This window comes from Paenibacillus sp. PK1-4R (genome assembly GCF_030369595.1).
GTDB lineage: Bacteria > Bacillota > Bacilli > Paenibacillales > Paenibacillaceae > Paenibacillus.
In genome coordinates this window covers 5,304,794-5,420,136 of record NZ_CP126535.1, presented here as the reverse complement: position 1 = coordinate 5,420,136, position 115,343 = coordinate 5,304,794, and the positions used below count along the sequence as shown (strand labels likewise).

Genomic DNA, 115,343 nt, shown 5'->3' with positions numbered 1-115,343 from the left:
ACAGATCATGTGTGCGATATCCTCAGGTGAGGCAATGTGCTGCAATAACACTTCTCCACCGAGATGATGCATGCGCTCCTCGTTTCCAGCCCACCACCTTGTCGCAACTGCGCCAGGGACGATAGCATTCACCCGAATGTGTGGGGAGAGTGCGTGCGCAAGTGATAATGTCAGACCGTGAACTGCCGCTTTGGAGACGGCGTAAGGGAGGGATGAGCCAGAACCCGTACTTCCTGCAATGCTGCCCAAATTCACGATGGAACCACTACCAGCCTGTCTCATGCCTTCCGTTACTGCACGAGCGCAATGAAACATGCCTTTCACATTCACATCAACCAGCTCATTCCAGACGTCATCTGTAACAGACTCCAGATCGTGCATGGGGATATGACGCGTGATTCCGGCGTTATTTACAAGTGCAGTGATCGGGCCATAGGTTTCAGTTATTGTAGTGACCATCCGCCGGACATCAAGATCATTGGCAACATTGGCTTGAACGGCGAATGCATGGCCTCCCGTATCCAAAATGTGTTGAACAGTCTCTCTTGCTGCCTCTTGTGAGCGGGAATAGTTAACAGCGACCAAGGCTCCGCGTTCAGCGAGCATCTCACTTACAGCACGTCCTATACCTGTTCCACCACCTGTGATCAGAGCAACTCTATTTTTCCAGTATGTCATGCTGAACACTCCTTATCATCATCCAGTCAGATGACTGGTTTGGGATCTACATGAATTGTAGTCCGGTTTACACATGAAGTATAATGATTGGTAATGAAACGGATATCATTTTGAATGATGTCAGAGTGGAGGGACCATGGAGAGCGGGGATCTTAGAATATTTCAGTGTGTTGCACAGGAAGGGAATCTGACCAAAGCTGCTTCTAAACTGGGGTATGTTCAATCGAACGTAACGGCACGAATCCGGCATCTGGAAGCAGAAGTAGGTACAACGTTGTTCATTCGTCATAACCGAGGCATGACGTTATCTCCAGCCGGAGAAATGTTGCTGACCTATGCAGATAAAATTATCGGTTTGCTGAATGATGCTTCCAAGGCGCTTCGGGCGACGAGCACACCATCGGGTCCAATGCGAATAGGGTCTACACAAACCGCTGCGGCCGTGCGACTACCTGAACTTTTCGTCAGATATTATAAACAGTATCCAGATGTCTCCTTGTCACTGGTTACTGGCAATTCGCAGATGCTTATGGATCAGGTGATTGGGTATGAATTGGAAGGGGCTTTCATTGGTTGTCCCTGTGATCATCCCGACATCGTTTCTATTCCCATATTTGATGAAGAACTATTTGTTGTCTATTCTGGTATGGGTCCTACGGAAGAAGATCTTAAGAGTAAACCCATTCTTGTATACAGTATGGGGTGTTCCTATCGTCAGATTTTGGAGGAATGGTTAGAGGTGGGTGGTGTTACCCGCCCAGTAATTATGGAATTTGGAACCCTTGAAGCGATTATTAGTGGGGTTACATCAGGCATGGGAATTTCCTTATTACCAGAGATTGTAATTAGACATCAGATCAAAAATGGATTACTGCGCACGCATACACTCCCCGTAGGTATGAATCGCATGATGACTCATTTTATTACTCGCAAGGATGCCTTTGTCAGCAGTGCACTTCATGCATTTATGGCTATGTTACCGCGAGAGTATGATATGATAGAGAGTGGAGAACCATCAGAAGTGTAATTATATTCAAGGCAAGGCAATCCGTTAAGGAAGTGATGAGCAATGGATTTATTTTCGTTTCAACAAGACTCAAAACCACAAGCTAGATTGCTCGCAGACCGCATGCGGCCAGAGCATCTGGATGAATATATTGGACAGGAACATATTATTGGACCGGGGAAATTACTCCGGCGCGCCATCGAGGCCGATCAGATTTCGTCGATCTTGTTATACGGCCCTCCGGGATGCGGCAAGACAACCTTGGCACATATTATTTCCCAGCAAACGCAAGGACAGTTCGTACGTCTGAATGCAGTAGAAGCTTCCGTCAAGGATGTGCGTGAAGTCATCGAACAGGCGCAAACGAACAAACAGCTGTATGGAACCAAAACTATTCTGTTCCTGGATGAGGTACACCGGTTTAACAGTTCACGTCAGGACGCGCTATTACCAGCGGTAGAGAAGGGCACGATTATTTTTATCGGCGCGACAACAGAGAATCCCTTTCATTATGTCAATGGAGCCTTGATGAGCCGATCCACTCTGTTCCAGCTAGAATCGCTAAATAAGGATCATTCCCTAATTGCAATGCGCAGAGCATTGAGTGATGCGGACAAAGGTCTGGGGTTCATGGAACTGCAGGCGGACGATGAGGCGCTTGAGCATATTGCTACGATGGCCAATGGGGATATTCGACGTGCGCTTAACGCGCTTGAACTGGCTGCGTTGACGACGCCACCGGAGAAAGATGGATCCATTCATATTACGCTTGGTGTAGCAGAAGAGTCTATTCGGCGCCCCATTGTGAAGGCAGATGAATCCACACAGTATGATGTGCTGTCTGCATTTCACAAGAGTATTCGGGGTTCCAGTGATGCGGCTTTGTTCTGGTTTCTATACGCGGTGGAGAAGCTCGGCATGGACCCGATGACCTTCATTCGGCGTCTGATTGCAGCGAGCAGTGAAGATATTGGACTAGCGAACCCGCAAGCTATGACTCAAGCCATTGGAGCACTTGATGCGTACCGGAATAACGGTTGGCCCGAAGCCAAGCTGAACATTGCACAAGCGATTTTGTTTGCAGTCGAAAGTCCGAAATCCAATGCGGTGTATACCGCCATTTCCAAAGCCATGAACGCGATTGATGAGGTGAAATCGGCAGAAGTTCCGCTTCACTTGCGAGATACGCATTATTCCGGTGCCGTGAAGCTTGGACATGAGGGCTATCAATATCCACACAACTATCCGGGGCATTACGTGAAACAAGAATATTTGCCGAAGCAGCTCTCACGGAGAGTATTCTATGAGGCCACGGAGCAGGGGAACGAATCGAAGATCAGGCTGAACCAACAGCGGCGCAGAGAACTGTAAGACAGACAGATCACTCGGGAGATGCACACAACATGAAAGAGCTTTTGTATATAGGGGCGGGTGGATTTCTCGGTACATTAACCCGATATGCCATACAGTTAGCGCTACCAACTGCTCATGTGGGCTTTCCTTGGGCAGTGTTGCTAATCAATGCGATGGGCAGTCTTTTTTTAGGGTGGTTCTTTACCATAGCTGTTCCAGGCAAAATAACACCACAACTTCGACTCGCGATTGGCACAGGTTTTACTGGCGCATTTACGACATTCTCCACGTTTACACTGGATATTGTTCGTTTATCCGAAGGGGGCGAATGGATCAGTCCCACTATTTATATGATCGTAAGTCTGTTGGCAGGGTTGTTGCTCTGTGCGCTGGGAATGAGCCTTGGACATCGTATGTTGGGAGCACAAAGACAAGAGGGTGATGCCTCATGATCCTGTGGATTGGTTTTGCAGGTGTGCTGGGTGCGGTACTGCGTTTCAGTCTGGGAAAATGGGTCTCTGGCTTGCTGGGAACGGCTTTTCCATGGGGAACATGGATCATCAACATCAGTGGTTCACTGCTGCTTGGGCTGTTATACGGGTGGCATCAATCTGCAATGATCTCAGATGGAATCTGGGTGATCTGGGGAACCGGGTTCTGCGGTGCGTACACCACGTTCTCCACCTTTGGCTATGAAACGTTAGGACTTATGGGTCGACAACGATACGCAAGCGCGGCGCTCTACGTCGTCAGTTCGGTTGTAGTTGGGGTGTTGGCCTGCTTGGCAGGAGTCTGGTTGACTGCATAACGAACTATTTTTATATTTTTTGCAAAGAAAAGCAGGAAAAAAGCCATCCTTCATGGTATACATGAAAGACGGCTTTTTTAATAGGGATACACGGTATTGTGTATAATCCGCATTTTAATGGACAAGCTCTATTATTGCATTGCGGGTACAGGTACTTTTTGCACCTGATCGATCGTACCCCCACCCAGGCAGACCTCTCCGTCGTAGAAAACAACGGCTTGTCCTGGCGTAATGGCTTTTTGTTGCTGGTCAAATTGTACCTCCACACTTCCATCTTCCTGCCAGGTCAATGTAACACCTTGATCCGGTTGACGATAGCGGAATTTGGCAGTACAACGGTATGGCACATTAGGCATGTGCTCTGCACCAGCAATCCAGTTCACACCCGTTGCGGTTAGACCTGTGGAGTACAAGCTTGCATGGGCATCGCCCTGAACAACAAGCAGTTGATTCTTCTCCAGATTCTTGTCTGCAACGAACCAGGGTTCACCATTGCCGGAACCGCCAATGCCAAGACCTTGGCGTTGGCCAAGTGTGTAGTACATCAGACCATCATGACGACCTTTGACTTCACCAGTTGCGATATCAACCATGTCTCCACCTTTGGCAGGCAGATAGTTACTCAGGAACTCTTTGAAATTACGCTCACCGATGAAGCAGACACCTGTGCTGTCTTTTTTCTTGGCAGTATACAAACCAGCCGCTTCTGCGATTTTGCGTACTTCCGGTTTGGGCAGATGACCAATCGGGAACATGGCTTTGGACAGCTGGTTCTGATTGAGTGCGTTAAGGAAATACGTTTGATCCTTATTGTTGTCCACACCACGCAGCAACTTGAGTGTGCCATCTTCTTCAATCAGACGAGCATAGTGTCCTGTAGCTACATAATCTGCGCCGAGATCCAGAGCTTTGTTCAGGAATTCACCAAATTTGATCTCACGATTACACATGACATCCGGATTTGGCGTGCGGCCCGACTTATATTCATCAAGGAAATAGGTAAATACTTTATCAAAATACTCTTTCTCGAAGTTGACAGTGTAGTAAGGAATGCCGATCTGTTCACATACGCGGCGTACATCCTCTGAATCTTCTTCAGCGGTACAGTGGCCGAACTCGTCGGTGTCATCCCAGTTTTTCATGAAAATGCCGATGACATCGTACCCTTGCTCTTTCAGCAGCAGTGCGGTAACGGAAGAATCGACACCTCCGGACATGCCAACGACGACCCGTGTATTTTCAATTGTTTTGGACATCGTTATCACCATTTCTATATATAAATGTGTTTCGTTTCTTATTCTAGCATAACCGGACTCAAGATACGATACACCCGGCCAATTTTGGATAGTGTCCACCACAGACGCACATTTTGGAATATCGTCAATCTTTCTTTTCCATAAAGCATGCAGATATGTTAACATTAGCTGAGGGTTATGATCGGAATACGGAGAATTAGAAGGTTAAAGATTAGTTCTATGAATCTCTGCTGTGGACAGATCGTGAAACAAAAGGTCGTGGACCACAGGATAAAATATAAAGTTTCCAATCGTTTCTGAAAATTGAAAGAGGTGACTCCTTTGAAAATATCGACAAAAGGCCGTTACGGCCTCACAATCATGATGGAGCTTGCTGCCAGAACAGGCGAAGGCCCTACATCACTTAAAAGCATTGCCGAGCGCAACCAGCTCTCGGAGCATTACCTGGAGCAGCTGATTGCTCCACTACGTAATGCAGGACTGGTGAAGAGCATTAGAGGTGCTTACGGCGGTTATATCCTTGCGGGTGATCCTGCAACCGTGACTGCAGGCGATGTAATCCGTGTACTGGAAGGGCCAATTTCTCCAGTAGACTTCACGGAGGAAGATGATCCGGCGAAACGTGATCTGTGGTTGCGTATTCGTGACGGGATTGCGGAAGTGCTGGATTCCACAACACTGAAAGACCTGATTACCTTTCAGGATCAGGACAAAAAAGACAGCTACATGTTTTACATTTAAGGTCACTAATTCGTATCACAGAAGACACAATAAAGCCCCCAACTTGGGGGCTTTAGACATGCCAATGGGTACTTTGTTCTTCATTTTTTCTACAGATTACTTTAATTGAGCAGGGACTATGTATTCAAAGCTGCAGATTTACAAGTTGGTCAAGTTGGAGCCTAACTGTCTATCTTGTGAATCAGCGACTTTTTAAGGTTTCTATATCAGCTTCCATGCGTAACTGACGGCGATTCAAAATATCAATGCTGTGCTGATGGGTATTCAATTCGGTAGTTACTTTGCGTTCAGAGGCGGATTGGGAAGCGTCAAGACGTTTCGTAACGGTCAATGTTTCCAGAACAGCTTCTTGAAGAAGCGGAATGTTTTTAGTTTGTTCCTCTATGGTGTCCAGTCTGCTATCCATGGTATTCAGTCTGTCTTCCATCTTTTCAAGACGTACGTCGATACTGTCGAATCGTTTGTCCATTTGTTGAAGCTGATTCAGAATCTGCCCGAGAATGGGATCACTCATGTCTCTCTCTCCTTTTTGAAATGGATATATAACATTATACACGAAGATGTGACAACAGAGCATCCGTTTCAGTTTCCAATTTTGACAGTTTTCCATCAGATAGAAATTTAACATATAACGGGGTGAAGATAAATGAAACGAATTTATTTGGATCACGCCGCATCGACACCTATGCATCCACAAGTCGCAGAAGCGATGATGAACGTCATGACAGGACAATTTGGCAATGCATCAAGTATCCATGCCTTTGGGCGTGAGGCCAAACGGACTGTCAGCGGAGCAAGGGATGTCATTGCGGCGTCTTTGGGCTGTTTCCCGGACGAATTGGTATTCACCGGAGGCGGCACGGAGAGCGACAATCTGGCAATCTTTGGAGTAGTCTCATCCAGGCAGGATAAGGGGAAACACGTCATTACGACTGCAATTGAGCACCATGCTGTCTTGCATACGTGTCAGGAATTGGAGCGGCAAGGTTATGAAGTAACCTATCTATCTGTGGATCGTTATGGACGAATAAATTTGGATGAGTTGCAAGAGGCCATTCGACCGGATACGGTGTTAATCACCATGATGTATGCCAACAATGAAGTAGGCACGATTCAGCCGATCCGCGAGGTAGGTGAGCTTGCCCGTCAGCATAATATCCTTTTCCATACCGATGCAGTTCAGGCTCTGGGCAGCCAGAATATTTCCTGTAAGGAACTGCCTGTGGACCTGATCAGCTTCTCAGCGCATAAAATCAATGGACCTCAGGGCGTGGGTGCACTCTATGTCCGGCGAGGAATTGTGCTGGAAGCAAGAGCTCACGGTGGGTTGCAAGAGCGTCAGCGTCGCGCTGGTACGGAAAATATCGCAGGTATTACCGGATTTGCAGAGGCGCTCAAGATTGCATCAGCACAAACGGAGGCGCATCGGCAGCATGATTTGGAATTGCGTAAACTTTTGTTGGAACAGCTTGAAATTCATGTGGGGACGGAGCACTTTCACGTGAATGGACACCTGGAGCATACGCTGCCAAACATCCTGAATATCAGCTTTCCGGAAGTGTCCACAGAGACGATGTTAATGAATCTGGATATGGAAGGGATTGCTGTTGCAAGCGGTTCTGCCTGCACTTCCGGTTCACTTGAAGTCTCTCATGTGCTCAAAGCGATGAAATTGCCTGAAACATTTTTACACTCTGCGATTCGATTTAGCTGGGGATTGGGTAATACTACGGAAGAAATCATGATAACCGCCGAAAAAATTGGAACCATTCTTGGACGACTGCGTAATAGACCCTAAGGGGAACTTTACACATGGAACAGAAGGAGGGAAGAAGTTCCATTTCATCGGTTGGATAGAAGCGGTTTTGATGATCGGCGTCTGATTGCCACTCATCAACTTTGGGCATACCTAGCAAAAGCGCCGCGCCTATTTAATGATAAGAAGATGAGGGGGACCCAGCGATGAAGCTTCAGGAAATGATCGGACTTGCCGTTTTTGATGTTGAGGACGGGAAGCAGGTCGGTAAAATCCAGGATTTCATTGTGAATGATGATTGGGAGATCGAAGGCATTGAGCTTGAGAACAAAGGTCTGTTTACCAATCATGTCAAAATCGTGCAGTGGCAAGATATCGTTGCCTACGGCGAAGATGCCGTCATGATCCGTAATCAACAGGCTGTCCGCAAGACGGGAGCCGACGACATAAAATACACGTACCTCCTCGGTCGGTCTAAATTGAAGGAGATGTCCGTGCTCACCGAAGAAGGTTTGCTGCTTGGGCGTGTCTCCGATGTTTATTTTGACCAAGAGTTGGGAAATACAATAATAGGGATTGAAATTACGGACGGTTTTGTGTCCGATCTGATCGAGGGCCGCAAATGGCTGCCATGTACAAGCGATATGTCCATCGGGGAAAGTGCCATTATGGTGCCGTCTCTGAGTGAACAACGCTTGGAAAATGCCATTCATTCTGTTAATGGATAGGTGAATGAATATGAAATGTCCAAACTGTAGTTCCAAAGATATCGGGAAAATTGGTTCCCACCAGTTTTATTGCTGGGGATGCTTTATTGAATTAACGGTGAACGGTGAGAAAATGTCTGTATATCAGGTGGAAGAAGACGGTACGCTGAGCTCCCTGGATGATTTGTTCTTCGGGGACGAGCTGCCACAAGACTTCCCTCATATTCACGCTTCTTCTTAATAAGCAGAATAACTTCCTCTATATGCGGTTTCATGACAATGTCTGTCATGGGAGGCTGTCGTTAATTGTTGGCAGATGTATATAGATGCGGTTACATAGTGGTTCGGCTGGTGTATGTATGATTATATGCTAACCTGTACTGCAAAATGCGCTTCCTTCTCTGATGAAGGAGGCGTTTTTTGGGTTTAAGAAAAAAAGTTAGGATTGCTCTTTCCACTTCTGCGCTGTGTTAATAAATATTACCTTTCCTACATATACTGACTCTCAGAGCCAGTCCAAAAGGAGAGATGCAAGTGGAGCAATTAACCAAAAACAAGCTGTTCCGTTACGCGATCTGGCTGCTGCTCGGATTGATCATTTTATATTTTATTTGGCTGCTGCGGCCTTTGCTGCTTCACATATATGCGTTCCTGAAAACAGTGTTGGCACCCTTTATCGTAGCCCTTATCATATCCTATGTACTCAATCCGATTGTCAGCATGCTGGGAGGGCGCAAGGTGCCGCGTACGATTGCGGTACTCCTCATATATGCCTTTTTCCTGACCTGTCTCGGTGTCATTCTGATGAATGTCATTCCGGTATTGATTGAACAGCTGGGGGAACTCAACGAGCATATGCCGGAACTGTCCATGCGTGCACAGAGCCTGATGAACAATATGGATCACAAATTAATGCCGCCAAGTGTGCGAACAGGCATGAACAGTTGGTTTTTTCAGATGGAGGATCGACTAACTCAGGGAATTACCGTGCTCATGGACAATATCGGGGCGACCATTAATGTGTTATTTAATGTGTTTATCGTGCCATTTCTGATCTTTTACATGTTAAAAGACTTTGAGGTGTTTGAGCGCACCATTGTGGCGTATCTGCCGCGTTCACGTCGTAAAGCGATTGTCTCGGTGATGAAAGAGATCGATACTGCACTGGGGAACTACATTCGAGGACAGTTTATTGTCTGTGTCATTGTTGGTATCTTTGCCTACATTGGTTACATCATCATTGATATGCCGTATGCCCTGCTGCTTGCAAGCATCGTAGCTGTGTTTAACATTGTGCCCTATTTGGGGCCGTTCCTTGGAGCTGCTCCTGCTGTGGTCATGGCATCAACTGTATCGTTTAAAATGGTGCTGCTTGTTGTTATTGTGAATACACTGTGCCAGGTGCTGGAGAGCAACGTTATTTCTCCTCAAGTGGTGGGGCGTACGTTGCATCTGCACCCACTGTCGATTATATTTGCACTGCTCGTCGGAGGTGAACTGGCAGGCATTGTAGGTTTAATTCTGGCAGTACCTGTTTTTGCCGTACTGAAGGTGATTGTGCAACACTTTTTCGCCTATTACATCAAACGAAGGACCGACTAAATAGTAGACCTAAAACATCAACTGGCCCGCGTTGACACCCGCTTGTGCTACCGATATAATGAGTGTGTATGTTTAGAACATGAAATCGATGATGAAATAAAGTACGCCGAGGGTTCCTTTCCTCAGAGAAAAGACTTCTTCAGATCAGGGTGAGCCTGAGCTGATGGCTGGAAGAGTCTTGAAAGATGAAGCGGCGGAAAGCTAATTTCGGAGTGCAGGACAACCCTGCCGGGAGCGACCGTTATTTCGCATGAACGAGGAGATTGTTTGTTTGTCCGGGCAGCAAGGGATGAACAGCAATAACCAGGGTGGTACCGCGATAACATCGTCCCTGATTATTCAGGGGCGTTTTTTGTGTTTATTTTTACAAAATCAATGTTGACCAACCGGAGCGAATACGCAACGGACTATTATAATTTAATGGGGGCATCCAGTATGAAAGCCAGTGAAATCCGGTCCAAATGGATAGAGTTTTTTGCAAGTAAAGGTCACAAAATCGAGCCGAGCGCATCGCTCGTACCTCACAACGATCCTTCCCTTCTGTGGATCAATGCGGGTATGGCACCGCTCAAACCATATTTTGATGGACGTGAAAAGCCGGAGAACCCGCGCCTTGCGAACTCCCAAAAATGTATCCGTACCAATGATATCGAGAATGTTGGCAAAACGCGTCGTCACCATACGTTCTTTGAAATGCTCGGCAACTTCTCTATTGGAGATTACTTCAAGGAAGAGACCGTAACATGGGCGTGGGAATTCTTGACCAGCAAAGAGTGGATCGGATTCGATCCGGAGCGTCTGTCCGTAACGGTATATCCGGAAGATGAAGAAGCATTCAAACTGTGGAACGAAAAAGTGGGGCTACCTGCTGAGCGTATCATTAAATTGGATGAAAACTTCTGGGATATCGGCGAAGGCCCGTGTGGACCTTGTACCGAGATCTTCTATGACCGCGGCGAAGCTTATGGAAACGACATGAGTGATCCTGAAATGTATCCAGGTGGGGAAAACGAACGTTATCTGGAAGTATGGAATCTGGTATTCTCCCAGTTCAACCATAACAAAGATGGCAGCTACACACCGCTTCCTAACAAAAACATTGATACAGGTGCAGGTTTGGAGCGTTTTGCTTCCATTCTGCAAAATGTGGATTCCAACTTCGACACAGACCTGTTCCAACCGATGATTCAAAGAACAGCCGCTCTTGCGGGTGTGAAATATAACGACAGCGTAGAGATTGATGTTGCACTGAAAGTCATTGCCGATCATATTCGTACGGTTGCCTTTGCAGTAGGTGATGGCGTTCTGCCAAGTAATGAAGGACGTGGATATGTCATCCGTCGCTTGCTTCGTCGTGCAGTTCGTTATGGAAAAGTGCTTGGACTTGACCGTCCATTCCTGTATGAACTGACTACAACCGTTGGTGAAGTGATGGGAATGTACTACCCTGAGGTAGTGGACAAACAGGAATTCATCGCCAAAGTGATTAAAACCGAAGAAGAGCGTTTCCACGAGACACTCACAGATGGTCTGGCTATTCTGGCTGATATCAGCGGTACTGCCAAATCCGAAGGACGCACGGTTATTAGCGGACCTGAAGCTTTCAAACTGTATGATACGTACGGATTCCCGTTTGACCTGACAGAAGATTATGCCGCAGAGCATGGTCTGACTGTGGATCGTGAAGGTTTTGATGCTTCCATGCAGAAACAACGTGAGCTTGGACGTGCTGGGCGTCAAGAGAACGAGAGCATGAAAGTTCAAGGTGGACCACTTGCTGACCTGGAGGTTAAAAGCGAGTTTGTTGGTTATACTGACCTGTTGACGGAAGCAAAAGTGGTAGCCATCGTAGCTGGTGACGCCCTTGTTGAAACTGTAGGCGAAGGCCAAACGTGTCAGGTTGTTCTGGACAAGACTCCGTTCTACGCGGAAAGTGGCGGTCAAGTGAGTGATCAGGGCTTGCTGCGCGGTGCTGGTGTAACAGCGAAAGTACAAGGTTTGTTCAAAGCTCCACTCGGACAACATGTACATCTGGTGACTGTGGAGTCCGGTGAACTGCGTGTAGGTGATGTGATCAACGCCGAAGTAGACTCAGCGAAACGTGGCGACATTATCAAAAACCATACGGCAACCCACTTGCTGCACAAGGCACTCAAAGATGTGCTCGGCACACACGTAAACCAGGCCGGATCGCTCGTAGAGCCACAGCGTCTGCGGTTTGACTTCTCTCACTTCGGCAGCATCACACCGGAAGAGTTGACAGAGATTGAACGTCAGGTGAATGAACAGGTCTGGAATCGTCTGAACGTGAACATCGAGCTGAAAGCTATTGATGAAGCCAAAGAAATGGGCGCGATGGCCCTGTTTGGCGAAAAATATGGAGATATTGTACGTGTCGTTCAAGTTGGAGACTACAGTTTGGAACTTTGTGGCGGCTGTCACGTAAATAATACTTCAGAGATTGGAATCTTCAAACTGGTGAGCGAGAGCGGAATCGGCTCCGGCGTTCGTCGGATCGAAGCTGTAACTGGCCGCGGCGCATATCTGTATGTGGAAAGCCAGTTGGAACTGCTCAAACAATCAGCAGCACTGCTCAAAGCAAATGTGGCTGATGTACCTAAACGGATTGAAGGTCTGAACCTGCAACTGAAAGAAGCAGCCAGAGAGACTGAATCCCTGCAAAGCAAGCTGAGTGCCATGGAAGCGGGTCAATTGACCGATCAAGTGGTACAAGCAGGAAATACACAATTGCTGGCAGCACGCGTAGATGCTCCGAACATGGATGCACTGCGTACAGTGGCAGATGAGTTGAAAGTAAAATTGCCTAACGCGGTACTCGTATTGGGTGCTCCAGCGGACGGCAAAGTGAATTTTGTTGTAGTTGTACCTGCTGAACAAGTAAAACAAGGACTGCACGCTGGTAAAATCGTCAAAGAAGTCGCAGCAGTATGCGGCGGCGGTGGCGGTGGACGTCCAGATATGGCGCAAGCCGGAGGCAAGGATGCGACCAAGCTGGATGAAGCGCTGAAACTGGCGGTTTCGCTGGTTAGCGGGCATACTGCATAAATCGAACGAGGGCTTTCAAAGGCCAAAAAATAGTTTGAAAGGTTCTGTTCGTTATACGGAGGTTGGATCGGGATGCTTCTTCCCGTCCAACTTTTGTACCTGAGAGCGAGTGGAATCGACTGATGCAATATGCTGAAGCCAGTAAAGGACAAGCAAAAAACACAATTGCCTTATCCTTTGTTTACTTGTGGCAGTCAGAATATGTTATTATATAAACAGAAATCAATTCGGCAGGACATGGTCCCCATGTTCATGCAGGAGCGAGGTGTCATCAATGGACTCCATGGATAAGACGGTTAAATTTAATGTGAAAGGTGACGAACAGGAAGCATCATCCAAAGAGATTCTTCTCACGGTATATGATGCATTGGTCGATAAGGAGTATAATCCGATCAACCAGATTGTTGGGTATCTGATTTCCGGAGACCCGGCATACATTCCTCGTCACAACAACGCACGTAGTCTGGTCCGTAAAAAGGAGCGCGATGAGCTGATTGAAGAGCTTGTACGTTCCTATCTGGCCAATCACCGGTAATGTACGCCGCTTCCGCTGTGTTGCAGCCATGCAGGCAGCGGGAAATGAACCGACAGAAGACAGCCTGAAGCTTGAGAAGGCGATGTTGAATCGACCTGAGCAGGCCCCAGGATGGGAGAGCATGGATGAAAATATTAGGTTTGGACTATGGGGACCGAAGAATCGGAGTTGCCGCGAGTGACGCCTTCGGTTGGACTGCCCAGGGATTGGAAGTGCTAGAACGCCGCCGTGATGAAGGCGAGTTCGCTCGGATTGCCGAACTTGTGCGTGAGCATGAGATTAGTGAGATCGTAGTCGGACTTCCCAAAAACATGAACGGCACCGTAGGACCGCGCGGTGAGATATGCATTGCTTTTGCCGAACGCCTGCGGGATGAACTGAATTTACCTGTTCACCTTTGGGATGAACGGCTGACAACCATGGCAGCAGAACGTACGCTGATCGAAGCGGATGTCAGTCGGAAAAAACGCAAGCAGGTTGTGGACAAAATGGCCGCAAGCTTGATTTTGCAAAATTATTTGGATGCCAATAGTAGAAGGTGAGGGGGATCAACAATGGCTGAAGATCAACTGGGTATGGAAGAAGAAGCGGAAATTATTTACATTGCGGATGACGAGGGTAATGAAGAGGAATTTGAAGTCATCATGAAGTTTGAAGTAGATGGTTCGGAGGCCAAGTACATGATGGTTGCTCCGGTTGAACCTGAAGATGGCGAAACGGATGTATATGCATTCCGTTATGAAGAAGAGGGCGACGATATTAAACTTTTCGTCATCCAAGATGATGCCGAATGGGATATCGTCGAGGAGACGTTTAATACATTTCTTGCTGAAGATGAAGAGGAAGCGAACTAAATGACGGAATATAGCCGCAAAGACCTGAAATGGACAGATTCACTGCGTCTGGCATTCGGTGCTCATGTTGAGCTCGAGGAAGAGAACGGTAAATCACAACCGTATGACTTGTTGGCTGAGTTCGAAGTGAACGGTCAGCAGTACGCGGTGCTCCGCAGTTCGTTGCGACCTTATGACGAGGTTGAACTTCTGCGAGTATCGCCTGGAAGTGAAGACCAGATCATGCCAGAGTTAGTTACGATCGACGATGATGATGAGTGGGAGAACATCTCGGAACTGTATGATGAATGTACTCTCCCCATTGACGAAGATTAAATCAGCTTCAAATTGAAAAAAACCGGGAGGGCGGAGAAGTCCGCTCTTTTTGGTTGTGTAAAGGAGTTGTTTCTTTTTTGAAAGGGAAAGCAATTGTAGTCATACTGCTTATCATTGTAGTTCTTGCCGGAGGCGCAGGCGGTTACGTATGGAGTATGATGCGTCCTGTGGAAGCTTCTACAGAACCGATCGTATTCGAGATTAAGAGCGGATCGGGAACTTCGAAAATCGCGGATCAGCTTCAAGAAGAAGGCCTTATTCGAAGCGGGTTAACCTTTAAAGGGTACTTAAAGTGGAAGAAACTAGGTTCTAATTTCATGGCGGGTACATATTCTATGAATCCTGGCGTGACATATGATGAGATTGTTAGCAAGCTGAGTAGTGGGGAAGTTGTACCTGAGGAAATGGTGAAATTTACGATTCCGGAGGGTTATAACGTTTTGCAAATGGCGGGTAAGCTTTCTTATGAGCATGTTGTAGATCGGGATGAATTCATCAAGCTGGCCAATGATCCCTCGGCCTTTGATGTAGATATCATCAAAGATATTCCAGTGGATGAAGAACTTCGCTACGTATTGGAAGGGTATCTATTCCCGGAGACCTACGAGCTGAAAAAGGGAAGTTCCACGCATGATGTGATGCAACGGATGCTGGAAGAATTCCAGACCAAGATTAATTCCATTCCTGATTTGGAAGCCAAGCTTAAGGAAAAGAACCTATCCCTGCATGAACTGCTGACGATTGCATCACTTGTGGAGAAAGAAGTTGTGGTGGATGAGGAACGTGCTCTGGTTGCAGGTGTAATCTACAATCGGATCAATCAGGATATGAAGTTGGAGATTGATGCTACCGTGCAATATCTGCTCGATAGGCCAAAGGAACGATTGTTTTACAAAGATCTTAAGGTGAAAAGTCCGTATAATACGTATCTGAATAAAGGCTTGCCACCAGGTCCAATTGCCAGTCCAAGTCTTCCGTCCATTGAGGCAGCGCTAAATCCGGAAGCTTCGGAGTATCTGTTCTATGTGACAAAAAAGGATGGCTCATCTGGACATCTATTTGCCAAAACGTATAAGGAACACCAGCAAAATATAGCCAAAAGTAAGGCTGCGCAATAAGCGGAGGGGATTATATGAGTAAGAAACATGAACTGCTTGTTACAGCGGCGAATGTGAAAGAGGCAGAAGTGCTGCTCCAGGCGGGAGCAGATGCTCTGGTTATTGGAGATGATCGATTCGGCATGCGTCTTCCAGGCAGCTTTAGCGTGGAAGAGACAGCAGAGGTGGTTGCCATTGCAGCCAAACATCAGGCGCGTGTGTATGTATCCATGACTAATCTGATGTCCAACGAATTGTTAAAAGAATTGCCTGAATATGTTCAAGCACTTGGCAGAATCGGTATTGATGGTGTGGAGTTTAATGATCCATCTGTGCTGTCTACCATGAAGGAATACGCGCCACATGTGAAGCTGCACTGGAATGCGGAGATGACTTCAACGAACTATGCGACAGCCAACTATTGGGGAACTAAGGGAGCGAGTCGTGTTGTGCTTGCCCGTGAGTTGAATATGGACGAGTTGACCGAAATGGTTCCTTTTTTGAAGGTGGAAGCTCAGGTTCAGGTGCATGGTATGACGAATATTTATCATTCCAAGCGCAGTCTGGTGCAAAGTTACATGGCTCATCAAGGGCGGCCGGTTGAGGGACATCTGGGCAAAGAACGGGGATTGTTCCTGATCGAGGCTGAACGCCGGGATGAGAAGTTTCCGATCTATGAGGACATTAACGGCACGCACATTATGAGTTCTGAGGATATATGTATCCTCGAAGATCTTCATCTGTTGATGGAAGCGGGTGTGCACAGTTTCAAAATTGAAGGTATGTTAAAATCACTTACCTACAATGAAGCTGTTGTACGTGCATATCGGACAGCGATTGACAGTTATGTAGCCGATGCTGATGCATATGCGTTCTCTGAAGAGTGGCTCGCTGAGGTACGGAAGTTACAGGACCCTGAACGTGAATTGTCGTTTGGATTTTTCTATAAAGAACAAGTGTATTAATAGACGAGGTGAACAGAATGGAAACAGTGGCGGTACAGCGGAAGTTCTCGGGTAAACGTAACCGTCTGGACAAACCGGAGTTGCTAGCTCCGGCGGGTAATCTGGAAAAACTGAAATTTGCGATCCATTACGGTGCAGATGCCGTTTATATCGGTGGACAGGCCTATGGACTGCGTTCCAACGCGGATAACTTTAGCTTTGAAGAGATGCGTGAAGGTGTGGAGTTTGCCAAAAAGTATGGAGCCAAAGTGTTCGTAGCGACGAACATCTATGCACATAATGAGGATGTTGAGGGTATCGAAACATACCTGCAAAACCTCTATAATGCGGGAATCTCTGCGATCATCGTAGCCGATCCAGCTATTATTGAAGTAGCCCTTCGTGCTGTGCCAGGCCTTGAGGTACATCTAAGTACTCAACAATCCACACTCAACTGGCAAGCCGTGAAGTTCTGGAAAGATGAAGGACTTCCACGTGTTGTTCTCGGACGTGAGACCAGCTTTGAAGAGATTGAAGAGATCAAGGCCAATGTGGATATTGAAATTGAAGCCTTTATTCACGGGGCAATGTGTTCCTCGTATTCCGGACGTTGTGTACTATCCAATCACTTTACGGATCGGGACTCCAACCGGGGTGGCTGTTGCCAGTCTTGTCGCTGGAAGTATGATCTGTTCGAGGATGCGAGAGAAGATACGGTGTGGGTCAGCGAAGAGGACATGCAGATGAAGGCACCTGCGCCATTCAAACTGGGTGAGAATCAGCTTCCTCTGTTCCAGGAACAGGATAATTCATTCTCCATGGGATCTAAGGATCTGTGCATGATTGGCCATATTCCCGAGTTGATTGATGTGGGCGTGGACAGTTTCAAGATCGAAGGACGTATGAAATCGATCCACTACGTGGCAACTGTGGTTAATGTATACCGTCAAGCTATTGACTCCTATATGGCAGACCCGGAAAATTATGTTCTGAAACCTGAATGGGTTGAAGAAATGAACAAAGCGGCGAATCGCCCGCTGAATACCGGATTTTTCTATGATACACCAGACCATGAAGATCATATCTATGAACCGGAAGAAAAGGCTGTACCTTTTGACTTCGCTGGATTGGTCATGGGATATGATGCTGAAACAGGAATGGCAACCATTCAACAGCGCAATCACTTCAAACCAGGACAGGAAATCGAATTTTTCGGTCCGGGAGGTCACTTTTTCAAACAGGTGGTCGGTGAAATACAGGATGAAGAAGGCAATGTTCTAGATGCTGCTCGTCACCCGTTGCAACTGATTAAAATGAAGGTAGATCAACCGGTTTCGTACTTCGATATGATGAGAAAAAAGAAATAGGCTCAAATACCTATAATGTGTCAATATTGTATTATGATTTAACAATATAGTGTTATGAAATTTACATGGGGACCTCCGTTTATCGGCAGATGGGGGTCTTTTTTTTATAGAAAAATAGGAATAAAGTTGTAAAATATTTCTGGAAAGTGAAAGGGGAACGAAGAAAGCTGTCGAATACTACATATTTATAGGGGAGAGAAAGAAAAATCCAACAAGTAAATTACTGGCAGGTGAATGGGATTGGTTCAAAAGAAGCAGAACGACAGTGGGGAGCAAGTGACAAAAGCCGAGCAGGTTAATCCTGAGAAGGTTCAGAAAGTGAAGAAAGAAAAAGTAGTCAAAAGCAAAACAACAGGCAGTGGCAAAAGAATGTTTAAGATTGACCGCAGCAAGCTCAAGCTGGGCTGGATCAAGACCGATTGGGTGAAGAAACAATTAAAAAACCGGGATTGGAAAAACTTTGGGGGGGCTTCTTTCGAACAGATTAAGAAGGCAAATCCGGTTAAATCCGTAGGGGTTAAACTGTTCTTGATCTTCTTTGCTGGAATTATGATTTTTGTAGTAAGTTTAGGTCTATTATCCTATTCAAAAGCCAAAGGTACGATAGAGAAAAATGCCTCACGTGCCAATCAGGAGACCATTGATCAGACCAAACAAAAAATGGACATTATTTTGGAGAGGTTTGTGGATACATCCACACAGATTTTCTTTGATCCGGAAATGCAGTCCTTGCTACAAAAAATGTCAGATCAAAATCTGACTGCGTATGATACATTCATAAACTCAAGTTCAATCAACAAGCAATTGTCCAATGTTGCATTTACAAATAAATCTATGGAAGCGATTTATTTGGTACCTACGGACGATACAAAGTCCATTATGGGTACAGGTAGCAACAGTTCATCCATGGGCAACATTCGCCAGGAAGCATGGTACAGTGAGTTGATTGAGGCGGGCGGTTATCGCTGGCTTCCAACAGAGGTCAAGGAAGATGGCTCAACCCCAACGTTTAAAATCGCACGTTCCATGAAAAACTTGCAGGGGACTACTCAGTCGTATGTTCTGGTTATTGAACTGAAACTGGAAGTTTTGGAGGAACAACTGAAATCGCTTGATCTGGGGCCAGGAGCTATTCTTCAACTGATTGCTCCGGATAATAAAGTGGTTGCATCCTCGATCTCGGATCGTACGGGACAAGATACAGAGCTTGCATTTGTCAAAGAGTTGACCGAACCAGCAGGTAGCACGAATACGGAGTATACGGTAGATGGCAAATCTACGGAAATGCTGGCTGTATACAGTACGATGGATACATCCAATTGGAAACTGGTTGGTATGATACCTACCTCTGTTTTGGTTCAGGATGCAAAGGGTATTCTGACCCTAACCCTGTGGATGGCGCTGATTGATGCGGGGATTGCAGTATTGATTGGAATCTGGATGGTGCGTATGATCGCTCGTCCACTTGGCAAATTGAAAGACCTGATGCAGGAAGGTGCGAAAGGTAATCTTAAAGTTCGTACACCATACAGCTCCAAAGATGAAATTGGTCAGCTCTCATCTGCCTTCAATCTGATGATGGAGCAGATTACTAAGCTGGTTGAACAAACCAATCGTTCTGCGCAGGAAGTATTGGATACAGCCTCTGAGCTGAGCAGTGCATCCAAGAAAACGGCTGTATCTGCTTCGGAGATCGCCGTAGCTACAGAGGAGATCGCAGGCGGTGCAGGCAGCTTGGCAACTGAAGCGGAACGTGGTAATGAATTAACTGACAATATCTCTCGTCAGATGCAGAGTGTAATCGCTGCTAATGAACAGATGGGTGATTCTGCTCGTCATGTAGAGAAGTCCAGTCAGACAGGAACACAACATCTGAATCAGTTGATGACCAAAACCCAGAAGACAGAAGAAATGATTGGTGCACTGGTGAATAAGGTTGATTCGCTGAAAGAGAGCACGTCCTCTGTTCTGAAAGTGCTTGAAGTGCTGCAAAACATAACGAAACAGACAAATATCCTTTCCCTGAATGCGACCATTGAAGCAGCACGTGCCGGTGCAGCCGGACGCGGATTCATGGTGGTGGCAGATGAGGTTCGTCAGCTTGCGGCTCAATCCAGACAATCCATTGAGATGGTTGGAGAGATCACAGACAAAATCATGACTGAAATGAATGAGACCGTGGATGCTTTGTCTGCAGCTTATCCATTATTCAAGGAACAGATGGATGCGGTTAAAGATACCAACGTCATCTTTGCTTCCGTACAGGAACAGATGGGTGCATTTGTGGAACGTCTGGGCATGGTGACAGGTTCTATTGGAGAATTAAACAAATCCCAAGGTACATTGTCTGAAGCCATGAGTAATGTCAGCGCTGTAGCTGAAGAATCTTCTGCAACGTCTCAAGAAGTAGCTTCCTTGAGCAGTGAACAGCAAAATATCAGTAACCAGCTGGTCAATCTGTCTGGCAAACTGGAGAATGTGTCCACTGAACTGAAAGAAACCTTGTCACGCTTTACGGTGTAACAAGCCAAGGTTGAAATGAGGAGAACCTGTCCCGCACATGGGACAGGTTTTCTTTTTGTTTACCGGATAATTCCAAGTCATATCAGCAATAATATGGTCAAAACGACAAAAGGTGAGATTGGGATGCATCTCCTTGCGAAACGGCGAATCTATATAACTTGTATTCTTCTAACTCTTGTCTTTGGATTGCTTATATTACGATTGGGATGGGTCCAGATCGTTCAGGTGAATCAGACGATGCCTGGATTTCACCGCACGGTACGTGAAATGTCTGTATTGCAGCGTGAACGCGGGGTGATGCTTGACCCGGGGCGGGGACAATTTACGGATTACAAAGGTGAAGCGTTGACTGGTAAGCTGCAATGGGGACTGGTTCTTTTTCCACAGACAGGTCCATTAGAGAAATTACGCAAGCATGGGACATTAGAAGGCTCCAAGATGACAGAGTTAGCAGCTATATTACATACCGATCTAGATCAATTGAAGAAGGAATGGATTCAGGAAAGTATTCCTCATTTCTGGACAGCAGGTACACATCAGCCTGTTCATTTGACCGCTGCTCAGGTGGAGCGCCTACGTAGTTTGCATCTGCAAGGAGCTGGCATCTATCCGATGATGACAAGGTATCTACAGGGGCATACAGGGATGCAGTGGATGGGTTATCTGGCTGAACAGCCTGAGTCCTCCAAAGTTCTAAATGGGCATCAGGATGAAGTAAAACAGCCATTTGCTATGAAATCAGGGGCAGCTGGGCTGGAGAGGACACTTGAACCGCTGTTAAGGGGAATTGGCCCTACGCTTGTATCACGCATGGTCTCAGGTGGTGGAGAGATTATCCCTGATATTCAGCCGCACGTCATTGCACCGGCCAATAGCCATTATCCTTTACATGTAGAAACCACAGTGGATGCTGAGTTACAGCGTGGGTTGGAGGAGTTGACACAAGAATCTGGATTACAAGAAGGGGCCATTGTTGTGTTAGATGCCGCTAACGCAGATGTTCGCGCCATGATCTCCCGCCCTTTCTATCAGCCACAACATGTGAACCCTAAAGAATCGTCCTGGGGGAATCGTGCAGTACAGGGAGCCGTACCGGGTTCCATTTTCAAAATTGTCACTGCGGCTGCTGCTTTGGAGTATCATGCGGTTTCTAACGGAGAAGAATTCCATTGCGGTGGTGAGTACGGAAGATATGGGCTGTCTTGCTGGAAGGAGCATGGTCATGGAGACCTGAATCTGGAGCAAGGATTCGCTGAGTCTTGTAACATCGTATTCGCGGAAACGGCGCGCAGGCTTAGTATGGAACAACTGGAGAACACGGCAGATCGTCTGGGGCTCGGGCGTCCGATTGGCTGGGAGGGGAAGCAGATGGCAGGAATGCCCGTGTTACGACACTTTGATCATGAGGATCACGGGCGTGTGAGAACAGAGGCTGTTTCTTCTGCTGATGAAGGTGCGAAAATACAGACAGCAATCGGTCAGCGCGATGTCTTGGTCACACCGCTGCAAGCTGCCAATCTGATCGTTACACTGTTACATGATGGAAAGGTTAGTGCCCCACGTCTCGTTAAGCGCATCCGATATGCGGATGGTGGCACCATGCTGGAGATGCCCTTGCATGATTCACCTTCAGCATCAGGACAGATTGCTCCCGCAACAGCGCATAAACTGTTATCCTGGATGAATAAGGTAGTCCGTGAGGGAACAGGAAAATCCCTGCAGCGTGCACGGTGGCATGTTGCAGGGAAATCAGGTACAGCTCAGGTACAGAAACATGGGGAGAAGCGCAACAATCAATGGTTCATTGGTTATGGTCCGGTAGAACAACCCCAATATGCTGTAGCCGTTCTTGTTCAAAATGTCTCTCCTGACAGCCAACATCAGGCGACGGCTCTCTTCAGGAAGGTGATGGACTATTTGGCTGAGTCCTCATGATCCTTCGCAGAAACGGGACGTTGTACAGTAGACTCGGCAGAATTCGCTGAGGCCTTATTAACGGGTGGGTCCATGACTAATGGAGAGGATTCAAATTCATCTTTTGGCAGGTGAATCCACTTTTGCAGGTACCCTTGTTGTAACAGTTCTTTCAGAAGGATCAGAAGCACTGGAGATAACACTACACCAGCCAGGCCAAAGATCGAAAGGGAGATCAGCATAAACGAAAGCATCAAGTACGCCGAAGATACACCAATCGAGTTACCCGATATTTTCGGTTCCAGCAATTGTCTTGTCAGCATCGTCACTGCCAGAATCACAATCAGGCCAATCGCCAGGCTACTATTGCCAATAATGAATAGGTAGACGATCCATGGAATAAACACAACAGGAACGCCAAGCAATGGTACCAGATCAAAAACCGCACAAACTGCTGCAATGGTAAACGCGTTAGAGGTTCCCAAAATCAACAAACCTGCATAAATCAATACAAACGTAATGAGCATCATGATCATCTGTGCCTTCAGATACGAGCGGATCGTCTTGAACACGTGATTACGCATGAATTCAATAGCTAACTTTAATGTTTTGGGCGTTTTCGCACGGGCGAACTTGCGCCAGGATTCAATCTCGATACTGAGGAAAAATGCCAGAATAATCGCAATTCCGAAATTCGTAATAAACGAAGAGAATGAACTGAGGAAACCTACGACGAATTGCGCTCCGCTAGTTACCCATTTGGACAGGAACCCGGTCAGTGTTGCAAAATAATCATTCGCTTTTTCCATAACTCCATCAGGGAGAGCGTCTGACTTGTCCTGAATGAACAACACCAGATTGGTGAATTCACGTTGTATCATTTCAATGTATACGGGGAAATTATCTTGAAGATTGGAAATTTGTGAAATGATAATTAAACCTACACCAAAAAAAGCAGCGACAATCAATGCAAGAAACAACAAGACGGAGATGGCGGCTCCCAGTGTCTTGGGTAATCCTTTGCGATGTAAAAATTTGGCCAGCGGTTCAATCATCCAATACACAATGAATGATAGAAAGACCGGTGCAGCCACTTGGTATAATTGACTGAAACCGTACATGATCACATACACGGTTAATACGAGCAACGCGATGTCAAAGACAGTTCGCCCGTATTTTTTGTAAAGCGGTAACATGGACATGGCTCCTTTGATGGCAATAATTAGATTGTATTTATTGTACACGATAGCTATCTTTTTGGGAAAACAGGATTCAAGAAAAGTCTGAACTATGATAAAATTAAAGGCGGTTTATTTTAGATAGTGCCATTGTGCACCGTAATTCAGCATGAGAAGTGGGGAGCTTGTATCATGACAACGATACTTCATAGTATTTTACTGTGGTTATTGTATCTTTCATCTTTTTACGCCTTTATTCCAAGTTTGATTAGCAGGCTTTTTGGTTTTCGTGTATTTCGACGGGGAAGAAGTGATACACAATTTGCATTAACGTTTGACGATGGGCCAGATCCACATTATACGCCGAGACTGCTCGATCTGCTTCGTCAGCATCAAGCAAAAGCCACATTTTTTGTCGTTGGAGAACATGCTTCGAGTCATCCTGAACTCATACAGCGCATACATGAGGAAGGTCATCTTATTGGCATTCATAATTATATTCACAAGACGAACTGGCTCATGCGGCCACGTACCGTTCGAGATCAGATTCAGCGAACAGGTCAGATTATTCATGAAGTAACCGGCGTGAAGACTTGTTATTATCGTCCACCGTGGGGGATTATGAACTTGTTTGATTTTTTCAGCAAGAAAGAACGAAAGATTGTACTGTGGTCTTCCATGTTTGAAGACTGGAGAAGCCGAGTAGGTGCCCAGAGATTGACCGAACGGATGCTGAAGGAACTGAGAGGTGGAGAGGTCATGCTGCTGCATGATCGAGGAACGACCCTTGGTGCAGATGCACACGCGCCGGAGCAGATGCTTCAGGCGCTGGAAGTCGTATTACAGGAAGCTGAACGGCTAGGCCTGCAAAGTGTACGCGTTGATACGTTGATGGGAGGTATCACAGTGAGCGAATCTCAGAACAAAACGCAATTACAGACACCATTGAAGCTATGGAAACGAACCGTTGTTGCCTTATGGCTGGGCTGGGAGAAGTTGTTCCACTGGGTATATCATCTACGGACGGCTTCGCCAGAGGACCCAATGCTGCACTTCAGATCACGAGTATATCACGGAGCGCGGGTGGAGATGAATGATGGCCATGTTATTCAAAATGGAGATCCGGTGATAGAACTACATTTTGACAATCAGAAGTTGTTTGAACTTGGAGTGACATCACGTTCCAGTATGCATTTGGCTATTCGCATGATTCGGACCATGGAACAGCAATTGCCGGATCTGGCACGCATGGTGGCACTCGAACCGGAGTTACGCTCTGCCAAGGCGATATACGGTGTGAGCATGATTAACAGAGGCCCAGAAAAATTCGGATTTACCATACAAGAATTGCCTCCTGGACCGTTCAGTGCTGCATCCAAAGTATACTTGAAGCTGCTGTTAAGTGTAATCCACCCGGCAGGAACCAAACGTCTGAAACAGCGAACAGAACAATTGGTACCCAAGATGATTGCCATGCCGCTGGATCTACTGTTGGAACGTTACGGTCAACATACGATGCAGGTGGCGGCAACGGTAGAAGAATCCAGAGATGAATCGTTGTTAATTGAACAAGAGATAATACCAGAGCGGAACTAAACGGACTGATCCCACCAACCAGCAAAAGAAAAGGGTTGCCCTTCGCCAGATTTGGCAGAAGAGCAACCCTTTATTTATTAGTGAATTAGATACTCAGTACGCCACCGTTGCTTGCATTGGTAACCAGTTTGGAATAACGAGCCAGGTAACCGGTTTTTACTTTCGGTTCAAAGCCTTTCCAATCAGCGCGACGACGTTCAAACTCTTCGTCACTGATGTGCAACTCGATGATACGGTTGTTCAGATCCAGCTCGATGATGTCTCCTTCTTCAACAAAGGCGATTGGACCACCCTCAGCTGCTTCCGGAGAAATATGTCCGATACTGATTCCGCGGGATGCGCCAGAGAAGCGTCCATCGGTGATCAGACCAACTTTGGCACCCAATCCCATACCTACGATCTGCGAAGTAGGAGCCAGCATCTCAGGCATACCTGGTCCGCCTTTTGGTCCTTCATAACGGATAACAACAACATGTCCTTCTTTTACTTTGCCGTTAGCAATACCTTCGAGCGCTTGCTCCTGGGAGTCAAAGCAGATGGCAGGACCTTTGTGGTATCCACCAACCGAAGCATCAACAGCACCAACTTTGATGATAGCTCCTTGTGGTGCAAGGTTACCAAACAATACAGCCAGGCCGCCTTTTTCGGAATGCGGGTTATCCAGATGGTGGATGACATTTGTATCCTGGATTTCTTTTCCTTCAACGTTCTCACGGATCGTTTTACCCGTAACTGTAATGCAGTCTCCATGAATTGCACCTGGTTTCTTGAGCAATTCGTTCAGCACTGCGCTTACGCCACCTGCATTGTGAACGTCTTCGATGTGAAGATCGGAAGCAGGTGCAAGTTTCGCCAGATGCGGAACGCGGTTAGCTACTTCATTGATGCGCTCGATTGGATACTCGATGCCTGCTTCATGAGCCAGTGCCAGCGTGTGCAGTACTGTATTCGTAGATCCACCCATCGCCATATCCAGTGCAAACGCGTTATCGATCGCTTCTACAGTAACGATATCACGTGGTTTCAGATCCATTTTAATAAGTTCCATCAGTTGTTTAGCAGATTGTTTAACAAACTCACGACGCTCAGGAGCAACAGCCAGGATGGTTCCGTTACCTGGCATAGCCAGTCCCATCGCTTCAGCCAGACAGTTCATGGAGTTTGCCGTAAACATACCGGAACATGATCCACATGTTGGACAGCCAAACTGTTCAAGTTCAAGCAAGCTCTTATCATCGATTTTACCTGCTTGATAAGCGCCTACGCCTTCAAATACAGAGGTCAAGGACAGAGCTTTACCATTGCTGTCACGACCGGCTTTCATCGGTCCACCGCTGACAAACACGGTAGGGATATTACAGCGGAGTGCACCCATCATCATGCCGGGTGTAATTTTATCGCAGTTCGGGATACATACCATGCCGTCGAACCAGTGTGCAGATACAACGGTTTCCACGGAATCCGCGATAATGTCACGGCTTGGCAGCGAGTAACGCATACCAATGTGTCCCATGGCAATACCATCATCTACTCCGATGGTGTTGAATTCGAATGGAACGCCACCGGCTTCACGAATAGCATCCTTTACAATTTTACCGAATTCCTGAAGGTGGACGTGCCCGGGCACGATATCGATGTATGAGTTACATACGGCAATAAACGGCTTGCCGAAATCCTCTTCTTTAACGCCCGCTGCGCGGAGCAAACTCCGGTGTGGTGCACGGTCAAAACCTTTTTTGATCATATCGGAACGCATCTTCTTGGCTGACATGGTGTATTCCCCCCAAATATATAATATTGAGCAACATGAATGGAAAAGTAAATGGCAGTGCATCTGTCGTTTAATTTCATCCGTACTCTAAAAAAAAGGACCGGCATGCCGGTGTCGAGCTCCCCGTAGTTTGTGAAATTCTTTGCTGCTTTAAACCCGTGAACACCCGGTTTTTCTATTGAGTCTATCACAACCGTCGTCATATTTCTACAATCAATAGAAAGAAGCCTTAAACCATTTTCATGGAATTAGACTTCTTGATTTTACGGGAAAGCTATGATCATGTTTCGATGTGGCAAGCGGAATTCATTAGTTGCTTCCGCCTTTGCGTCCAATCTCACGATAGAATTCCTTATTATGAGTTTCGGAGGTTGCTTCGCCGCCCTTGCGACCAATCTGCTTGTAAAAGTTAGTGTCATGGGCATCTGAAGTCGCTTCTCCACCCTTTTTTCCAATCATCTGGTAGAAGCTTCGATCATGGTTCTTGGAAGTCGCTTTGCCACCTAATCTGCCAGCTTCCTCACGGCTCATCTTGCGTTCTGACGTCGGTTGACGTGCCATTACAAATCACTCCTTACAACGATAAGTTGTTTTTTGTAGCGCGTATCCCTAATTTACCACCTTATTTCCAGCCTGAAACAACACACCAGGATAGAACGGATGGTGAAGAGACACGTCAGAGCATTAGGCCGATCGTTTAAACACCTCATGTCGATTGAAAGAAAATCGGGATATATCCGGTTCAATTAAGGGTTTGAACGTGTGACGTACAGCCGGCAGAGCCAGTGTGACTGCGAAGAGTACGGCAATGACCAGTATGACTGGAATATACGCCGAGCTTCCCATATAACTGTAGACTCCGGACCAGATCGCGAGACGAACGAGAAACCCATGCAGCAGAAATACATAGAGTGTACGTCGTCCAAGGTCCGTCAGTCTGGAAGTCAAGGAAGGTACCCAGGCCAAGAACAGTGCTGCCGATGCGATCTCCAATAGGTAGACTCCAAGTCGGAAGATGCCGGCATACCATTCGTGGTGACCCAGTTCGGCGTACGTCATGCTGCCGAGTAACCATCCGGATGATATGTTCAAACCACCATACCCAATCCACACCAACAGTGCAGCAGAGAGGATGGCTGCGGTTTTTCGCCCCCAACCGGATAATAAATGTGAACGGATGGTTGCTCCATAGTCATAACCGATGACAAAGAACGGCAGAAATACAAACGTACGGCTGAAGCTGAGCCAGAATCCGTCGATTGGCAAATACCCCGCAATTACACCGAGCGTAATCGATCCAATCAGCCGATATATCGGTTTCCAGGAAATCGTCAGACGAAGCAACAGTCGCCAACAGAAATGACTCGCGAGAAACCATAACAGCAAGTAAGGTGCAAAGAAGGATAGCCGCATATGGGGTGTGTGGAATACGGTAAAGTCCATCAATGCGTATAAGGACTGAAACAGTACATACTGTAGTGCAATCTGCTTCAGGACGTTTCGCCCAGATGCACCTTGGAGTGAGTGTGTCGCAAAATACCCGGTTACCCATACAAATAGTGGCATGTGAAACGTATATATCCACAGGAACAGAGCTTCCGCTCCTGCAAAACGTGTAATGAGTGGTTCAAGTGCATTACCAGCAAGGACACAGACGATAAGCATAAAGCGCAGATTGTAAAAGAAAGATTCCTGATCATCCCGGATCAGTGTCTGATTTTTCATGGTGCAGCCCCCTTATAGACCCTGGTTGCCAGGTCATTTGCATCTGTAATAAGGGTAATATGGATGTGCATTATCTATTGTGATTTAATTCACATTGGTAAGCGTTATCTTTTCTCAAAGCTGTGACAACAAAATGAACGCTCCGGGATTGACAACGGTTGCATAGAGGATGACAATAGAAAAAGAAGATGAGGGAATGTAATTATAAGGAGGGAAGAAATCATGTCAACGAGTCCCTATCCAAGCCCGGAAATTATTACGTTTGGGGAGAGTATGGGTTTGCTGACTGCCAAGGATACAAGAGGGCTGGAATATGCAGCCACACTGGACAAGTCTTTCGGGGGTGCTGAGAGCAATCTGGCTATTGGCGTATCCCGCCTGGGGCATACCAGTGGTTGGTTTGGACGCTTGGGCAATGATCCGATCGGCAACATGATTCTGAAAGCCATTCGCGGTGAAGGCGTAGATGTATCCCGGGTAAGGTTAAGTGATCACGAGCCCACTGGTTTGATGATTCGTGAGAACGCTTCCGGGAAAGCCTCGGTGCATTATTATAGGAAGCTATCTGCTGCAAGTGCGATCACACCTGATGATCTGGATCCCGACTATATTGCCGGGGCGAAGATATTGCATGTTACGGGTATAACGGCAGCGATAAGCCCGTCCGGACTTGCAACCGTAGAGGCTGCCATACATATTGCCAAACAGGCAGGGGTGAAAGTAAGCTTTGATCCAAATCTGCGTCTCAAACTATGGTCTGCGGAAGAGGCCCGTCCAGTTTTACTGCGTTTAGCTGAACTGGCGGACTACTTTTTACCGGGGCTGGACGAGATGAAACTTCTATATAACGAAGAAAATGATCAAAAAGTACTTGAGCGTTTATCTGCCATGAATGCTGTGTGCATCGTGAAGGGTGGCCCTGATTTGACCTACGTATTGGCGAATGGTACCCTAACGGAAGTTCCGTACTTTAAGGCGGATTATGTTCTGGATACGGTAGGTGCAGGAGATGGATTCTGCGCGGGATTTTTGTCGGGTTTATTAAAAGGATACTCCCCGCAGGAAGCAACCCGTCTCGGCAATTTGACCGGTTCCATGGTTATACAGGCTGTTGGCGATTGGGAGGCGCTCCCGACGTGGGGGCAGGTCGAGGCCAAGCTGAACAACGTTGCCCATGTTGAGCGTTAGTCGCTGCTGAAATCATATATGGCTCATCTTCGTTCTTAAATGTAAGGCTTGTATACACAACCACCACATTGACAAGGGAGAGAATGAAATGAAGAAGCTTCAGCTGTTGCAAAAGATTACGGACAATGGGGTTGTGGCAGTTCTGCGTGCAGATTCTGCGGATCAAGTCATTGCCATGGCCGAGCAAGCGATTGCGGGTGGTATTAAAGTTATCGAAATTACGATGACAGTACCCAGTGCACTCAAAGCCATTGAAAAATTAAGCCGTGTATACCATTGGAACACACAAGATCCAGAGAAATTCGCGATTATTGGTGCGGGAACGGTGCTTGAACCGCAAACGGCGAGAGCGGCTATCATGTCGGGTGCCGAGTTTGTAGTCGGACCTTCCCTGAACCCGGATACGGTTCAGATCTGCAACCTGTATCGAATTCCGATTCTGCCTGGTGTGATGACGATTGCTGATGTTCAACGCGCATTGGAACTCGGCGTGGACATTGTGAAGTTGTTCCCGGGTAATCTGTATGATCCTTCGATTATCAAAACGATGAAGGGCCCTATGCCGCAGGCGAATTTTATGCCAACTGGCGGGGTATCCTTGTCTAATCTGGGAGATTGGATCAAAGGTGGAGCAGTGGCTGTAGGTATCGGCTCCGACTTGACATCGGAAGCTGTGAAGACGGGTGACCTGAGTCATGTCCGTCGCAAAGCGGAACAATATATGGATGCTTACCGCAAGGCCAAGGCTGAATAATATTTTTTAATTCGTAGAAGGGGAGCCTGATGGACAAAGGCTCCCAATTCTGTGAGCCGCGGCACCTGCGGAAGTGAAGAAAGGTGATTAATGTTGAGAAATCGGTATAATACAGGGCGCAAGAAGAGGGGCATCGGGAAATTCCTGCTCGTACTTCTGGCGCTCATTGTCATTGGATGTGGATTTGTTGCGTGGAAATTATTCACACCATACGGTCCACAGGAAACAGCTCAAACAGCCATGGAAACAGCAAATAAGGTGACCGTGAGCGAACAAGAGAACTGGATTGATTTTGTGCCAGATAAACCGACGGGGAAAAGTGTACTTTTCTACCCTGGTGGACTGGTAAAACCGGAAAGTTACGCACCACTTGCCCATGAGCTGGCTGCTGCCGGTCATCACACGATTATTGCCAAAATGCCAGTTAATCTGGCAGTACTCAAGCCAAACTTGGCAGATGAGATTCTGGCCGCATATCCGGACGAACAATTTGTTATGGGTGGACATTCTCTCGGCGGGTCGATGGCTGCACGTTATGTAGCATCGCATCCTGATGCTCTACAGGGCATCTTCTTTCTGGCATCCTACCCGGATGAAAAAGGAAGCGTAAAGTCACTTGGAATACCTGCTTTATCCATTCTGGGAACTAAAGATGAGGTCGTGAATGCCACGAAGTATCAAAGTGGACGGATGTATCTTCCAGAAGACACGGTATATTACACCATTGAAGGTGGTAACCACGCCCAGTTCGGTGATTATGGTCATCAAAAAGGAGATGGCGAGCCGGAAGTGAGTGGAGAAGAACAGCTAAATCAGACCGTCAAGACAGTTCTGGGTTGGTTAAGTACGATTAAGTAGGTTTTGATTATTCTGCACTAAGGGCCGTATGCATTTATAGCATACTTGATGGAGGCGATACGGATGACCATGCTTCAAGTGAATGGAGCGCAGATCCCATGTAAAGGTATCCTGTTTGATAAAGATGGAACACTGCTGGAATTCCTCCAGCTATGGGGGCCGTGGGCAGAGACGTTGCTGAGTCAGTTACAATCACGTATGAATGAGCTTGGAGCTTCATTTACGGTTGAACGGGAGCACGTCCTGGGCACCATTCATAATGCAGAAGGTCACATTGTTGGATATGATCCGCAAGGCCCGCTGGCCATTGCGACTGTGGATGAGTGCACGGGATTGCTTGCCGGGCAGCTATATGCAGCAGGCATGCCATGGAATGAAGCGATCACAACGATACGCCAATTTTCAAGTGTGGCTATGAGATCGGTAAGAGAGCGCAAATCCGCTGAACCAATGTCAGGATTGCTGGATTTCTTGCAGAAATGCAGGGCAGCAGACATACCACTGGCGGTCGTCACTTCAGACAGTACAGCGGCAGCAGAAACACATCTGGATTGGATGGGGATTCGTTCCTTTTTCACCTCCATTGTGGGCTGTGATCGGGTGACCCAGGGCAAACCGGATAGAGAAGCAGCACTCTTGGCTTGCCGTGAATTACATATCGATCCTGCCGAGGCCGTTGTAATTGGAGACAGCAATGGGGATATGCAGATGGGGCGTCACGCAGAGGTATCCTATACGCTTGGTTACTGTCCACAGTTAGATCAAGGATCTCATCTGGTTGATGCCCATGCCATTATTCGTCATTATAATGAGCTTAGCGTAATTATATAAGTCACCCTTGCTTGGTTGAAGGATATAAATTGAACTCACGGAGTGGCCAGTGTAAATATTCTTTAGTTCAATTTATATAGTAAGTAAAAGGAGGAGAGAGGATGAACGCAACAGAACAACTGGCTGCCTGGATTCAGGAAAGCTCCCGGATTGTTTTTTTCGGAGGGGCCGGGACTTCAACGGAAAGCGGGATTCCCGACTTCCGCTCGGCTGCGGGTCTGTATCAGACAGAGCAGCATTCGCCTTATCCACCGGAAGAATTGTTAAGCCGGCATTTTTTTGATCAACATGCCGATATTTTTTATGATTTTTATCGTGGCAAAATGCTTCATCCAGATGCGGAACCGAATGGGTGTCATCGACTATTGGCCCGTCTGGAGCAGGAAGGAAAACTTCAGGCAGTGATCACGCAAAATATCGACGGACTACATCAGAAGGCAGGCAACAGCACTGTCTTGGAGCTTCATGGCTCAGTTCATCGTAATGCCTGCATGGATTGCAAACAGTTTTATACGCTGAATGATATTATACAATCCCAAGATACCGTACCTCGCTGTACCGCATGTGGTGGTGTAATCAAGCCGGATGTAGTGCTGTACGAGGAAGAGCTGGACCAGACGACATTGTATCGCTCTATTGATGCATTGTCTTCTGCCGATCTGTTACTCGTGGGCGGCACGTCACTGACGGTATATCCAGCCGCCCAGTTAATTACGTATTTTCAAGGAAAACATACCGTTCTTCTTAACGCCACACCTACCGCTTACGACCGCAGGGCTAATTTGCTGATTACAGAGCCGATTGGTGAGGTAATGAATATTGTGGACCAGCTTCTTGGTTGAACGTATGGACTGAATAACCGCATTCTCTGGCATAGACCGGATACAAGAGGCGGAACCTGGGGAAAGAAGGGATTCATAATGGTCTACGTAGCAAGCGATACTCGCTATGAAACGATGAAATATAACCGCGTTGGACGTTCTGGTTTGAAACTGCCAGCGATTTCACTGGGGCTGTGGCATAATTTTGGCGGTATCAATAACGCTGAGAATGGCCGTAATATGATTACCCGATCATTTGATCTGGGGATTACACACTTTGACCTTGCCAACAATTATGGTCCACCGGCAGGTTCGGCAGAGCAATTATTTGGACAGGTACTGGCCCAAGATCTGAAACCTTATCGGGATGAACTGGTGATCTCCACCAAAGCGGGTTATTATATGTGGCCCGGGCCGTATGGCGAGTGGGGTTCACGCAAAAATCTGGTGTCCAGTCTGAATCAGAGCTTGAAGCGTATGGGCCTGGATTATGTGGATATCTTCTATTCACATCGTTATGATCCCGAAACGCCTTTGGAAGAAACGATGATGGCACTGGATCATATTGTTCGCTCGGGCAAAGCCCTTTATGTAGGGATCTCCAACTATCCCGCAGAGCAAACAAGACAGGCTGCCGAAATTTTGAAAAGTCTGGGTACGCCCCTGTTAATCCATCAACCGAAATACTCGCTGCTGGACCGCTGGATTGAAGATGGTTTGCAGGACGTGCTGGATGAGTATGGAACAGGCAGTATTGCATTCTGTCCATTGGCACAAGGTGTGCTCACAAACAAATACTTGAATGGTATCCCGGAAGACTCACGTGCCAAAGGACCGTCGGTATTCCTGAATGAAAACAACATCTCTCCAGAGACGCTCCGCAAAGTGCGTGCGCTGAACCAGATTGCAGCAGCCCGCGGTCAGAGTTTGGCCCAATTTTCACTCTCATGGGTGCTGCGTAATGGCAGGGTAACTTCCGCGCTGATTGGCGCAAGTCGTCCTTCCCAGATTGAAGAGAATGTGGCTGCGCTCAGTCAACTGGATTTCTCTACAGAGGAATTGGAACGGATTGAATCCATCCTGTCTCCGGAGCCTGATGACAAATAAATAAAGTGCAAAAGGTGCATCTTAGCCATAATGGCGGAATGCACCTTTTTTTGTCTTACGTGGTTCCGTCCGTTAAGTTGCTTACCGTTTGTTTTGTTGAGCATTCTTCTGTATCCCCTGATTTAGTGGGCGGGACAGTATTTTCTCTCGATACAAGCTAGGCGCTTCACCGTGAAATCGTTTGAACTGTTTGGAGAAATACAGCGCGTCTGGCAGTCCCACTGAGGCAGATACCTGTTCGATGGACAGATCCGGGCGTTCTCTCAGGAGTTGGCGCGACTTGTCGATCCGCAGTTTTAGCAGATAAGTGACTGGCGAAAGTCCGGTTTCCTGTTTGAAAATACGGGATAGATACGCACGATTGTACCCGAGACTTGCAGACATTTGTTCAATGGAGACAGGATAGGCATATTGGGTGGACATATATTGAATCATCTGTTTCACCGTACGTCGGATGGATGATTCACCTGGAATTAAGGTTTGGCCCTGCGAAAGGTGATTCTGTGCTTCGGCTAGAATCATATATAACGTACCCAGTGATGTGAAATGGGAGCTTTCTTTGCGCTCGGCAAAAGCATCTTGCATCACGGATAACCAATCGGAAATTCCACACGAGGGTCCGGCATGAAAAACGGACTTCTCGGGGCGGAATCCCGCCTCCTCGGCATGCTGGGCAGCCTGGCTGCCCGTGAAAGCGATCCAGCGGTATTGCCATGGATTGCGGGCGTGAGACTGGTAGCTTACCAGTTGCCCGGGATGAATGAGAAAACAGTCACCTGCGGATAACTCGTAGGTGTGCAGTTCGGTACGGAACGTACCCGCCCCTTTTTCTACATAGTGCAACAGATAATAATCAAACAGTTTCGGTCCGACGGCGTGACCCGGAAGGGTCTGGCTTGCTCCGGCAAACAGGACATGCAGCATGCCTTGCTCATAATAGACCGGATTGGAGGCAACCGAATAACTGAGTGCTCCACTTTTACCGGAAGGTGATTCCTGTATTTTTTCGATAGTAGATGCAAGAGGGTCTTTCTTGCCGTTGAATGGGTCTGTCATGCTCGTTTCCTTCTTTCTGGGATGCTCCGATCATTATACGCCTTAAGGTCACATTTATCCATATGAAACACACATGGTTGCATTACAAGAGGCACCGCTTTCTTATATAATAACATTAAGAAAACCACAACAACGAGGCGAGGTGCAGCAGCAGTGAACGTAACTGAATTGAAACAAAAGTTTATTGAGAAGTACGGAGAGAGTGGAGCGGACATCAGTGTGTTTCATGCCCCTGGGCGTGTGAATCTGATCGGTGAGCACATTGACTATAACGGTGGATACGTGCTCCCGGCAGCACTTGAATTCGGAACTACATTGATCATTCGTGAGCGTCAGGACAACAAGTTGCAACTGGCTTCCACGAACATGTCTTACGAAGGGGTACTAGACACTTCCTCCATCGGTAAGGAAAAAACCGGAGAATGGACCGACTATCCTGTTGGTGTCATGGTTGAATTGCAAGGCAAAGGCGTAAATGTAACAAAAGGCTACGACTTCCTGTACCACGGGGAGATTCCGAACGGGGCAGGACTTTCATCATCTGCATCTCTGGAGGTACTCACCGGATTTGCGATTCAGTCTCTGGAGGGTGTATCGGATATTGATACGGTTCAACTGGCGCTTCTGTCCCAGAAAGCGGAAAATGAGTTCGTAGGCGTCAACTGTGGAATCATGGATCAGTTCGCTGTTGCAAACGGTGCTCAGGATCACGCGATCCTGCTGATGTGTGACACACTGGAGTACGAAAAGGTTCCTTTCCGTACAGGCTCCTACAAATTGGTCATCGGTAACACAAACAAACGCCGCGGTCTGGTAGATTCGGCATACAATGAACGTCGCTCCCAATGCGAGCAGGCACTTGCCATCTTGAAGGAACAGCTGCCTGCACTGAATTACCTGGCTCAATTGACGCCAGAGCAGTTCGTAACACTACAGGATCAGATCAAGGATGAGAAAGTAAGACAGCGTGCACAACATGTTGTGGAAGAGAACGCTCGCGTGCTCGCATCGGTCGAAGCATTGCAGGGTAACGATCTGGAAACCTTTGGCAAGCTGATGAACGCTTCTCATGAATCGCTTCGCGATTTGTACGAAGTAAGCTGTGATGAGCTGGATGTTATGGTTGAAGAGGCTCAGCGGATTCCAGGCACGCTTGGTGCTCGGATGACTGGCGCAGGATTTGGCGGTTGTACCGTATCACTTGTGCATGAAAATGATGTCGAGCGTTTTGTAAGTGAAGTGGGCGCTGCATATGAAGCGCGTACCAGTCTTAAAGGTGATTTCTATGTATGCGGTGTAGGCGACGGTGTTAAAGAATTGAAGGAGGCGAAGTAAAATGGCAATTTTGGTGACAGGTGGAGCAGGGTATATTGGTTCTCATACGGTAGCAGCATTGTTGGAACGTGGGGAAGAGGTTGTCGTACTGGATAACTTGCAGACAGGGCATCGTGAGGCGTTGCTCGGCGGTAAATTGTATGAAGGGGATTTGCGTGACAAAGAAATTCTGGCGAAGCTGTTCGCTGAGAATTCAATCGATGCAGTCATTCACTTTGCGGCCAACTCACTCGTAGGCGAGAGTATGAAAGACCCGGTTAAATATTATGACAACAATGTGTTTGGTACACTCTGTCTCTTGGAAGCGATGAATGCAGCGAACGTACGCCGCATCGTCTTCTCCTCTACGGCAGCTACCTACGGTGAGCCTGAGAAAGTGCCAATCGAAGAAAGTGATCGTACAGAGCCAACCAACGTATACGGCGAAACAAAGCTGATGATGGAGCGCATGATGTCATGGTTCGATAAAGTTCAGGATATCAAATACGTTTCCCTGCGTTACTTCAATGCAGCCGGTGCTCATGACAGCGGTAAAATTGGTGAAGATCACCAACCAGAGAGTCACTTGATTCCACTTGTACTGCAAACAGCATTGAAACAACGCCCGCACATCGCCGTGTTTGGGGACGACTATGCAACAGAAGATGGCACATGTATCCGTGACTATATCCACGTAAGCGACTTGGCTGATGCACATCTGCGTGCAGTAGATTATCTTCGCAAAGGTGAGAACAGTAATGTGTTCAACCTGGGTAACGGCACAGGATTCTCGGTAAAACAAGTGATCGAAACAGCTAAAAAAGTGACTGGCCTCGATATTCCGGTTGTACAGGAACCACGTCGTGCAGGTGACCCGGCTGTGCTGGTAGCTTCATCTGCAAAAGCGAGATCTGTCCTGGGTTGGAATCCGAAATGGACCAATCTGGAAGATGTCATTCAAAGCGCTTGGAGCTGGCACCAATCACGTCCTGACGGCTACGGAAAAAACTAGGAGGCGAACACCTTATGTCACAGACTCATATTGCAGCAGGTGCCACAGAGCGGACACCGGAGCAGCAGGAAGCACTGCATGCCATTGAACGTCTGGTTGCATTTGCCTTGCAGAAACAATTAATCGAGGAAGCGGATTGGGATTATAGCCGCAACCTCTTGCTGGAACAATTCGGATTCTCAGAGCCTTATGCCGGCGAGTTGGACACGACTGTGCCTGATGGTCCACAGGCTATGCTGGATACGTTGATCGATTATGGATTTTCCATTGGACTCATTCCTGAAAATAGCGATACATTCCGTGATTTGCTGGATGCCAAAATCATGGGCCATCTGATGGCACGCCCATCCGAAGTGGTACGCGCATTCCGCCACACGGAGCAGACGGAAGGTATTGAGGCAGCTACATCTCAATTCTATGACTTGTCAATTAACTCCAACTATATTCGGATGGATCGGATCTCGAAGAACGTCTACTGGACACAGGACACGGCCTATGGAGACATGGAGATTACTATCAACCTGTCAAAACCGGAGAAAAGTCCAAAGGAAATTGCCATGGCGAAGTTGCTTCCGCCACCGGTATATCCAAAATGCCAACTGTGTCGTGAAAATGTAGGTTACGCTGGTCGGGTGAATCACCCGGCCCGCCAGAATCTGAGAGTCATTCCGTTGGAACTTAACAACGAGCCTTGGTTGTTCCAATACTCGCCGTATGTATACTACAACGAGCACTGCATCATTTTCCATCATGATCATGTGCCGATGAAACTGACCAAAGATACACTGCGCAGACTGCTTGCCTTTGTCGGGGAGTACCCGCATTACTTTATCGGATCTAATGCGGATTTGCCGATCGTAGGTGGATCGATTCTGACACATGACCATTTCCAAGGTGGTCGTCATACGTTCGCCATTCAAAATGCACAGCCTGAAGCGGTCTTCCGCCATGCGGATGCACCTGGACTTACTTTGAGTCTTGTGAAATGGCCAATGTCTGTAATGCGTCTGGCTTCTCACGACCCTGCAGAGCTGCTAGAAGCGGGTAACGCCGTATATGAAGCGTGGAAGGTCTACAGTGATTCTGCTGTGGATATCGAAGCATTCAGTGAAGTGGACGGGGAACAAGTACCACACAATACGGTAACACCAATCGTTCGTCGAAGTGCAGATGGTGGTTATGAGATGGATCTTGTATTGCGTAACAACCGTACGAATGATGTGCATCCTGAAGGGATTTTCCATCCGCACCGTGAAATGCACCATCTGAAGAAAGAAAACATTGGTCTGATCGAAGTGATGGGGCTTGCCATCCTGCCAGGTCGTTTGAAAGAAGAACTGGACAGTATCGCGGATATCCTCGCTGGAGATGCCAAACTTGCTGAAGTCGCCAAAGCTTCTGATCATGTGTTGAACAAACATCTGGGCTGGGCGGAAGAATTGATTGAACGGTTTGGTCCTAACCTGGACAAAGAACAAGCCGTTGCCATTGTACAACAGGAAGTCGGCTTGAAATTTGCCGAGATTCTGGAACATGCAGGTGTCTACAAATATGATGAAGCAGGACGTCAGGCTTTCCGTCGTTTTGTAAGCAGCATGGGATACACTGAATAGTAGTCAACAAACCAAAACACCCGCCCAATCATGAGCGGGTGTTGTTCTTGTTATTCTAGACATTTGTATGCATTGGAAAGAAATTCCGGGCAAGTTATAATGGAGTGAAGTCCTAGAGTACCACAATGAATTGAGGAAATGGGGTTAATAACTTGGAAAAAAAAGCATTGAATATTCCGTTGATTACAGATGCTGAGGAACTGCAAGGCATGGTGGGTGAACCGCATGAACATGTGCGTAACAAGGCAATTTCATTTGTGGATTCACATGTTCAGAACTTTCTATCCATGTCACCGTTATTTTTCCTCTCCACCTCCGATCGTGATGGAAAAAGCGATGTATCGCCACGGGGTGATGGAGCGGGATTTGTAAAAGTGTATGATACATGCCGGCTTGTCTATCCCGAACGCCCAGGCAATCGGCGCATAGACTCGTTGTTGAACATGTTGTCGAACCCTGGTATTGGTATGCTCTTTTTGATTCCGGGTATGAATGAAGTGCTGCGTATTAATGGTACAGCATCTATTACCAAGGATGAGGAATTCATCGCCAGTATGGGCTGGAGTGGTAAAACCATAGGTGCGGCTGTCATTGTAGATGTGGAAGAGTGTTTTATCCATTGTCCTCGGGCATTCAAACAGGCTGGATTATGGGCCTCAGAAACATGGGTCGATGCTGAGGATTTGCCTTCAACGAGCGAGATGTTTCGAGCCCATTTGGAGATTAACGGGTTGTTATAAAGTGAGTGGCTATCGATTTGTTTTTCTATAAACGGGGTACTATAATTGGAGTTGCACTAAAAATTCTAAACTCCATTGGAGGCGACAATAGATATGAGATCTTTCCAATTCTATAATCCAACCCGTCTGATTTTTGGTAAAGGACAACTGGAAGCATTGAAAACAGAAGTGCCGAAATACGGTAAACGGGTTCTGCTTGTATATGGTGGCGGCAGTATCAAACGCAGTGGTCTATACGATCAAGTGATCGGATTGCTTAAGGAAGCTGGAGCAGAAGTGACTGAACTGGCAGGTGTGGAACCTAACCCGCGTCTCTCTACGGTGCATAAAGGGGTAGACCTCTGCAAAACAAATAATATCGACCTGATCCTTGCTGTAGGTGGCGGTAGTGTATTGGACTGCTCCAAAGCTATTGCGGTAGGTGCCAAATATGATGGCGATATGTGGGATTTTGCACAGCGCAAAGCTGTTGCACAGGATGCTCTTCCACTCGGTACCGTATTGACGATGGCGGCAACTGGTTCGGAGATGAACTCCGGTTCGGTTATTACGAATCAGGATACACAAGAAAAATTGGGCTGGGGTAGCGCTTATTCATTCCCTGCTTTCTCCATCCTGGATCCGGTGAATACATACACGGTTCCACTGGACCAAACGGTATACGGTATGGTAGATATGATGTCCCACGTATTGGAGCATTACTTCCATCTGGATGCCAACACACCGGTTCAACTCGGTTTCTGTGAGACGATTCTGCGTACCGTCATGGAAGCAGCGCCTCGTCTGGTTGAAGACCTGGAGAACTATGAACTGCGCGAAACGATTCTGTATTGCGGAACAATGGCACTGAATGGCGTGCTGAATATGGGTCTCGCAGGAGACTGGGCAACACATAATATTGAACACGCGGTATCCGCAGTGTATGATATCCCACACGGCGGTGGACTTGCAATCTTGTTCCCACACTGGATGAAACATAACCTGGATGTGAATGTGGATCGATTCAAACGTCTGGCAATTAATGTATTCGAAGTGAACCCTGAAGGCAAGTCGGACAGACAGATTGCTGAAGAAGGTATCGATGCGCTCAGCAAATTCTGGACATCCATTGGTGCACCTAACCGTTTGGCAGATTACGATATCGATGATAGCCAGATCGACGTAATGGCTGATAAAGCTATGCTGTTTGGTCCATTCGGTAACTTCAAGAAACTGCAACGGGAAGATGTTGTATCCATCTACAAGGCTTCTCTGTAATTCTATAATCACTGACAAGTGAACGGACACATCCTGTTGTCCAATAACCGCAAGTCCCCTTCATGGGGCTTGCGGTTTTTCTATGTCTTGCATGCGAACGTGAATGATGGAGGAACATGAAGCAAGAAGAACAGAATGTCGTGATAATACCCATTATCGGCTCCAGAATACATTTGAGGAAAGATTTTGAAACATTTTGGTGTTAACTACGTATTTATTTACATGTGGAATGCTCAGTTAGGATGAATTTGCGGCAGAGGAGAGGAGGAACAGGGGATGGAGACAATTTATTGGGGGTGTCTAATCGGAGGAGCAATATTTGCGGTTGTCAGCCTTGTGCTGGGTGACTTGATTGACGGCTTGCTGGACGGAGCCTTCGAAATGCCAGGTCTTGATTTTTTCAAACCCGTTGTGCTAGCTGGTTCCATTACAACCTTCGGTGGGGCAGGCATTATGCTGACACGTTATAGTTCATTAAGTGCGATGTCGGGTCTAATATTATCCCTGCTTATAGGTATTGCTGCAGCCATGCTGGTATTCTTCGCATATATCAAACCGATGCGTAACAGCGATGTCTCGATTGCATTTTCAATGAAAGAGTTATCTGGAAAAATTGGGGAAATTACCATTCCGGTGCCGGAAAAAGGTTTTGGCGAAGTGATGATCCGCTTTGCATCCGGTAGTACGATTCAAACGGCATCCAGTTTTGAACACCTCCCCATTGCGGCGGGAGCCCGTGTTGTCGTGGTGGATGTTGTAGATGGTGTACTACGTGTGTCGGAATGGGATGAAAATGTACTTAAAGATTTATAAAGTACTCTTATCACCTAATTAGTTTAAGCACTCATCATGAATGAATAAGGGGAGAGATGTGGAATGGAAAATTTGAATTTGAATTGGGATGTTTTATTGATTCCCATAGTTGTAGTCGGAGTCATTCTAATTTTAGGTCTGGCTTTCTGGGCGAGATACAAAACGGTTGGACCGGATGAAGCGATGATCGTTACGGGATCATTTCTGGGTAGCAAAAATATCTCCGATGATGATTCTGGCCGAAAAATTAAGATTGTTCGTGGTGGCGGTGCATTTATCTTGCCGGTATTCCAGCAATCCGAGTTTATCTCCTTATTGTCCCACAAGCTGGATGTCTCCACACCTGAAGTGTACACGGAGCAAGGGGTTCCGGTTATTGCTGACGGTGTAGCTATTATCAAGGTTGGAGGCGCTGTAGAGGACGTTGCTACGGCAGCTGAGCAATTCATCGGTAAACCTGTAGAAGCGCTGAGAAGCGAAGCACAGGAGGTACTGGAGGGGCATTTGCGGGCCATCCTGGGTACAATGACGGTGGAAGAAGTATATCGGAACCGGGATCGATTTGCGCAAGAGGTTCAAGGCGTAGCAGCTAGAGATTTGAAGAAAATGGGACTGCAAATTGTTTCATTTACCATCAAGGATGTTCGTGACAAACAGGGTTACCTGGATGCTCTCGGTAAACCGAGAATTGCCGCAGTGAAGCGGGATGCCGAGATTGCTGAAGCGGAAGCGATGCGTGATGCACGTATTCAGAAGGCTAATGCGGAAGAACAGGGTCAAAAAGCAGAATTGCTGCGTGATACCAATATCGCCGAGGCAGCCAAAGAAAAGGAACTGAAAGTAGCCACGTTTAAGCGGGATCAGGATACAGCCAAAGCGGAAGCCGATCAGGCATACCATATCCATGAAGCGCGCGCGAGACAAACCGTGGTGGAAGAAGAAATGAAGGTTGAACTCGTTCGTAAAGAACGTGAGATCGATCTCCAAGAAAAAGAAATCGTCGTACGTGAGAAGCAATATGATGCTGAAGTGAAGAAAAAGGCAGAAGCGGATCGTTATGCGGTAGAGCAGGCTGCCGAAGCAGATAAAGCCAAAAGAATGCGTGAAGCCGATGCTGTACAGTATTCCATCGAAACACATGCCAAAGCAACAGCTGAACAGAAGCGACTTGAAGGTCAGGCCATGGCGGATGCAGAACTTGCCAAAGGTACAGCAGATGCAGAAGTTATTCGTTTGCGTGGTCTTGCAGAAGCAGAAGCGAAGGAAAAACTGGCCGAAGCGTTCCAGAAGTTTGGCGAAGCAGCTGTACTCGATATCATTGTCAAAATGCTGCCTGAACTGGCTGGTAAAATTGCAGAGCCAATTGCATCCATTGATAAACTGACGGTGGTAGATACAGGTAAAGGTGAAGGTGCAGCGCGAGTGAGTAACTATGTTACTGAACTTATGGCGACCGCTCCAGAGATGCTCAAAAGTGTATCCGGCATTGATGTAGAGCAGCTAATTAAAGGCCTTACGAAGTCTAAAACACCTGCGCCAGTTGCCATTCAACAGAGCGAGGCTGTTACAACTCCTTCTATAATCGACAAGATTGTGGAAAGAGCTGGAGTTGACGAGTAAGAAGCACTTCGAATCTTGCATGGTTGCTCTATTGACCTTAAGACGAATTTTTGTTACTTTTTAAGCGAGACGTCCGGCGCGGTTTGCCCGCTCCGGGTGTCTTTTCGTTCGTAACAGGGTGTGACTTAATCACACCTAAGATGGTGTGAAAAAGAGGTGCAAACAATGAGCAGCCTGCATGTAGATAAAGCGCTAAATAATAATGTAATCATTGCACAGCATCCTGAACACGGGGAAGTCGTTGTTATTGGTAAAGGCATTGGCTTTAACCGAAAACCGAGTGATCACATTCCATTGATGGCTGTGGAGAAAATGTTCATTTTGAAAAACCAGCAGGAGCAAGAGCAGTACAAACAGCTTCTTCCACAGGTGGATGAAGCACTGATCGAGATTATTAACGAAGTTATTACGTATATTGCAGAGCGTACGGACGTTCCTCTGAATGAACATATCCATATTGCATTAACCGATCACATTTCTTTCGCGTTAAAACGCAAGGAGCAGGGCATTATCATACAAAATCCATTTTTATATGAAACCCGCGAGATTTATCCTGAAGAATATCGAATGGGAGAATACGCTGTTCGTCTGATCAAAGAGAAAATGGGTGTAGATCTGGGGATGGACGAGATTGGTTTTGTTGCCCTCCATATCTATAGTGCAATGACCAATCAAAATATATCCCAGGTACGTGAACATTCACAATTGATCACTGATTTGGTGAACCTGGTGTCTGATCAACTTGATTATTCGTTTGAAACGGAATCGCTTGATTACTCTCGTTTGCTGACTCATCTTCGTTTCGCCCTTGAGCGTGTTCGCCGTGGAGACAAAGTGGAAGAGCTTCATAAGTTAGATTCCCTGCTTAAGTTGGAGTATCCCGAAATGTACTCGCTTGCATGGAAACTGACCAAAGTAATGGAGAAAAGACTGAAACTGCCGGTTTATCCTGCGGAGGTAGGTTATCTTACCATTCATCTGCAAAGGCTGAATCAGCGGAAGGAAGAAGAGAATAAGTGAGATCATTCCAGTGATGGAATGCGGAATTTATTTTTTTGGTGTAAAGGCTTGCAATAGATTAGAACTGGTGCTACAATGGTTTCCGTAATCAAGCAACTGAATAAACATAAGCGACGTGTTACTGACTCGATCAGGCATGAGTTAATTAAAGTGTGATTGTTCTTTCCTTGTACAGGGTATGCTATACCCCAAGGTTGGCACAGTTTACTTTATTAATTCATGCCTTTTTTTGTGTTCCCTTGCTTGCATCACAACATATAAATTAGACGAAAGGGAGAAACGACGCGATGTTTAAAAAGCTTTTTGGTGTATTGCAAAGAGTAGGTAAAGCTCTCATGCTGCCTGTAGCCATTCTACCTGCGGCAGGTTTGCTGCTCGGAATTGGTAACATGCTGGTTAATCCAAATTTTTTGGAGTATGCGCCAATTTTAGATCATGCTTGGGTGAATGGATTTGCAACAATCATGATGAACGCGGGTCAGATTGTATTTAACAATCTTGCTTTGCTGTTCGCAGTTGGTGTGGCAATTGGTCTCGCAGGTGGCGAAGGTGTTGCGGGACTGGCTGCCATCATAGGTTACTTGGTTATGAATGTAACTCTTGGCACAGCTGTCGGTGTTACACCTGCACTGGTTAACTCTGGAGCCGGCTATGCAAATATCCTAGGTATTCCTACACTCAGCACAGGAGTGTTTGGAGGTATAATAGTTGGTGTTTTAGCCGCTGCAATGTATAATCGATTCTTTAAGATTGAATTACCTTCTTACTTGGGTTTCTTTGCAGGGAAAAGATTCGTACCTATCGTGACGGCTGTTGCTTCAATGTTTTTAGGATTGATTTTGGTAGTCATTTGGCCACCAATTCAACAAGGTTTGAATGCTGTTTCTCATCTGATGGTTGATTCAAACCCAACACTGGCAACCTTTATTTTTGGAGTTATTGAAAGAGCGCTGATTCCATTTGGGCTGCATCATATTTTTTACTCACCTTTCTGGTTTGAATTTGGTGAATATGTGAACAAGGCAGGTCAAATTGTGAAAGGTGATTATAATATTTTCTTTGCTCAATTGAAAGATAATGTCACCTTGACTGGGAGTACATTCCAGGTTGGTAAATATCCTTTTATGATGTTTGGCCTTCCAGCTGCAGCACTTGCAATGTACCATGAAGCAAAACCACAGCATAAAAAATATGTTGCTGGAATAATGGGTTCAGCAGCACTGACTTCGTTTCTTACAGGAATTACCGAACCACTTGAGTTCTCGTTCTTGTTTGTCGCACCTGTGTTGTTCGGAATTCATTGTTTGTTTGCAGGATTGTCATTTATGACAATGCAGCTTCTGGATGTTAAAATTGGTATGACTTTTTCAGGTGGGTTGATTGATTTTCTGATATTTGGTGTATTCCAAAACCGTACACCTTGGTGGGACGTGATTATTGTCGGATTGATTCTTGCGGTGATCTATTACTTCGGTTTCCGGTTTATCATTCGCAAATTCAATCTCAAAACACCTGGACGAGAGGATGCAACGCCTGAAACCGAATCTGGCGGAGGCTCTGGTTCAACGGATGACCTGCCACATAACATTCTCGAAGCTTTCGGTGGCAAGGAAAATATCAAACATCTGGACGCTTGTATTACTCGTTTGCGGATTGAAGTTAATGAGAAATCCAATGTGAAAAAAGATCGTTTGAAACAATTGGGTGCATCTGGTGTACTTGAAGTGGGTAATAATGTTCAAGCCATCTTCGGTACACGTTCTGACACGATCAAATCTCAAATGCAGGATATTATTGCAGGACGAACACCAGCACCAACGCCAGCAGCTGCCAAACCAACTCCTGAAGAGGAGAAGGCACAAGGTGAGCAAGGCGAGCGCATTGTTGCTGAGGATATCGTCATGCCAGTCAATGGTGAATTGCTGGACATTACAAACGTACCTGATCCGGTCTTTGCTGAGAAAATGACAGGTGATGGGTTCGCAATTTTGCCACATGATGGTACGATAACTTCTCCTGTGTATGGTAAAGTGTTTAATGTATTTCCAAGCAAACATGCCGTGGGCATCATGTCCGATGGTGGCAAGGAAGTGCTTGTTCATATAGGTGTTAATACGGTGAAGCTGAAAGGTCAAGGCTTTAACGTACTGGTACAGGAAGGTGATCTGGTATCGGCAGGTCAGCCGATTATGGAAGTGGATCTGGAGTATGTCAAAGCAAACGCTCCTTCGATCATTTCACCAGTTATTTTCACTAACCTGCCAGAGGGCTCCACAGTAACTCTGAAGAAGAGTGGAGTGCTGAAAGTTGGCGAACAGCCAATCATTGAGATAAAATAAGAAGTGTTACGACGATGGCAAGCAAGTGTAAATATATGCAATGCCTAAACCAAACTACTGAAAGTGAGATGATTGTAATGCAACAAACATTCAGAATTACAGACGAAGATGGTATCCACGCACGTCCGGCGACAGCCCTGGTTAATACAGCAAACAAATTCAAAGGTGCAGAATCCTTTGCAGAAGCTAACGGTAAAAAAGTAACTTTGAAATCCATTCTGGGTGTTCTTTCCCTCGGATTGGAACAAGGCGACACCATCAGCATCATCGTTGAAGGCGAAGGCGAAGCTGAAGCTCTTCAAGCTTTGACTGACGTTATGGTTAACGAAGGGTTGGGCGAAATTAATGCTTAATGTCTCCGGGATCGCGGCTTCGGCGGGTATTGCTATCGCCAAGGCGTTTATCTTGGAGCATCCTGACTACTCTGTAGAAAAACGCCAAATTAACGACGTTGACGCAGAGATCGCAAAACTCGACTCAGCTCTGGGTAAATCCCAGGCTGAGCTTGAGGCGATCAAAGAGCGTACTTTACAAGAGCTTGGCGAGAAAAAAGCAGAGATTTTTGCTTCGCATTTGCTCATTTTGAATGACCCGGAACTGATTGATCCGGTTAAAGCTAGAATTGCGGATGACATGATCAATGCAGAATTTGCTTTGAACGAAACGGCATCGCAATTTATCTCCATGTTTGAGAACATGAAGAGTGCTTACCTGCAGGAACGTGCTGCAGATATGCGTGACGTTACCAAACGTGTGCTAAATCACTTGCTTGGTATCGACTTCATGAGTCCAGCTGAGATCAATGAAGAAGTGATTGTGCTTGCGGAGGATCTAACACCTTCCGACACGGCTCAATTGAATCGCCAATTTGTTAAAGGTTTTGCAACTAACATTGGTGGACGTACTTCTCACTCGGCAATTATGGCTCGCTCTCTTGAAATTCCGGCTGTTGTTGGAACCAAGGACATCTTGGCTCAAGCGAAACAAGGCGATATGATTATTGTTGACGGTCTGGATGGTCACGTATTGGTTAACCCTACTGATGAAGTTATTGCTGAATATCGTGCCAAACAGGAACAGTATGATGCACAACGTGCAGAGTGGAGAAAACTTCGTGATGAGCCAACGGTAACGGTGGACAACGTTCATGTTGAACTTGCAGCCAATATCGGTACACCGAATGATGTAACAGGTGTTCTGGAGAACGGCGGCGAGGCTGTAGGCCTGTACCGTACCGAGTTCCTTTACATGGGCAGAGACAAGCTTCCTTCCGAAGACATTCAGTATAATGCTTACAAAGCGGTACTGGAAAAAATGGAAGGTAAACCTGTCGTTGTTCGTACACTCGACATCGGTGGAGACAAAGAGCTTCCATACCTGGATCTGCCAAAAGAAATGAATCCATTCCTCGGCTTCCGCGCAGTTCGTCTGTGTTTGGACCGTCTGGATATCTTCCGTACACAATTGCGTGCATTGCTGCGTGCAAGCGTACATGGAAACCTGCGTGTCATGTTCCCAATGATCGCAACACTCGGTGAATTCCGTGAAGCAAAAGCTGTCTTGCTCGAAGAGAAAGAAAAGCTGGTTGCTGAAGGTATTGCTGTTTCTGACAGCATTCAACTCGGAATCATGGTCGAAATTCCTTCGACTGCTGTTCTGGCGGATCAGTTTGCCAAAGAAGTGGATTTCTTCAGTATCGGAACGAACGATCTGATTCAATACACAATGGCTGCTGACCGTATGAACGAAAGAGTAGCGTATCTGTACCAACCTTACAACCCAGCCATTTTGCGTTTGGTTAAAATGGTTATCGATGCAGCGCATCGGGAAGGCAAATGGGTTGGCATGTGTGGTGAGATGGCGGGAGACGAAACAGCAATTCCACTGCTGCTTGGTCTTGGATTGGATGAGTTCAGCATGAGTGCAACCTCCATCCTGCCTGCTCGTAGTCAGATCACCAAGCTGTCCCGTGCGGATATGCAGGAACTGGCTGCTAAAGCTCTGGATATGCAAACGGCTGAACAAGTCGTTGATTTGGTTCAAAGCATTAAAGCGTAATTTTGTGAGATTTTCACCCGATTAAAAGGTTTCTTTTTCTTTTCCAAATGATTTTAACGGCATCTTATATGATGCCGTTTTTTTTGTTTTGACATATTGTCAAAACAAGTGCCACAGTTCCTCTGAAAGGTTTACGAGTAGTTCTATAATTCAAGAATTTTTGTGGTCGTCATTCATTAGACAAAGTGAATGAGTTAGATCTTCATCCTCTACTTGGGTGAAATCCTCACCCTTGGGGTGTAACTCCCGAAGTAACCCATCTCCAGTTCATCTGTTAACCGTTGCCAGGAAAAATACGGGTCGCCAAATAAAATTGTAGTCCGTGCGTGGTTTCCAGATTCGCATAGCAAGTAATTCCTTACCTCGGTCAACGGTAAGGCATGAGAATGGCAGTACAGACATCTTTTAAGTTCAATCAGTGTGTTACGGATTCTTTACTTTTCCGACGATCAGAAAATCGATCTACCGATGGCGAATTTACCACGAGTTTCTGCGGTTTCTTGACGCCTTCTTTGTGCAGGAGAACCTGTAACATGCCGAGACCGCGCCGCCCGAAGTTTTTCCTCCAAGGTAACAGCCATTTGGTTTGGCCAATTACCGAGAGATACCGAAACTGTATGGGTCTCCTCATAAGCATTCTGAGCTTCTTCCGCCGGAATAGATGCGATGAATCCGTTCGCTCAAACTCATGGAAAATGGTCGAAAGATACCTACCCAGCTCTTTTGCAATTGCTCGTAAACTTTGGCCAAGTTTTTGCAGGATTTCCTAACTTGCTGCGTCGATTATGGTGAGATGTGCGTTACTCATTGTAAATTCTCCTAGAGTGAATGTGTGTGAACTTTAATTCTACACGAATCTGACATGGCTCCTTTTATATTTTTTATAGGTGTCGCAATTCATATTACAACCCTTTATTTTATAAACTGAAGTCGAATCATCCCCTTTTCAAATAAAAGATACGATGCTACCAGTGCACATCGGTATTCAATCGGTGCGAGTTGTTTAAGTTTGGTTTGATGGCGTCGAGTTATAACCGTAGATGATGTAATCGTCTGTCAAATGTCCGCTACAACTTCACTGACTTGAGATGCGAAAAGAAGCATTTGATCATGCCTTTTCCAGACCAGGCGCTTAGCTAGAGTGGCTGTCTTTCACACCTAATGTATCAACTGAATATAGGCTGGGTTTATAACTTTAATAAAATTACTACTTTAATAATTAATAAATAGGTTTATATTATTACATAAGATTATTCTGTACTTAATGAGTTTTGTAATACGATAATTATAGAGTATTAAAGAGTAAATAGAAGTTTTTTTGATGAAAGTTAGCTTTAAGTACTTAAAATATAAGAATATAAATTTGTAAAATTATACAAAACTATGATACAATATATCTGTTGTTTAAATAAATATTAGGAGGTTTTACTTGTGAAAGAACTTATGAGAGAATTAAACATGGAAGAATTGGATTTATTTGAAGGTGGGAATGGAGCAGCTGTCGGAGGGGTAGTTGGTAACGGCAGTGGCAATGGAAATGGAAATGGTATTGGGGCTGCACAATGTGCTTATTTTTGGACATTATGTGTTACTGCAGCTAGTGAAAACCTCGGATCTCACGGAGGTTGTGGCAGTACAGCTGCCAATTGCAAATATTACCATGACTTCTGTTAATAAAATATAACAAAACATAACTAAAAAGAAATTTCATTCTAGAATGAAATTTCTTTTTAGTTATTGATATCAATGCAGAATGCTGTTGGTCGTGTCACTCAGTTAAACCATCTTTAAAGTAAGGTAAGATGAAGTACATAAACTATCTATTGGTTTACGTAGGACTTGAGGAGGCATAAAGACATCGACTTCTAAGCACTAAAGGGAGAGTATTGTGTCTAAAGCAAAATTTATCCATACTAAACAGACAAAAAAGTACGATTGTGGTGTAGCATGCGCTTCATCAGTTTATAAATTCTATGGTTATGACTATAGTATTGATTTTCTCTCAGATTATCTTGCCTCAAATAACAGATACTCTTTAAAAGAAATGATTTTTTTATTAGGTATTGAAGATCACCTAAAAACCAAAATCGTTGAGATTGACAAAACTAGACTGGAAGAAGCACTACAGACCGTAAAGTATCCGTTTATCGCTATGTCTAGTTTGAACAATGAAGGACACTATATCGTGATCTATGACTGGAGTCCCCGTAATAATAAATTGACAATAAGTGACCCTAACCATGATAATATTACTTCAATTTCATTAGCGCAGTTTGAAAAAATGTCTAATGGAATCTTTGTTTTAATTGAAGGTCAACCCAATCCAGTAAAGTCTGATCTTCATAAGAGTTCTTTTTTAATTTTGATCAAAGAAATCGTTATGAAAAACTTAAAGAGCATAATCTTTGCTTTTTTAGCTTCGGTACTAATTGTGATCTTAGCTATCGCAAGTTCCTTCTATTTTAAATTAATTGTGGATTATATCATTCCCCGGAATTTAGATGGTTTTATATCTCAATTGAGTTTTTTATTTATAGGGATTGTATTACTGCATGGTTTATTCATCTATATAAGAGGTCGTTTTATCATTAAGTTATCCAATAACCTAGATAAGTCGTTTTCAAGAAGTTATTTTGAAAAAATAACGAGGCTTAAAGTTTATTTTTTTGAAAATAGAGCTGATGGTGAAGTCATATCTAGATTCAATGATGTTTCCTTCATCAGGGGATTCATAAGCGTCACATTTATTTCGGCCCTGTTAGATTTCGTAATTGTACTTTCATTAGGCTTTATTATTTATAGGTTCAATGCCCTTCTTTTTGTTGTTGTACTCGCCTTTATTTTGATATTAACTGCACTCACCATCTTGTTCTATGGCTCTATCCAAGCGCGGAGTAGGGCGTTCATGCTCACTAAAGCTGAAACGAATTCATATCTGGTTCAATTTATTAAATATATGCCGACTCTATTTTCATTGAATAAAAAGAAGTACTTTTTGGATCGCTTCCATCATGTATTTGAGGGACAATTAAAGGCAATTTTGAGAGATCAAAAAACCGATAATCTCTTCTCTACCTGCAAATTTTTAGTGCAAGGAATATTTTCTATTGCATTCATCTCTATAGGTGCGCAGCAAATCATAGCGGATTCTCTAACATTAGGGGATTTACTGTTTATTAATTCTTTAGTTATCTTCATGATGAGTTCTTTCGAAGGTTTATTAACACTTCAATCGGATTTTCAAAAAGCAGTGGTTTCTGCTTCGAGATATATGGATATTTTGAATTATCCTGAACTCAAAACCGGCGAAAATAAATTAGATATAGATCATGTGAGCAGCATTAAAATCAACAATATGTCTTATCGTTTTCCAAATAACAAGTGCATATTCGAAAAGGTTAACCTAAATATTAATGCTGGGGATAAAGTAGTTTGTGTAGGCGAGAGCGGTGTAGGTAAAAGTACATTTGCAAAACTTATCGTTGGATTGTATGATTCTGAACCTCATCAAATTTTGATTAACGGTGAGGATCTTCGCAATTATGCTGAGGAGAGCCTAAGGAAAGAAATCATGCTGATAGACGAAGCCCCATTCATATTTAAAGGTTCCATTAGAGAGAATTTGACGATGGGGGATACCTTCAGTGATGCGGAAATATTATATGCTTGTAGAGTAGCTGAATGTCTAGATTTCATCTATAAGTTTCCAGGTGTTCTGGATTATATGATTACTGAAAATGGGGCCAATCTCTCTTCTGGACAAAGACAACGGCTGGCCTATGCAAGAATGATCTTATTGAACCCCTCAGTTATTGTATTAGATGAGGCGTTAAGTAATGTAGATGAGTCGAGTTTGAAAAAAATATATGATCACATGATTCAAATGGATGCTACTGTAATTTATATTACGCACAATACCAATTTGATTGAGAAGTTCGATAAAAAGGTGATTTTTGAAAATAATCTAATCTATGAAATGAAATAAGAAGGAGTCCGACCATGAATAAAAAGCTGATCTCCATTACGCTTGCTGTCGTTGCTGTATTTCTTTTAGTTTGGGTCATAAATTCAGAAACGCTAGAAAAGCCAAAATATGAAAAAATATCACTCCAAAAATATGAAGATAACTTAAGTAGTGGACAGAACTTTATGATCTATGTTTACAAGGCCAGTTGCGTCGTTTGTCAGGAAGTAAAACCTTTTATCAATGAAGTGATTGAAACTGAGAATGTCAATATGTTAGCCCTGGATGCTGATGAAGAAGGAAATCTTAATGTGAATTTCTTCAAAGAGCACAATCTGGAGAAATCACCTACGATTCTTTATTATGAGGCAGGTCAAGAAAAAGATCGTTTGGAGGGGTATCAGACAAAAGAAGAAATAAGAGAATTCGTGACAAAATATATAAAAAGTTAATCTGCTAAAGAGGAGGCTTGTACAGTGTATCTAAATGAACTTAAATCTTCTCTTAACTTTTCGGTTTTAGAGAGTAAATTGAGCGAGGATCTAAAATTAGTATCCGGAATCCCTGAAGAATTCAATATTAACTTAAATGGACAGCAACTCAATGACTGGGTTGATTCCTACAATAGATATTCATGTCCGACCATTGCATGTGGAATATTAACTTATAATGAAGAAAATAGAATAAAGAGATGTTTGCAAAGTGTAATTGATGAATTCGATGAGATTATTGTACTGGATTCTTTATCCTCAGATCAGACGGTTGAATTAATTAAGGAAAACTATCCTAAAGTGAAGGTAATTACAGAGAAATGGAGGGATGATTTTTCATTTCATCGTAATTTACTAAGATCCTCTGCGAATTCTGAATGGATATATTATATCGATTCTGACAATACTTACGATCCCACCAATGAAGGTAAGATTCATAGAATTGTAAAATTACTCAGTTATATTGGTTTTAGTGGCGTTGTAAGTCCAGTTATAAAAGAACATGATGGTCATGTTTATACAGATAATCGGAAACTTTTTTCGATTAATAGCAGAATACGATACTTCGGAAGAGTTCATGAAGAACCTCTGTTAGAGAATGGTCAGTCTCCGATGCATGTTACTATGGAAATTCTAGTTCATCATGATGGTTATGATCCGCAAAAGGTCAATATGAAGGATAAAACAAACCGAAATTTGAGACTAACCCAAATGATGCTAGAAGATGAGCCTGGACATCCCAAGTGGTTATATTTTCAAGCAAAGGAAGTTTATTATACTCAGAATAACTTTAATATTGAAGAGGTAAAGTCTATTCTTATAGAAGCTATTAAAAGATACGAATCTTCAGAGTATAAAAGATACTTACCGGAAGCTATATTGTTTTTGTGTGATTTATTAGTTAGAACTAATTCCTACTCCAAATTGAGTAAGTATATAGATTTGTTAGAACAAATCTCACCAAGTTGTGTTGATGTTGATTACTACAGAGCTGTTATAGTTCTACAAGATATAAATGTCCGTACTACGAAGTTGGCTAACTATGTTAAAGAGTCTTTACACGATAATAAAAAGTATAGCTACATTAACTCTACCAAAGACCATATTAGATTGATGTTAATTAATATAATGTGGCTAATGAATAATTGGGATGAGGCCAATAAAATAAATCATGAAATAAGAAGTGAGGAAAAAAAAATCATCTTTTCAAATATGTTGAATGAAATAAATGATTGGTTAAGCACTCTGAAGGAGGAAGAACGTTGATTCCAGCAAGTTTCTTGGTTTCTTTAGTAGCAATGCTTGGAAGTTTGTACTTTAGTGAGATTGCAGGGTTAATTCCTTGTAAGTTATGCTGGTATCAAAGAATCCTAATGTATCCTCTACCGTTAATCATCGTAATTGGTGCAATAAAAAATGATCCATATCTTAAATATTACACCCGTTGTTTTTCAGTAATTGGCATAATTATTGCGGGCTACCACTACCTTATTCAACTAAGTGTGGTGAAAGGTACATCGTGTGGATTTGGTACCGTTTCTTGCGATCAAGTCTATGTGGAATATTTCAACTTTCTTACAATACCATTAATGTCTTTGATAGCGTTCATATTAATATTTATAAGCTCTTTTATAAAGGATAAAGTCAAATCCTAATGAGGAAATTGTAAAATCGTAATAATTTATCGATCCCTCAATATATTAGATAGCCCTTTAAGTGTATAAAATAAAACTAAAACAGCAACGACCTTTTCCTGTTCATGGATAATGTCGTTGCTGTTTTTTTATTCTCTTATTTAGCTACAAGCACAGTTCAGTACAGGTTTGCGGGCAGCGGTGGTCTCATCAAGACGAGTGACCGGTGTTCCGTAAGGTGCGTTGAGTACCAATTCTGGTGTCTCTTCCGCTTCTTTGGCAATGCGTATCATCGTATCAATGAATCCATCCAACGTTTCTTTACTTTCGGTTTCGGTCGGCTCGATCATGATGCATTCCTCCACGTTGAGCGGGAAGTACACCGTAGGTGGGTGATATCCAAAATCAAGCAATCGTTTGGCAACGTCAAGTGTGCGTACACCATACTGCTTCAACCCCCGTCCAGACATGACGAATTCATGTTTGCACACACCCGGATATGGAATCTCGTAGTAAGGGGCGAGACGGGCCATCATATAGTTAGCATTCAGTACCGCACATTCAGAGACACGGCGTAACCCTTCCGGTCCATAGGTACGAATGTAGGCATAGGCACGTACCAGAATACCGAAGTTGCCGTAGTAGGCTTTCACTCGACCAATGGATTGATCTCCTTCACGATCGAATGCATACATACCGTCATCATTTTTGATCACCATTGGCTTAGGCAGGAACGGAACTAAACGACTCTTCACGCCGACTGGTCCGGCGCCTGGTCCACCACCGCCATGAGGTGTGCTCATCGTTTTGTGCAAGTTCAGATGCACCACGTCAAAGCCCATATCACCCGGACGGGTAATGCCCATAATGGCATTCGAGTTCGCCCCATCGTAGTACAGCAAGCCACCAGCCTGATGTACGATGGATGCAATCTCCTGAATGTCTTTCTCGAACAAACCAAGTGTATTTGGGTTTGTCAGCATCAATGCTGCCGTATCCGAACCGACTGCTGCACGGAGTGCATCCAGATCGACCAATCCGTCTGCACGAGACGGAATCGTCACAGTCTCAAATCCTGCAACGGTTGCACTTGCCGGGTTGGTACCATGCGAAGAATCGGGCACGATGACTTTGGTACGTTGTTCGCCACGACCTTCGTGGTAAGCACGAATCATCATGAGTCCAGTCCATTCTCCATGGGCACCAGCGGCTGGTTGCAGGGTCACAGCGTCCATACCTGTCAGACCTGCAAGGTCATTTTGCAATGTATATAACAGTTCAAGAGCACCTTGAATGCTGGATTCGTGCTGGTACGGATGGATTTTGGCGAATCCATTGTAACGGGCCACGTCCTCATTGATCTTCGGATTGTATTTCATTGTACAAGAGCCCAGTGGATAAAATCCGTTATCTACCCCGAAGTTGCGGCGGGACAGAGCGGTATAGTGTCGAATAACATCTACCTCAAACACTTCCGGCAGTGCTGCTGTTTCCGAACGGAGCATTTCCCGGGGAATCAACGTATCGGCAGCCTGACGAGGAACGTCACATTCTGGCAAGGAATAAGCGACACGTCCAGGGCTGCTGAGTTCAAAAATCAATGATTGTTCCGAAGCAGGAGATAAGGTCTGTGCACTAAATGTTGTATCCGTCTCAGGTTGAACCGAAGTGGAGACAGAGGTACCTGTTTCCGATAGTCCTTGTACCGATGTTGTCGTTGTTGTCGTCGTTTCCTGAGTCACAGCGATCCCTCCAATGCTCGTGCGAATTCGTCAATCTCTTCCTTAGTGCGCCGTTCCGTAACAGCAATCAGCATATGTCCGGCAAGCTCCGGATAATCACGTCCGAGTTCGTACCCACCAATAAAGCCCGCATCCAGCAGTTTCAACTGAAGAGCATCCACGTCGGTTCCTTCAGGAAGCTTAATAACAAACTCATTAAATGTTGGTGCATTAAAAGTAAGGCTAACTCCAGGAATCGCAGTTAATGTATTCAGGGTGTAATGACTCTTTTGCAGATTCAGATCCGCGACATCGATCATGCCCTGTTTACCCATGATGGACATGTACACAGATGCGCTGAGTGCAAGCAAAGCCTGGTTGGAACAGATGTTGGATGTCGCCTTTTCGCGGCGGATGTGCTGTTCACGTGCTTGCAGTGTGAGTACAAAACCACGCTTGCCGTTGCGATCGGTGGTCTGGCCTACAATTCGGCCAGGAATTCGGCGCATATGAGGCTGGGATACGGCGAAATATCCGCATGTCGGACCGCCGAGTGAAGCGGCGATGCCGAGGGGCTGCGCATCACCTACAACGATGTCGGCACCCAGCTTGCCTGGGGCTTCCAGCAGACCCAGCGATAGCGGGTTAGCACTTACAACGAGCAGGCCCTTGTGCGCATGCACGAGGTCGGCAGCCTGCTTCACATTTTCCACAGCACCAAAGAAGTTCGGACTCTGGATCATGACAGCAGCGGTATCGTCCGATATGGCGGCTTGCAGGGCATCCCAATCAGTGACGCCATCCTTATAACCAATCTCGACAATCTCCAGACTTAATCCGTGCGCATATGCCTGCAATACCTGACGGGCTTCCGGATGAACGGTACGAGATACGATAAGCTGTTTGCGACGCGTTGCCGCTGCGGCCAGATTACCTGCTTCCGCAAAGGCAGTTGCACCGTCATACATACTGGCATTGGCTACAGTCATACCTGTTAATTCACAGATGTAGGATTGAAATTCGAAAATGGCCTGTAGTTCACCTTGGCTGATCTCAGGCTGATATGGTGTGTAGGCGGTGTAGAATTCGGAACGGGAAATGACATGATTGATGACGGAAGGAACATGATGATCATATATGCCTGCGCCGAGGAAGCTGGCATGTGTTTCGAAATTGGCGTTGGCACCAGCTTGTTTGGACATGTGACGTGTCAGTGCATATTCATCGAGTTTGGAGGATACGGGCAGTTCGCCCTGATAACGGATCTCTTTTGGAATGTCCTGAAACAGTTCCTCCAGCGTATCCACACCGATGGTTGCGAGCATGGCGCTCTGATCTTGTTCAGTCATGGGAATGTAACGGTGCTTGCTCATGCTTGATCAGCTCCTTGAGTAGGTGTCTTTGACGTACGTGTCCGTTTATGAAAAGGGGTCTTCACGACCTCGGCTTTTAGTTTCTTGCCGCGGATCTCAATCTCAAGCGGGGTTCCCAGCGCAGCGTATTTGCTGTCAATGAGGGCCAGCCCCAGATTACGCTTCAATGTAGGTGATTGTGTGCCTGTCGTCACTTCGCCAATCTGTACGCCTTCGGCGTAAATCGGATAGTGGGGGCGGGGAATACCGCGCTCCAGCACTTCGATGCCGACCAGTTTACGGGCGGGCCCGTCAGTTTTTTGCTGTAACAAGGCTTCGTGTCCGATAAAAGGTCCGGCATTCAGCTTCACAAACATGCCAACGCCAGCTTCGAGTGGAGAGATGGTTGCCGACAATTCCTGTCCATACAGGGGGAGCCTCGCTTCAAAGCGCAGTGTATCCCTGGCACCAAGTCCGGTCGGTACCAGTCCGTAACCTTCACCAGCTTGCATTAATCCATTCCACACCGCAGCAGCCTGGTCCGCAGGTACATATAGTTCAAAGCCGTCCTCACCGGTATAACCTGTACGGGACAACAGTAATTTAACGCCGCATACCTCTGCCTGCTGTACAAAACGGAAAGGCTCAATCGAGGATACATCCGTATCTGTAACTTTCCCGATAATATCTACAGCCAGTGGACCTTGCAAGGCGAGCAGCGCCGTCTGCTCCGAATCGTTAGTCATGCTTACGCCAGGGATCAAGTGCTCTTGCAGCCACGCCCAATCCTTGTCGATGTTGGAGGCATTAACAACGAGCATGTAATGCTGATCTTCCAGCTTATACACGAGCAGATCATCCACCACACCGCCATCTGGATAACACATCAGGGTATACTGGGCTTGACCCGGAACGAGCGTGGTCACATCATTGGTCATCATTTGTTGCAAAAAAACTTCAGCCTGCTCACCCTGTACTGTGAATTCGCCCATATGGGATACATCGAACAGTCCAGCACGCTCACGTACCGCTTCATGTTCTTTTTGGATTCCGCTAAATTGCACCGGAAGCTCCCAGCCTCCAAAATCAATGCACCGTACGCCTTCGTATTGCTGATACAGTGGGAAGAGTGGTGTTCTAAGCAAATCGGACATCAAATCACCTCGTCATGGGCCGTCAACTGGCCGGATATACAATCGTGGATCAATGAACCAGGGTATTTTTACATTTTTCAGCAGAGATTTTTCGTAGATAAGTATGGTAAGGCAGCTATGACAGCGCCGTTCTACATCCTGTTTTTCGTTTTTTGGGAAAAAGGAAAAGGACAGGCCAAAGAATCGGCATGCCAAGTAGCACGCTGTATTCTAAGGCTCTGTCCCTTGTACCTGAGAGTTACCCCGCTGCGTTGTGCAGCAGGTTTCCCCTTGGGTGATCATAACGCCCGCACAGGGCGAATAGATGCTCTCCAGAGTTGCGTCCCGTAAAAGTCCTTTTGCCTGAGAGATTCACCCCCGCTTATCGGTGGTTTACTCCTTCGGCGTTACCTCATGTACATCCCGAATCGGGTGTCACGGGTAATCTCTCCCTTTACATTCATCCGCGGGTATAACATAGTCCAATAAACACATTTACTCCTCTCATTAAAACGTGAATCCACTACCGATGTCAAGAACGATGTCATAGATTATAATTAAAAACCGAATATTTAATTTGGTTTCAATTTTATTGTTCGTGTATTTAAAAAGACTGCGCTTACTATTCTAATATTCACCAGTATATGAAGAAAGAGTGTAATCGGGTTACAGGATTTAGAGGTGATCAATAAATAAATTGTGAGGTATCTTGACATTTGAATCAAAAATATCATACGCTATGTTCTGGGAAAAAGGTTAAGGTCAAAGAACGCATGCACTCATTTAATGAAAAGCGAGGCGGATATCGATGAGCGAATTGAAAAGTGATTTCCTGTACAGTGAAGAGCACGAATGGGTGCAAACCGTAGGGGAGGATACTGTACGTATTGGCATTACCGAGTTCGCGCAGCATCAGCTGGGTGACATTGTGTTTGTGGAATTGCCTGACCTTGAAACCAATGTAAAAGCAGAGGACAGCATTGGAACGATTGAATCGGTCAAAACGGTTTCCGACTTGTTCTCTCCCGTCACAGGTTCAATTATTGCAGTCAATGATTCGTTGCAGGACTCCCCTGAACTTGTGAACAGCTCTCCTTACGAGGAAGGTTGGATGATTGAGATTCGTGTTGAGGGAGATCTGACAGCAGCATTGTCTACATTGATGAATGCAGACGCGTATCGTAAACATACGGAAGAATAGTATCAACGAACTTGTACTTATTAACATATATTTTATAAGCAAATGAAATGAGTTTCATATTGTTTCGACCTGTGTGAGCCGGATGCTTGCACAGGTTTTTTGTGCTTTCCAAGAATGGTTTTGAATGTAGATTTGAGCAGATTGTGGATGTAAATCATCTGATTGGACCAAGCTATAGGTTAGAAAATGACTCTGGAAATGATAAAAGTCATAGGCAAGAAAAACCTTGTGTACCAATGGGTTCAGCCATTATGCATCGATTAAAACGATTACATAACCTAATGTTGTCATCATTGTTCATGACGAAAGTACGCTTTCATTTCATTGAACAGGAGAGCATTCTCGCTTAGGATTACAGCAGGGGAGAAATGATACCCCTTTCATAAATCATAATCACTTGATCCAAGGAGGATAATACAATGAGTAATTTGGACCAATCGTCCAATTCCAAAGGTGGGCTACGGGTAGGTGTGCAGCGTTTTGGCCGTTTCCTGAGTGGTATGGTCATGCCGAATATGGGAGCGTTCATCGCCTGGGGATTAATTACGGCCATGTTCATTCCAACAGGCTGGTTCCCTAACGAGACACTGGCACAGCTAGTCGATCCGATGATCAAATATTTGCTGCCACTGTTAATCGGTTACACCGGGGGTACGATGGTGCATGGTCAGCGTGGTGGTGTCGTGGGTGCCATTATGACCATTGGGGTCATCGTGGGTAGTGATATCCCGATGTTCCTAGGTGCCATGATTGCCGGACCACTGGCAGCATGGATCATCAAAAAGTTTGATAAATCGATCGAAGGTAAAGTTAGAGCCGGATTTGAAATGCTGGTTAACAACTTCTCAGCCGGTATTATTGGCGGGATCTTGGGGATTTTTGCGCTACTGGGCATCGGGCCTGCTGTAGAAGCAATTAGCAAAGTATTATCTGCCGGGGTACAAGGCTTAATGAATCTTGGTTTGCTGCCGTTGGTCAACCTAATCATTGAACCAGGTAAAGTATTGTTCCTGAACAATGCAATCAACCACGGGATTCTAACACCAATTGCAACAGATCAAGCGAGAGAATTAGGGCAATCCGTATTATACATGCTTGAATCGAACCCGGGTCCGGGACTTGGTATCTTGCTTGCTTACTGTTTCTTCGGACGCGGAATGGCCAAATCTTCTGCACCAGGTGCCGTTATCATTCATTTCTTCGGGGGAATTCATGAGATCTACTTCCCTTACATTTTGATGAGACCGATTCTGATTCTTGCCGCAATTGCGGGTGGCGTCGCAGGTACATTAACATTTATGCTCACCGGAGCAGGACTTGTTTCAGCACCATCACCGGGTAGTATTATCGCGTATTTCCTCTTAACACCGAAAGGTGGATACCTGCCAATGCTTGCAGGGGTGCTTGTAGCAGCCGTCGTTTCCTTCCTGGTAGCAGCAGTGTTGCTGAAAACGGGTAAACAAAAGGACGAAGATCTGGAGTCCGCATCCAGTCGGATGAAAGACATGAAGAGTCAAGGAACCGTGCCAAACGCTGGCATTACGGCTAATCATCGTGAAGCAGACAGAGCCGCAGATATGGCTTCTTCTACAGTCAAAACAGACGTGAAGAAAATTGTCTTCTCCTGTGATGCAGGGATGGGGTCGAGTGCCATGGGTGCTTCCATTCTACGCAAGAAGATGAAGGCAGAGGGGATTGACGTTACGGTGACCAATACGGCTATCAGTGATATCCCGCCGGATGCAGATGTGGTAATCACACAACAAATATTAACCGATCGTGCCCGCTCCGTTGCGCCGAACGCAGAACATATATCCATCGACAACTTCCTAAAAAGCCCGGAATACGATGCGCTCGTTGAACGTCTAAAGTAATTGTACGCATTTGTTTTCCCTGAGCCGGAGGCTGAGATATGAGTATTACCAAAAGACAACGTGAAATCGTGGAGTTTCTGCTGGAGCATCCACATGAAGTCACTGCCGGCGAAATCGCCGTTGAAGTTAAGGTCAGTACCCGAACAGTTCACCGGGAGCTGCAAATGATTGAACAATGGCTTGAACCTTTGGGCATGAGGCTGGAAAAAAAATCAGGAACCGGTATCCGAATTGATGCTGGTTCCGATGATCTGGCTATATTGCGCCAGCAACTAGAGGGTAAAGAATATGTAGAGTTTACGCCGGAAGAGCGTAAGCTCTTCATGCTTTGCATCCTGCTTGATGAACCGGAGCCTGTAAAGTTGCTCGCCCTGGCCTCGGATCTGAAAGTGACCGTATCCACCGTAACCACTGATCTGGACGATCTGGAGTCACGGATTCGTCAGGCGGGACTGAAGCTGGTTCGCAGACGTGGATATGGCGTCAAGATTAATGGAAGTGAGACGATTCATCGCACAGCCATAGCTGCACTTGCACTGGAATTTCTGGATGAGTCCGACCTGTTCGGAAGACAACCTGAACAAGGGGGCTCCATCGTAAACCAAAAACTGCTGGATATGATTGGACACGGTGATGTGCTTACGATCGAAAATGCGTTATGGCAACCAGACATCGAATGGCTGGAGAACATCCCGGAACGCCAATACATGAAGTTGCTGATTCAATTATCCGTAGCGGTTGTACGTATTCGTAAAGGCATTGGCATTGGCCGTATGTCTCCACGAGAGAAAACGGGAGATGCAGTTGCAGAGCAGGATGAGATGAAGGTTCCACCTTATATGGCTTCCCGCTTGTGTGGTGTGTTATCGACCCAGCTGGGGCTGACATTCTCCCAAGATGAGCAAGCTTATTTTCACAGACTATTAGTTGAGACAGAGCAGCGGATTCACTCTTCGCGGCTGTTGCCAATAGACGACTTGATTTTACTGGACAGGGTACATTCACTGATTGATCAGATGCAGGCGAGGACGCATTACGCCTTTCATGAGGATCGTTTGCTTCGTGAAGGTCTGCTTGGTCATATGCAACCTGTCATGGAGCGAATTGAAGGACAACAGATGATTCGTAATCCGCTTTTGCAGCAGATTCGCAAGGATTATGATTCCCTCTTTGAAGAGGTCAAAAAATCTGTGGGGCAAGCTTGGCCAGGCACAGACGTTCCGGATGAGGAGATTGGTTTCTTGGTTATGCACTTTGGAGCTTCCATCGAGAGGTTACGTGCATTGAAACGGGAGATCAGGGCGATCATCGTGTGTACAAGCGGAATCGGATCATCACGCATGCTTTCCAGCCGATTATCCAAGGAGATTCCCGAGATTCGGATTATGGATAGCGTGTCCTGGTACGAGGCTGCCCGGATACCTACAGATCAATATGATCTGGTCTTATCTACTGTTGATCTGCCGATGGATGAGCATCAGTATTACAAAGTGAGTCCACTGCTTACGGCAGAAGAGAGCGAACGTCTGCGTCATTTTATCCGAACAACAACGTTACAACGACAGCATAATAAGCCCCGTGAAGCAGAGGTTCAGACGACAAGTCGTTACTCTGACCCTGATGGAATGGAAGCTATTTTAGTTGAAATCGTCCGAATTATTGGCAAGTTTCAGGTGTACCCGCTGGATAATCAGGACATCGGGTTCTATAAAACGGTGTATGCGATGTGCAACGTACTCCATGGATCTGGTGTGCTAAAGGAACCGGGGGAGATCGCAAAACGGTTGGAGGCACGTGAGGCAGTGGGGAGTCAGAAGATTCCCGGCACAAGACTTGCGCTGTTTCATACACGCAGTGAGGGGATCTACAGGCCGTCCATTAGCTTGTTTCAGCTCACTGAGCCACTCCTTCGTACGCCGGATGATCCGGCAGGAGTTACCCATGTCCTCTTGATGCTCGGTCCCAGAGAATTATCCAAGGAAAGCCTGGAGGTTCTCAGTGAGATCAGCGCACTGTTATTGCAGGAAGAAATGATTACATTGCTGGAAAAGGGAATTAGGGATGAACTCATTCATTACCTGTCCCAGGAACTTGTTGGATTTTATCGCAGTAAAACCGAAATTGGAGGTCAACCATTATGAGTATGTTAACAACAGATAAAGTCATCATGAATGCGACGGCTCAGGACAAATACGAAGCGATTCGTATGGCAGGGCAGATTCTGAAGGATGCAGGACATATTACCGCTGATTACATTGAGAAGATGATTGAACGTGAAGAGATTGTCTCGACCTATGTAGGGAACGGCTTGGCTATTCCGCACGGTACGAAGGAATCCAAAGCTTTCATTTTATCCACAGGTATCTCTGTCATTCAGTATCCTCAAGGTGTTGATTTTGGCGAAGAAAAGGCTTATATGGTCATTGGTATCGCGGCTCAAGGCGGGGAACATATGGAGATCCTGACTAGCATCGCGGTGATCTGTGCTGAAGATGAAAATATGGAGGCCCTGCGTTTGGCTAAAACTGCCGAAGAAGTTATTGCTATTCTGGAAAGTGAAATGGAGCTATGAAGGCCCTACACTTTGGCGCAGGTAACATTGGACGCGGGTTTATCGGCTTGATTCTGTCCCGTGCGGGCTATGAGGTGGTTTTCTCCGACGTAAATCAGAACTTGGTTACAGCTCTCCAGCAACGGGGGCAGTATACGGTGGAACTGGCCAACGAGAGCAAGGATCAGGAGACCGTCACAGGTGTAAATGCAATCGATGGAACCCAGCTGGAGACGGTTGCCCAAACGGTGGTGGAAGCTGATCTGATTACAACCGCAGTGGGTGTGGGCGTGCTAAAGCATATTGCACCAGGTATCGCGAAGGGACTTGAGAAAAGACTGAATTCCGGTCCTGCTCAAAACCCGCTTCACATTATCGCTTGCGAGAACGCCATTGGAGCCAGTACACAATTGAAAGAACATGTATATGCTCTGCTCAATGAAGAGGTACGTTCCCTCGCAGATCAGTACATTTATTTTCCCGACTCGGCCGTAGACCGGATTGTGCCTATTCAGCACCATGAAGACCCGTTGCATGTACAGGTGGAGCCTTTTTACGAGTGGGTGGTGGATCGTTCCCAGATGGCTCCTGCATTCAAACCGGTTGAGGGCATTGTATATGTCGATGATCTGGAGCCGTATATCGAACGGAAGCTGTTCACTGTTAATACAGGACACTGCGTTGCAGCATATATCGGTAATGTGCACGGGTATGACACGATTCAAAAGGCTATTGCCGATGAAAAGGTGAAATCGATTGTCTACGGTGCTTTACAGGAAACTGGAAAAGTTCTGGTGAAGCGTTTTGCATTCAACCCGGAAGAACATGAGCAGTATATTGTCAAAATATTGGGACGGTTCGTCAACCCGTATCTCACCGATGAGGTTACTCGAGTTGGTCGTTCCCCGCTGCGCAAGTTGTCTCCGAATGATCGTCTGGTTCGCCCGGCCCTTCAGGCCTATGCGGATGGAACTGATACGACTTATCTGGCTATGGGTATGGCAGCAGCCTGCAAGTTCGATGTCTCCGATGATCCGGAAGCAGTTGAACTGCAGAACATGATCCGCCAGAAGGGGATTACAGCTGTACTGCATCATTATACGTCCATGGATGAGCATCATCCGGTGCTTGAACAGGCTGTTGCCCAGTATAACCAAATGTAAGAACAGTGGCAGCCAGTTAACAGTATAGATGAGGCATAATGAAGAAGAGCCATACAGTTGTTAACTGTGTGGCTCTTCTTTTGGTTGGCTTTTATCGGCATATTCGTCCAAACAGCGTTGACATACGCACGATTTTCGGCGCTGCTCTGCCGGAATGCGGTCAAACACACCCTCGGGGAAAGTAGCCCGGTTACACCAGCATTCCGAATGAGGATGTCCTGCGGCATAGGAACAGCGATTAGCTTCCCCGCATAATGGGCAGACAAGAACATCGATATGGATGTGCTCTTGATCGTCTTGTTCTGCAGACATTCAGTTCTTCCCTCCCTGTGCAATAGCTACGAGCTGAAGTTAAACATACTGGTCCCCAGTATAACAGAAATGTGCCGGTGATTATGGATTTCACTCTGTATATATGACTTCCAGTTCACCACATCTGTTTCTCCCATCGGCTATTCTTCAGGCGGTAATTCGATCTGTAGGCCTTCCACATGTTTGCGTCCCATCAACTTACGCTTCTTTCGATTTTCCTTTGTTTCTAGCACAATGTCCAAGTCATAATCGTCACCCGGATAAAGCTCATCGGCTGATATATGCAGGGTCAGGCGTTTCTTATGGATTTTGACTTTGCGTCCTCGCAGCATGACCCCGATATTTCCACGGCTATCCTCGACATCACAGACGATGCCCGACTGATTAAGATAGGCCGCATACACCCGATCCCCTTTGCGAAAAGTTTTGGCAGGAGCAGGAGAATCCGACTCTCTAGTTGTTGTCTTTTTGTGGGGACCGATTGAATCCTTTGACTGTTTCGACTGGTTCCGCTTGGATAACTCTGCTGGGCCGTCTGCTTCTGCAACGGAACGATCAGGCGTCAGGGCCGGATTTTCCAAAGGAGGTGATGTGAACACTAATGTACGATCTCTTGAAATACTTTGATCGGACAGGGACTTGGATCGCTCGATAATTCGCTGTGGCATGCCCAGCTTTAATGCGATGGAATAAGCATAGCTCTCACCAGCTTCTCCGATATGCAATCGATACAGCGGCTGGAGAGAAACGGTGTCAAATTCCATACGGGCATTTTCGAATCCTGGCGTGGCAGCGGCAAAATGTTTGATTTCACCAAAATGTGTTGTTGCCACAACGGTTGCTCCGCGGCTGTGAAGTTCCTCCAGCATGGCGATAGATAGTCCAACACCTTCACCGGGATCTGTGCCGGAAGCCATCTCATCAATGAGCACCAGAGTTGACGTATTGGCCTGTTCCAGTATGCCAATCATATTGCGAATATGTGCAGAGAATGTACTGAGTGCTTGTTCCAAACTCTGCCCGTCACCAATATCAACCGCTACCTCGTTATAAACAGCCATCTCGCCACCTTCCTCCACCGGAATAAGCAAACCAGATTGCATCATCAGGGTTAACAAACCAAGTGTTTTGAGTGCGACCGTTTTACCCCCTGTATTCGGGCCCGTTATAATGAGCGACGAGTACGTTTTGCCGATTGCAAAATCAAGGGGAACCATGGAAGAACCCATGAACGGATGACGTGCACGTTGAAGGCTAATGTGGCCCTGAGTATTGACTCGAACGGTACGTCCGTCCATGGTGGCCGCATATTTGGCTTTGGCAAACAGGAAGTCCAATACACCTACCGTTTCGGTGTTCAGTGCGATTTCACGGTTATACGATTCGGCCAGGGAGGTTAAATCACCGAGAATTCTCATCTCCTCTCGGGACTCCTCCGCTTGTAGAGCGGCCAATTCCATCTGTAAACTTACTAATTCAACAGGTTCGATATATACGGTTTGCCCGCTCCCGGATTCATCCAGTACACTGCCTTTCACCTGTTTACGGAACTCTTTCTTAATGGGCAGAACCGTTCTTCCTCCCCGTTGGCTGATGACATGTTCCTGCATAATGGAGCGATGTTTACTCACCAGAGAATCAAGTTTTCGTTTCATGCGTTCCGCATTGACCGTTATTTTTTTACGAATACGAATGAGTTCCTTGCTCGCCTGATCCTGAATGCGTCCACTATGGATGCAGCGCTCAATCTCACTCAGCAAAGGTTCGATCAGAATCATGGATGCTGCATAACGACTGACGGTGGGAGCGGCCCCAGATTTGCCCTCCATGTACTTCATGAGTTGTGCACAGCTCCGCAGGAACTGAGCGAGATGACTGAAGTCGCGTTCACTGAATAGATAACCGGTGCCAAGCAGATCCATAATGGTTTCCATTCCGTCGAGTGAAGGGAGGGGAATACTGGCCCCGAAGCGAATCAACGCAGCCGCTTCTGCAGTTTCTTCCAGGCGAATCTGAATAAGGTGAGCATCTACCATCGGTTTTAGTTCTCTCGCATAACGTTTGCCCAGGTAAGACAGGGCGCAGTCTGCAACGTTTTTTTGAATTTGTGGATAACCCAGACTGTTTAATGTGTTTTCATTCATGCGTAATCTCTCCTTGAATTTGAATTGGAATTTCAGTTGATGCGCTGAAACATATTCCTGGAAAACGCAAAAAGGGCGGAGAATGAACAAACGTCATTCTCCGCCCTAAATATATGGGAAAGCAGAGTCCACTACAGGTCTATATTAAAAAATCCGCGCTGAACTCAGCGCGGAAATAGACCCGGACAATGACAATCCCGGAGGCGATTTATGATATCCGCTGTTCTTAACTAAGTACAGGGATCTGGCGCATCATGAAATACACGTATGCCATATGGGCACAAGCGCAATGAAAGGCCAAACTCCTGAATATGAAACTTGGTTAGTTAAGAACATTCACCGACATTAAAAATCTCTCCTTTGATTGAGGAATATGCAACCAATATAAACTGGAAATTGGTTTGAAGTCAACCTTTAGAATAAATGAGTGGACTTGAATAAGAATGGGTTTTAAAATAACAATAGTAAAATAATCCAATGAAAGCGATTTAATTTAATGAACCTATGTATAAAGGAGGATGCTCTTCTTGCCTAAGTATTTACTGCGTTTGCTCTGCTTTACCCTGATCCTCGGAGCCCTTCCGGTCATTGTTATTGGTTCGGTCTCGTATACGATTGCATCACGTGACATTGAACAGAAAGTGCGTGAGAGCAATCTTCAGATATTACATCAGACCCAAATGAGGGTAGAACAAGTTCTGCGCAGCCTGCAATTATCATCCATCCAGTATGTTAATTCGCCCCTGGTACTACAAGCGATGAAGAAACCACTAGACAGCAGCGAGTTTCAGGAGATTCGTGATCTGACATCCGGTTTTAACAACTTGCAAGCGGTTACGAACATTGACCAAGCCTATCTGGTTAATCTGGATGAAGATTGGGTTGTTTCGATGCGTTCTTTTGGCAAATTGGATGATTTCAGCATTCGAGACCGAATTGGCTCCTACCTAAGTTATACCAACAGCCTGTTCTGGGTCACTCAGAATGCCAGTTCAGCCAAAGAAAGTGTACCTGTGTCAGCAGGTATGGGTGAACTAACACCCGAACAGGCACCTACCCTTATATCATCGGATAATGTGGTCAGTATGGTATTCAAAATCCCGATGATACCAACCAATGTGAAACCAAAGGGATTTCTTGTAATTGATATCGCCGATACGGAACTGAGTACCTACTTGAGCCGAAATACGAATTCTGGAGATATGTACGTTCTGGATCGGGAGCAAAAGTATTTTCTGAACGATATGCAGCAAGGCGGGAAATATGACGCACTGAATAAAGAAATTCAGGAAATGGTACAAACGACGGCCCAGCCAGAGGGTTTCTTCAGTGCGGAGGTGGAAGGTAATCAAGTGGCGGTTAGTTATAGGCAATCTCCGCTCAATGGCTGGTTATACGTGTCCGTTGTATCTCTTGGACAGATTACGGCCCAGTCACAGAAAATTGCATTGGTTACCGGTATCGCTACACTGGTCATGTTATGTGTAACGGGATTGTTCGCCATATACGGCAGTCGGCGGATGTACTCACCGATCTCCAGACTGCTACAATTTACGAAGGGGTTGGATTCCCCAGTTGCTCCGTCAGGACGCCGACAGGATGAATTTATTTATATTGAGGAGCAATTGTCAACCTTGTTCAGCTCGGAGAAAACGATGCGTGAGCAGATGAAGGGGCAGCATGTGCACCTCCAGGAGTTTTTTATGACCAAACTGCTCACAGGCAAAATCTCGGAAGAGGATTTCAGATATCAGGGAGAATTGTACGATTTCCCGACAGGGTGGGCAAATCTTGGCGTACTCATGCTCCAGATTGATACCTTGGAAGGGACACGATATGAGGAACAGGATCGCGATCTGCTGCTGTTTGCTGTCAACAATATGGTAGGTGAGCTCCTTCCTTCGGCAGTTCGGTTCACCCCTGTCATGCTGGATGATGCTCAGGTCACCGTTCTTGCCTCCGAACTGACGGATGAGGTGAAGCTGAAGGAATGGATGCATACCCAGGCAGACTGGATTCGCGAACGTGTCGTGACTTATCTGAATCTGCCCGTAAGTATCGGCATCAGCCGTTCCTATGCTTGTATCGGAGATACGCCAAGAGCGGTTCAAGAGAGCCGAGAGGCTCTGCAGGGCCGGGTAAGTCTGGGCAGCCGTATTATTTTGCATTACGAGGATATACAGCCACGTGGTCAGATGGAGGCCGCGTTGTATACCCAGTTACGTATGATCGAGGATCAGCTTGCTTCTGCGCTCAAGCAAGGAGATGAAGAGAAAACGGACGCCTACTTTAAGCAATATTTGGGACTGCTTGCAGACAAAAAACTTCATTTCAGTGAGTACCCCGTCATAATGGTTCAGTTATTGTCTCGTGTATATCAGCTTGTGCAGGAGCAGGGCGGGGATGTAGCTGAAGTACTGGGTGAAAAAGCATCCATGTCACATTTGCTGAAATTGTCCACATTGGACGAAATGACCAATTGGTTCCGCAAGCGGCTGTTCCTGCCAGTCATCCGTTTCTGGCGAGAACAGGAAGAATCCCAATACATGAACATTGCGAGACGTATGATTCGTTTGATCGAGGAACGTTATGACCGTGAATTATCGCTGGAAGCCTGTGCCGCGGAGCTTAATTTTCACCCTGTCTATCTAAGTCGGGTATTCAAGAAGGAAGCAGGAGTCAATTTTACGGAATATCTCGCAGAGTATCGTATGGAAAAAGCAAAGACATGGCTGCAAACAACAAATCTTAAAATATCGGAGATTGCCGAGAAATTAAACTATACCAATCCAACCGCCTTTATCCGTACGTTTCGCAAAATCACAGGAACAACCCCCGGCAAGTACCGGGAGCAACAGCGATAAAACAAACCTGCTCTGCCCGCCATGGCAGGCAGGCTTTTTTATGTTCGGATGAAGGAAGAAGACCACTTTCCTCTATGAAGTTAAGACAGGAATATGGAGGTTGAAAGCAGTTCATTGCGCCTTTAGATTCTGTGAGGGAAATGGACTAAACCCTTGCTACATAAGGAAAAACAAAAGGCTAAAACGAGACGATAGCCAGTCATTCGTTTATCCTCCACAATGAAGACATGAATTCAGGAAGTGATATTTTGTAATCGTTTCCAATGTGGGGAGGAAGACAATATGAAAGCCGAAACGGCGGCTCGAACACGGCCCGCTACCCGCAGTGACAAAAACCTGCTGTGGAGGGACATTATCAAAAACCGGTGGCTGTATATCATGTTAATACCGGGTGTGCTTTACTTTGTTATTTTCAAATACATACCCATGTATGGCATCACGATGGCTTTTCAGGATTACACGCCTTACAAGGGCATCTTGGGAAGTGACTGGGTAGGGTTCAAACATTTTCAGCGTTTCTTCGGAGAACCGCAGTTCTGGACATTATTTCGGAACACCTTTTTACTTGCCATTTATAACATTGTATTCTTTTTCCCACTGCCGATTGTACTGGCACTCATGATGAATGAAGTTCGCCGTGAACGCTTCAAACGATTTGTACAAACTCTTGTTTATGTTCCACACTTTGTTTCTTGGGTTGTTGTTGTCGGTGTGTTCTACATGCTGTTCACAACTGAGGGTGGTGCGATTAATGAATTGCTCTATAACCTGACTGGACAAAAAGTGGCGTTCCTACTTGAACCCGGATGGTTCCGCACCATGATTGTCGGACAATCCATCTGGAAAGAAGTCGGTTGGGGCACAATTATCTTCCTGGCTGCGCTTTCCGGTGTGGATACACAGCTCTATGAAGCTGCACGGATTGATGGTGCCAATCGTTGGCGCCAAACCTGGCATATTACGCTGCCGGCCATTCGCAGTACAATCGTCATTTTGCTCATTCTGCGTCTGGGCAACTTCCTGGATACAGGCTTTGAACAGATCTTCCTGATGCTGACTCCGACAAACCGGGATGTGGGCGAGGTATTTGATACCTACGTGTACACGAAGGGTCTTACACAGGCACAGTACAGTTATAGTGCTGCTGTCGGGTTGTTCAAATCGGTTGTCGGACTGGCGCTTGTCCTTGGTGCCAATACGCTGGCCAAAAAATTCGGGGAGGAAGGCGTCTACTAACCCTCGGGAGCAGACGTTCTTCACCAGACAGGAGTGAACATTAAGATGCAACAGGATAAAACGTGGGGCAACCGGATCTTTGATTTTGTGAATCATGGCTTGCTGCTGTTGATTGGAATTGTGACGGTCATCCCGTTCATTTATATTTTGGCTGTTTCATTTACCAGTCCACATGAAGTAGCTAAGGGAGGGTTTATTCTTTTTCCAAAAGAGTTCTCTCTGGCTGCGTACCGTTACATTTTCTCTACAGATACCTTGATTCGCAGTCTGGGTGTATCGGTCTATATTACCGTGATCGGTACCTTCATTAACCTGCTGTTTACGTCACTTATGGCGTATCCGCTCTCCAGAAGATATTTGCGTGGACGCCAGCCTATTTTGCTCGGTGTATTGTTCACGATGCTCTTCAGTGGGGGGATGATTCCAACATACTTTGTCGTGAAATCCTTGCACCTGACGGATACGTTATGGTCGCTGATGCTGCCTACTGCTATTAGTGCTTTTAACTTGATCGTACTCAAAAACTTCTTCCAGGCCATTCCCGACGAACTGGAGGATGCAGCCAAAATTGATGGATGTAACGATGTCGGCGTATTGTTCCGGATTGTACTGCCGTTGTCCATGCCAGCCATGGCGACATTTTCACTCTTTTACGCGGTGGCCCACTGGAACAGTTTCTTCAGCGCTGTTATCTATATCAACGATAGTGAGAAGTGGCCTGTCCAAGTCTGGCTACGTGAGATTGTCATTCTGGCACAGAGCCGAATCGGAGATACAAGTATTGAAGAGACCGAGATCCAGCCGCTTACCATTCGCATGGCGGTTATCGTATTCTCCACAATCCCGATTATGCTGGTGTATCCATTCCTGCAAAAGCACTTTGCAAAAGGAGTGATGCTGGGTTCGGTGAAAGGTTGAGTCGTCACATGGTTCAAAGTCAGTTCAGTATGACTGTATAAAAAAGGGAGGTTTTTATGTTATGAAAGCAACAAAAAAGAAAGCCGTAGCTGTCTTGAGCACACTGGCACTGGTGACAGGTTTGCTGGCAGGATGCGGATCAGACGAGGGTCAGGCTGCCGAGGGCGGCGTACAAAATGTGTCCATAGCTATTGCGCAAGTGGGTGATGTGCCAAGCAAAGGCAATGAAGTTCAGCAAAAGATTGAAGCGTATACGAATACCAAACTGGATATCCAATGGATTCCGGCTTCGGCCTACAATGACAAAATCAACGTGATGATCGCTTCAAGCGATATGCCGAAAATTGTGAAAGTGCAATATAACCCGACCGTGACCAGCGCGATGCGGAATGACGTGTTCTGGGAAGTTGGCCCATTGCTGAAAGACTACAAAAATCTGTCGGCACAGAACGAGCGTTTTTTTGACAACATCAAGGTAGAGGGCAAGATCTACGGGGTTCCTGTATTCTCGGATATTGCGCGGGCTACGGTGATCTATCGCAAGGACTGGTTTGAGAAGCTGAATCTGAAGGTGCCAACTACACCGGATGAATGGTATGAAACGATTAAAACACTGGCCACCTCCGATCCGGATGGAGACGGTCAGGATAATACGTTTGGACTGATGCTTTTCAAAAAATATAATGAGGACCAATATTCCTTCACGACGCGCCTTGGCGTAAGTTTTGGTGCTCCCAACAAGTGGAAGGTCGAGGATGATGGCAGCTTCACACCGGAGTTCATGACACCGGAATACATGCAGGTATTGGATCTGCTAAAACGGTTGTATGATGAGAAACTGCTGAACCAGGACTTTGCCGTATTCGACTCTACGGAAGCGGAGAAAAAGTATGATTCCGGCGTTGTCGGTATCCGTGTTGGTGTTGCTCAGAACGGAAAAAGTCAGCAAGAGCGTTTGTCCAAAAACAATCCGGATGGTGTGGTAGACATCGCTGGTTTGCTTGGAGCGAACGGAGATCGTGTTGCAGGACAGACGGGTAACTCCGGAATCCTGGCATTCCCTAAATCGACGGTGAAATCGGAAGAAGAACTCAAAAACCTGCTCTCCTTCCTGGATAAACTGATGGACCCTGAGATGGCGACCTTGTTGATGCGTGGTATGGAAGACAAACATTACACCAAAGTGGGCGAAGATCAGGTGGAGATGAGTGACTTCGATGCATTCCAGCGTGAAGTGAAGCCTTACCGTGACAACCTGCCTTATGTCGAAGGATATAACGTACCGAAGTTGAAGGATACCGAACTGGGTGAAAAAGGTACGGCACTTGCCAAGGAACTGGCGGAGCACGCTGTGCCAAACCCTGCGCTGACGTTATACTCTCCAACGTATGGTGACCGCGGGGCAGACCTGGATCAGGTAATTGCAGATGCGCAAACCAAATACATTATGGGCAAGATCGATCAAAGTGGCTGGGAAAAGGAAATCGAGAATTGGGGCAATGCTGGTGGAAACAAGATTCGTGAGGAATATGCCGAAGACTATAAAAAACAGGCTCAATAAGAGCCAGAAGCGGAGGCTTGATCATGAAAGAAACACTGCAATTCACATCGGTGCGCATGGCACAGCAGTTCATGGAAAGTTATCGCAACCATGAGCTGTACTCCACTTGGCATTATGAGAATGGCTGCCTGCTGAAAGCACTGGAGGAGCTGTATACGCACACGGGGGAGCAAAAGTATTTTGACTACATCCGTGAGTTGATGGATCATTTTGTTCAGGAAGATGGCTCCATTCAATCCTATACGGTTGAGGAATATAATCTGGATCAGATCAATCAGGGGAAATTGTTGTTCCTGCTGCTTGAGAAAACGGGTGAAGAGAAGTATCGCAAAGCTGCGGATTTGCTTATGACTCAGCTTAAGGGACAGCCACATACGAGTGAAGGCGGATTCTGGCACAAAAAGATTTACCCTTTCCAGATGTGGCTGGATGGATTGTACATGGCGACTCCGTATCTGACCCAGTATGGCGCAGTGACGGGTGAAGAGAAGTGGTTTGACAAGGCGGCTCTGCAGCTTTTGCTGGTGGAGCAACGTACACGTGATCCACGTAGCGGTCTCTTGTACCATGCCTGGGATGAGAGCAAAGAGCAGCGCTGGAGTTCGGGAGAAACCGGATGTTCTCCACATGTCTGGAGCCGGGCGATGGGCTGGTATGTGATGGCGGTTGTGGATACATTGGATCACCTGCCAGTAGATCATCCGCAGCGAGGGCAGATTGTGGGTATCTTCGAACGGGTAGCAAACGCACTAGTGCATGTGCAGGATCAGCAGACCGGACTATGGCCACATTTGTTGGATCAACCGGGACGTGAGCGGAACTATCTGGAGGCTTCCGGGACCTCGATGTTTGTCTATGCATTGGCCAAAGGTGTGCGTAGAGGGTATCTGAGTGGCAAGTTCAAAGCGATTGCTGAAAAAGGATATCAGGGTCTGGTGCAGCATCTGCTGCAAACGGACCGTGAAGGCGTACTTTCCTTGACGCAGTGTAATGGCGGAGCAGGTCTCGGAGGAAGCCCGTATCGTGACGGGTCCTATGAGTATTATGTGACCGAGTCCATTCGGATCAATGATCCGAAATCGGTCGCTCCGTTCATTTTGGCAGGAGTGGAGATTGAACTTTACAAGTCCAACTAACATGTACATGAGAACGTAGAGGACAGAAATAACTTGAGGAAGCGAAGCGTTCGCCTAAAAGCTTTCTGAAAGAAAGCTGCATCGGAAGCATAGGCTTATCCCCGGATTTTCCCCTTTTTAAAAGAGAATCAAAAAATCTGGGGATAACAGCGATCTGAAGGTTGTTCTGTCATCGGAGTGGTCTGTGTACATAACCTTATCCAAAAGGAGAGATGGTTCATGAGTCCAAAAGGTCCAATGTCCCGTTTAGGCGGAATCGTTGTAATTGGTGCAATGTCCGCTGGATTGCTTGCAGGTTGCGGGGGAGAAAAAGCACCTGCTGCAGGGGAAGGTAAACTTCCCATTTCCATCTCTTTAATGCAGGTAGGTGATATACCGGCCAAGGAGAACGGGATTGAACAGAAGATTGAGGAATATACAAATACGGATGTCAATGTACAGTGGATTCCGCAGTCTGCTTTTGATGATAAGGTGAATGTTATGGTTGCTTCAGGCGAGATGCCGACCATTATGCGTGTGAATTATGTACCGACAACATTTAATGCCGCTAAAACGGGACTGTTCTGGGAACTGGGGCCGTACCTGAAGGATTATAAAAACCTGTCTGCCCAATCCGAAGCTTATTTTAACAATATCAAAATTGAGGGCAAGGTTTACGGTATTCCAAACTTTCGGGATATTGGACGGACTGCGATCGTATATCGCAAAGACTGGTTCGATACATTGAAGCTGGATATACCCAAAACGCTGGATGACTGGTATGAAGTGATGCGCTCTATTCGTAAGGATGACCCTGACGGGAATGGGAAAGAAGATACGTACGGTGCACTGCTCTTCAAAAAGTATAATGAGGGCGTCTCTTCCCCACTGACGCGGATTGCTGTGAGTATTGGCGGTGTCAACAAATGGGGTGTGGATGATGCTGGGAAACTGACCCCGGAGTTCTTGACCACCGAATATGTGGACACAATGAAACTCTTCAAGCGACTGTTCAGCGAGGGACTGATTAATAGTGATTTTCCTGCCCTGGACCCTTCTGATGCGGACAAAAAAATGGATTCGGGTCTAGTTGGCATGAAGCTTAACGGTGTGGCCCAGAACGGAAAGTCCTCTCAGCAGAGGCTTACGCCTAATGCTCCGGATGGAGAGATTGATGTGGCTCCGTTTCAGGGAACCGATGGTATTCGAATCGCCGGGGAGCCAGGAAACTACGGAATGCTGGTCATCCCGAAAGCATCCGTTACGGATGAGGAGCAATTGAAACAAGTTCTCACGTTCCTGGACCAGTTAATGGACGAGGAATTGAGCACTTTGCAGCTCCGTGGATTGCTTGATGTGCACTACACCAAGACTGCTGATGGGAAAACCGAACTCAAAGATTTTGACGCTTATCAGCGTGAAGTAAAGCCATATCGGGATAATTTGTTAAGCATTGAAGGTTATAACGTGCCTGAACTGGTTGATGTTCCCATTGGTATGAAAGGTACAAAGATGGCGCGTGAGAATGAGCAATATGCCATTGCAAATCCGGCACTCACATTGTCTTCTGCGATCTATACCGAGCGTGGTCAGGAGCTGGATCAGATGATCTGGGATGCGCAGACCAAGTACATTATGGGTAAAATCGATGATGCAGGTTGGGAGCAGGAAATCGCAAGCTGGAGAAAAGCCGGTGGTGATCAATTGATCACGGAACTCGAAGCGTCCTATAAGGAATTGAACGGAAAATAAAGCTGGCTGAGATAAAAAAAGGTTGATCAAATGGAATGATATGGTTTATTCTATGAGTGAGTTCATTTTTCCAATATCATAAGAAAGACCACACCCTTAAAGCATAAGGCTATGAATCTGCGGATTCATGGCCTTTTTTTGTGTTTTAGGCGAATGAAGTGGGTCTATGGAAGGAGTGTTGCACGCCTTGAAGTGATGGGGATGGACGAAAAATAATACCAATAGCCTAGTACAACATGGTAGAATATTGATTATTATGACAAATTTAGGTTTTGTTTATGAAGAGAAGTGACTAGGTTGACCAAGTAAAGCATCCCCATACTAAGGTACATAGGAGCGTGAGTAGATTGAAGAAACGAATTGAAGGTCATGAGAAGAAGAAAAAACGGAATGTTTGGATCGTCGGGTTGGTAACGACAGCTGTATTGGCAGCAACACTATTACCGATTGGCCCCGTACATTTGACGTCAACAGCGAAGGCTGCATCGGGAACAAGTGACACTGCCCTTAGCAAGTTCAAGGATATCAAGGGTCACTGGGCTCAAGCGACAATTGCCAAAGCTTATGAAAAAAATCTGATCTCTGGTTACCAGGACGGAACGTTTCGTCCCAATGGCAAAATCACGCGTGGGGAATATGCGACAATACTCGCCCGCGCGACTGGACTGGAGAAGGTGGAGGGGCAGAATCCCTTTGCTGATCTCAAGGGCCATTGGTCTGAATCGGCGGTTAGCCAGCTTGTAGGACAAGGGTTCATTAACGCGGGCGATTACGCCAAAGGGTTCAATCCAAATGCGGAGTTAACGCGTTACGAGATGATGAAATGGATTGCCAATGGACTGATTAAGTCCGGTAGCAGCTTTCAGGATGCTTTTAACGATACAAAAAATACGCTGCTCCCCACACCGGAAGTGAACCGCGGCACCATTCGTGCCGAGCAGATTCCGTATCTTGCCCTTGTTCGTGGGACAGGCATTGTCGGTGGATTCCAGGATGGTACATTAAAACCTGCGGATTCTACCACTCGTGCAGAAGTATCAGCCATTTTACTGCGTTATATGGACGTAGAGGGCACGGATGCCGGGAAGTATAGTGACCTGAATGAAATGAGAGAGGTTGGCACGACGGGTACGAATTTAACGACAATTAGTGATTATTTTTATACTAAGAACTCTGTCAAAGTAAGTGATATATCAAAAGAAGAAATTAATTTATCCAATAAATCTGGTGTAGTTACACTCCATAGATATATCGTCATAGATGTTACCCAAGGTAAAGCAAAAGGTATCTATGCACCATTATTTATTGGTTCAGAGACACATCTTTTCAAAGGTAATTATATGGCTTTTGCAGATATATCTTTTACATCAAAAATTGAGAAATCCAATTTAATCACCTTCAATGGCGGCCTATATAGTGGTTTTTTACAATTTAATCGATTGGATCTTAAACAAACCTCTAAAAATGGCTTGGTTACTATCCCTGAGAGTTCGAGTGAATTGATTAAGAAAGATATAAAGAAGAGATTTTGGATCACATCCGTTTTGGATGGAAAAAGGGGGGCATATATTTTTAACGAAAAAAGTAAAAATGTTCTACAAATTCAAAATATGTAAGTAGTATTAAATGGTGGTGAAGTATTATTGTGGGTCCATGGTGAGAAGAAATCTTTAATTGTTATCTTAATTTTTCTTTTTAATATACTGTGTTTGAATTTTTCATCGCCTATAGAAGCTGCAGGCTCGGATCCGTATGGGCCCAAGAAACAAGAAATATCTAATACAATACAGTCGTTAGAAAGGGTAGCAAATCCAGGTGTTTATTGGTATCAGCTTGATAATGGTAGCTTCAGGGCAGACCATACTAATGGACCAACTTACTCGGATAACCTTAATAGTAATTCATGCTCTAGACCATTCCCGGCTGAGAAAGAAATACCTAACGAAGTTGATTTTTCCAGGTGGCCTGCTGAACATTGGCCAGAGTTCCAATCCCAAAGAATTACACAGCGAATGGTAGAAAACATTCGGATTAAGAGTGTAGATTATCAAACAAGCAATAAGCAGTTATTCTATACTGGGGTTGGTACTACGGTTATAAGAGAAGGTAGTACCATAGTAAAAATCATTACCAAAACAGGAGGTTCACACCAAGTAACGGAGTGGAATGATTATGAGAACGGTGGTAGAACAAATCAAGGTTGTCTCAAGCAAGTGGTAGCCTACCATACACCAATGGATATCATCTGGGAAGGTGATTTGGTTGAAGAAAAAGAAATCGATGTAACACCGGATTCGGTTATGACTATTGGACAAACAAAGCAGATGAAAGCCGAAGTTAGCACAAGACATTATGGCGAAACAGATTTTAATGGGGGCATCGACGTATCGCGAAGAGAGGCAGAGATCAAATGGTTTTCTTCTGACGAGACGATTGCGAGTATAGAGCTCAAAACAGGGATGTTAACGGCCGAAAGTCCGGGCACGGTCACTGTGCGTGCGATCTGGAACAATGGTACATATCTGATCTCGGATACTGCCACCATAACAGTCACGTCTGAGCCAGGACTTGTTGTGAATCTGCCGAATGCTTGTAAAGCCAATACGACACCTCTACAGGCAGAAGCCGTTCTAACCAAACCGGATCGCTCTGTTCATAAACTGACGGCTCATCCCAAATTGACGTGGCAGAGCTCGAATCCGACTATAGCCACGATTGGTGCTGATGGCAAAATCACGACAAAAGGGATCGTGGGTAGCACTACCATAAAAGCTCATTTTCTTGATTCGGCTCAGCAACTGGATGAACAAGGAACTCAGGTGCTTGAGGTGAAGGACTGCACGGATAATGGAGAAGGTGGTAATGATGGCGATCCGGGGGGCGACCCTGCGAACGCTTGCCCTGTGACCATCAGCCCACCGAGTAGAGGCACGGTTATTGAAGCATCGGTTATGGACCCGTCTGTTCGAGGTGTGTTGAAGGCAGACGATCGGGGATCTGAGAAGTTCGATGTTACCCGTGGTATTCCGACTTCGGAAGATATCTATGCCAATGTCTTGGCCAAGGAATATCTGTTTCAGCACCGTTGGGTTAATATGACAGGGACGGTGACTTACACCGTTAAAGTGAAAAGGGTTTATCATAAAACCTGGACGATCCCGGGAAGAGCATCTAGTGGTGAGGGGGATCCAGGAACACCTCCTCAGCCCAGAGAGCGTGATGTGCCTGGGGATAAAACGATGCAAGTAACAAGGACATATAGCTATTGGCAGATCGATAACCTGGAGGTATACAAGCTAAATGAGGCAAAGGTATCTAACTATGCGCTAGGCGGTTATGGTGATACCGTGACCCTTATGCCCAATGCATATACACCACCGATTTTGCAATCGGCTATGGATACTGCGGTTACCAGTCATGTGAAACCTGCACCATGTCGAGAAATTGATCTTGGCATCAAAGGGGTCCCAGGTGGTTCTACTGAACCCTCTACGCCAGATGAAACGTCATTGTTTCAATCTGAAGCTGAAGCGGAGGTTAGAGAGAACACCGTTAATAACGACAAGGTAACCTTTAATGGAGCAACGATTGTTGATCCTGCTCCTGTGGAGAAAACAGCTCCAAGACCTGGGACGATCCCGCAGCCTGGCATGATCGGAGACGATGTTCTGTACCAGAACCGGCTTACGATCAAGAACACGTTGATGAACAAAGCTAACCAGCCGACCACGGGTGAGATAACGTATGGACTGCTCCCTGGCAATGTTAACGGAGGGCAGGATCAGAAGTTCCCCATTCTGGGCATCAACTCGGTGACGGTACACACTCCAGTTGTGAACTATGCCTGGGTGTCAGATGATCAGCCGCATAACCAGAAGACCACGCCTGATCCGACCAGAGCTGCACTTATTTTAGAACGTCCATTCATTGTGCGGATACCGACCTCAGGTCAACATTTGGATGTAGCGAGTTACCCAGGTTATGGAAACCATGATTATGCGAAATATTTCCGGATCAAACAGGTTCGTTTCCCATTTGATGTCTATAACGGTGCCAGAAGTCAGTTTATTCCGGCCCTGACATGGGTGGATATTCCGGTAAATCAGTTGGACACCCCTTTTTATCTTCCTGTATGGGTAGATGAAGGAAATTACCAGATCGAGTTTCGTAATATCGCCGAAAATGCACCGGCAAACTTCACAGAACAACAGGATGCCAATACGAATCTGAGCCATCATGTCGCAGCAGATACCGTTGCTGTAGAGGTTATCGGAAGGTTGTATGATTTTCACATTACCGATATTTCAGACTACAACTGGGAGAATGTGTTCCGCAAGCGGATGGGCAGCCCGGAACCAACGGGTGTGAGCTATTGGACCGGAGGAAACGGTATTGACGGAGATCCCCGAGGTAACTTGGCTCCCTATGTACTGCCTATTCGTCCCGGCAGTCATCCGGTACAGGGTTTCCGAAATGCTGCAGTGAAGACAGGTTACCATTTCAAGTTTGATCTGAAAACCAAGGGCAATATGTTTGGGAAACAGGATGGTATACGAATCACGTCGACGTTCTCTTTTGTGAGTAAAGATGGCACCACCCGGCAAGAAGTGGATTTATACTACCATCGAGGACAGGATCGACTCATTCGTATCGGATCGGCACAAGATTTAGAAAAACGTTTTGTTGTCCTGAACTCACGGTTGCGGAATGTCCCCGGTACGGAGTTGGGTGATACAGCGCGTTATCAGTATACCTATGAACTGTCGGCGGAGGAACGTAATCAGGGTACAATGGCGGAACATATGGTTCGTTTCGTGGATCAGACCTCTCATCATAAAACGTGGGTAGGTCGTTATGACTGGATGATTCTTCCTTCACAGATCCGCACACTCATTGGCCCAAAAACAGATATTCCCTCCAGTGTTAATGTGGATCGGGCGAATGCAGCGATTCAGCGCTGGTATGGGGAATATAGCTTGCCAGCAGATGTATATGCAGTGCCCAAAGGAACCGATCTCGAGTCACTTGCCAGACAAAATCAATTGGATGAGAAGGCAACGGTATTTCTGAGGGACGGTTACATTGTGGTTAACTTCAATATCGAAACTTTGCGCAGCGGCAATACGAATGCACCACATCTGCAATATATTCATGCACCGTTGATGAATCAATGGCAAATGGAAGGTTTTGATAACAGCCCGGTAGATGGTCAGGGGAGAAGCTGGTCGATGCAAGATGGGGACGTGGTTTTGTACCATGCCGATCAATCCAGCCGTAATGATTTCCAATCCCAGGTACCACATTAGAGAGATATCGTTTTACTTATAAAGAAGGCAGGCGTAATGTGAATCTACATGACGTTTGTCTTCTTTTGTGTAATTTGGATTATGGCTGGGCAGCAGAACGGGTATAAAGGGTAAGGAGCATTCGTTCCATCCATATTCATTAATTTTCTCAACGAGAGGGGAACCACACATATGATTGAAGAGAATAAGCAGGATATGTTGATTTCAGAAGATACATACGAAGGAAGAGATCTGGGTGTCACATTAGAAGCACAAGCCTGTCGCTTCAAAGTCTGGTCACCGTTAGCAGTTCAGATGGAACTACTTCTGTATCCACCTTTGACAGGGGGGACCCCGGAGGAAGAGCCCGATCAACGGAAACAGCAGGCGTTACCTATGCAAAAGAAAGAACAAGGCGTCTGGGTTCTGGAACTGGAGGGCGATTTAAGTAGCTACCGTTACATGTACAAGCCTACTTTCGAAGATGGACATTCAACCCATGCTGTAGATCCTTACGCACGAGCAGTGACCATGAATGGAGAAATGGGTGTAATTGTAAGACTGGAGCAGACACATCCGAAGGGATGGAGTGAGGATATTCGTCCGGAATTGACCAGTCCTGTAGATGCAGTCCTGTACGAACTGCATGTACGTGATTTTTCCATTCATCCATCATCTGGTATAACGAATAAAGGCAAATACATGGCTTTTACCGAGACGGGTCTGCGTGATTCGGAGGGCAACACACTGGGGATCGATCATTTGGTTGAACTCGGGATTACCCATGTGCATCTGCTGCCTGTATTTGATTTTGCGACGGTGGATGAATCCAGGGTGGATGGTGATACGTCTGATGCGTCCAACTATAACTGGGGATATGATCCACTTCATTACAATGTCCCGGAAGGTTCCTATGCATCACGTGCAAATGATCCGGAGACACGAATTCGTGAGTTTAAATCAATGGTGCTTGCCCTTCATAATAAGGGAATAGGTGTCATTATGGATGTGGTATATAATCATACGTTTGATACGGCAGGCAGCTCTTTTGAAAAATTGGTACCCGGGTACTACTATCGACAAAACGCCGATGGGACCTATAGCAATGGTTCAGGTACGGGTAATGAAGTGGCTACTGAACGCACCATGGTTCGTAAGTTTATCATCGACTCTGTCCGTTACTGGGCAGAGAAGTACCATGTGGACGGTTTTCGATTTGATCTCATGGGCCTGATCGACACAACTACGATGAAACAGCTTGCAGCGGAATTGCACACAGATGTTTCACCTTCCATATTGTTATATGGTGAACCATGGGGCGCACTGGATTCACCGCTTGGGGATGATATGACCCTAAAAGGAACGCAGCGCAGGTCGGGTTTTGCTGTGTTTAACGATAATTTCCGTGGAGTGATCAAGGGAGACAGCGATGGCATGGGTACGGGATTCGCCACGGGTGCGGACGGAAAAGAAGACGAATTGTGGACTGGCGTCCGGGGAGCCATTCAAGATTTTACGGATGGTCCATCCGAGACGATTAACTATGTAACAGTGCATGATAATCTTAACCTGTGGGACAAAGTCGCACGTACACAAGGACTCCACGATACCTTGAATTTCCTCACCTATGACGAGGATGGAAGTATTCGTGGATGCCAGAGTGTGGAGGAGGCCGTAGAGAAGGCTAAGCCTTACCTGAAGATCGATTCGGAACACATTCTGGAGAATGAGACCGTTAGGCGTTGTCTGCTTGCCAATGGTATCGTTCTAACCTCCCAGGGTGTCCCCCTGATCGCGGCTGGAGATGAGCTGCTTCGCAGCAAATATGGGGACGCCAACAGCCACCAGAGTGGGGACGTAGTCAATGCCATACATTGGGAGCAGAAGAAGCTGTTCAAGCCGGTATTTGATTATTATCGTGGGCTGATCCGTCTTCGGCGAGAACATCCAGCCTTTCGGCTTCGTACACGGGAAGAGATCGAGAAGCATGTTCGTCTAATAAAAAAAGGCAATGGGTTGCTAGCCTATGAACTGAACGGTACAGCAGCCAGCGATTCATGGGAACGCATTGTTGTCATCTATAACGCTGCGAAAGAAAACCGTGACATCGCTGTTCCCACAGGGACATGGAATGTGATTGTAGAGAAAGGACAAGCAGGCGTTGATACGATACGTAGCGTACAGGACGGAGAGGTAAATGTGAATGCACTATCTATAACAGTGATGTATTCCAATGCCTGATGAAAACCATGCTTGCCAAGAATTGAATTGAAGGCTGCCAACAAACAATTAGTAAACATTAGTAAAATCGCTAACAAGGCCACGTTCAAGATATCCAATCAAATCTAATCAAATAAATTGAGATAAAACAAATCCCCCTTTCCCGTATGAAAGGGGGATTTGTTGATGCTTCAGAAACCATTGCCTGGGTCGCAGGACTATACATTGTCATGTCTGACCTTCTTTATGCTGTGCACCTGTTGGTGCACTTTAATCTCAACCAATTGACATCCTGCAATTTATTCTTGTATATTTCAAACTTTTTTTGTCGGGACAGGTACAAATGCTGTCAATCTATGGCGCTTGTTTTCATATCCTATATTTTGAAAGCGATTGCTAATTGAATACGCAAATTGGACCGATATGATGAGTACAGACAACCCCGGGTTGACAAATCACGTCCCGCTCCGTAACATCGGGACAACACGAAAACAATGGATATAAAGGCGGTGGGAACGATGCCGGAATGGACTTCTTTTCGTTACGAAGGCAACGATCTTGGCTTAACATATACTCGTGCTGCAAGTACTTTTAAATTGTGGGCACCTACGGCACAACGGGTTTATATATTGGTTTTTGACGATGAAGGGCATTACAACGAGGATGGTAAGGTGCAAGAGCATACAGGTGGACGGGAACATCCCTTGACACGTGATGCGGATGGAATATGGACTTTGGAGCTTACAGGCGATTGGGCAGGACATTATTATATGTACCGAATTATTCATGATGATCAGCGGATTGAAGTGGTTGTTGATCCTTACGCCAGAGCGGTAACGGCTAATGGGCAACGAACGGCTATTATCGATCCGGAGACCACCAATCCAGTCGATTGGGACCTGGATGTCAAACCTGCTTTTCTGCGTCCTGTCGATGCCGTGTTATATGAGTTACATGTCCGTGATTTCTCCTCAGACCCACATGCAGATATTCCGTATAAGGGGAAATATCTGGCATTCACGGCATCCGGTCTGACGGATAGAGCAGGCAATAGTATTGGCGTAGACCATCTTGCAGAACTGGGAGTCACTCATGTACATCTTCTGCCTGTGGCGGATTATCAGACGGTGAATGAACTCGCTACAGCAGATGTGGGTTCAAATGTCAGAGCACCATACAACTGGGGGTATGATCCCCAGCATTATAACGTTCCCGAAGGTTCGTATGCGACAGATCCTCGTGATCCTGCAGTTCGAATTCGGGAGCTCAAATCACTCGTCCAATCGCTGCACAGACAAGGCATTCGCGTTGTACTTGATGTTGTCTATAATCACACGTATAGCGTGGAAGAGGGGCCTTTTGAACGAGTTGTACCAGGTTATTATTACCGTTATCGGGAGGATGGCACCCTCAGTAATGGTTCGGGTGTAGGCAATGAATTGGCGACAGAACGTCCAATGGTGCGAAAATATATTCTGGATTCTCTCCGATATTGGGCAGAAGAATATCATGTGGACGGATTTCGATTTGACCTTATGGCCCTGATTGATACGGAAACCATGAATGAATTGACACGCGAATTGAGGGAGCAGATCGATCCGGCGTTTCTGATCTATGGGGAACCCTGGATGGGTGGAGACTCACCTTTGGACCGCAAAACATTAAAAGGAACCCAGCGAGGTCAGGGATTTGCTGTATTTAATGATCATTTTCGCAGTGCAATCAAGGGCGATAGTGATGGCAGTGGCAGAGGGTTTGTCACGGGTGCCGGAGGGCAGGAATATGAGCTTATTAGGGGATTAGCGGGAGGACTGGATGATTTCACATCTTCACCTGTGGAAGTTGTCAATTATGTGACTGCCCATGACAATCTCAATCTGTGGGATAAAATTGCAACAACGATGAACCTTAGGCATGAATTAGGATTTCCCGTATGGAAGGACGGACAGCCCGTAGGTGGTGGGAGTGCTGAGTCCGCTGTAAAAGCAGCAGATCCTTATCGGTATGTGGATGCAGATGATGTTTTGAATCATGAGATGGTTCGTCGCTCTTTACTGTCTTCCGGGATTCTGCTTACTTCTCAGGGAATTCCGTTTCTGCATTCAGGGGATGAGATGCTCAGATCCAAAGCCGGTGATCATAACAGTTATCGGAGCGGGGATGCGGTGAACGCCATCACATGGGCCAACAAATCACGGTTCAGACCGGTGTTCGACTACTATCGTGGTCTTATTCATTTGCGGCGAACACATCCCGCTTTTCGTATGATTGATGCTGAACAGGTACGAAATCACCTTCGTGTTATTCGTGCGGATGGCAATGTAGTTGCCTTTATACTTCAGGATGGTGCGAATCAGGACACCTGGAATCAGATTATGGTCATCTATAACGGAACGGAACATGAGCAGCATGTCGACCTGGGGGAAGGGGACTGGCATGTTGTAGTCAATGATCATCAGGCAGGCACAGACTTGATCGAGACTGTTCGTGGTACTGTTCAGGTAGAACGATGGTCCTTAATGGTACTGTATGACACAGAGCATGCTGGAGGCGCTGAACCATCAACAGTGGAGATTAGTTTTCCTCGCCAGGTATATAGTCCGAAGGAGACCACTCAACTGCGAGCGATTGTAAGGGACAGCATTGGCAATGTGGTGGAAAAAGCTCCAGTTACCTGGACTTCTTCTGATCCGGATATTATTCAGATCCAGCCTGATGGAACAATCCATGCACTGGAACGGGGGGAAGCTTCGATTACAGTCCACTGTGGGGACATAACGGCAAGCTGTATGTTACAAGTGGATTATCGTCATGCTGAACGAATCGAAATTGTGGGCGAACCTATCATGTACATGACTCGAATCAGTCGCTTCCGTGCTTTGGTTCTGGATCAATTTGGTCAGCCGCTTCAGGATTCAAATATACGCTGGAGCTCTTCTCATCCAGAACTTGCAGCGGTGAGTGCAGCAGGGATCGTACGTGCGATGACAACTGGAGTAACCCATATTAATGCTGAAGCTGGAGGAATCCGGGCAACGCTTGCCTTGACGATTCATAAACAGATTTCGCGAACCGTCACGCTTCGATACGAAAGGGAAGACCAACATTATGAAGGTTGGGATGTCTGGGTATGGGGCACAGGTATGGAGGACGGAGCAGTACGGCTGGAACAAGTCGGAAATGCCGCCGAAGCCCGCTTCCGCGTTGCTCCGGGTCTACATCATCTGGGATTGATCATTCGATTGAACGAATGGGAAGCTAAAGATACGTGCGGAGACCGTTACGTGGACATTGTACCTGAAGACGGGGATGTGCACATTATTGTCCGTAGCGGATCAGACGAGATGCAGATCATTCGTGAAAGTGAAAAAACAGAGGATCGTAATAGCGCATAGTTTCTTTATTTATAACGTCGAATGTAGTTCGGAAAAACCTTGTTAAACCAGCAGTTGGAAGAGATTCCGACTGCTTTTTTGGTCTGATTATAAGCCGCATAACTTGCCAAAAAATAATTAATTGTCCTGTTTCGTGTTTGAGATCCTCTATCATTGGGGTAAATATAGATATGGCCCACGATTCGGCCAAAGGAAAAAAGACCATCATGGTCTATGAGATAAGCTCAGCGCTTTCCAACAAATATAATGTAGTGATCCCTTGAAGGAGGATGTTCAATCATGAAATCCAACGGAAAAATGGCTCAACTTACAGCAACGCCAAGAACGGAAAAGAAAGGTGCAGCACTGCGCCTGTTAAGACAAGGCGGACGAGTTCCTGCAGTCGTTTACGGCCCAGGACTTGAAGGTGCTTCAATACATGTAGATGAAAAAGAGATGCTGAAAGTGGCACGCACAGGCCGCTCCGAAATGTTCAACCTGAATGTTGAGGGTGGCAAAACGGTTCCGGTACTGATCAAGGATCAGCAAGAGCGTAACGGACGTTTGCTGCATGTAGACTTTTTGCAAATTTCCAAGAACAAGCCAATCAGCGTAAGTGTAACGATCGACTTCCAGGGTACAGCGGCTGGCTCAAAAGCTGGCGGTGTATTCCAGACACAGGAGACACAATTGGAAGTAGAAGGATTGCCTGCGGATCTGCCAACGTCCATTGAGGTGGATGTTAGCGGATTGGATATTGGCGATCGCTTGACTGCTGCGGATATCAAACTGGACAAAGGTTTGACACTCATAACATCACCTGAGTCCATCATCGCGTCCGTCATGCCGCCACAAGCCGCTGAGGAAGAGCCAACGGCTTCTGCTGAGGAAGCTGAACCGGCAGCTGAAGAAAAAGCTACAGAAGAATAAGCGAAGCGGAGGGATCTCATCAGATCCCATGCTTAGCCGAAGCCCAGTCCTAGTGACTGGGCTTTTTAAATTTCCAGGACAAAAGATTGTGCTAGTCGCATGAAAAATGAGAATGTACTACAATACATGTTAAAGGGTTAGAAAGTAGGTTTAATTCAATGTTTGATCCAACGGTGTATGACAATCTGAAAGTCGGGTTTGAGAATTATCTCTATGATATGGATAACCTGGACGAACGTATTCAGATTACGGGGCGTAACGATCGCCTGGAGATGGCAGTGATGTCCAGAGAGTTCACATTACAATTCTGTCTCAGGGATCACCCGGAAGTAACAGGGGAAGTTGTATTAAGCAGTTCCCTTGAGGAGCTTGCAGCGGAGATCCTGGAGACGCCTGGTGCGAATCCGGGTTGCCGTTTGGAACTACGGTTTAGTATGGTTGTGAAGGAACCTGAGAAGCAGTGCCCGGTTATTCGTCCGATATTACAGAAGAGCTGGCCTGAGCAGAGGATGTGCCAGAACATCCGATATATATTTGATGAACAGCCAATCATGTATAACGTCACGGCTCACGTTTATTTTGACCGCAGTGTGAATGAAGACCAGATGGGGGACATTCCTGAACTCTGTGAGCATATGGCAAATGTGATGGATCAATTATTACAGTTGCATAACCAGTAATTCCGAGAAAAGCCTTGTCTCTTTGTAGAGATCAGGGCTTTTTTTGTATTATTTTTAGAAAATTGTATAGGCTTTCAGGCTTAGGTTTAAGGGCTTTTGGGTTAATGTTTTACGCAAGCAAGTAAGAGAATGTATATTAAAAGGGGGTAAGAGTGCAATTGGACTATACAAAAATGGTGAAATTGCGAAAATGATATTGGGACTAAAGATTTAGTTCTGTACTAAAGGAACTAGTTTTCCTTGCCGATAAAATATCGAAGGGGAGAAACTACATGACAGAGAAATTAATTCGTCTGCTGCGTATACTTCAGGCTATACAAGCAAATCCTGGAATTTCGGCCAAGGAGTTGGCGCTGAAATGCGGTACGACTGTACGCACGATTTATCGTGATCTCCGGATTTTGGATAGGGTCGCCCCGATTATGAATGAAGGATACGGCAAGGGTTACCGATTTATTGGTGAGTTTGCGATGTATCCATTAGATTTTACTGAACAGGAAGCGATGGTCTTCTCCATGCTTCCGTCCGTAGTTGATACCTCCAAGTTACCTGCTGAGTTTGATTCAGCGTTTGACAAGGTCATGTCGGCTCATACCAAATTAAAATCAAGAAACAGTGACATTGTAGAGAATATTGCGGGAATTATTCGGATGGGCACGCCAGCTTATCGCGAGGAAGGAAAAGACCCTAATTTGCTGATTCCCATTATTGAATCTATTCTAAGCCAGCAAACCATTCGTACTCAATATCATACGCTGACAAGAAATGAGATCACAGTCCGGGATATCGATCCCTATTATCTCATTCCACGTGATCAACGTTTTTATTTGATCGGATACTGCCATTTGCTGCAAAAAGTTCGATTGTTTCGAATTAGCCGTTTTTTGGATGTGACACGAACAAATGCCGGTTTCGACAAGGGTGATTTCAACATAACACAGTACATGAAGAACACATGGTCTATTGACCCTGGCGACGAAAATATCCATTTCAAGGTAAGATTCTCTGAGAAAGTGGCCCCCTACATAAAAGAAGAAGAAATGTTTGTTCGCCCGCGAATGACGAATATGTCGGATGGGGGATTGTTATTTGAAGTGACACTGAATAGCAGCAGAGAATTTTTGAAATGGTTGTATCAATTTGGGCCCGAGGCAGAGGTACTTGAACCTCGTGAGTTTCGTAGAGAGATACGCAGGCAACTTGTCGAGTGGTTGGAACGTTATGAAAACGATATATCTTTAAAATTTTAATCATGGATAAATACAGGAAAAGGGAGCAGGTAATATGAGCACCAAATTATTCGCAGCTATGTATGGGATGGACCACTACCATGGAGTACAGGTTTTACAAGTGGGGGATACCGTGTATCTCGTCAAAGATCCAGATAATCGTTTGGATCATCAAGCGATTAAGGTTGTTATTCCCCCGATCGGAGCCGTAGGTTATATCGTTAATGATCCACTTGTCGTACCTCATGGATGTTGGACCGGGACGGCATTCTACGATGTATTTCATCAACTCACGTGTGCCAAAGTACGATTCATGATGAGAGATATGGTTATTATGGAGTTAATTGAGATGAGTCACATTCCTGTTCCGCAGATGGATTCTTTGATTAAGGGATGGCAATTTCGTGAAAAAGCTTGATCATCCTAACAGAAGGAAGGCTCATTTACGGATGAGCCTGGTATAGGTCGCTTCCAGATGCATGGCTGTTCTTGCCCAACTGAAGTGTGCCCTTGCGCTGTCTCGGCCAGCCTTCCCTAACATCTCGGCAAAAGTGGGGTTGCTTGCAAGTTTGTATAGGTAGGAGGTGAAACGTTGGGGACGCTTATAAGCGGTGACAAGGTATCCATTGATACCTGATTCAATAATCTCACGAATACCTCCGTTATCCGAAGCAATGACGGGTAATCCTGAAGCCATCGCCTCAACATTAACCAGGCCAAAAGCTTCATGTTCTTGAGACGGACAGACCAGACAATCGACTGCCCGATACAATTGATCGATATGCTCATGGTTTATCTGACCACGGAAGGAAACATGGACTTTTTGTTTTTGGGCAAGTTCGCGAAGTTTACGCATGTAATACGGAGGTCCTTTGCCTGCAACAACCAGTTGAACAGGCATCTTTTGCTGAAGGAGAGCAGTTGCACGAATTAATACGTCTACACCTTTTCCAGGGATCAGCCTGCCGACATACAGAATAGAGAAAGGTTTAGTTACTCCAAATTGTGTACGCAGATGAATCTGTTCTTCGCTGGATTCAACAGGCCTGAAGCGGCTTAGATCTGCACCCAGTGGAACAACACTCATCCGGTGTTTTACCAACGGAAATCTGCGGCCTAACCTTTGTCGCAGGGAATGACTGTTGACGGCAATCCAATCAGCTTTTTTCATTAATGTGAGTTTGGAAGGTCCGGGCTGAGCAAACGTTAATGAGTGAAGATAGAGTACAACAGGGGTGCGTGGAAAAGCTCGTTTGATGGTCGCCATACTTCGTGGCCTGTTATCCACTTGAATTACATCATAGGGTTGTTGGGATAACAAACGTATGACTGCTTTGGTGTACATGACAGGACTCGACGCAGGGACACGTTGAATGGTGATCCCATCGATCTGTTCTGTGGCGGCGAGACCTTGCATTTGACGACTTATAATGGTTACCTGATGGCGATGGGCTAGTTCACGAGCGATGCCCAGGATACAGATTTCCACGGAACCATTACCGGGCAAAGGCAATTTCTCGGGTGCAACCATAGCTATTTTCATGATCCGGCTCCTCCTTGTCCGACATCTGTAACAATCTTCGTCATATATCTTATGAGAAGTTAAAGCATTTGGCTCCTGCGAAATGGTAGATGAACCACCCATATAAGTGTGCAGGAATAATCTGCTGCATGGCATTAAGCGAGATATTCAGCTTTTGTGATATACTGTACTAGAACAATTGAATTCGTTACATGTATAAAAGCAGGAGGAAAATAATGTTACATTCTACGCTGGGTCGCTTCCGGCTGATGTTGTGGTTGCAGGGCATTTCGTACGTGTTGCTACTGTTTGTTGCTTTTCCGTTGAGAGATGCCGGGGTTATGCCGCAGGCTGTCACGTGGTTTGGAAATTTGTACGGTTTTTTGTTTTTAATGTATTTGTTATTTATGGTGAGTATGTACACCTCACAGAAGTGGCGTCTGCGCCGTCCGATTGCTCTGTTCTTTGTTTCTTTCATTCCACTGGGGAATATGATCTACGATGTTGTCGTATTCCGTAAGCTGTATCGTCAACGAAATAAAGCTTGACTTTATTTAACGTTATGAAATATGATGAGTACAGGTTAAACAACCCGTTCCAACTAAAACTACATATTCCTGTTAAAGGGGAGTAGCTTTTACAGTAAAGTCGTCAATTCGGGATTATATCCCCGGCTTTATTGGCAGCAATTTTGTTGTTAGCGAGACCTTTACCAAGTTTTCATGCTCGGTAAAGGTCTCTTTTTGTGGATATAAAAGGACCTTACCAGTGATGGTAAAGGTCCTTTTTTTTGTACATCATAAGAATATTAAGGAGGAGTCAATGTTGGATGTTTCATTATTATTAGAATATGGGTGGGTGCTTGCTGTCTTAGTGGTCCTTGAAGGATTACTCGCAGCAGATAATGCATTGGTACTCGCAATCATGGTTAAACACTTGCCTGAAGATAAGCGCAAAAAAGCGTTGTTCTATGGTTTGATGGGTGCATTTGTTTTCCGTTTAGGTTCGTTGTTCCTGATCTCTTTCCTCGTCGATGTATGGCAGGTGCAAGCGATCGGTGCCCTGTATCTCCTGTATATTTCCATTAACCACATCGTTAAAAAGATACTGGGTAGTCGCAATAAGACAGATGAAGCAGCTGATTCAACGCCTAAGAAACCGAAAAAACAATCCGGTTTCTGGATGACCGTTTTCAAGGTCGAAGTAGCGGATATCGCATTTGCAGTTGATTCCATTCTGGCTGCTGTTGCTTTGGCCGTGGCGTTGCCACCAAGTGGATTGCCTGCAATTGGCGGACTCGACGGAGGACAGTTTATCGTTATCTTCCTCGGTGGATTCATCGGGCTTGTGATTATGCGTTTTGCAGCCTCATACTTTGTGAAATTGCTTCATTCCCGTCCAGGACTTGAAGTTGCGGCATTTGTAATCGTAGGTTGGGTAGGGGTTAAGCTGGCAGTTATTACACTCGCACACCCTTCATTGGGTGTTCTGGATGAGCATTTCCCGGAAAATAAAATTTGGAAATTCGGATTCTATATTGTACTGATCACCATTGCGGTATGTGGCTGGTTCCTGTCTTCCAAAGTTCCTGAAAAAGAAGACGAAAATCCGGTTGATGAGTTGGAAAAACAAGCAGGACTGTAATAATCATGTTACGCTAACAACATCATTATTAACTGGAAAACAGGAGATTGTCCTAGGACAATCTCCTGTTTTTGTTTACATATGCAATATGCAACATGGTCCAATTTCCAAGAAAAGGGTTGACACATGAATTCTAGTCCCTTTAATATAAGACTAACATTAACGAAGGGAGGCCGAGAGACATGATGCTTGGTTATGATTTGATTCAAACAGGGCGCAACGTAGACACAATAGCATATCCGGCTCATCGTTTCATTGGCCTCATACGGTCGACATAGGGGATAGGCATATCGTTTAGCGGTTTTTATAATCGATATGCGTTCTTCGCTTATATTATAGCGATGGATGACAGACACACAGCATGTTTATGCTGCTCTGTTCTCCGTTATTGTCATTCAGTAGAAGTCATGGGCGATTAGCCTATGGCTTTTTTTAGTTTTATTTTACAGATGAATCAGCAAACCGAATTTGCTGAACGTACAGGAAGGAATAATACACTTTTATGAATACAGAATTTAATTTATTTACTAATCCAAATGAAATCGCAGGTGGCTACCGGCATGAAGTAAAATTGCCTGCAGGCGACCTAACCGTATATGCGGCGCAACAGCTCTTCTCCTCGCTCGATTACAAGGTATTCGAGATGGCAAACAATAATCTGCAGATTCCGGGAATCTCTTACATGAGTTACACGCCAGACGTACACGTCGGTGTAGGTACGTGCATTGGAACGACAGCCGTGTGGGATGCGCAGAGCGGATACGTTTCTCCTTCCATTGTTGGCAGTGACATTGGCTGTGGCATGCGAGTGCATATGACAAACTTGCACAAGGACGAATTGAAAGACATCAAGCTCCGCCGTAAACTCGTCAAGGCCATTGAGAAAGTATTGCCGATGGAGGCAAACCAGCGAGGTCATTACTCGGATATAAGACTGGAGCATATTGTTCGTAAAGGGCTGCATGGTTTACCCAAAAAGTATATTCCGGACAGCTATACACCGAAAAAATCAACCTCGATGACACATGTGGAAAGCAGCAAGTTCAGTTACGATGAGGATGTGTTAAACCACGTTCCTGATATGACGTGGCATCGTTCGCATCGTCAGCTTGGAACACTGGGTGGGGGAAATCATTTTGCCGAGATCCAGGCGATTGAGATCGCTGAAGAGAATCGTGAAATCGCCGAAGCTTGGGGATTGTATGATGGACAAGTCGTGGTCATGATTCATTCCGGCTCTCGTGCATGGGGTGGTTATGTAAGTCAGACGAGTTCGTCAGCGATTGCCAAAGTCATGCAGCGGCTTAACCTGGGTACATCCGATCCCAGACTGGTATTTGCTCCACTGGAGCATGCGGAAGGTCGTCATTATGTGAACATGATGTATTCTGCATTAAATTACGCTGTTGTCAATCGTCATCTGATTGCGTATGCTATTCGCGAAGCATTCCGGGATGTGTTTGGCTCCAAATGTGAATTTCGTACGTTATACGATCTGATGCACAACTATGCCTGGGAGGAATCTCATGTAGACCAAGGCTCCGTTTTTGTGCATCGCAAAGGGGCAACACGTGCGTTGCCGGCAGGTCACCCGGACAATCCAAAGCCTTATCTGGCAACAGGACATCCGGCGCTTATTCCCGGTTCCATGGGAACTGCTTCATATATCATGGTAGGTCAGCCGCAGGGGGCTGATAATTATTATTCAATATGTCACGGTGCGGGTCGCATCCGTTCACGGACGGCAACGAAACGATTGATTAGCGTGGAAGATTTTGCAACGGCACTGGGTGTGGGTACAGAAGATGAGATCGTGGTAAACCAACGCTCACTTGAATCCATTATTGATGAATCACCTCAGGCTTATAAAAATGTAGATGAAATTATAGACAGTGTTACCGGCGCAGGCCTGGCTCAAGTTGTAGCCAAATGCAAACCGCTTGTAGCGGTAAAGGGAGCGAAATAATGACAATAAACGAAAAACAAACAGATCCAACCCAGGCGATCTATACCTATGACGAACAACATGATACCCGAATTCGAGTGGAAGGGTACGCCATCTATTCAAGGCTGATTCGTGGAATCAGTGAGGCGCTCCTCCAGCGCTATGGAGTTGAGTACAAGCTTTATGCCAGTTCTGACCCGAACAATGAATACTGGGAGTTACTCCGGGAAGACTTGCAAAATGGCAGTGACGAAGTGGAATTGGTAGCCCGCATATTCGAGGATTTGGAGCTTCAGACGTTGCATTACGACGATGATGGAGATGTACCCACTTATGGTGTGCATTACTCCATTCGCAATAACGTATTTGCTTATCCGAAATGGGGCGTAGCACTTGTGCGGGTTCCGTTTTTCCGAGAGAACGGGATCTACAGTGAAGACTTTGTCTTTGCCGTCGGTGATGAGGAGATGAAGCAATTTCTGGGAAGTGTCCGGGAACGGGAACGTCAGCAAAATATGAAAAAAGTAACGGTCTACACCGATGCCCGGAATGGTAGCGATCGCCATGTGGAATCCATCACTCGTTCCGTGGGAAGAGAGGATGTTGTTCTCTCGGCACAGATCAAGCAGGATATTTTCCGCTCGCTGGATCAGTTTTTCGAAGCGGATCGTTCTTTTTACCGAGATTATGATATCCCGTACAAACGGGGCATTTTATTGTATGGGCATCCAGGGAATGGTAAGACCACGTTGGTAAAATCCATTGCTGGAAGTATCCCGGGCCCGGCTGCGTATTGGCAGATTACAGAGTATACCAACAGTGAATCGGTGCGTGAAGTGTTCGAGGCTGCCAAGCGGTTGGCACCGATGGTACTGATCATTGAGGACATCGATTCGATGCCGGATGAAGTCCGTTCCTTTTTCTTGAATACACTGGATGGAGCTACGTCCAAAGAAGGCATCTTCCTGATCGGGACAACGAATTATCCGGAGAAAATAGATCCGGGCCTCATGAACCGTGCTGGACGGTTTGACCGAGCTTACGAAATTCCGCTGCCAGATGAAGCGCTGCGCCTGCAATACTTGCGCCAACGAGGCTTCACCGTATTTGCGGGTGAAGAAGGAACAATTGAAGCTGCTCGTCTGACCGACACGTTTTCTCTTGCGCAGCTGGGTGAGTTGTATGTGAGCGTTGCGCTCGAATGGCATCAGAATGGACAGACAGACATTGTAAAAGTCATTCAGTCGATGCGTGGCGAGCTGGATAAGAGCCATAAACATACTTGGCTGGCGCAGCCAGGTAAGGGCCGTGCAGGCTTTTATTGATCAGATCTAACCCATCCATCCTATAATATGACGCAATTTTATAAATAATCCTACCTCAATTGGTGATACTAACCTTGTCTGCTCTAACATACAATGACTTTCGGGAGGTACATAACGCAGCCCTGAGCTGGTGAGATGCCGGAAAGTAACGCGATCTGTTCCATACCTGACTAAGGCTTGTTTTGCAGAGGAAGATGCATGGGGACAAAAGGTAATATGCAAAAATTTTTATGCCAATTGTTTAAATGCTTCTGTAGCGGTTAATAGTAGACAGACAACAACAAAAACTTTAATTAGAGGTGAATGATATGGGTTGGTTATGGTCATTAATTATCGGTGGTATCATTGGATGGTTGGCAGGTTTGATCGTTGGTCGTGACATTCCAGGTGGTGTTATTGGTAACATCATTGCTGGTTTCATCGGTGGATGGTTAGGTGGAGTAATCTTGGGCGATATGGGTCCTGAGATGGGCGGATTCCACATTGTACCTGCATTGATTGGTGCGATCGTTCTTGTAGCCATCGTAAGCTTGATCTTCCGTTCGATGGGACGTAGTCGCGGGTAACCATTTCAAGATAATTTCTTGAATAAGTTGTCAGCCAAATGCATTATCAATGAAGAGGTTGATTGAGAGCCATAACGATGGCTTTCAATCAACCTCTTGTTGTTTTAAAATATATAAAGATATGCGTATTAAGCTATCTATATAAAATGGACTAAACATTTACACGAGAACGTAGAGGACAGAAATAACCTGAAGAAGTGGAGCTAAAAGCTTTCTGCAAGAAAGCTGCTTCGAAAGCATACACTCGCCTTTATCACCAGATTTTCTCCTTGTAAAGCCAAATATAAAAAATCTGGGGATAACAGAGATCAGAAGGTTGTTCTGTCATCGGAGTGGTAAGTGTAAAAGGTAGTTTAGATAAGAGGGGATGAACGGAATGGAAAAAGCTACATTCGCCGGCGGATGTTTCTGGTGTATGGTTACACCGTTTGAAGAACAACCGGGCATTCATGGCATTATATCGGGTTATGCCGGCGGTCACGTCGACAATCCAACATATGAGCAGGTCAAAACCGGGGAGACCGGTCATGTCGAAGTGGTTGAAATTACATTTGATCCAGATGTATTTCCTTATGAACGACTGCTGGAGCTATACTGGCCGCAGATTGATCCCACGGATGACGGAGGCCAGTTCCAGGATCGGGGGACACAGTATCGTACGGCAATCTTTGTGCATAATGAACGTCAACGTGAGCTTGCTGAACAGTCCAAACAGGAACTTGCAGCCAGCGGACGATTCAGTCAACCGATTGTTACGGAAATTCGCGATGCAGCTGTATTCTATCCGGCTGAAGACTATCATCAGGATTACCACAAGAAAAACGAAAAACATTATAAGGAAGACCGTGCGTTATCCGGACGGGACGAATTTATAGACGAGAATTGGAAATAGGATGATTCTATCCTGCCAATGAATAAGCCGGGAGAGCTCCTTATGGAACTCTCCCGGCTTATTATTAGATCGAGTATTTAGTTCGGTTCATTGGTATACGATAAAGAGCCGGAAAGACTCTTTTGTTATTTTGCAGAATTGGACTTCAGTACATATTTGGACAATGTCTCATTGTTCATGGAATAGATGACATCATCGACATAGGTTGAGACACCTTCTAATGAAGGAACTGAGGCACTGGTCGTGTAGATGTGCACGTCTTCCAGCGTCTGAGGATCAAGAATGTATCCTGTTTTGGAAAAATCAAGCTGATACTGACCATCCTGTGTCTGGTCGACATGCATCAATGCAGGCTGTGCGTCTTTGAATGTACGCTCGGTCACTTTACCTTTCATCGTGTACAATTCCAGCTTCTGCCCTGTAAAGACTGTATAACCGTTGCCAGCTGTCTGAATGTAGGCATCACCAGCAATGGCACGTCCCCAAGCAAGCTTGCCATCGATGCCAAAGCCCATCAGTCGGTTACCTGTGTTCTCAAAATTGGCGCGCATAATGATGGAACCATCGTCCAGAATGGCCAGGGATTCACCGCCGCCATCTCCTAATGTATTTGCATTGGCAGGGAATTGGTAGAAGGACAGACGATTCAACGTACGATCATAGATCTCCACTTTGGGATTCGCAGCTTGCTGCCAGAAGTTGCCTACCTTGGTTTGTTTACTGGCATCCACTACAATTCGACCATGGTCAGCCTTAAGCACGTTGCCGTTGATGGTCTTTTCGGTAATCAGCTTGCCCTTTTTGTCATATAACGAGATGTTGGAGCGAACCGAACCATTCGATTGCACGCCCTGACTTGAAGCAACCATCAGCGTATCGTTATCCAATAGGGATATGCTTGCAGGTGAATTCACCGTTTTGACCCAGTTGGTTTTACCGGATGTATTGAATGAGTACAATTTTTTGGTTTTGTCCGAATATTCCATATACACATAAGCTGTACCGTTGCTGGCATATACCGAATCGGAGTAGGTGGTATAAGGACCACTTTTCTCATGGAATATCGTATTCCACTTCAATTGTCCAGTTGTAGCATCGAATGCTTGGAGAGAGTCCAGTTGCCAGTCGAGTGTTGTTTTGCTGCTTGTTTTGGTCACGGGCTGGGAGGCATGTACATATACAAGATTTTTGGATGGCACGGCATGGATTCCCTTAATCAGAACATCTTTCTCTGTATTAGCTTCAGATAACATCAGGGAAGATGACGTCCAAGCCGGTTCGGGCATGGATTCGGTTGAAGCAGCGGCGTAACCTGTTGTATTCATGGTGAAGAGGAGCATGCCGCTAAAAATGAGGGCAGCCAATGTTTTGGACTTGTGTTTGGTCAATGTATGCAAGTGATAAACCACCTTTCTTCTTCGGTTCAAATAGAACCGATTGTTGAATTTTACCATTGAAGTGAAGTGGAATTCAACCGAACACACTGTAACCTTTTATCATTGGTTTCTCGAAATAACCATGTTTGAAGAAGTGTTGCGGTTACAGGGAATTCATCTTCTTTCGATGAAGGTGGAAGTCTGATATATTTAGTGCGGTGACAAGCCATATCTGCGTAAGACGTTGGATAGAACATAGGAAATGAACAAGGAGAACAGCTATGAACTGGAGTGAAAATGTGACCCTATGGGTCATAGGAATTATTGTCATATTACTACTGCTGGCCTGGATTATTCGGCGTGTTATCGGGCGCGGACAACGGATACGAAGTGAAGCCAATCCTCGTAAGATCACAATAAAGGACATCGACAAGATGGAGGATGGTTCGGAATTTGAATTATATCTCTATCATTTATTCGAAGAGCTCGGGTACGATGAGGTGCATAAGACAACGAGCAGCCGGGATTTTGGGGCAGATCTGGTGTTTGTTGATAGGCTAGGCAGACGAAGTGTGATACAAGCGAAGAGATATGGTGCGAACCATCCGGTAGGATTGAGTGCAGTGCAGGAGATATATACATCGATGCGTTATTATGAAGCCGACCGTTCCATTGTATTAACGTCATCTCGTTACACCGAAGCCTGTCGGACGCTTGCAGCAGTTAATGGAGTGAAGCTGCTGGACCGGGAAGACCTGATGGAATTAATTCTGTTATTCAAAGCCAGAAGAGTGGAAGAAGCACTGGAACTGATCGAAGAAGATGATCACGAACCAATCGAGACGTGGCAGTCCCGGCGAAAGCGGCAATCCCGCTAGGTTGCTTTGTATTACTGTGCTCTAACGTAGATTTTTTTAAATATAATCAAAAGTAGTAATGTAGTCAGGATTAACGTTTTAAACTGTGGAGACTCCCTCAAAAAAACGGATGACTGGGACAAATGCAGATTTTAAAACGATTATAACCAATCGCTAGGTAGATACAGGCGACTGGTTATTTTTCTGGATAGGTATTTCGAGCTCTTGTTTGTTCATCTGTTAGTTGTAGTATTCCGAATATTTGATTCATCCCCCCTGGTATCGACAATGTTCACCTCAAGGCCGTGACATTTAAAATTGTGGTTAGGATTTTTCCTAACCTCATCTTTTTGAAGTTCATACATAGCTAATTTATAATTTATTTCTTCCATATGTTTCAAACTTTCTTCGATTTTCTTTTGTAATTCATTTTTATGTTTCTTTAACATTTCCTCTCTTTCTAAATAGGTGGAGTTCCCCATCTCATAAGATTCCTTGTAGTTTTTAATTTTAGAAAGCGGCATTCCTGTTTCTTTGAGACAAAGAATAAAAGAAATCCAATCGATTTGTTGTTCGGTATAAACTCTATTCCCTTTTTCGTCGCGCGAAATATTCGGTAATATCCCTTGCTCTTCATAAAATCGAAGTGTCTTTGCAGTTATATTATAATTCTCCACCACATATTTCATTGAAAAAAACATCTGATCGCCTCCATAGTTACAGTTACTGTAACTGTTATTTTATCACAATAGAAAATTATTAAAAGTAAATCGTTTTAAATTGCGTGTCAAATTCCTACTTTACTTCCCCTTAGGTTAACCTGATATTCTTGAGTAGAACTTGTGATTGGGATGAATGAGATAGGGTTACCTTCATCTGTTCCATACATAAGCACTTAGAAATCAAAATATAAAGGAGAACGTACAATGAGTAAATTTAATAACTTGTTTGAACCTTTTACATTCAATAAAGGGATTACATTAAAGAATAGAGTGGTTATGTCTCCGATGACGACATGGTCAAGCAATGATGATTACACGATTTCCGATGAGGAAGTTGCATATTATAAAAAAAGAGTGAATGGTGTAGGTTTAGTTATCACGGGCTGTACTCATGTCCTACCCAATGGTATTGGATTTACACATGAATTCGCTGCATATAATGATTCATTTATCCCTAGTCTAAAAAAATTGGCAGATGCTGCTAAGAGTGGAGGAGCTCCAGCAATTCTTCAATTGTTCCATGCTGGAGATAAAGCGATTGCTGAATTAGTTCCTAATGGTGACGTGGTTAGTCCGAGCGGTGTTGCTCTGACTGAAGCAGTACCCCCTAGAGAACTCACACATGAAGAAATTCTGGAAATTATACATGCGTTCGGTGAAGCTACAAGACGTGCAATTGAAGCTGGTTTTGATGGTGTTGAACTCCATGGAGCCCACGGTTTTTTACTTCAAAGCTTTTTATCTCCATTCTTCAACAAACGTCAAGACGAATGGGGGGGATCACTGGAAAAACGTCTGAGTTTTCCACTAGCTGTTATTCGAGAGGTGAAAAAAGCTATTGAGAGATATTCGACAAAACCCTTTATTTTAGGTTACCGAATTTCCCCAGAAGAACATCAACAAGATGCCCTTAGAATGAAAGATACGTACGCACTGATTGATAAACTGATTGAAGAAAATGTTGATTATGTTCATGGTTCCTTGGTACAAGCCCTTACGTCAAAACCAAAATATAACCAAGATCACAAAAAAACGTATCTTGAGCTGATTGTTGAACATGCGAATAATCGAATTTCAGTAATTGCAGCGGGTTCTTTGGAAAGCCCAGAGGATGTCTCTGAAAGCTTGGAGAAAGGACTTTCATTAGCGGTAATTGGACGTGTATTAATCTCCGATCCAGAGTGGATTGAAAAAGTTCAACAAGGAAGAGGATCGGAAATTCAAAACGTGATTAAATCATCTAACGTTAGAGATCTTATGTTGCCAGCGAAATTATGGGGTGTCATACAAAATGCAGGTCCATGGTTTAAAGTTGAACAATAAAGAAGATGAAAGATCAAAAAAGGCCGCAAATAATAGCGTCCTTTTTTGATTTCAAGAACTTTTGTACTAATTTATCCGCTTCAACAAAAAAGCTTCACCTTCACTTGCGTAGCTGCACATGATATATTGAGTGTATATCAACCAAAGGAGTGTGTGATCCATTATGGCACGTACACAAACACAAAAAGCATTACGTAAAGCAGAGCGGTCAGGTCAATGGTGCTCGGAACAGAGCCGAAGAGTTAACGGAGATTATGGTGCGTTATCCCAGCATGTACGGCTCATGCCTACAAAGCAGGAAAAATTGCAAAAGGTTAAACACAAGAAGCAGATCATCCAGGATGGTAGTGCTTCTTTTTATTTTGTCTGTGAGGCGCCGATTGCTGGATAAGACGATAAAATTCTTTCTTTGGTTGGAAAGTAATCATGTGGACTGTTAAAATCATTCTAATGAATTGGACTATAAATCCTTGTATATCTAATGAAGGGAAGAAACTATACATATGACAACAGCGCTGCACATGAATAAAAAAATCGTTCGGCGTTTTTTACTGCAAACGCAAGCTTTACTTGGACGTTGGCCCGCAGTTTCCTTACCTTCAGGACCGGACCAAGTTTTGAGTTTGATTCGCTCCCTCGGTTGCGTGCAGATCGATCCTGTGGCTGCTGTAACTGGAAACCAGCATTTGGTGCTGGGGGCTCGTGATCCTGGTTATACTGCTGACAGCTTAAATACGCTGCTGAGTGATCACAAGGTGTTTGAATATTTTGCAAATGCTGCCTGTGTCATTCCAATCGAGGATTATGCTCTCTTTGAACCTGTGCGTGCCCGATTAAGGGAGCGTCTGGCTCCGTCCCTGCAAGGTCTGGAGAAAACAGTGCAGCATGTGTTACAACGTTTGAAGGAAGAAGGACCTTTACCTTCCAGAGCCTTCCGTGCTGTTGAGCGGGTAAGTGGTTATTGGGACAGTGCAGATGTGCCAAAGACAAAGGATACTACACTTGCTCTGAATTTACTGTTAGACTCCGCTGTGATTCGTGTGGTGGCGAGGCAGGGGAATGAACGTTATTTTCATATTACCGAATCCGGATTGCAACAACAGGGACTTACGATAAAAGAAGACATCGGTTTATTTGCCCAGAGACAGGCTCTGCTGGATAAATACATTCATGCGTATCGTGTCGTAGATGCCCGTGATCCCCGACTCGGTTGGCTGAAATCTACAGCGGCTGAACGACGCGCCGATATTGCTGCCCGTGTGTCAGATGGGCGAATGATCCCGCTTAAGGTGGAGGACGTGGTGACGCCTTATTATATACGTGCTGAAGATGAGGATTTGCTGCTGCGCATGGAAAGGGAAGAGCCACACTATGATCCATCAGGCCCGGTCCGTTTCTTGCCACCGCTGGACAACCTATTATGGAGAAGAGAACGTATTGTTGATTTATTCGATTTTCATTATAAATGGGAGATTTATACCCCAGAGGTGAAAAGAACCTACGGTTATTATGCCATGCCTATTCTTCACGGTGATCGGTTGATTGGACGTATGGACCCACGACTTGATCGCAAAACCGGAGTACTTACCGTTCGTTTGTTATCGATGGAAGAGACTGCTCCACCTGTGGAGGAATGGATCACGGATTTTCGGGAGGGACTTCAATTCTTTGCGTCCATGCATGGAGCACGTTCCATTACTATCGAGAAGACGGTACCAAAAGAGCTGAAAAAGCTGCTTAAATCGATTTGATTAGGAGATATACGAAAGAATGTATGGATACGGGAGATTGGAATTGTTAAGGGGGGAGGATCTAAAAAGGACAAAAAAGGAGGAGCCAGAGGGCCCCTCCTTCATTGATTTTAAAATCATATTTTTAACATGATATCCGCAAGTTAGCTCTAACGAAAACCTAAGCTCACGTCCACGCAAAAACTTCTTTAGTTCACCAGATGAGGCACTTCAACGTTTGGATCAACATCTGCTTCATAATCCACACCATCGGTTTCAAAACCGAACAGCTGGAAGAATTCGCGACGGTAACCTTCCAGATCAGACAGATCGTAGATGTTCTCTGTGGTCAACTCATTCCAAAGCTTCGCCACTTCTTCCTGAACGTCAGCTCTCATCTCCCAATCGTCAATGCGAATGCGACCTTCTGCATCGGTTGGAACTTCCCCTCCTGCATACAGGCGATCAGCGAACAGACGATGCAATTGCTCGATGCATCCCTCATGCAAGCCTTTTTCTTTCATGACTTTGTACAATGCTGAGATGTACAGCGGCACCACTGGAATCGCGGAGCTGGATTGAGTCACCAGCGCTTTGGCTACAGTTACGTAAGCACGTCCACCTTTGGCACTCAGACGATCATTCAGCTTATGTGCAGTTGCTTCCAAATGATTCTTGGCTTGACCGATGGAACCATCACGATAAATGGCATGCGTAAGTTCAGGACCGATATAGGAGAAAGCGATCGTTGTTGCATCGTCAGCAAGCACACCGCCTTGTTGCAGGGCATCCATCCACAGTTCCCAATCGTCTCCACCCATAACGGTTACCGTTTGACGAATTTCCTCTTCGGTTGCCGGCTCAAGAGTAACGGAGCTGATTTCGCCTGTGTGGAAGTTTACCGTTTTGTTCGTGTAGGATTGTCCGATTGGCTTCAGCACAGAGTTGAATACTTCCCCTGTGTTCGGATCGGTACGGCGTGCGGAGGCTACGCTGTATACAACCAGATCGACTTGACCGAGTTCACTGCGAATCAGTTCAACGGCTTTGTCTCGTGTTTCGTTTGCAAATGCATCACCTGTAATGCTGTACGATTTCAGGCCTGCTTCCTCAGCGGCTTTTTCGAATGCAGCGGAGTTGTACCAACCTGCTGACGCCGTACGTTTTTCTGTAGAACTGCTCGGACGGTAAATGCCGACTGTATTCGCTCCCGCTCCAAAAGCAGAAACGACGCGTGACGCCAGACCGTATCCGGTGGAAGCACCGATCACGAGTACATTACGCGGTCCTTTCAGCTCAGGCTGGGATTTCACATAATCGATCTGTTCCTGCACTTGGGCAGCGCAACCTACAGGATGGGAAGTGGTACAAATAAAACCACGTGTTCTTGGTTTAATAATCATTTATTTGCATCCTTTCATATTCAGCTCATGTTTCAGCATTTCGATAAAATGCTCTTACACATACTTTCTTATTGTAAAACAATTACCTCGGAAACGGAAACCGTTTCGTTTGATTTCGCCGGAAGGGTGGCGTTATATCTCTAATTTTGCGATGATGTGAATAGAATGTACTCGCTTGTTAGGATAGAAAGGACAGGGATACCATGCTGAAGGAACGGATTGAACTGCTAAGCAAAAGAAAACAAATCTCCCGTAAAGACCTTGTGGAAGGTCTGGTCACGCAGGCCCACTTTGCCAATATCCTGGCTGATCGTTATCCGCTACCTGAGGACTTGGCAGAAGCCATCGCCGGGCGTCTCGGGGTATCCCCTTCCTATATTCTAAAAGCTGCGGCTCAGGACGAGGAAACACTCGAACGTGCAGAGTTTATTTTCGAACAAATGTCTGTTCCAGCGTCGGCGATATCCGAAGAAACGGTGCATGCACTGGCAGATCGGGATGACACGCTGACCGTCGAGCTGACAACGGCCTTGATGAAGGCGGTCTATTATCAACAATTAAACGATGCAACGGCTCATGAGTATATACATACGTCCTACCTCAATTTTTACCTGGAAAAATACGGTCGTCCAGACGATATTGATCTGCCGCGTCCGTTAGTCAAGGCACTTTTGTTCTATAAAATACAATATTATCGCTCCAAAATGGCTTTTGTAGATGTACTAACTCATGCAACCAGGCTCAGTGAGTTGGCGCTTCCTGGCAGTGAATTCTGGCTGTCTGTGCAAAATATCAAGATGGAAGCCTACATTCAGGTCAAACAGTATGAAGAGGCAAAACAGGTATTTGAGCTTACGATGCGTCATGTCTATGATCAGCGGATGTTCCATCGGTTGTCCGGGTTATATGTAGCATATAGTGGCTATTGCTTCGCAATGGGGCTGGTTCAGGAGGCACTCTCGGCATTAACAATGGCGGAGGCAAACCTCGTGTATGCCGGCAACCAGGGAGATCTGGTAACGGCGATTGCGAACAATCGGATAGTCATGTTAACGATGACAGGTGAACTGGATCAGGCACAGACGGAGATTGAACGATTCGAGTCGCTATTGCAGCAGGAAACGGAAGAAACACAGCTCGCGATGCGACCGCTCGTCAGTGTATATCGATGCGAAGTGGCTCTGGCGCGGAAGAACTGGGGCGTGCTCGCGCAAAGTGTAGATCAACTTTTGAAATGTGCAACCACACAGGACCAGCAGATGAGCGCAACCTTCTACCAGAGCCATCTGGCTCTTGCGCATGGAGATCGCGAAGTTTTCATGGAGCGGGCACTTGCGTGTCTGCCTTATTTTGAATCCGCGCAGCATGTCCTGCGGCTTGAACCGTTATATGAGGGGATGGCCGTAGTATCCGAGGATCAGCGGAAATACAAGGAAGCAGCCATGTATTATCGGAAACTGGTCTATCTGTTACGCAAAAAATAGAGTGGAAATCGGCTTGGAAGAGCCTGATTATGGCATGATTTGGTGCATTGCCAAAGCACTTGGCACAAAATATAGCTGCCAATCGTGAAATGAAGATCGGATTAGCAGATTTTTTTTGCGGAATTAGCATACTTCCTTACCAAAGAAACGATTATCCGGTAATTCAATTACCGGATTTTTCGTTTTTTTTGTATGCCGCCAGAAGGGTATTCAAGGACAAGCAGCCGTGTTTATAATTTAACTATAATATAAAAACAAATAAAACAAATGAGGTGTTTATTATGGGATGGTTCGGTAAAAAGAACAAACAGGAAGATGCGATTGCTAAAGCGGATAAAATGATGAATAAAGGACTCACTGGCATGATGATGAAAGGTTTTGTATCCAAGGAACATCGGGAGGCGATCAACCAAAGTCTGGATTCGGCAAAGCAGGCACAGTTGGCGGCGAGTGGTTCGCTTCCATTAACGGCAACAGCAACGGTGGTGACGATCACCGATACAGGCAAACTGATCAACTTTGATCCGATTGTTGTACTTGTATTGGATGTGACAGAGACAAACGGTAACCAGTATCAGCGAACATTGGAGACACTGGTGTCCAAAATGCAGATTCCGCGAGTTGGAGATCGGGTGGGATTGGGCCAGAATCCATCGAATCCGTCCGAACTGATCTACATGGGTCTAGTATCCATCTAGAAGGTATTTGGTTATAGACAGCGATACTCTATTTGAATAATGCGTATAACAACGATTAATGGATATATCATTAGAGGTTTTGATAGAGATATTAAGAGAAGGATTAAGAAAGGGTGGATCATATGGTAGGTTTCCTGAGATTGATTGGCGTATTAACGGTGTTCGGAGTGGGGTTCTCCCCATTTCTGGCACAGCAGCTGTGGAACGATCCATTTATGATTATGCAGGCATGGTGGTATACTCCGGCAATCTTTGCCGGGTTTGCACTGATCTTTGTTCCTGCGATTTTGAGCAATATTTTTGGCGTAGGTCGAGTGAAGACAGGTTTACCAGCAGTTGGGGTCATTAAAACTATACAACAGACAGGTACGTATATTAATGAACAGCCTGAGGTTCGATTGGGTCTGACGGTGTCGCGTAAGGGGCGTGAGAAATACGATACCGAGATGAAAGCCGTCATTCCGCTGACATCCATGGCACAGTTTCAGCCGGGCAGTTTTATTCCGTTAGTGGTCTCCGTAAAGGATGAGCGCAAGGTAGGGCTTGATATGAAGGGGCAATTATCACAGGAGGATATGCAGCAATTGTTGGATGAAAAGATGGTACAGCAAGGGGTATCACCTGAAATGATAGACATTGCAAGAACAGGGGAAAAAGCGATGGCCAAGATCCTTGATGTCACTCCACTTGGGAGTGGAGGCAGTAATAAGATCAAGCTTCAGCTCAAACTCAGCATAACAAAGACGAACGGTGAAACCTTCAATGTGACAACGCAAAAAGAGATTTTGTCATCTGCGCTGCCCCAGGTGCAGCAAGGTCATATCATTAACGTCATTTATTCAAGACAAGACCCAACAAAATTGGTGTTGGCATTGAATGTACAGGAGCGACAATTAAGTGACTTGTTCTCCTCCTGATGATGTAGACAAAAGGAGGACCTACAGATCATGTTTATGACGTGTAGGTCCTCCCTATTGCATTTGGTATGTACGAGAGATGCAAGCAACGGACTACTTTCAGACAATACCAAGGCGCATGCGATAAGAAAAGAGTACTTTTCTTGATTCTCCGTTAAATACACGATTAGCCAGCGTTCTGAACTCGTCAGCAGCTGTTAATAAATCATCCGCCCCAAGCTTCAACGCCGTTTGCAGCCCGCCTTGGCTTAGGGCGAGATTGACGTATCGATCGGCAGTGAATGTCTCGTGGTGATGAAACACGATTTCCCGCACATATCGGAACAGACCGGACTCCTGAATCTGCTGCAAATGCCCATCCTTGCTCCATTTATGTGCCTGGCTATCCTGGGGAGCCAGACTGGCTGCTCGTTGATCTGCTTCTTGATTCAGCTGCAGATAGGCTTGTTCTAACTGCCAGTCTAACATTGGTGGCCAGTCGCAATCGTAGGCTGCAAATATGCCCCCTGTGCGAAGTACACGTGCAAACTCGCGTAGTGTGGGTTGCGGCTCCATCCAGTGGAATGATTGGGAGCAGGTAAGCACATCAACACTGCCATCTGGTAGTCCGAGGTCGTGAGACAAGCCGGACACAAACCGCAGGTTATCCGGCTTCCCGGCAGATTCCCACTTGGATTCTGCTACAGACCTCATGTCATCGCTGGGTTCAAAGCCGATAATGCGTTCTGCCTCATTAAGCCAGATCCACGAGGATAAGCCGGTGCCACAGCCAACATCTGCGACCATACGCGGTGTGCTGCCAAGATATGTCGTTAGAATATCCACGACTTCAGTGGGAGCGGCTGGTCGGTTCTGATCGTATAACGTACCAAAACCTTTGAAACGTTCCACATTGTTGCGTCTAATGTCTTGCATGAATAAACCTCCTTCGGTCAGATGGATGACGGAGAGTCAGCTGTGATCAAAAGTTGTATAGGCCTATATTATATCATTCATTGTTGGGAAGTTTGTTCATGACGTTCTGCAAATGTTCAACGGCTTTGATATGACGTCTGAGCAATTCCTGTCCTACATGAACAGGATCGATTACGGTCAGCTCGGAACCAAATGACAGCAGGAAGGAGTAGAGCCATTCCCCTACATTCAGTTCGAGAGACACACGGAGCCTGCCATCAGGCTCTTTTTTAATGAGGGACGGTTCGAAAAAATCATGTACTCGGTATGCAATGGTGCTGGAAAACGAGAGTGTCAAAGGAGTCAGGGCTGGAGCTATCTCTGATTCAGGGTGGGTTGACCCCGCATCAACAGGGTGATCGTGTTTTCTCGTTAGAAAAGTCAATTGGGTGATCCGTTTCATCTTAAATGTCTCGAATTCTCTCCGATCAGGGTCATCATGGATATATCCTTTGAAGTACCATGTACTGTTTTTGAATATAAGTTTCTGTGGCTCCACGGTTGGAATGCTCTTCTCACCATCCGAATTAACATAATGAAACGTAATCAGTTGATTCGTTAATATGGCTTGTTTCACCTGATTGAACAGTTCTCTCTCTTGCAGGGGGATGCTGCCCCATGGTGAGAAATTGAATTCGATCCAATCCAGCTTGTGATCAAACAGAGCGGTCAGCCGTTGCAGCATATGAGCACTATTAAGGTGTGGGATCGCACTGATGCTGTATAGTCCCATCAAAATTTCGTTCTGGTCTTCTTCCGACAACAGGGACTTGTCCATGACATAGTTGTCCATCAGATGGATACCGCCATGTTTGCCGGTTGTCGTATAGACGGGAATGCCCGCAGCGCTCAACCGGTCGATATCACGGTACACCGTGCGTACAGAAATCTCGAACATACGGGCGAGTTCTGGTGCGGTGGCTTTCTTTTTCTCCAATAACAAAAGCAACATTCGAAATAGTCGGTTATTTTCCATGCTCTGATTATACCATGACAATAGGTGTCAGGGTATGGATGGTACACTGGTATAAAAGTCTTACCAAGACATTTTGACTCAGATTTATAATTTGTTCTTCATTTATTGCGAAGTAGTGAAGGGGACGATATCGATTCTGAAAAAACGAAGTGTTCGCATTTATCATCGGATTTTTCCATCTAAAAATGGGAATAAAAGAAATCCGAGGATAACAGCGATCAGAAGAACGATTCGTGACCGGAACGGCTACTCGCATAATATCAGCACTTTATATCGAAATGAGTTAAATATGAAGGAGGAACTGGTCATGACAATGAAAGAAGGATTTTACTGGGGTGGCGCAACGGCTGCCAATCAATTCGAGGGTGGATGGAACCAGGGTGGCAAGGGGCCAAGCACGTCTGACATGATGACAGGGGGAACCCACACGATTCCACGCCGGATTACACCTGTACTGGAAGAGGGCACGTATTATCCGAGCCATGAAGCGGTTGATTTTTACGGACACTACAAAGAAGATATTGCCATGATGGCAGAAATGGGATTCAAAATGTTCCGCATGTCCATCAACTGGTCCCGAATCTATCCGAACGGTTACGATCTGGAGCCAAACGAAGAGGGGTTGCAGTTCTACGATAATGTTTTTGCCGAGTTGAAAAAGTACAATATTGAGCCGCTCGTAACGATCTCCCATTATGAAACGCCATTTGGTCTGACGCAGAAGTATAACGGCTGGGCTTCCCGTGAAGTTATCGATTGTTATATCCGTTATTGTACAACCCTGTTCAACCGTTACAAGGATCAGGTCAAATACTGGCTGACGTTCAACGAAATCAACTGTCTGACGATGCCGATGGGTGCTTATATGGCTGCAGGTATTCTGTTTGAAGGCAAAGAGACGCTGGTCGACGGAGTGGATGATCCACAGACTCGTTTCCAGGCATTACATCATCAATTCGTTGCGAGTGCTAAAGCGGTGAAGCTGGGACATGAAATTAACCCTGATTTCCAGATCGGCTGTATGGTCGCTTTTATGACAACCTATCCAAATACTTGTAACCCGGACGACATGCTGCTTGCACAGAAGAAAGACCAAATCTCCAATATGATCTGCGGTGATGTACAGGTTCGTGGAGCATATCCTGGATTCGCCAAACGTTTCTTCGCCGAAGAAGGTATCCAGATCGAGATGCAACCGGGAGATGAGCAGACTTTGCGTGAAGGCTGCGTAGACTTCTATTCCTTCAGTTATTACATGTCTCTGGTTGAGAGTGCGGACGAGTCCCTCGAGAGAGCAGAAGGTAATCTACTGGGCGGTATCAAAAATCCATATCTCGAAGCTTCCGACTGGGGTTGGCAGATCGATCCAAAAGGACTGCGTTATACACTGAATCATCTGTATGATCGTTATCAGATTCCACTGATGGTGGTTGAGAACGGTTTGGGTGCTGTCGATGTGGTAGAGGAAGATGGCTCCATTCAAGATGACTATCGCATTGATTATCTGAAAGGTCACATTGAACAGATGAAAGAAGCGGTAGCTGACGGCGTAGATCTGATTGCCTACACCATGTGGGGATGTATCGACCTGGTTAGTGCATCCACTGGAGAGATGAAGAAGCGTTATGGCTTCATTCATGTCAACAAGGACAACGATGGTAATGGTGACTTAAGCAGAACACCGAAGAAGAGCTTCCACTGGTACAAAAAAGTTATCGAATCCAATGGTGAAGAGTTATAAGTTGGTGTGAAAAAACCAGATCGGTCTGTTCCCTTAAATGGGACAAGCGGTCCATGTAGTCCTGAACGAGTTCAGGACTACTATATATGAATATAAAAAATACCCGGTTATCCTTCAGTTAAGGAAAGCCGGGTATTTCTTTGTGTAGTTCAATAGCGGACCGCCTAGGCGAGCCTTCTGCTTTGCAGTTGGGACATGCGCTCCAAATGCCGCCGGTAAAACCATATGCATGTGGAGAGCCAGCAACCACTCAAGAAGTATCCTCCGACGATATCACTTGGATAATGCACACCCAAGTAGATACGACTTATACCAATGGTCAGTATAAATACGGCGCTGGCAATAATCATCAGCACACGGCCCGTAACAGTGGGTACATGTTTCCAGATCAGAAAGGCCAATCCACCATACAGGCTAAATGCGGCCATGGAATGCCCACTGGGGAAGCTGTAGCCGCTCACTTCGATGATCCGGTTAATGGTAGGTCTAGCACGCTGGAATATCATTTTGAGCAATGCATTTAACAGGGTTGAACCTGCGAGCACACAAGCCAGGAAGAGCAGTTCGCGTTTGTGTCGCAGATAGACGTATAACACAATCATGGCGATGATGGTAATGAAGACCACAGGCATTTCACTGCCGATCCAGGTAAAAAGGTGCATGAATTGCGTCATGCCGGGGGACTCCAACCCCTGAATCCAGCCGATCAGCGTATCATCAAATCGATGAATCTGGTTGTCACTGATGGACAGGGCGATGCTTACAAAGGCGATCATGCATAACGCTGCAACGAGCAGCGGGAATGAGATATTCTTTTTCCAGTTGTGCATCAAATGTTGAGTTCCTCCGTGATAGTTGATTTCGTATGTTGTGTCCTTGCGTATGTCGGACATAACGATATTTATATTATGCTATAATTTTACAATAAATATAGCAGCAATAAAAATATGTAACCTTAACAACGCTTATTTAAGCAGAGAATGTAGGAGGGGAGCAGTCGGAATGAAACGATGGTTGGTGATGTGCATGTTGATCTTACTGTTGGTTACGTCTGGGTTAGCTCTATTTCCCGGAGAGAAAGTGTATGCTTGCAGTTGTGTCGAGAGTGATGTTCAAAAGAGATTGGAAACGTATACCACGGTATTTACAGGAAAAGTAGTGAAGAAAGGCGGATCGCAGCTATACCGGTATAATGGCGTAAGAGAGTATACCTTTGATGTAGATTCTGCATGGAAGGGAGTCAGTGCCAAAAAGATGAAAATTGTGGGGAAGGACGGTGGGTCTGACTCCTGTGGCATTCAATTTGAAAAGAATCAGTCCTACCTGATCTTTGCCAGTCTAGATGAACGAGACAACAGGCTGCATACGAAT

The 115,343-nt window shown here is 45.8% G+C and carries 95 protein-coding genes, 1 pseudogene and 2 riboswitches (2 of these 98 running past the window's edge); of the genes and pseudogenes, 76 read left to right on the top strand and 20 right to left on the bottom strand.

Going from position 1 to position 115,343, the window contains the following annotated elements; translation table 11 throughout:
- Positions 1 to 678 carry the 5' portion of an SDR family NAD(P)-dependent oxidoreductase gene (locus tag QNO02_RS23535; RefSeq protein ID WP_289390228.1) on the bottom strand. It extends 66 nt beyond the left edge of the window, so only the first 678 of its 744 coding nucleotides appear in the window; the start codon lies at positions 676 to 678; the stop codon falls past the left edge of the window.
- Positions 679 to 814: 136 nt separating this feature from the next.
- Between QNO02_RS23535 and QNO02_RS23530 the strand changes: the two genes are divergently transcribed.
- The 4 genes from QNO02_RS23530 to crcB are packed head-to-tail and all read left to right on the top strand — an operon-like array spanning position 815 to position 3,845.
- Positions 815 to 1,705, top strand: a complete 891-nt coding sequence (locus QNO02_RS23530) for a LysR family transcriptional regulator (RefSeq protein ID WP_289390227.1) — start codon at positions 815 to 817, stop codon at positions 1,703 to 1,705.
- A gap of 42 nt (positions 1,706 to 1,747) precedes the next feature.
- A complete protein-coding gene (locus QNO02_RS23525) occupies positions 1,748 to 3,055 on the top strand; it encodes a replication-associated recombination protein A (RefSeq protein ID WP_133385886.1) in 1,308 nt (435 codons plus the stop codon).
- A gap of 32 nt (positions 3,056 to 3,087) precedes the next feature.
- Entirely contained in the window at positions 3,088 to 3,489 is a 402-nt protein-coding gene (locus QNO02_RS23520; protein WP_289390226.1) for a FluC/FEX family fluoride channel, read from the top strand.
- Positions 3,486 to 3,845 carry a fluoride efflux transporter CrcB gene (crcB, locus tag QNO02_RS23515; RefSeq protein ID WP_289390224.1) on the top strand — a complete coding sequence of 120 codons (360 nt, stop codon included), beginning with the start codon at positions 3,486 to 3,488 and terminating at the stop codon, positions 3,843 to 3,845. The genes QNO02_RS23520 and crcB overlap by 4 nt, the downstream gene beginning before the upstream one ends.
- Before the next feature lie 131 nt (positions 3,846 to 3,976).
- Here the strand turns inward: crcB and mnmA are convergent, their stop codons facing one another.
- Positions 3,977 to 5,101 carry a tRNA 2-thiouridine(34) synthase MnmA gene (gene mnmA, locus QNO02_RS23510; RefSeq protein ID WP_289390223.1) on the bottom strand — a complete coding sequence of 375 codons (1,125 nt, stop codon included), beginning with the start codon at positions 5,099 to 5,101 and terminating at the stop codon, positions 3,977 to 3,979.
- A 321-nt stretch (positions 5,102 to 5,422) separates the two neighbouring features.
- On the opposite strand from mnmA, the gene cymR reads away from it, so the two are divergent.
- Positions 5,423 to 5,842, top strand: coding sequence for a cysteine metabolism transcriptional regulator CymR (gene cymR, locus QNO02_RS23505; RefSeq protein ID WP_076212458.1), 420 nt, complete (start codon positions 5,423 to 5,425; stop codon positions 5,840 to 5,842).
- A 181-nt stretch (positions 5,843 to 6,023) separates the two neighbouring features.
- Here cymR and QNO02_RS23500 read toward each other — a convergent pair whose 3' ends face one another.
- Positions 6,024 to 6,356, bottom strand: a complete 333-nt coding sequence (locus QNO02_RS23500) for a hypothetical protein (RefSeq protein ID WP_091027670.1) — start codon at positions 6,354 to 6,356, stop codon at positions 6,024 to 6,026.
- Between the two features lie 132 nt (positions 6,357 to 6,488).
- Between QNO02_RS23500 and QNO02_RS23495 the strand changes: the two genes are divergently transcribed.
- The 14 genes from QNO02_RS23495 to QNO02_RS23430 all read left to right on the top strand — a co-directional run bounded on the left by QNO02_RS23495 (position 6,489) and on the right by QNO02_RS23430 (position 22,543).
- The gene (locus QNO02_RS23495) at positions 6,489 to 7,640 is read left to right on the top strand and encodes a cysteine desulfurase family protein (protein WP_289390219.1); all 1,152 of its coding nucleotides are present in this window, start codon (positions 6,489 to 6,491) and stop codon (positions 7,638 to 7,640) included.
- 164 nt (positions 7,641 to 7,804) lie between these two features.
- A complete protein-coding gene (locus tag QNO02_RS23490) occupies positions 7,805 to 8,326 on the top strand; it encodes a PRC-barrel domain-containing protein (protein ID WP_017686814.1) in 522 nt (173 codons plus the stop codon).
- Positions 8,327 to 8,336: 10 nt separating this feature from the next.
- Positions 8,337 to 8,546: a YrzR-like zinc ribbon domain gene (locus QNO02_RS23485; RefSeq protein ID WP_091027674.1), complete on the top strand. Its 210-nt coding sequence runs from the start codon at positions 8,337 to 8,339 to the stop codon at positions 8,544 to 8,546.
- A gap of 293 nt (positions 8,547 to 8,839) precedes the next feature.
- Positions 8,840 to 9,907 (top strand): AI-2E family transporter, encoded by a 1,068-nt coding sequence (locus QNO02_RS23480; RefSeq protein WP_091027676.1) that lies wholly within the window; start codon positions 8,840 to 8,842, stop codon positions 9,905 to 9,907.
- Between the two features lie 435 nt (positions 9,908 to 10,342).
- Positions 10,343 to 12,973 (top strand): alanine--tRNA ligase, encoded by a 2,631-nt coding sequence (gene alaS / locus QNO02_RS23475; protein ID WP_289390213.1) that lies wholly within the window; start codon positions 10,343 to 10,345, stop codon positions 12,971 to 12,973.
- Between the two features lie 274 nt (positions 12,974 to 13,247).
- Positions 13,248 to 13,508: an IreB family regulatory phosphoprotein gene (locus QNO02_RS23470; RefSeq protein WP_036616950.1), complete on the top strand. Its 261-nt coding sequence runs from the start codon at positions 13,248 to 13,250 to the stop codon at positions 13,506 to 13,508.
- Between the two features lie 125 nt (positions 13,509 to 13,633).
- Positions 13,634 to 14,050, top strand: coding sequence for a Holliday junction resolvase RuvX (gene ruvX / locus QNO02_RS23465; protein ID WP_062835871.1), 417 nt, complete (start codon positions 13,634 to 13,636; stop codon positions 14,048 to 14,050).
- Between the two features lie 12 nt (positions 14,051 to 14,062).
- The gene (locus tag QNO02_RS23460) at positions 14,063 to 14,362 is read left to right on the top strand and encodes a DUF1292 domain-containing protein (RefSeq protein WP_017686820.1); all 300 of its coding nucleotides are present in this window, start codon (positions 14,063 to 14,065) and stop codon (positions 14,360 to 14,362) included.
- A complete protein-coding gene (locus tag QNO02_RS23455; protein WP_047844066.1) occupies positions 14,363 to 14,677 on the top strand; it encodes a DUF1292 domain-containing protein in 315 nt (104 codons plus the stop codon).
- Positions 14,678 to 14,754: 77 nt separating this feature from the next.
- Positions 14,755 to 15,795, top strand: coding sequence for an endolytic transglycosylase MltG (gene mltG / locus QNO02_RS23450; RefSeq protein ID WP_249911893.1), 1,041 nt, complete (start codon positions 14,755 to 14,757; stop codon positions 15,793 to 15,795).
- 14 nt (positions 15,796 to 15,809) lie between these two features.
- The gene (locus tag QNO02_RS23445) at positions 15,810 to 16,739 is read left to right on the top strand and encodes a peptidase U32 family protein (RefSeq protein WP_289390210.1); all 930 of its coding nucleotides are present in this window, start codon (positions 15,810 to 15,812) and stop codon (positions 16,737 to 16,739) included.
- A 17-nt stretch (positions 16,740 to 16,756) separates the two neighbouring features.
- Entirely contained in the window at positions 16,757 to 18,085 is a 1,329-nt protein-coding gene (locus QNO02_RS23440) for a peptidase U32 family protein (RefSeq protein ID WP_091027680.1), read from the top strand.
- Between the two features lie 234 nt (positions 18,086 to 18,319).
- Positions 18,320 to 20,608 (top strand): methyl-accepting chemotaxis protein, encoded by a 2,289-nt coding sequence (locus QNO02_RS23435; protein ID WP_091027682.1) that lies wholly within the window; start codon positions 18,320 to 18,322, stop codon positions 20,606 to 20,608.
- Positions 20,609 to 20,731: 123 nt separating this feature from the next.
- The gene (locus tag QNO02_RS23430; RefSeq protein WP_289390209.1) at positions 20,732 to 22,543 is read left to right on the top strand and encodes a peptidoglycan D,D-transpeptidase FtsI family protein; all 1,812 of its coding nucleotides are present in this window, start codon (positions 20,732 to 20,734) and stop codon (positions 22,541 to 22,543) included.
- Here the strand turns inward: QNO02_RS23430 and QNO02_RS23425 are convergent.
- Entirely contained in the window at positions 22,522 to 23,718 is a 1,197-nt protein-coding gene (locus QNO02_RS23425; RefSeq protein ID WP_289390208.1) for an AI-2E family transporter, read from the bottom strand. The genes QNO02_RS23430 and QNO02_RS23425 overlap by 22 nt on opposite strands.
- 174 nt (positions 23,719 to 23,892) lie before the next feature.
- Here QNO02_RS23425 and QNO02_RS23420 point away from each other — a divergent pair, with 174 nt between their 5' ends.
- Positions 23,893 to 25,296, top strand: a complete 1,404-nt coding sequence (locus QNO02_RS23420; protein WP_289390207.1) for a polysaccharide deacetylase family protein — start codon at positions 23,893 to 23,895, stop codon at positions 25,294 to 25,296.
- An 85-nt stretch (positions 25,297 to 25,381) separates the two neighbouring features.
- Here the strand turns inward: QNO02_RS23420 and ilvD are convergent, their stop codons facing one another.
- The 3 genes and pseudogenes from ilvD to QNO02_RS23405 all read right to left on the bottom strand — a co-directional run bounded on the left by ilvD (position 25,382) and on the right by QNO02_RS23405 (position 28,792).
- Positions 25,382 to 27,067, bottom strand: coding sequence for a dihydroxy-acid dehydratase (gene ilvD / locus QNO02_RS23415; RefSeq protein WP_289390206.1), 1,686 nt, complete (start codon positions 27,065 to 27,067; stop codon positions 25,382 to 25,384).
- A 318-nt stretch (positions 27,068 to 27,385) separates the two neighbouring features.
- A pseudogene (locus QNO02_RS23410) lies at positions 27,386 to 27,628 on the bottom strand (KGG domain-containing protein); the annotation flags it as partial.
- A 123-nt stretch (positions 27,629 to 27,751) separates the two neighbouring features.
- Entirely contained in the window at positions 27,752 to 28,792 is a 1,041-nt protein-coding gene (locus QNO02_RS23405) for an acyltransferase family protein (RefSeq protein ID WP_091027693.1), read from the bottom strand.
- 222 nt (positions 28,793 to 29,014) lie between these two features.
- On the opposite strand from QNO02_RS23405, the gene QNO02_RS23400 reads away from it, so the two are divergent.
- From QNO02_RS23400 to mgrA, 6 genes are all read left to right on the top strand, one after another.
- Positions 29,015 to 29,980, top strand: a complete 966-nt coding sequence (locus QNO02_RS23400) for a sugar kinase (protein WP_133385876.1) — start codon at positions 29,015 to 29,017, stop codon at positions 29,978 to 29,980.
- 88 nt (positions 29,981 to 30,068) lie between these two features.
- Complete coding sequence (locus tag QNO02_RS23395) at positions 30,069 to 30,734, top strand: bifunctional 2-keto-4-hydroxyglutarate aldolase/2-keto-3-deoxy-6-phosphogluconate aldolase (RefSeq protein WP_017686833.1); 666 nt, start codon at positions 30,069 to 30,071, stop codon at positions 30,732 to 30,734.
- 90 nt (positions 30,735 to 30,824) lie between these two features.
- The gene (locus QNO02_RS23390; RefSeq protein WP_289390205.1) at positions 30,825 to 31,592 is read left to right on the top strand and encodes an alpha/beta fold hydrolase; all 768 of its coding nucleotides are present in this window, start codon (positions 30,825 to 30,827) and stop codon (positions 31,590 to 31,592) included.
- A gap of 63 nt (positions 31,593 to 31,655) precedes the next feature.
- Positions 31,656 to 32,423: an HAD family hydrolase gene (locus QNO02_RS23385; RefSeq protein ID WP_289390203.1), complete on the top strand. Its 768-nt coding sequence runs from the start codon at positions 31,656 to 31,658 to the stop codon at positions 32,421 to 32,423.
- A 101-nt stretch (positions 32,424 to 32,524) separates the two neighbouring features.
- Complete coding sequence (locus QNO02_RS23380) at positions 32,525 to 33,265, top strand: NAD-dependent protein deacylase (RefSeq protein ID WP_289390202.1); 741 nt, start codon at positions 32,525 to 32,527, stop codon at positions 33,263 to 33,265.
- A 78-nt stretch (positions 33,266 to 33,343) separates the two neighbouring features.
- Positions 33,344 to 34,351: an L-glyceraldehyde 3-phosphate reductase gene (gene mgrA, locus QNO02_RS23375; RefSeq protein ID WP_036674510.1), complete on the top strand. Its 1,008-nt coding sequence runs from the start codon at positions 33,344 to 33,346 to the stop codon at positions 34,349 to 34,351.
- A gap of 81 nt (positions 34,352 to 34,432) precedes the next feature.
- On the opposite strand, the gene QNO02_RS23370 is transcribed toward mgrA, so the two are convergent.
- Positions 34,433 to 35,275: an AraC family transcriptional regulator gene (locus QNO02_RS23370; protein WP_289392876.1), complete on the bottom strand. Its 843-nt coding sequence runs from the start codon at positions 35,273 to 35,275 to the stop codon at positions 34,433 to 34,435.
- A 285-nt stretch (positions 35,276 to 35,560) separates the two neighbouring features.
- Between QNO02_RS23370 and QNO02_RS23365 the strand changes: the two genes are divergently transcribed.
- From QNO02_RS23365 to QNO02_RS23290, 16 genes are all read left to right on the top strand, one after another.
- Positions 35,561 to 36,742 (top strand): galactokinase, encoded by a 1,182-nt coding sequence (locus tag QNO02_RS23365; protein WP_289390199.1) that lies wholly within the window; start codon positions 35,561 to 35,563, stop codon positions 36,740 to 36,742.
- A 1-nt stretch (position 36,743) separates the two neighbouring features.
- Positions 36,744 to 37,733 carry a UDP-glucose 4-epimerase GalE gene (galE, locus tag QNO02_RS23360; protein WP_017686840.1) on the top strand — a complete coding sequence of 330 codons (990 nt, stop codon included), beginning with the start codon at positions 36,744 to 36,746 and terminating at the stop codon, positions 37,731 to 37,733.
- Between the two features lie 14 nt (positions 37,734 to 37,747).
- Positions 37,748 to 39,346: a UDP-glucose--hexose-1-phosphate uridylyltransferase gene (locus tag QNO02_RS23355; RefSeq protein WP_289390198.1), complete on the top strand. Its 1,599-nt coding sequence runs from the start codon at positions 37,748 to 37,750 to the stop codon at positions 39,344 to 39,346.
- 152 nt (positions 39,347 to 39,498) lie between these two features.
- Positions 39,499 to 40,086 carry an MSMEG_1061 family FMN-dependent PPOX-type flavoprotein gene (locus tag QNO02_RS23350; protein ID WP_289390196.1) on the top strand — a complete coding sequence of 196 codons (588 nt, stop codon included), beginning with the start codon at positions 39,499 to 39,501 and terminating at the stop codon, positions 40,084 to 40,086.
- A 93-nt stretch (positions 40,087 to 40,179) separates the two neighbouring features.
- Positions 40,180 to 41,343 (top strand): iron-containing alcohol dehydrogenase, encoded by a 1,164-nt coding sequence (locus QNO02_RS23345; RefSeq protein ID WP_047844049.1) that lies wholly within the window; start codon positions 40,180 to 40,182, stop codon positions 41,341 to 41,343.
- 276 nt (positions 41,344 to 41,619) lie between these two features.
- Entirely contained in the window at positions 41,620 to 42,156 is a 537-nt protein-coding gene (locus tag QNO02_RS23340; RefSeq protein WP_017686844.1) for an NfeD family membrane protein, read from the top strand.
- A gap of 63 nt (positions 42,157 to 42,219) precedes the next feature.
- A complete protein-coding gene (gene floT / locus QNO02_RS23335) occupies positions 42,220 to 43,776 on the top strand; it encodes a flotillin lipid rafts scaffold protein FloT (RefSeq protein WP_289390194.1) in 1,557 nt (518 codons plus the stop codon).
- Positions 43,777 to 43,941: 165 nt separating this feature from the next.
- Complete coding sequence (gene glcT / locus QNO02_RS23330; protein WP_047844046.1) at positions 43,942 to 44,796, top strand: glucose PTS transporter transcription antiterminator GlcT; 855 nt, start codon at positions 43,942 to 43,944, stop codon at positions 44,794 to 44,796.
- Between the two features lie 287 nt (positions 44,797 to 45,083).
- Positions 45,084 to 47,135: a glucose-specific PTS transporter subunit IIBC gene (gene ptsG, locus QNO02_RS23325; RefSeq protein WP_289390193.1), complete on the top strand. Its 2,052-nt coding sequence runs from the start codon at positions 45,084 to 45,086 to the stop codon at positions 47,133 to 47,135.
- A 77-nt stretch (positions 47,136 to 47,212) separates the two neighbouring features.
- Positions 47,213 to 47,488 carry an HPr family phosphocarrier protein gene (locus tag QNO02_RS23320; protein ID WP_036617010.1) on the top strand — a complete coding sequence of 92 codons (276 nt, stop codon included), beginning with the start codon at positions 47,213 to 47,215 and terminating at the stop codon, positions 47,486 to 47,488.
- Complete coding sequence (gene ptsP, locus QNO02_RS23315; RefSeq protein WP_289390191.1) at positions 47,481 to 49,193, top strand: phosphoenolpyruvate--protein phosphotransferase; 1,713 nt, start codon at positions 47,481 to 47,483, stop codon at positions 49,191 to 49,193. Before QNO02_RS23320 ends, ptsP begins: the two co-directional genes overlap by 8 nt.
- Before the next feature lie 1,431 nt (positions 49,194 to 50,624).
- On the top strand, positions 50,625 to 50,867 hold the full coding sequence (sunA, locus tag QNO02_RS23310) for a sublancin family glycopeptide (protein WP_289390190.1): 243 nt from the start codon (positions 50,625 to 50,627) through the stop codon (positions 50,865 to 50,867).
- Between the two features lie 214 nt (positions 50,868 to 51,081).
- Positions 51,082 to 53,178 (top strand): peptidase domain-containing ABC transporter, encoded by a 2,097-nt coding sequence (locus QNO02_RS23305; RefSeq protein ID WP_289390189.1) that lies wholly within the window; start codon positions 51,082 to 51,084, stop codon positions 53,176 to 53,178.
- A gap of 14 nt (positions 53,179 to 53,192) precedes the next feature.
- Complete coding sequence (locus QNO02_RS23300) at positions 53,193 to 53,609, top strand: thioredoxin family protein (RefSeq protein ID WP_289390187.1); 417 nt, start codon at positions 53,193 to 53,195, stop codon at positions 53,607 to 53,609.
- A gap of 24 nt (positions 53,610 to 53,633) precedes the next feature.
- The gene (locus QNO02_RS23295) at positions 53,634 to 54,914 is read left to right on the top strand and encodes a SunS family peptide S-glycosyltransferase (protein WP_289390186.1); all 1,281 of its coding nucleotides are present in this window, start codon (positions 53,634 to 53,636) and stop codon (positions 54,912 to 54,914) included.
- On the top strand, positions 54,881 to 55,303 hold the full coding sequence (locus QNO02_RS23290) for a disulfide oxidoreductase (protein ID WP_353959075.1): 423 nt from the start codon (positions 54,881 to 54,883) through the stop codon (positions 55,301 to 55,303). The genes QNO02_RS23295 and QNO02_RS23290 overlap by 34 nt, the downstream gene beginning before the upstream one ends.
- Positions 55,304 to 55,443: 140 nt before the next feature.
- Here QNO02_RS23290 and gcvPB read toward each other — a convergent pair whose 3' ends face one another.
- From gcvPB to gcvT, 3 genes are all read right to left on the bottom strand, one after another.
- Positions 55,444 to 56,883 carry an aminomethyl-transferring glycine dehydrogenase subunit GcvPB gene (gene gcvPB, locus QNO02_RS23285; RefSeq protein WP_289392869.1) on the bottom strand — a complete coding sequence of 480 codons (1,440 nt, stop codon included), beginning with the start codon at positions 56,881 to 56,883 and terminating at the stop codon, positions 55,444 to 55,446.
- 137 nt (positions 56,884 to 57,020) lie between these two features.
- Entirely contained in the window at positions 57,021 to 58,376 is a 1,356-nt protein-coding gene (gene gcvPA / locus QNO02_RS23280) for an aminomethyl-transferring glycine dehydrogenase subunit GcvPA (RefSeq protein ID WP_289390184.1), read from the bottom strand.
- Positions 58,373 to 59,509 (bottom strand): glycine cleavage system aminomethyltransferase GcvT, encoded by a 1,137-nt coding sequence (gene gcvT, locus QNO02_RS23275; RefSeq protein WP_289390183.1) that lies wholly within the window; start codon positions 59,507 to 59,509, stop codon positions 58,373 to 58,375. Before gcvT ends, gcvPA begins: the two co-directional genes overlap by 4 nt.
- Positions 59,510 to 59,725: 216 nt before the next feature.
- Positions 59,726 to 59,826: riboswitch (glycine riboswitch) on the bottom strand.
- Between the two features lie 3 nt (positions 59,827 to 59,829).
- A riboswitch (glycine riboswitch) is annotated at positions 59,830 to 59,952 on the bottom strand.
- 344 nt (positions 59,953 to 60,296) lie between these two features.
- On the opposite strand from gcvT, the gene gcvH reads away from it, so the two are divergent.
- The 5 genes from gcvH to QNO02_RS23250 all read left to right on the top strand — a co-directional run bounded on the left by gcvH (position 60,297) and on the right by QNO02_RS23250 (position 66,277).
- Positions 60,297 to 60,689 carry a glycine cleavage system protein GcvH gene (gcvH, locus tag QNO02_RS23270; protein ID WP_047844042.1) on the top strand — a complete coding sequence of 131 codons (393 nt, stop codon included), beginning with the start codon at positions 60,297 to 60,299 and terminating at the stop codon, positions 60,687 to 60,689.
- A 419-nt stretch (positions 60,690 to 61,108) separates the two neighbouring features.
- On the top strand, positions 61,109 to 62,563 hold the full coding sequence (locus QNO02_RS23265; protein ID WP_091027715.1) for a PTS mannitol transporter subunit IIBC: 1,455 nt from the start codon (positions 61,109 to 61,111) through the stop codon (positions 62,561 to 62,563).
- A gap of 38 nt (positions 62,564 to 62,601) precedes the next feature.
- Entirely contained in the window at positions 62,602 to 64,704 is a 2,103-nt protein-coding gene (locus QNO02_RS23260; RefSeq protein WP_289390180.1) for a BglG family transcription antiterminator, read from the top strand.
- Positions 64,701 to 65,135, top strand: a complete 435-nt coding sequence (locus QNO02_RS23255; RefSeq protein WP_017686856.1) for a PTS mannitol transporter subunit IIA — start codon at positions 64,701 to 64,703, stop codon at positions 65,133 to 65,135. The genes QNO02_RS23260 and QNO02_RS23255 overlap by 4 nt, the downstream gene beginning before the upstream one ends.
- A complete protein-coding gene (locus QNO02_RS23250; protein WP_289390178.1) occupies positions 65,132 to 66,277 on the top strand; it encodes a mannitol-1-phosphate 5-dehydrogenase in 1,146 nt (381 codons plus the stop codon). The genes QNO02_RS23255 and QNO02_RS23250 overlap by 4 nt, the downstream gene beginning before the upstream one ends.
- Positions 66,278 to 66,337: 60 nt before the next feature.
- On the opposite strand, the gene QNO02_RS23245 is transcribed toward QNO02_RS23250, so the two are convergent.
- On the bottom strand, positions 66,338 to 66,589 hold the full coding sequence (locus QNO02_RS23245) for a cysteine-rich CWC family protein (protein ID WP_289390176.1): 252 nt from the start codon (positions 66,587 to 66,589) through the stop codon (positions 66,338 to 66,340).
- Positions 66,590 to 66,729: 140 nt separating this feature from the next.
- Positions 66,730 to 68,733 (bottom strand): endonuclease MutS2, encoded by a 2,004-nt coding sequence (locus tag QNO02_RS23240; RefSeq protein ID WP_289390175.1) that lies wholly within the window; start codon positions 68,731 to 68,733, stop codon positions 66,730 to 66,732.
- Positions 68,734 to 69,260: 527 nt separating this feature from the next.
- On the opposite strand from QNO02_RS23240, the gene QNO02_RS23235 reads away from it, so the two are divergent.
- The 14 genes from QNO02_RS23235 to QNO02_RS23170 all read left to right on the top strand — a co-directional run bounded on the left by QNO02_RS23235 (position 69,261) and on the right by QNO02_RS23170 (position 92,315).
- Positions 69,261 to 71,597 carry an AraC family transcriptional regulator gene (locus QNO02_RS23235; RefSeq protein ID WP_289390173.1) on the top strand — a complete coding sequence of 779 codons (2,337 nt, stop codon included), beginning with the start codon at positions 69,261 to 69,263 and terminating at the stop codon, positions 71,595 to 71,597.
- A 282-nt stretch (positions 71,598 to 71,879) separates the two neighbouring features.
- Positions 71,880 to 72,833 carry an ABC transporter permease gene (locus QNO02_RS23230; RefSeq protein WP_017686861.1) on the top strand — a complete coding sequence of 318 codons (954 nt, stop codon included), beginning with the start codon at positions 71,880 to 71,882 and terminating at the stop codon, positions 72,831 to 72,833.
- 45 nt (positions 72,834 to 72,878) lie between these two features.
- A complete protein-coding gene (locus tag QNO02_RS23225; RefSeq protein ID WP_133385864.1) occupies positions 72,879 to 73,751 on the top strand; it encodes a carbohydrate ABC transporter permease in 873 nt (290 codons plus the stop codon).
- 61 nt (positions 73,752 to 73,812) lie between these two features.
- On the top strand, positions 73,813 to 75,312 hold the full coding sequence (locus QNO02_RS23220; RefSeq protein ID WP_062835837.1) for an extracellular solute-binding protein: 1,500 nt from the start codon (positions 73,813 to 73,815) through the stop codon (positions 75,310 to 75,312).
- A gap of 23 nt (positions 75,313 to 75,335) precedes the next feature.
- Positions 75,336 to 76,448 carry a glycoside hydrolase family 88/105 protein gene (locus QNO02_RS23215; protein ID WP_289390171.1) on the top strand — a complete coding sequence of 371 codons (1,113 nt, stop codon included), beginning with the start codon at positions 75,336 to 75,338 and terminating at the stop codon, positions 76,446 to 76,448.
- Between the two features lie 219 nt (positions 76,449 to 76,667).
- Positions 76,668 to 78,179 (top strand): extracellular solute-binding protein, encoded by a 1,512-nt coding sequence (locus tag QNO02_RS23210; RefSeq protein WP_249911915.1) that lies wholly within the window; start codon positions 76,668 to 76,670, stop codon positions 78,177 to 78,179.
- A gap of 338 nt (positions 78,180 to 78,517) precedes the next feature.
- A complete protein-coding gene (locus QNO02_RS23205; RefSeq protein WP_502921838.1) occupies positions 78,518 to 79,795 on the top strand; it encodes an S-layer homology domain-containing protein in 1,278 nt (425 codons plus the stop codon).
- A gap of 396 nt (positions 79,796 to 80,191) precedes the next feature.
- Positions 80,192 to 83,485, top strand: a complete 3,294-nt coding sequence (locus QNO02_RS23200; protein WP_289390169.1) for a DUF5704 domain-containing protein — start codon at positions 80,192 to 80,194, stop codon at positions 83,483 to 83,485.
- 171 nt (positions 83,486 to 83,656) lie between these two features.
- Complete coding sequence (pulA, locus tag QNO02_RS23195) at positions 83,657 to 85,705, top strand: type I pullulanase (protein ID WP_289390168.1); 2,049 nt, start codon at positions 83,657 to 83,659, stop codon at positions 85,703 to 85,705.
- Positions 85,706 to 86,202: 497 nt separating this feature from the next.
- Complete coding sequence (pulA, locus tag QNO02_RS23190; RefSeq protein WP_289390167.1) at positions 86,203 to 89,079, top strand: type I pullulanase; 2,877 nt, start codon at positions 86,203 to 86,205, stop codon at positions 89,077 to 89,079.
- Between the two features lie 279 nt (positions 89,080 to 89,358).
- Positions 89,359 to 89,988: a 50S ribosomal protein L25 gene (locus QNO02_RS23185; RefSeq protein WP_289390166.1), complete on the top strand. Its 630-nt coding sequence runs from the start codon at positions 89,359 to 89,361 to the stop codon at positions 89,986 to 89,988.
- A gap of 158 nt (positions 89,989 to 90,146) precedes the next feature.
- Entirely contained in the window at positions 90,147 to 90,668 is a 522-nt protein-coding gene (locus tag QNO02_RS23180) for a hypothetical protein (RefSeq protein WP_091027747.1), read from the top strand.
- A gap of 272 nt (positions 90,669 to 90,940) precedes the next feature.
- The gene (locus tag QNO02_RS23175) at positions 90,941 to 91,918 is read left to right on the top strand and encodes a helix-turn-helix transcriptional regulator (RefSeq protein WP_289390165.1); all 978 of its coding nucleotides are present in this window, start codon (positions 90,941 to 90,943) and stop codon (positions 91,916 to 91,918) included.
- Between the two features lie 34 nt (positions 91,919 to 91,952).
- Positions 91,953 to 92,315, top strand: coding sequence for an HIRAN domain-containing protein (locus QNO02_RS23170; RefSeq protein ID WP_289390164.1), 363 nt, complete (start codon positions 91,953 to 91,955; stop codon positions 92,313 to 92,315).
- Positions 92,316 to 92,336: 21 nt separating this feature from the next.
- Here the strand turns inward: QNO02_RS23170 and QNO02_RS23165 are convergent, their stop codons facing one another.
- Complete coding sequence (locus QNO02_RS23165; RefSeq protein WP_133385852.1) at positions 92,337 to 93,440, bottom strand: glycosyltransferase family 4 protein; 1,104 nt, start codon at positions 93,438 to 93,440, stop codon at positions 92,337 to 92,339.
- A 215-nt stretch (positions 93,441 to 93,655) separates the two neighbouring features.
- On the opposite strand from QNO02_RS23165, the gene QNO02_RS23160 reads away from it, so the two are divergent.
- The 6 genes from QNO02_RS23160 (at position 93,656) to msrA (ending at position 99,791) form a co-directional block, all read left to right on the top strand.
- Positions 93,656 to 93,967 (top strand): DUF3817 domain-containing protein, encoded by a 312-nt coding sequence (locus QNO02_RS23160; RefSeq protein WP_176872519.1) that lies wholly within the window; start codon positions 93,656 to 93,658, stop codon positions 93,965 to 93,967.
- Positions 93,968 to 94,244: 277 nt separating this feature from the next.
- On the top strand, positions 94,245 to 95,063 hold the full coding sequence (locus tag QNO02_RS23155) for a TerC family protein (protein WP_133385850.1): 819 nt from the start codon (positions 94,245 to 94,247) through the stop codon (positions 95,061 to 95,063).
- A gap of 502 nt (positions 95,064 to 95,565) precedes the next feature.
- On the top strand, positions 95,566 to 97,029 hold the full coding sequence (locus QNO02_RS23150; protein WP_289390163.1) for an RtcB family protein: 1,464 nt from the start codon (positions 95,566 to 95,568) through the stop codon (positions 97,027 to 97,029).
- Positions 97,029 to 98,333, top strand: a complete 1,305-nt coding sequence (locus tag QNO02_RS23145) for an ATP-binding protein (RefSeq protein WP_133385849.1) — start codon at positions 97,029 to 97,031, stop codon at positions 98,331 to 98,333. Before QNO02_RS23150 ends, QNO02_RS23145 begins: the two co-directional genes overlap by 1 nt.
- A 308-nt stretch (positions 98,334 to 98,641) precedes the next feature.
- A complete protein-coding gene (locus tag QNO02_RS23140) occupies positions 98,642 to 98,899 on the top strand; it encodes a GlsB/YeaQ/YmgE family stress response membrane protein (protein ID WP_062835823.1) in 258 nt (85 codons plus the stop codon).
- Between the two features lie 376 nt (positions 98,900 to 99,275).
- On the top strand, positions 99,276 to 99,791 hold the full coding sequence (msrA, locus tag QNO02_RS23135) for a peptide-methionine (S)-S-oxide reductase MsrA (protein WP_133385848.1): 516 nt from the start codon (positions 99,276 to 99,278) through the stop codon (positions 99,789 to 99,791).
- Between the two features lie 125 nt (positions 99,792 to 99,916).
- On the opposite strand, the gene QNO02_RS23130 is transcribed toward msrA, so the two are convergent.
- Entirely contained in the window at positions 99,917 to 101,188 is a 1,272-nt protein-coding gene (locus QNO02_RS23130; protein WP_289390160.1) for a PQQ-binding-like beta-propeller repeat protein, read from the bottom strand.
- 260 nt (positions 101,189 to 101,448) lie between these two features.
- On the opposite strand from QNO02_RS23130, the gene QNO02_RS23125 reads away from it, so the two are divergent.
- The gene (locus QNO02_RS23125; protein ID WP_249911922.1) at positions 101,449 to 102,045 is read left to right on the top strand and encodes a restriction endonuclease; all 597 of its coding nucleotides are present in this window, start codon (positions 101,449 to 101,451) and stop codon (positions 102,043 to 102,045) included.
- Between the two features lie 212 nt (positions 102,046 to 102,257).
- On the opposite strand, the gene QNO02_RS23120 is transcribed toward QNO02_RS23125, so the two are convergent.
- Positions 102,258 to 102,725 carry a MerR family transcriptional regulator gene (locus tag QNO02_RS23120; protein ID WP_249911923.1) on the bottom strand — a complete coding sequence of 156 codons (468 nt, stop codon included), beginning with the start codon at positions 102,723 to 102,725 and terminating at the stop codon, positions 102,258 to 102,260.
- A gap of 225 nt (positions 102,726 to 102,950) precedes the next feature.
- On the opposite strand from QNO02_RS23120, the gene QNO02_RS23115 reads away from it, so the two are divergent.
- From QNO02_RS23115 to QNO02_RS23105, 3 genes are all read left to right on the top strand, one after another.
- Positions 102,951 to 104,069 carry an NADH-dependent flavin oxidoreductase gene (locus QNO02_RS23115; protein ID WP_289390158.1) on the top strand — a complete coding sequence of 373 codons (1,119 nt, stop codon included), beginning with the start codon at positions 102,951 to 102,953 and terminating at the stop codon, positions 104,067 to 104,069.
- A 163-nt stretch (positions 104,070 to 104,232) separates the two neighbouring features.
- Entirely contained in the window at positions 104,233 to 104,460 is a 228-nt protein-coding gene (gene brfA, locus QNO02_RS23110; RefSeq protein WP_133385842.1) for a ribosome rescue factor BrfA, read from the top strand.
- 112 nt (positions 104,461 to 104,572) lie between these two features.
- Complete coding sequence (locus QNO02_RS23105; RefSeq protein ID WP_289390156.1) at positions 104,573 to 105,820, top strand: DNA glycosylase AlkZ-like family protein; 1,248 nt, start codon at positions 104,573 to 104,575, stop codon at positions 105,818 to 105,820.
- Positions 105,821 to 106,008: 188 nt separating this feature from the next.
- On the opposite strand, the gene fabV is transcribed toward QNO02_RS23105, so the two are convergent.
- Positions 106,009 to 107,202: an enoyl-ACP reductase FabV gene (fabV, locus tag QNO02_RS23100; protein WP_249911927.1), complete on the bottom strand. Its 1,194-nt coding sequence runs from the start codon at positions 107,200 to 107,202 to the stop codon at positions 106,009 to 106,011.
- 203 nt (positions 107,203 to 107,405) lie between these two features.
- Here fabV and QNO02_RS23095 point away from each other — a divergent pair, with 203 nt between their 5' ends.
- The 3 genes from QNO02_RS23095 (at position 107,406) to QNO02_RS23085 (ending at position 110,301) form a co-directional block, all read left to right on the top strand.
- Positions 107,406 to 108,686 (top strand): XRE family transcriptional regulator, encoded by a 1,281-nt coding sequence (locus tag QNO02_RS23095; RefSeq protein ID WP_289390155.1) that lies wholly within the window; start codon positions 107,406 to 107,408, stop codon positions 108,684 to 108,686.
- A gap of 281 nt (positions 108,687 to 108,967) precedes the next feature.
- The gene (locus QNO02_RS23090; protein WP_289390154.1) at positions 108,968 to 109,384 is read left to right on the top strand and encodes a hypothetical protein; all 417 of its coding nucleotides are present in this window, start codon (positions 108,968 to 108,970) and stop codon (positions 109,382 to 109,384) included.
- Positions 109,385 to 109,506: 122 nt separating this feature from the next.
- On the top strand, positions 109,507 to 110,301 hold the full coding sequence (locus QNO02_RS23085) for a hypothetical protein (RefSeq protein ID WP_289392867.1): 795 nt from the start codon (positions 109,507 to 109,509) through the stop codon (positions 110,299 to 110,301).
- Positions 110,302 to 110,400: 99 nt separating this feature from the next.
- Here the strand turns inward: QNO02_RS23085 and QNO02_RS23080 are convergent, their stop codons facing one another.
- Both QNO02_RS23080 and QNO02_RS23075 read right to left on the bottom strand, forming a co-directional pair.
- On the bottom strand, positions 110,401 to 111,216 hold the full coding sequence (locus QNO02_RS23080; RefSeq protein ID WP_289390153.1) for a class I SAM-dependent methyltransferase: 816 nt from the start codon (positions 111,214 to 111,216) through the stop codon (positions 110,401 to 110,403).
- A 73-nt stretch (positions 111,217 to 111,289) separates the two neighbouring features.
- The gene (locus QNO02_RS23075) at positions 111,290 to 112,231 is read right to left on the bottom strand and encodes a helix-turn-helix transcriptional regulator (RefSeq protein ID WP_289390152.1); all 942 of its coding nucleotides are present in this window, start codon (positions 112,229 to 112,231) and stop codon (positions 111,290 to 111,292) included.
- A gap of 307 nt (positions 112,232 to 112,538) precedes the next feature.
- On the opposite strand from QNO02_RS23075, the gene QNO02_RS23070 reads away from it, so the two are divergent.
- Positions 112,539 to 113,972 (top strand): glycoside hydrolase family 1 protein, encoded by a 1,434-nt coding sequence (locus QNO02_RS23070; RefSeq protein WP_036617092.1) that lies wholly within the window; start codon positions 112,539 to 112,541, stop codon positions 113,970 to 113,972.
- 164 nt (positions 113,973 to 114,136) lie between these two features.
- Here QNO02_RS23070 and QNO02_RS23065 read toward each other — a convergent pair whose 3' ends face one another.
- Complete coding sequence (locus tag QNO02_RS23065) at positions 114,137 to 114,802, bottom strand: phosphatase PAP2 family protein (protein ID WP_289392866.1); 666 nt, start codon at positions 114,800 to 114,802, stop codon at positions 114,137 to 114,139.
- 172 nt (positions 114,803 to 114,974) lie between these two features.
- On the opposite strand from QNO02_RS23065, the gene QNO02_RS23060 reads away from it, so the two are divergent.
- On the top strand, positions 114,975 to 115,343 hold the 5' portion of the coding sequence (locus QNO02_RS23060; RefSeq protein ID WP_165980252.1) for a hypothetical protein. It continues 201 nt past the right edge of the window; 369 of the gene's 570 nt are visible here — the first part of the coding sequence; it begins with the start codon at positions 114,975 to 114,977; its stop codon lies off the right edge, out of view.

Bases quoted from the DNA above. Each gene is read 5' to 3' on its own strand.
- QNO02_RS23165 (WP_133385852.1), bottom strand. From the start codon at position 93,440: ATGAAAATAGCTATGGTTGCACCCGAGAAATTGCCTTTGCCCGGTAAT.
- gcvT (WP_289390183.1), bottom strand. From the start codon at position 59,509: ATGTCCGATTTGCTTAGAACACCACTCTTCCCACTGTATCAGCAATAC.
- QNO02_RS23380 (WP_289390202.1), top strand. From the start codon at position 32,525: ATGAACGCAACAGAACAACTGGCTGCCTGGATTCAGGAAAGCTCCCGG.
- QNO02_RS23530 (WP_289390227.1), top strand. From the start codon at position 815: ATGGAGAGCGGGGATCTTAGAATATTTCAGTGTGTTGCACAGGAAGGG.
- QNO02_RS23065 (WP_289392866.1), bottom strand. From the start codon at position 114,802: ATGCACAACTGGAAAAAGAATATCTCATTCCCGCTGCTCGTTGCAGCG.
- QNO02_RS23445 (WP_289390210.1), top strand. From the start codon at position 15,810: ATGAGTAAGAAACATGAACTGCTTGTTACAGCGGCGAATGTGAAAGAG.
- gcvH (WP_047844042.1), top strand. From the start codon at position 60,297: ATGAGCGAATTGAAAAGTGATTTCCTGTACAGTGAAGAGCACGAATGG.
- QNO02_RS23260 (WP_289390180.1), top strand. From the start codon at position 62,602: ATGAGTATTACCAAAAGACAACGTGAAATCGTGGAGTTTCTGCTGGAG.
- QNO02_RS23200 (WP_289390169.1), top strand. From the start codon at position 80,192: ATGGTAGAAAACATTCGGATTAAGAGTGTAGATTATCAAACAAGCAAT.
- mgrA (WP_036674510.1), top strand. From the start codon at position 33,344: ATGGTCTACGTAGCAAGCGATACTCGCTATGAAACGATGAAATATAAC.
- QNO02_RS23495 (WP_289390219.1), top strand. From the start codon at position 6,489: ATGAAACGAATTTATTTGGATCACGCCGCATCGACACCTATGCATCCA.
- QNO02_RS23245 (WP_289390176.1), bottom strand. From the start codon at position 66,589: ATGTCTGCAGAACAAGACGATCAAGAGCACATCCATATCGATGTTCTT.
- QNO02_RS23095 (WP_289390155.1), top strand. From the start codon at position 107,406: ATGCTGAAGGAACGGATTGAACTGCTAAGCAAAAGAAAACAAATCTCC.
- QNO02_RS23345 (WP_047844049.1), top strand. From the start codon at position 40,180: ATGAGATCTTTCCAATTCTATAATCCAACCCGTCTGATTTTTGGTAAA.
- QNO02_RS23070 (WP_036617092.1), top strand. From the start codon at position 112,539: ATGACAATGAAAGAAGGATTTTACTGGGGTGGCGCAACGGCTGCCAAT.
- ruvX (WP_062835871.1), top strand. From the start codon at position 13,634: ATGAAAATATTAGGTTTGGACTATGGGGACCGAAGAATCGGAGTTGCC.
- QNO02_RS23500 (WP_091027670.1), bottom strand. From the start codon at position 6,356: ATGAGTGATCCCATTCTCGGGCAGATTCTGAATCAGCTTCAACAAATG.
- QNO02_RS23210 (WP_249911915.1), top strand. From the start codon at position 76,668: ATGAGTCCAAAAGGTCCAATGTCCCGTTTAGGCGGAATCGTTGTAATT.
- QNO02_RS23215 (WP_289390171.1), top strand. From the start codon at position 75,336: ATGAAAGAAACACTGCAATTCACATCGGTGCGCATGGCACAGCAGTTC.
- QNO02_RS23115 (WP_289390158.1), top strand. From the start codon at position 102,951: ATGAGTAAATTTAATAACTTGTTTGAACCTTTTACATTCAATAAAGGG.
- QNO02_RS23085 (WP_289392867.1), top strand. From the start codon at position 109,507: ATGGTAGGTTTCCTGAGATTGATTGGCGTATTAACGGTGTTCGGAGTG.
- QNO02_RS23400 (WP_133385876.1), top strand. From the start codon at position 29,015: ATGTCAACGAGTCCCTATCCAAGCCCGGAAATTATTACGTTTGGGGAG.
- QNO02_RS23370 (WP_289392876.1), bottom strand. From the start codon at position 35,275: ATGCTGCATGTCCTGTTTGCCGGAGCAAGCCAGACCCTTCCGGGTCAC.
- crcB (WP_289390224.1), top strand. From the start codon at position 3,486: ATGATCCTGTGGATTGGTTTTGCAGGTGTGCTGGGTGCGGTACTGCGT.
- QNO02_RS23340 (WP_017686844.1), top strand. From the start codon at position 41,620: ATGGAGACAATTTATTGGGGGTGTCTAATCGGAGGAGCAATATTTGCG.
- QNO02_RS23125 (WP_249911922.1), top strand. From the start codon at position 101,449: ATGAACTGGAGTGAAAATGTGACCCTATGGGTCATAGGAATTATTGTC.
- QNO02_RS23470 (WP_036616950.1), top strand. From the start codon at position 13,248: ATGGACTCCATGGATAAGACGGTTAAATTTAATGTGAAAGGTGACGAA.
- QNO02_RS23180 (WP_091027747.1), top strand. From the start codon at position 90,147: ATGTTTGATCCAACGGTGTATGACAATCTGAAAGTCGGGTTTGAGAAT.
- QNO02_RS23185 (WP_289390166.1), top strand. From the start codon at position 89,359: ATGAAATCCAACGGAAAAATGGCTCAACTTACAGCAACGCCAAGAACG.
- QNO02_RS23405 (WP_091027693.1), bottom strand. From the start codon at position 28,792: ATGAAAAATCAGACACTGATCCGGGATGATCAGGAATCTTTCTTTTAC.
- QNO02_RS23440 (WP_091027680.1), top strand. From the start codon at position 16,757: ATGGAAACAGTGGCGGTACAGCGGAAGTTCTCGGGTAAACGTAACCGT.
- QNO02_RS23455 (WP_047844066.1), top strand. From the start codon at position 14,363: ATGACGGAATATAGCCGCAAAGACCTGAAATGGACAGATTCACTGCGT.
- QNO02_RS23355 (WP_289390198.1), top strand. From the start codon at position 37,748: ATGTCACAGACTCATATTGCAGCAGGTGCCACAGAGCGGACACCGGAG.
- QNO02_RS23460 (WP_017686820.1), top strand. From the start codon at position 14,063: ATGGCTGAAGATCAACTGGGTATGGAAGAAGAAGCGGAAATTATTTAC.
- QNO02_RS23265 (WP_091027715.1), top strand. From the start codon at position 61,109: ATGAGTAATTTGGACCAATCGTCCAATTCCAAAGGTGGGCTACGGGTA.
- QNO02_RS23435 (WP_091027682.1), top strand. From the start codon at position 18,320: ATGGGATTGGTTCAAAAGAAGCAGAACGACAGTGGGGAGCAAGTGACA.
- QNO02_RS23320 (WP_036617010.1), top strand. From the start codon at position 47,213: ATGCAACAAACATTCAGAATTACAGACGAAGATGGTATCCACGCACGT.
- pulA (WP_289390167.1), top strand. From the start codon at position 86,203: ATGCCGGAATGGACTTCTTTTCGTTACGAAGGCAACGATCTTGGCTTA.
- QNO02_RS23525 (WP_133385886.1), top strand. From the start codon at position 1,748: ATGGATTTATTTTCGTTTCAACAAGACTCAAAACCACAAGCTAGATTG.
- QNO02_RS23145 (WP_133385849.1), top strand. From the start codon at position 97,029: ATGACAATAAACGAAAAACAAACAGATCCAACCCAGGCGATCTATACC.
- QNO02_RS23225 (WP_133385864.1), top strand. From the start codon at position 72,879: ATGCAACAGGATAAAACGTGGGGCAACCGGATCTTTGATTTTGTGAAT.
- QNO02_RS23230 (WP_017686861.1), top strand. From the start codon at position 71,880: ATGAAAGCCGAAACGGCGGCTCGAACACGGCCCGCTACCCGCAGTGAC.
- brfA (WP_133385842.1), top strand. From the start codon at position 104,233: ATGGCACGTACACAAACACAAAAAGCATTACGTAAAGCAGAGCGGTCA.
- QNO02_RS23120 (WP_249911923.1), bottom strand. From the start codon at position 102,725: ATGTTTTTTTCAATGAAATATGTGGTGGAGAATTATAATATAACTGCA.
- QNO02_RS23520 (WP_289390226.1), top strand. From the start codon at position 3,088: ATGAAAGAGCTTTTGTATATAGGGGCGGGTGGATTTCTCGGTACATTA.
- QNO02_RS23150 (WP_289390163.1), top strand. From the start codon at position 95,566: ATGAATACAGAATTTAATTTATTTACTAATCCAAATGAAATCGCAGGT.
- QNO02_RS23080 (WP_289390153.1), bottom strand. From the start codon at position 111,216: ATGCAAGACATTAGACGCAACAATGTGGAACGTTTCAAAGGTTTTGGT.
- QNO02_RS23420 (WP_289390207.1), top strand. From the start codon at position 23,893: ATGACAACGATACTTCATAGTATTTTACTGTGGTTATTGTATCTTTCA.
- ptsP (WP_289390191.1), top strand. From the start codon at position 47,481: ATGCTTAATGTCTCCGGGATCGCGGCTTCGGCGGGTATTGCTATCGCC.
- QNO02_RS23390 (WP_289390205.1), top strand. From the start codon at position 30,825: ATGTTGAGAAATCGGTATAATACAGGGCGCAAGAAGAGGGGCATCGGG.
- pulA (WP_289390168.1), top strand. From the start codon at position 83,657: ATGATTGAAGAGAATAAGCAGGATATGTTGATTTCAGAAGATACATAC.
- QNO02_RS23300 (WP_289390187.1), top strand. From the start codon at position 53,193: ATGAATAAAAAGCTGATCTCCATTACGCTTGCTGTCGTTGCTGTATTT.
- QNO02_RS23105 (WP_289390156.1), top strand. From the start codon at position 104,573: ATGACAACAGCGCTGCACATGAATAAAAAAATCGTTCGGCGTTTTTTA.
- QNO02_RS23250 (WP_289390178.1), top strand. From the start codon at position 65,132: ATGAAGGCCCTACACTTTGGCGCAGGTAACATTGGACGCGGGTTTATC.
- QNO02_RS23160 (WP_176872519.1), top strand. From the start codon at position 93,656: ATGTTACATTCTACGCTGGGTCGCTTCCGGCTGATGTTGTGGTTGCAG.
- fabV (WP_249911927.1), bottom strand. From the start codon at position 107,202: ATGATTATTAAACCAAGAACACGTGGTTTTATTTGTACCACTTCCCAT.
- ptsG (WP_289390193.1), top strand. From the start codon at position 45,084: ATGTTTAAAAAGCTTTTTGGTGTATTGCAAAGAGTAGGTAAAGCTCTC.
- galE (WP_017686840.1), top strand. From the start codon at position 36,744: ATGGCAATTTTGGTGACAGGTGGAGCAGGGTATATTGGTTCTCATACG.
- gcvPA (WP_289390184.1), bottom strand. From the start codon at position 58,376: ATGAGCAAGCACCGTTACATTCCCATGACTGAACAAGATCAGAGCGCC.
- QNO02_RS23425 (WP_289390208.1), bottom strand. From the start codon at position 23,718: ATGTTACCGCTTTACAAAAAATACGGGCGAACTGTCTTTGACATCGCG.
- glcT (WP_047844046.1), top strand. From the start codon at position 43,942: ATGAGCAGCCTGCATGTAGATAAAGCGCTAAATAATAATGTAATCATT.
- QNO02_RS23490 (WP_017686814.1), top strand. From the start codon at position 7,805: ATGAAGCTTCAGGAAATGATCGGACTTGCCGTTTTTGATGTTGAGGAC.
- QNO02_RS23090 (WP_289390154.1), top strand. From the start codon at position 108,968: ATGGGATGGTTCGGTAAAAAGAACAAACAGGAAGATGCGATTGCTAAA.
- ilvD (WP_289390206.1), bottom strand. From the start codon at position 27,067: ATGTCAGCCAAGAAGATGCGTTCCGATATGATCAAAAAAGGTTTTGAC.
- QNO02_RS23240 (WP_289390175.1), bottom strand. From the start codon at position 68,733: ATGAATGAAAACACATTAAACAGTCTGGGTTATCCACAAATTCAAAAA.
- QNO02_RS23170 (WP_289390164.1), top strand. From the start codon at position 91,953: ATGAGCACCAAATTATTCGCAGCTATGTATGGGATGGACCACTACCAT.
- QNO02_RS23075 (WP_289390152.1), bottom strand. From the start codon at position 112,231: ATGGAAAATAACCGACTATTTCGAATGTTGCTTTTGTTATTGGAGAAA.
- floT (WP_289390194.1), top strand. From the start codon at position 42,220: ATGGAAAATTTGAATTTGAATTGGGATGTTTTATTGATTCCCATAGTT.
- QNO02_RS23140 (WP_062835823.1), top strand. From the start codon at position 98,642: ATGGGTTGGTTATGGTCATTAATTATCGGTGGTATCATTGGATGGTTG.
- mnmA (WP_289390223.1), bottom strand. From the start codon at position 5,101: ATGTCCAAAACAATTGAAAATACACGGGTCGTCGTTGGCATGTCCGGA.
- alaS (WP_289390213.1), top strand. From the start codon at position 10,343: ATGAAAGCCAGTGAAATCCGGTCCAAATGGATAGAGTTTTTTGCAAGT.
- QNO02_RS23430 (WP_289390209.1), top strand. From the start codon at position 20,732: ATGCATCTCCTTGCGAAACGGCGAATCTATATAACTTGTATTCTTCTA.
- QNO02_RS23385 (WP_289390203.1), top strand. From the start codon at position 31,656: ATGACCATGCTTCAAGTGAATGGAGCGCAGATCCCATGTAAAGGTATC.
- msrA (WP_133385848.1), top strand. From the start codon at position 99,276: ATGGAAAAAGCTACATTCGCCGGCGGATGTTTCTGGTGTATGGTTACA.
- QNO02_RS23395 (WP_017686833.1), top strand. From the start codon at position 30,069: ATGAAGAAGCTTCAGCTGTTGCAAAAGATTACGGACAATGGGGTTGTG.
- QNO02_RS23255 (WP_017686856.1), top strand. From the start codon at position 64,701: ATGAGTATGTTAACAACAGATAAAGTCATCATGAATGCGACGGCTCAG.
- QNO02_RS23485 (WP_091027674.1), top strand. From the start codon at position 8,337: ATGAAATGTCCAAACTGTAGTTCCAAAGATATCGGGAAAATTGGTTCC.
- QNO02_RS23175 (WP_289390165.1), top strand. From the start codon at position 90,941: ATGACAGAGAAATTAATTCGTCTGCTGCGTATACTTCAGGCTATACAA.
- QNO02_RS23220 (WP_062835837.1), top strand. From the start codon at position 73,813: ATGAAAGCAACAAAAAAGAAAGCCGTAGCTGTCTTGAGCACACTGGCA.